The organism is Pseudobutyrivibrio sp. OR37 (assembly GCF_900113655.1).
Lineage (GTDB): Bacteria > Bacillota > Clostridia > Lachnospirales > Lachnospiraceae > Pseudobutyrivibrio.
On record NZ_FOQF01000012.1, the window covers coordinates 1 to 99,719 of the forward strand.

The window sequence follows — 99,719 nt, forward strand, 5'->3', positions numbered from 1 at the left end:
CATGGAAGCATGTGAAGATATAAGACAGACCTTAGGTATGAAAGATTTATACTCTCACAGAAAAGAAACCATAGAAAGAATCTTCGGAACAGCCAAAGAGAATCATGGTTTTAGATATACGCAGATGTATGGGAAGGCGCGCATGGTAATGAAGGTTGCGCTTACCTTTGCGTGTATGAATTTAAAGAAGCTGGCAAAGATACAGCAAGAATGGGATTTAGAAATGGCCTAAAGGAAGGCCTTTTTACATAAAAATCAAAATATAATCTTAGAAAAATGGAAAGGATGCTGCAAAACTTAGTTTTGCAGCATCCTCTTTGTCTACACTCTGAAATGCATCAGAAAACTGATGCATTTATAAAAACTTTAGGAGTTTTTTCTTATAAAATTAAGCATTAACGATCTTGCCAAAGTCTGGCTTAAGTGAAGCGCCACCGATAAGACCACCATCAATGTTTGGCTTGCTTAATAATTCAGCTGCGTTTGAAGCGTTCATAGAACCGCCGTACTGAATACGAACAGCCTCTGCTGTAGCACCATCATAAAGCTTAGCAATAAGCTCACGGATGAATGCACAAACTTCTTCAGCCTGATCAGCTGTAGCTGTCTCGCCTGTACCGATAGCCCAGATTGGCTCGTAAGCGATAACAAGATTCTTAACCTGGTCAGCTGTTACGCCTGAAAGGTCCCAAGTAATCTGACGCTCGATCCACTCCTTATATGTGCCAGCCTTGCGAAGTGCAAGAGACTCGCCACAGCAAAGGATTGGTGTAAGACCAGCAGCGAATGCCTTCTTAACCTTAGCGTTGATGAGGATATCATTCTCACCAAAGATGTCACGTCTTTCTGAGTGACCCATGATAACGTACTTAACACCAGCATCTACAAGCATAGGAGCTGAGATTTCGCCTGTGAAAGCACCCTTATCCTCGATGTAGAAGTTCTCAGCACCAACGTTTACGTTTGTGCCTTTTACAGCCTCTACTACAGGAACGATGTCGATTGCAGGTACGCAATATACTACATCAACATCATCATTCTTTACTAAATCCTTAAGCTCAGCAACAAGCTTTACAGCCTCAGAAGGTGTCATGTTCATCTTCCAGTTGCCGGCAATAATTCTTCTTCTTGCCATAATTTACCTCTTCTCTCGCCATTTCGCCATCAATTTATCAAACACTCTCACAGACACGCTTTCGCTCTTATTCGCTCATTGCCCTACGTAAGATGCCACTTTCGTGCCATCTAAGTAGGGATGGCTCATCAAGGTCTTTTGAGAGTATTTGCTAAATTTCTGACTCATGGCTACTTAAAATTATTTTAATAATAAAAATATATCGCCTTTACGATTTATTTATCATCTGCTGCGTAAACGCCTGGAAGCTCCTTACCCTCAAGGAACTCAAGTGATGCACCACCACCTGTAGAGATGTGGCTCATCTTGTCAGCGAAACCAAGCTGGTTAACAGCTGCTGCTGAATCACCACCACCGATGATTGTTGTAGCATCTGTATCAGCAAGTGCCTGAGCAACTGCCTTTGTACCTGCAGCAAGTGCTGGGTTCTCGAAAAGACCCATTGGTCCGTTCCAAAGAACTGTCTTAGCAGACTTAACCTTGCTAGCGTAAAGCTCTACTGTCTTAGGTCCGATATCGCAACCCATCTGATCAGCTGGCATATCCTCGTTGAGGTATGTTGATGTCTCAACTGGAGCATCGATAGGATCAGGGAATGAACCGATTGTAACTGAGTCAAGTGGAAGAAGGATTTCCTTACCCATATCCTTAGCCTTTGCAAGCATCTCCTTGCAGTAATCAAGCTTAGAGTCATCGCAAAGTGATGTACCGATTTCGTATCCCATAGCCTTAAGGAATGTGAATGCCATACCACCACCGATGATAAGTGTATCGCACTTCTCAAGAAGGTTGTTGATTACGTTAAGCTTATCAGCAACCTTAGCACCACCAAGGATTGCTACGAATGGATGAACTGGATTCTCTACAGCGTTTCCAAGGAAATCGATTTCCTTCTGCATAAGGTATCCAACTACGTTAGAACCACCCTTAGCTGAGATGAACTTTGTAACACCAGCTACAGAAGCGTGAGCTCTGTGTGATGAACCGAAAGCATCGCATACATAATCATCTGCAAGATCAGCAAGCTCCTTAGAGAATGCCTCACCGTTCTTTGTCTCCTCTTCGCCTCTGAAACGAGTATTCTGAAGAAGAACAACATCACCTTCGTTCATAGCGTTAACAGCAGCTGTAGCAGCCTCACCTGTTACGTTGTAATCTGAAACGAAGTTTACTTCCTTACCAAGCTTCTCTGAAAGGCTCTTTGCAACTGGTGCAAGTGACTCGCCCTCGTTAGGACCATTCTTAACCTTTCCAAGATGCGAGCAAAGGATAACCTTTCCACCATCAGCGATAAGCTTCTTGATTGTTGGAAGAGCTGCGTTAATACGAGTCTCATCTGTGATTACTCCACCCTTAAGTGGTACGTTGAAGTCGCAACGAACAAGAACACGGCGACCCTTTACGTTGATATCATCAACTGTCTTTTTGTTTAATGCCATTTTAAAATCCTCCATTATTCTAAAAAAAGGGCCGCGGTCCAATAGGACCGGACCCTTTTAAAGTCGTATTTCGTAAAAACGAATTAAGCTAACTCTGAGAAGTACTTAATTGTACGAACCATCTGTGATGTGTAGCTGTTCTCGTTATCATACCAAGAAACAACCTGTACTTCGTACTGATCATCAGAGATCTTAGAAACCATTGTCTGTGTAGCATCGAAGAGAGAACCAAATCTCATACCTACGATATCTGAAGAAACGATTTCATCCTCGTTGTAACCGAATGACTCGTTAGCTGCTGCCTTCATAGCTGCGTTGATACCCTCAACTGTAACGTCCTTCTTGTTTACAACTGCTGTAAGGATTGTTGTAGAACCTGTTGGTGTAGGAACACGCTGAGCAGATCCGATAAGCTTTCCGTTAAGCTCTGGGATAACAAGACCGATAGCCTTTGCTGCACCTGTTGAGTTAGGAACGATGTTAACTGCTGCTGCACGTGAACGACGAAGGTCACCCTTTCTCTGTGGGCCATCAAGTGTCATCTGATCACCTGTGTAAGCATGGATTGTTACCATGATACCAGACTGGATTGGAGCGAACTTGTTAAGTGCGTCTGCCATTGGTGCTAAGCAGTTTGTTGTACATGAAGCTGCTGAGATGATTGTATCAGAAGCCTTAAGTGTCTCATGGTTTGTATTGTAAACGATTGTAGGAAGATCGTTTCCTGCTGGAGCAGAGATAACAACCTTTCTAGCACCAGCGTTGATATGAGCCTGTGCCTTTTCCTTTGATGTGTAGAATCCTGAGCACTCAAGAACTACGTCAACCTTAAGATCACCCCATGGGCAATTGTTTGCATCTGGGAATGCATAGATCTTGATTTCCTTACCGCAAACGATGATTGAATCGTCTGTAGATGAAACCTCATCTGCATGCTCGTACTTTCCCTGTGATGAATCATACTTTAAAAGATGTGCTAACATCTTTGGGCTAGTTAAGTCGTTGATTGCTACTACTTCGTAACCTTCTGCTCCGAACATCTGACGGAATGCAAGACGTCCGATACGGCCAAAACCGTTGATTGCTACTCTTACTGCCATTTTTAAATCCTCCTAAAGATTCTTTTAAAATTTTCTAGGACATTATTTGCCCCGTATGCACTTCATTTTATACAAACTTCAAATATAATTCAACCCCAAATTCAAATATTGTTAAATTTTTCTCAAACTTTATTTATTTATAGCCCCAAAACTAGTTTTAAATTAAGGGCTATGATAGAATTATGGGAAAATTAGAATATTAAAAAATAGGAGGCATATATGTTTTGGGACAATCACATGCATTGTAATTTTTCAGGGGATTCCGATGCTGCTCCACTTGATATGATTAATTCTGCCAAGTCAAAGGGACTTAGGGGTATCACCTTTACAGACCACTTGGATATTGATTACCCTGAACAATTTGGTTTTTTCGAGCTTGATTTAGATAACTACTATCCTACTATCAAAGCTCTTGCAGATGAGAATTCAACAGAAGATTTCACCATTTTGACTGGCCTCGAAATAGGTATTCAGCCCCATATTGCAGACAGATGTAACAAAGCCGTTACTGACAAGCCTTACGATTTTATCATCGGAAGCACTCATATTGTGGATGGATGGGACCCTTATTTCGAAAGCTTTTGGTCTAGGGGCGATGAAGAAGCTCTACTTAAAAGATACTATGAATTCATTTTGGAAAATGTTACAGCCTTCACTAATTTTGATACCCTGGGACATTTGGACTACGCCTTTAGATATGCCCCAACAGCACAAAAAAAGCATAATACACACAAGCCTTACGCTGAAATAATCGATGCTATTTTAGAAATTATCATAAAAAATGATAAAGCATTAGAGATAAACACAGCTGCATTCAGAAAAGGAATGAATGCCCCAAATCCTGCCCCATCAATCATTAAAAGATACCATGAATTAGGCGGAAAGCTAATTACTCTAGGGGCCGATGCCCACACTCCAGAGGATGTGGCAGCTGATTTTAACCTGCTTCCAGATTTACTTGAAGACTGCGGCTTCAAAGAATTTGCCGTTTATAAAAACAGAAAGCCTGAGTGTTATCCATTGAGATAACACCCAGGCAATTTTTATTTTTCCAGCTCTGTAAGTGCTGCAACTATATCCTTGCAAATATCTATTTTGCTTTTACCATCTGTTTCTATGGTGATATCAGCGGCTGCCAAATATTTATCCATTCTTTTTGACAGCATGTCCTGAATAAATTCCACATTCATATTGTTTTCAAGAAGCGGTCTGTCGTGATTATCCTTTACTCGTTCATAAATAGTTTCAGGCTTTGCTGTAAGAAGCACTACTTTTCCGTTTTTCTTCATTTCCTGAACATTTACTTCTCTAAGTGGTGTACCTCCTCCGCAGGATATAACCACATTTCTTTCAGACTGCATTTCCTTCAGTAAATTCGTTTCCGCATTTCTGAAGTATTCTTCCCCATGAACACTAAATATATCTGCTATGGACATGCCCTCTCGGTTTACTATTTCCTGGTCCATTTCTAAGGTCTTCATGCCAAAGCATTCACTTAAATAGTTAGCAATTGTTGATTTTCCAGTTCCCATAAACCCAATGAGAACAATGTTGTAGTCGAAGGATTTCCCATTTCTTAATGCTTTTAAGCTTTCCATAGCATTCTCCTTTTGCTCTTTTGATGAATATGATACACTATTTGATAATAAATGACACTTACAAATTGAAGGGAATTATGTTATGAACACTGTTAAAGTAAAAAACGTAGTTATAGGCCAGGGTACACCAAAGATTTGCATTCCTATTATCGGAGCCACTAAGGAAGATATTTTAGCAACAGCCAAAAAGCTTAAAGACGTTCCTCACGATTTAGTGGAATGGCGCGCTGATTGGTTTGATGATGTTTTTGATTTTGATAGTGTAAAAAAGACTTTAGAAGAATTGCGCAAGATTTTAGGTGAAACACCTATATTATTTACCTTCCGTACAGCAAATGAAGGTGGCGAAAAGGCCATTCAAAAGGATGCCTATAAAGACCTTAATAGCTTCGTTATAGCTACAGGCCTTGCAGATATGGTTGATGTTGAGCTTTTCACTGGAGATGACTATGTAAAAGACATAATTTCTGTAGCCCATTCAAATGATGTAAAGGTGGTTGTATCTAATCACGATTTTGACAAGACTCCTGAAAAGGATGAAATAATAAAGCGTCTATGCGCTATGCAAGAGCTGGGTGCTGATATTCCAAAGATTGCTGTTATGCCAAACAGCAAAAAGGATGTTATAACTCTGCTTACATCAACAGAGGAAATGGTAAGTAATTACGCCCATCAGCCAATAGTTACCATGTCAATGGCATCAACTGGGCTTATAAGCAGATTAAGCGGTGAAGTCTTCGGCTCTGCAATTACTTTTGGAGCTTTAGAAAAGGCCTCTGCACCAGGACAGATAAACGCTAGCGAACTAAGCCAAGTGCTTAATATAATTCACAATTCTATGAAATAGACATATTATGACTTCTTGCTGACCAAACAATGAAATTGTCAGCAAGAATCTATAGATTTTTGGCTTTGGCCTTTATACGGGTTAAGGTATTGTCGATGGATTTTTCTGTTTTTCCAAGCCTGCGAGCTATTTCTTTATAGTCCAAATCCTTCATGTAAAGGTCAAATACCTGGTTTTCCATTTTAGAAAGAGCCTGCTTTAATCTATCGATTAAATCCATGTTTTCTTCAGCCTCAATAACAATTTTGGCAGGATCTTCAGCCATATATGCTGGCTCCTCTAATTCTTCTCCACCCTCATTGTACAAGGAAACATAGGCATTCAGTGGGGAATGCTTTTTTCTATTGCTAGCCTCTATGGCTTTAATCATCTGTCTATCAATGCACATCTGGGCAAAATGAAAAAAGGTGACCTCTGAAGTAGTATCATAATCACCTATAGCACCGAAAAGACCAATCATGCCCTCCTGGATTAAATCCTCGTTTTCTCCACCAACAAGAAAGTATTTCTTGGAGTTTTTCAAAACTAAGGGCTTATACTTTTCGCATATAAAATTCAGGATGGCTTGATCGCCATCCTGGTACATTTTTACTAGTTCTTCATCAGAATAAGCTGAATACTCAATCTTAGAATTCATTTAATCCTCTACTTAGTACTATTTATTCTCTGTCTAACAACCTCATATGCTAAAACTCCACATGCAACAGATGCATTAAGGGAGTCGATATCACCGTACATTGGAATTGAAGCAACCATATCACAGTTCTTCTTTACTAAATCTGAAACACCGTGACCTTCGTTACCAATTACAAGACCGATTGAACCTGTAAGGTTAAGGTCATACATGGTAGTGCCGCCCATATCAGCGCATACAAACCACATGCCCTGCTCCTTAAGCTCTTCCATAGTCTTGCTGATATTAGTAACCTTGGCAACTGGAGTGTAATTGATAGCTCCTGCTGATGCCTTGGCAACTGTAGCAGTAAGGCCTACTGCCCTGTGCTTTGGAATAACTACACCGTGAGCCCCAGCCTGATTTGCTGTACGGATAATAGCGCCCAAATTATGTGGATCCTCGATATTATCCAGGATGATAAGAAATGGAGCCTCACCCTTTTCCTTGGCACGAGCCATTATTTCATCAAGCTCTACGTAATCGTAGCTTGCAGCATAGGCTAATACACCCTGGTGCTTTCCTGTTTCTGAAAGCTGGTCCAAGCGTTCCTTTTTAACAAAGCTAACTACTGTGTCCTTGCTCTTTTTAGCCTCACGAAGGATGGTCTGAACTGGGCCGTCCTTACAGCCTTCAAGCACAAACAGCTTGTCAATAGTCTTACCACTTCTGAAGGCCTCTAATACTGCGTTACGACCTTCTACAATTCTACTTTCTTCCATTATTACACCTCATCCGCCCTTCGGGCACCTTATCTCGCTTCCCAGCTCGGTCGTTGCTAAACAGGCTCCACTGGAGCCTAGCAACCCTCAAGGGGAAGGCTTCTATTCTAAAATATCTAAACCTAAAATATTTATACCACGGTTTACCAGCTCACATATACGGTCCATGTCACCTGTAAGATATAGATATCCCATTACGGCTTCGAAGCCTGTAGCCTCCAGATAGTCCATGGTACTGGCGTTTTTAGCCTTTGTATGAGGCTTAGAGTTACGTCCTCGTCGATACCAATCTTTCTCCTCATCTGTAAGCTCTTCCATGAGTGCCATAATCATGGCAGCCTGAGTGGTGGCCTTGACCACCTGGCTAGCCCTCTGGTGAAGCTTGTTTACAGGAGTGTTACCCTTGTTTACAAGTATTGAACGTATAACCAAATCGTAAATTGAATCGCCAATATACGCTAAGGTAAGTGGCGAATATGTACGAATATCCTTGGCCTCAATATTGAATTTGTCGTTCAAATATTCATTTAAACTAAATGCCATACTACTCCCTCACGAGTATCTTTAATCTCAACACCTTTTGCTAAAAGCTCATCACGGATTGCATCTGCTGTAGCAAAATCCTTTGCCTTTTTAGCTTCTGCACGACGAGCGATAGCGTCATTAATATATGCCTCAAGCTCTGCATCTACTGATGAACCAGCATCTGCAAGTGCCTTTGCATGACCAACTAAATCAAGTGAAAGCACCTTATCAAAGCTTTCTACTAAAGCAAGCTTTGTTGCATCATTTGTGTCGGCCTTTAAAGCATCATAAAGGACTGTTACAGCCATTGAAGTGTTAAGGTCGTTAGATACAGCTTCGAGGAATTTAGCCTCGTATTCTGCCTTAACTGCCTCATCAACAGTACCTTCAGACTTAAGCTCTGCTACACGCTTTACAAGCTTATTGTAAGCTGTAACTGTGTTGTCAAGATTCTCCCAAGAGAATACAAGTGGCTTACGGTAGTGTGACTGTAAGCAGAAGAATCTGTAAACAAGTGGATCGTAGCCCTTCTCCTGAAGAAGTGATACTGTAAGGATAGCGCCCTTTGACTTTGACATCTTTCCTGACTGGTCATTAAGGTGATTGCTGTGGAACCAGTAGTTGCACCACTTGTGACCAAGGTATGCCTCTGACTGAGCGATTTCGTTTGTGTGATGTGGGAAGATATTATCTACACCACCACAGTGAATATCCATATACTCACCAAGGTGCTTCATTGAAATGCAAGAGCACTCAATGTGCCAGCCTGGGTAACCAACACCCCATGGGCTGTCCCACTTAAGAGCCTGGTCTTCGAACTTTGACTTTGTAAACCAAAGAACGAAATCAGTCTTGTTCTTTTTATTAACATCCTCTTCTACATCATCACGAACGCCTACCTCAAGGGCTTCCTTTTCAACTGATGATGAGAATACATAATAATCCTCAAGCTTGCTGGTATCAAAATAAACATTTCCACCTGCAACATATGCGTAGCCCTTCTCAAGAAGAACCTCTACCATATGAATGAATTCGGGAATGCAATTTGTAGCTGGCTCAACAACGTCTGGGCGCTTGTTTCCAACTGCATCGAAATCCTTGAAGAAGGCATCTGTATAGAACTTTGCAATCTCCATAACTGTCTTGTGTTCACGCTTTGCACCGGCAACCATCTTGTCTTCGCCTGTATCTGCGTCTGAAGAAAGATGTCCTACATCAGTGATGTTCATAACACGCTTTACATTGTAGCCTGCGTATTCCAAAGACTTAAGTAAAACGTCCTGCATGATATATGTACGGATATTTCCGATGTGTGCGAAATGATATACTGTAGGGCCGCAGGTGTACATGCTGACCTTGCCCTCTTCTCTTGAGTGAAACTCCTCAACCTGTCTGTCTAATGTATTGTAAAAAGTAAACTTATTCATTATTATTCTCCTTTATTTCTAGCGCATCCTCCGCAAGTTGCACAGCTACGTCCGCTGTCGAATACTACGTTGCTGCCATCATAAAATTCGTAGAGCAAACAGACTGCCTGTGAGCTGATGCCCTCCTCGCGGCCTGTGAAGCCTAAGTGTTCTTCTGTAGTGGCCTTAATATTAACCTGACTAACATCAATACCAAGACACTTTGCAACGTTTTCTTCCATCTGCTCAATGTATGGGCGAAGCTTTGGAGCCTGGGCAATAACTGTAGCATCTACATTACCTACCACATATCCTTCATCCATAACAAGCTCTCTGACTTGTTCTAAAAGCTTCATAGAATCAGCCCCCTTATATTTAGGATCTGTATCTGGGAAATGTGCGCCTATATCCTTTAAGCCTGCTGCACCAAGAACAGCATCTGCTATTGCATGTAAAAGTACATCTGCATCGGAATGACCTAATAAACCAAGTGTATGCTCAATCTTTACACCACCGATAATTAAATCACGGCCTTCCACAAGCTTATGTACATCATAACCTGTACCTATTCTCATGTTGCCTCCTAATCTATGTATAGAGAAAACCTCTAAAATATTACCTATTAAACTACTGTATTATATCAAAAAATCCTCAAGTTTAATAGGGGCATTTTAATAGCGCCCCACCGGTACAGGTGGGGCGCTAACTCACTAGTCTAGTATCTCTTCCATCTTGTCCCAGTCGAAGAGCTTTAAGTATTTCTGTAGGTCCTTGAACTTGGCCAGTTCTGCCTCTGGAAGCTTGTAAGCCATTACGTCGTTTATTACCATTTCGGCGCCGTCGTAATCCATCTGCTGCACAAGCTCCTTTAGGGCCTCGTATGCTCCCAAAAGCTCATCCTCTGGAATTGGTTCCTTGGAAGAAGTGTCCTCATCAGCAGCTTCATCTAATCTTGCAAAAAGCTCTCTGAAATTTCGGTAATCAGAAAGAAGCTTTGGTGTATTGATGTTGATAATATCAATGTCTTCCTTCTTGCCAGCTTCTTCAAGCTGCTCTGCAAGGGATGAAAGGTCCATGGCGCCAACTATTCGAGCAGAAGATTTAAGGGCGTGAACCTTAACAGTGTATAGCCTGATATCTCCTGCCTCTAATGCCTGCTCAATGGTATCTGCGTTCAAATCTATGGTGTCATAAAAGTCCTTGAGACTATGCTCATAAACTGCTATACCTCCACTATTTCTAATGCCATCCTCAAGAGAAATAGCCTCTATATCCTTTATCCAGCTTAGATATTCAGGCAGCTTCTGTGGTTCATTTTGAACCTGCTCGCTGGCTGGCTTTTTAATAATCTCATCACCGATGTGCTTCATGATAGTAGCTTCCAAGTACTTACTATCAATTGGCTTTGCAATGTAGCCTAAGAACCCCTTTGACTTGTAAAATTCATCCGCCTCAGGCATAGCGTTTGCAGTCAGTGCATATACAGGCAGATTTGGATAAAGTGCCTTTATCTTTCCCATGGTTTCTATTCCATCCATGCCAGGCATCAAATGATCTAGAAGGACAATGTGGAACTTTTCCTTTTCCAATATACTTAAGCACTCTTCGCCACTGGCTGCAGTGGTAATATTGATTTCAGTTGGTTTTAACAAGCCCTTGATAACAGTTAGATTCATTGGGTTATCATCAACCACAAGAATCCTTGCTCCCGGTGCAATAAACTGTGGAGCGTAAAAGCCTGGAGGCACTGTCTCTATTCTTTCCTTGAAGGTTCCAATCGGAGTTGGGTCCACAATCTTTTGCTTAAATGTAAAGATAAATTCAGAGCCCTCTCCGTAAACACTTTCACACCACAGATTTCCACCCATCAGCTGGGTAAATCTGCGGGAAATATCAAGGCCTAAGCCTGTACCCTGGATTCCACTATTTTTCTTTTCATCCAGTCTTTCATAGGCGGTAAACAGTTTTTCCAAATCCTCTGTTCTTACGCCAATACCTGTATCCTTGACAGAGATTCTCACATTGCAAATATCATCCTCAATACTCTCTATCTTAACACTTAAGGTAAAACCACCTTTTTCTGTATATTTAACAGCATTGGTAAGAAGATTAAGTACTATCTGCTTAACCTTGCCGCCGTCGCCATACAATACCTTTGGAAGATTTTCATCGATATTTACGTCAAATCTCAAATCCTTCTGCTCAGCACGAACTCTAATCATAGTAATGATGGTTCTAAGCTGAGTTTCAGGTTCATAATTATCCTCTACTAAATGCATCTTGCCAGATTCTATCTTGGATATATCCAAAATCTCGTTGATAAGAGACAGCAAGGATTCCGTAGCATTCATAATATCCATGGCATTATTAATAACCGTCATTAGATATGGCCGTGGCACCCCTTCAGGATTTTCACGAAGAATCATCTCATCCATACCCATGATGGTATTGATAGGCGTGCGGATTTCGTGAGATATATTTGCAAGAAAACGGCTCTTGGCACTGTTGGCTCTTTCCGCCTCATCCTTGGCCTGCTGAATCTCTATATACTGACGACGAATGACGGTCCAAGTCATAACACGCCAAACCAACACACCTGTTATAATTGCAACAAGAAGAACCATGATAACTCTTACTAATGTAAGCTCGAAGAAAGTAGGCAGCTTGTTAATATCATAGGTATCCTCGCATATTACCTCCATTGTTGATTCATCTAAAATCTGGATATGAAGTACATATTTGCCATATCTCATTTCTGTAAATTCCAGCGTAGACAGCCCATCCCTATGGATGGTGAAACCAGAATCTACACTGTTTTCTAAGAATACTCTAACAAGAGGATTTGTCATAGAGTAATCTAGAACTGCAGGGGTAATAACAATACGCTTGTTAGAGGCAGGAATAGTGTATGCTCCCTTATCATCTGGCACCAAATGAACATCATCGCAGGTGATACTGGTTATACCTGTTTTGATTTCAATGTTATCAGCCCTGTAATTATTAATATTTACCCTAGATACGCCTGTCATTCCAGCTATATAAAGATTGCCATCTTCGTCCATATCACTGTATTCCTGCAATATAGGCATACTGGTCAATCCATTTGACAATGTGTAAAGCTTATAATCTTCAACAGAATCATTAAGCATATCATCGATTTTTACTACATAGATACCATTTGACGCAAGAACCCATACCTCCTCCTTGTCGTTGCAGAAAATATTGTCATTGTTGTTATAAGGGAAGGTGCTGACATCGGTTATCACCCCATCCTTCATATATTCGATACTGTTGGATGTAACTATCCAATAAAGCTGATGCTTTTCATCCCACTTAATTCTATTTATAACATCACTGGTAAGACCATCAGCCTTGCCTATCTTTGTTACCACATCACCATCAACTACATATATTCCATCACCATCTGTAGCTATATAATTCTTGCCATCTGCGCCAACCTGCAAATCAAGAAATACTGTATTCTTAAGTCCAGAGCTACTATCAAATTTCCTTACTACGCTAAAATCCTTAATGACTGCCATGCCGCCATTCGTAGCCACATAAGCAGTATTATCGTCTGCCACATCAACGCATCTAATCTCGTTACTTGGCATGCCTTCTTCCTTTGTAAAATTAAGAATTTCCCCATCAGTCTTCTGACACACCAGTCCCAGACCATTTGTAAAGGTAGATACCCAGATATTTCCTGCAAAATCCTTGGCAACATCCCTGACAATAGAGTCACCAATATATTTAGTAAGCTCTGTTTCAACAGGATTTTCAAAATTATCCAGTAAATACAGGCCCTCATTGGTGCCCACATAAAGGGAATTCTTGTAAATACAGGTCGAATTAACCACGACATCTTTGATTCCAGCATCACCTGTAACATTTTCAAAATTGTTAGCAACAATCTTCATAACTCCCTGACGTGAGGATGCAATCCAAAGATTTCCCTGATAATCCTCAGTCATCATTTCTATACCGCTGTTAATAGGAAGGTCCTCCAAAACCCGGAATTCACCCCCATCCAAATAACCAAGAGCTGTTTCAGAAGCAACCCACACTCTTTTGCAAGCGTACATAATCCACTTGACTGTTTTTAGCGGTGCTACAGATACTTCCTTCATATCAGAAAGCTGACTTCCAAACTCCCCGTAGTACACCTTGTCAGATTTAGTGCCAATGATGACCTTACCTGCGTGCTCCTTATTTGCACTGATGTGTGATATTTCTAATTCTCCTAATGTTCCATCGGAATAAAATGCTGATATTTGACATGCGTTAATTGAAAAGACTTCCCCTGACTTTGTATAGCCATAAACTGTGCCATCTGGGCCAGCGTCCATCCTTAAGATTCGTTTACTATTGATTCTATCATCATCTAATAGATGCAGATTATTAGCGGTATCATAGAATGCGATACCATCAGTTGTTCCTATTAAAATGTTACCCTTTTCATCCTCTGCAAAGGTGCGAATAGATGAAGATGGAAGGCCCATTTCATCAGTAAGATGTATTGGATTTCTTTTATCGTCAAAATACACTACACCATTATCATTGGTGCCAATCCATATTCTTCCCTGAGAGTCCTCAAAAAGTGCTCTTGCACTGGTAAGTCCATCAGTGTTATTAAATCTATAAAAATTGGAACCATCGTATCTGATGATTCCACTATATCCTCCAATCCAAATATAGCCCTCGTCTGTACCAAGCACAAAATTAGCCTCCGAGGTAGGAAGACCATTTTTGGCATCATACATTTGGGCATAGTATCCCATATTTTTCAATTGGTTTGAAGCGGCATAGCCGCCTCCCATATTTACTTTATCTTCTGAAGCACTAGCAGCCTTTACATCCCCTGTATTTGCAAACAAAACTACAAATACCACCAAAAAAGAAATTAGCCAGCACCACCTGCTCCTATTTTTTCCCATGCTAGAATTATATCTATGAAAATCATACAAACTGTTACCAAATTATAGTTTTTCTGTGAGGACAGCTATCCCATAAAGAAAACCTTAAGCTTATTTAAGAGCTCGTCCTTGCCTATTGTCTTTAGGAAATATCCCTGTGGATTTAGGGCAAGTACAGCCATAACGCTTTCCTTATCGTCCCTTCCTGTTAAAAACATTACAGGAATATTTTTTGTATCATCATCTGCCCTAAGCATTTCAAGCACCTGTGGACCATCGGTAACAGGCATCTCATAATCTAACAAGATTAAATCTACTGTGTTGTTACTGCCCAGCCATTTGATGGCACGAAGTCCAGATGTAGCCATAGAAACCTTATAAGAATCCTTTAGCCACTCACGAACAAGACTCATATAGTTTGGATCATCATCAACAATCAAAATGCTTCGCTTTAGTTCATCTGACGCAGCCTGCTTATTAAAAATGTTTATACAGTCAATATAGTCATCATAAACAAGTGGTCTTGATAGAATCTTATAAATCAATTGTGAAGGAATACTCGCTGCAACCTCATTAGCATCTACAGGATCCCCTATAAGGATAATTTGTTTATCATCATCCTCCATTTTATCTACCAGGAATGTACGAATGTCATCGGTAAATCTATCTTCCTTTTCCATGTAGAAGGTAACTAGTGCTGTCTCATCCCAGTGGTCATGAATATCATCTAAATTTAGGGTTACAAAAAATGCATCGATATCCACATCCTTTAGTTTCTTTAAAAGAACTCTTATGATGAAGGATTCCTTTGCCCCTATAATCATTATCTTATTCTCTTTCATAATCTCCTCCGTAAGCCTATTTATTCTTTAGTAGCTCTTCCATTTTATCCCAATTGAAGGTCTTTAACGCCTTTTCTATGTCCTTGAAAAGCTTATCCTCTTCCCCTGGCAGCCGATACTGTTTTATCTCGGATACTATCATCTCTATAGAATCAAAATCCATCTGCGGTGCCAGCTCTTTAATGGCCTCTATAGCACCTGAAAGCTCCTCAGGCGGGATTGGCTCCTTATCGCTGTTGTCCCCTTGATTACTAGGATTAAGGCCTGCCAAAATATCTAAATATCCCTGGTACTCTTCTAACATATCGCTATAATGTCTGTTGATGTAATCCCAGTTGTTCTTTTTACCGGCATCCTCCAACCATTTTGCCTTTTCGGAAAGGTCGTGGGCACCGATAATTCTAGCAGAGCTTTTAAGGGCGTGAACCTTTATGGTGAACAGCTTTATATCCTTCTCTTTGTAGGCTGTGTCAATTACTTCACTATTCTCTTCTATTGTATCCAAAAACAGCTTTAAAGAAAATACAAAACTCTCGGCACCGCCACTATATTTTATGCCGTCATCAACATTGATACCTTCCACATCGTAAAGCCAATCATAACCCTCTGGTAATCGGCTAAATTCCGCTATGGCATCAACATCTGCATCCATAACAGCGTCGTCTGGAAGATATAATCTAATCACATTTTCCAAGGTCTGTCCGTCTACAGGCTTAGGAAGATATCCTGTAAAGCCCTTGGACACATAATACTCCTTACCATTTGCAATGTAATTTGCAGTAAGGGCGATTACAGGCAAATCAGGATATTTCTCCCTGATTTTAGCCACAGTTTCAAGTCCGTCCATGCCTGGCATCATGTGATCCAAAAGCACAAGATTGTAGTCTGCCTCATCCAGCTTCACCAAACATTCCTCACCGGAATCAGCAGTTACTATGTACATTTTTGTATTTGCAAGAAGACCTTTGATAACTGCCAGGTTCATAGGATTATCATCTACTACTAGGATGCTGATATCAGGTGCCACGAATCTAGGGATATATGGTCCCTTTGCAGTCTCCTCTACCTTTTCCTCGAAAAAGCCGATTTCCGTTGGGTCGATTACTATCTGCTTAATCTGGAAGGTAAAGGTTGCACCATTTCCAACTGAGCTTTCGCAGGAAAGCTTTCCATCCATAAGCTCCGCAAAATGTCTGGATATATCAAGTCCCAAGCCAGTACCTTGGATATTGCTGTTTTTAACCTCATCCAAGCCTTCAAAGGCATAGAACACCTTTGACAAATCTTCCGGCTTTATGCCAGGCCCGGTATCCTTTACAAGAAATTCTATCAGACAGCTATCCTCATACTTGTGTAGTACTTTAACTCTAAACTCAAAGCCTTTCTCGCCGGTATATTTTAAAGAATTATTCAAAATGTTAAGGACAATCTGCTTAATCTTCACCATGTCGCCGTAAAGCTTTCTTGGCAAAGCTTCGTCGATATCAACATCGAATCTAAGCTCCTGATCGTCACTTCTGGCTCGAATTAAGCCTATTACATCTCGAAGAAGCTCTACTGTATCGTACTCATGCTCCACAAGGCGCATTTTGCCAGATTCAATCTGGGAAATATCAAGTACATCATTTATAAGCGAAAGCAAGGATTCTGATGCGTATTCAATATCCTTAGCGCATTTTGTAACCCTTTCATAATAGCCCTCTGGAACATCTGAATGATCCTCCCTGAGAATCATCTCGTTCATACCCATAATGGTATTTATAGGCGTTCTTATTTCGTGGGAAATATTAGCAAGAAATCTTGATTTTGCTGTGTTGGCCTGTTCCGCTTTAACCTTGGCCTCCTGCAAATCGTTCATGTTAAGAATTTCCGAAAAATATAGCTCCACTACCATGCCTACCATGGTGATATTTGTAAGTGACAAGCCATAAAGGAAAAACTGCAGAATGCAGGCGATGAATGGCAAGCATGTAAACAAAAAAAGTGGTACATACGTGCGTCTTCTTAGTCTATTTTTATATTGAACAGTCACTGAAAACTGCAGAATTATCATTAACAATGGGAAGACATAGGAAATTCCAATGAATGGTCCTCTCTGATAATGATTTGTGGAATCAAAGGTGTAATACAATCCTGTAAATTGAGATATTATCAAACAAATAACACCTGCAGTAAATAGCCCCTCGCATACTGCAAAACGTTTTGGCAATCTACTCATGTGGGCTTCAGTACGATACATCTCCATCAAATACTGATTAAAAGAATGAGCAAGGGCCAGTGATAAAAAGTACACCAAGAAATTACCGATACGAACTACCCAATATCCTGTCATGCTCACGTCGCCCCTATATATATACGTCAAACGATCCGCAATCAATAAAAACATTGCTGAAAATTGCATATATAAAAGTGCGCCACGACGTCTTTTGCTAAGTATATTAGTGTTACCTGTGAGAATTATAAGCACCCCACAGGCGCCACTTAGAAATAGCATTATCTGAAGTTGGAACTCTCGTAAGAAATCCATCATAATCTGTTACCCCAAATATCCCTTTCACATTAATCCTTGTATTTCTCCATAACCTTTAATACTTCATCCTTGGCTTCAACAAAGACCTCCACACATTTTGGGTCGAAATGGGTACCTGCATCCTTTTGGAGAGTAGCAATAGCATCCTCATAAGACATTGCATCCTTGTATACTCGTTTAGATGACAGGGCATCAAATACATCTGCAACTGCCATTATTCGTGCAGAAAGAGGAATTACCTGCCCCTTTAAGCCCTCTGGGTAGCCGGAGCCATCCCACTTTTCGTGATGATAGCCTGCCATATTTCTGGCTTCCTTAAGATAATTCTCACCCTGCACAGCCTTTATCGCCTTTTCGATAATCTTTCGACCATCTTCTGCATGAGTCTTCATTATTGCAAACTCCTCATCAGTGAGCTTGCCAGGCTTGTTTAAAATAGCATCTGGAATATTAATCTTTCCAATGTCGTGAAGTGGAGCAGATAAAACAACATCAGAAATATACTTTGGTGTTATCTTTGATGCATAATACCCCTTCTTCTTAAGACCTTCGACAATGATTTTCACATAATCAGCTGTCTTTTGAATGTGATAACCAGTATCCTTATCACGATTTTCCACCATGTCCGCCATGGTAATAATCAAACCAGTCTGCATCTGATTGATGGTCTTGGCCTGATACTGGAGGTCGTTCATCTGATTCATGGAATCCTCTGCCATTTTGCAGATTGCATGATACAGAAATTCCAATTCATCATTTGTCTTTAGATTAATAGCTTGCATTTCATCCACAGCTTCTTTAGATATGGAATGATTTTCGGCGTAAGCCATTATATTGTTGGTGCTGATAGCGATGGCATTCATTGGATAGACCAGATAATATTTAACAATCCACACGCCTGTATATACGATAAACAACAAATAGCCTGAAAAAATAAGGGTTACTCTGATAAGATATTGCTTTGCAAAATACACATTTTCTTCAGTAGGCAAATCCTTGCTGGCAAAATTCCAAAAGATGCTCATGCTTATCCATACAATCAGTACTGTTATAAGCACTGCAGCAGAAATTACAATCACGGTAATTCTTTTTTGCAGATTCCCGCTTCTTTCATCTGAAATTGCATAATCTTTAATTTGCTGCTTTGATAGAGGAGTTTGCTTCCAGCCTAAATTAGCTATTTCAGTAAGGTTTTCTTCCGGAAGTATGCCCACAAGTCCAAGCACTATAGCGGTAGAAAAGCTCTTATCTACTAAATTCAGCAAAAAATGAACCAGAACAAAATTAACTGTGAAATTATTAATATATTTTGATGATAAATAACTAGATAATCTATTCAGTATCTCAAACTGAGGTGATCCAAGTATTAAAAGCTGTATTATCGACCCAATAACGCCACTAATTGCCGCAATGACAACAACAAATAAAAGAACCGGAACTCCCCGTTCTTTCTTTTACTAGGCAACCAGGCTCCTGCAATAATAGCTATTAAAATGCTAACTATAGAATAATAAATAGATGATTGATTAAAAATTGCAGAAATTATATTAGTACATAAGGCAACTATAAGTGCTGGCATGCCACCTGCGACACAAGCAACACCTATAGTTCCTATAGTATCCATATAAAGTGGGAGGTGAATAAGATTTGCTAAAAACCCAAAGCTCACATTTACAACAATACCCCCAACAACAGTAACAAATAACAGTCTCAAATATTTGTCTCTCATGTCCCGTAATTCCCCTATACTAAGGTTTTATACATATCACGGACAATATACCACAAAAATATGAACAAAGAGTGTTATGCCATGGCGGAACTATTGTACTGTTATTCTAATCCTGCCTTAGAATACTTGTGGGATTCGCTTTCGCCCCATTCAAGTCCTTCGTCTGTGTAATTTGCCTCAGCAAGAACGATTTCCCCATCCTTAATTTCCTTTATAGATTTGCTGGTTTCAAGCGAACCTAATTCTCTGATTCCCTTTGAAACTTCGAATAAGACGATTTTTCCTTCTGCTGAAACAACGATGTAATTACCGTCCTTGGCGTGAACGTATACACCTGATGCATATACGTATTCTGATGACTTACGTGTAACGCTGGCGTCACCTACAACAATCTGGTATGATGATTCGCCATCATCTGAAGTCTCATTTAATATACATACATTTTCAAGAGTGCCATCATTGTTTACATCAAACTTTTCATTGAAGCCCTGAATAGATAAATCCTCTGTGTAGAATCCGTTTTCAGGAATATAGGCTTCGTTGAATTTTTCAAATTCAGTGTATGGAACAGTAAAGCTAACAATACCTGCTGCATAAGGAGCAAGATCATACTGCTGGAACATGAAAGTAATTCCGGTGTGATCAAGGTAATTCTCTGGGAAGGAACCCTCATCGAAATACTGGTCGATTACCTCTTTGTAAGAGGTTACATCATCGTCAAATAAAGTGGCCTTTGCAATATCTGCAGATTCATCAATAGTAGTAAGAATGAAGTTCTTTGATGCTGCTGCAATCTTCTCTTCATTACCAAAATCGCTTACAGTAAGCTGTTTTCCAGTATTCACATCAAAAGTGAAGCCCTCCAATAGGGAACTGCCATGTGCTCCACCTGTATAATATGATGTGTCAATTACAAAGCTAAGTATTGCCTCGTCTGCACAAACCACAGAAACACTTTCATTCTGCTGATATTTAAAAACCTCATATTCAAGACCTTCCTCTTCAGCGTATTGCTCCTGGTCCTCGTTCATCTCCTTGGCTTCTTTATTCTGCTGCTCGATACCGCCATTGAAAAGAGATACTCTGCCAGAGAAGAATTCATCTAAAGCCTTTGCTAAAGCTTCGTGCTTATCATCTGTGATTTGTATACATTCTACGCTACCCTCGAAATAATCATAGCCCTCTGCTGCAACTGATGTGATTGCATATTCAGGCTTAGATGGAGCTTCCTCTTCAGTATTTGTAGTAGCTTCTGTGCTTTCGCTATCCTTTTTTGTATCAGTGATAGCTGTAGCTTTTGTATCAGTATTATCCTTTTTACCACAACCAAAGCAGGTTGTAATTGCTAGTGTTAACGCAAGTAAAAGTGCTATTCTTTTTTTCATTACCTACCTCCAACGTTTAACCAATTCGTTTTCAAGTTCAGTATACATAAACTCCGTATTATTTCAAGTAGTACAGTTCAAATTTAAGAATTCTTTACATTTATTTAAGAATTACTCAAAAAGATCAGGATTCCCCAACCCCTCGGGGAATCCTGATGAAAGGAGGATTTATTATAACAAAAAAGACAATAAACTATTTAACAACCAAGCGCTTAGCACCTTCTGCTGCAAGTGCACTTCTCACTGTCTCGCTTTCTTCGAAGGTTATCTGGGCGCAAAGTGTAGAGTCCTTCATTCTCTCTGCTGCAAAGGTAAGTCCATTGTTCTTCCTATCCAGCTTAGGAGAATCAATCTGATCTGGGTCACCTAAAAGTACTACCTTGGAACCCTTGCCTGCACGGGTGATGATTTCAAGAATCTGACCGATTGTACAGTTCTGGGCTTCATCCACGATTACGAAGGAATTGACAAGGGAACGACCTCTCATGTAAGCCAGTGAGCAGATTTCAATGATACCTGTTTCAAACATGTCCTCAATCTGCATTTTTATCTGGTCCTTCTCCTCGTTCTGTCCCTTTAACAGTACCTGAAGGTTATCCATAAATGGTGCAATAAGAGGAGTCATCTTTTCCTCCAAATCACCTGGTAAAAATCCTAAATCATTATCTGAAAGAGTATTGCTTCTTGTAATCATTATTCTGTCAAAGCCACTGTGATAATAGCCCTGCAATCCAGCTGCCAAAGAAAGGAAGGTTTTAGCGGTTCCTGCGCTACCCTTTAAAATAACAAGTGGTAATTCCTCTGGACTAGCCAAAAGTGCATAAAGTGCGAATCTTTGACCTACATTTCTTGGCTGACAATATGGAGTGTAATAATCCCTGTCCTTAAGGATGTGCCAGCCATCAGTTTTAAAGGTATAGAGAGCTGAATTGCTACCATCCCGACAAATTCCAAATTCGTTTTCAATGAATCCCTTATTAAAAGGACTTTCGATATCCTCTGGGGTGATATCTCGTCTACCGGTGTAATTCTCATTGTTGAGAATCATCTCGTTGTGATAGCCTTGAACCACGCAGCCACACATTGTAGCATTGATTCTCATAGAGATATCATTTGTTACAAGTATTGTCTCTAAATCGGATTTCTTGGAAATTCCAAGGACACAATTAATTATTCTGTTGTCAGGCCTATCGAGCGAAAATTCTGCTGGAATCAGCTTCTCATATTCAGATTCTTTTTCAATAATAAAGGTACCGCCATTTGGCATTGTAACCCCACTCGCATAATCACCCTCTACGGATTCAATGTTTCTTATGCTTTCACGTGCGCCGTAGCCCACCTCAGCATAGGCTGTCTTCTTTGAATCTAGCTCCTGCAGAGTAGTCGTTGTGATAATAACGTTATTATCATCAAAACCGAAAAGCGCTGTAGGGCAATGAATCAAAATGTTGGTGTCTAGTACGTAGTTTTTCTTCATAGGGTCACGCTCCTTTATTAAATTTGATAATATAATTTTATACTAACTGGCCTTCAAGTTCTACAATATTTTGTGCATTTCTATGTTTATTGTGTGAATTTTATACTTCATATTGTTTAATTATCACAATATTTCTTAACAGCAAAAGCCTCGCATCCGTTAAAGATACGAGGCTTCCTTTAATTAATTTGCGAAGCTTCTTGCTTTTATATTAAAGCTAAAGGTCTTCTCTCCGCCATATTCATTTTTTCCTCTAATAACAACAGTAGCTTTTCCAATCAGCTTGTTGTTGCTAATAGATACGATTTCATAATCAGATGGATCAAGAACGATTGTTGTATTCTTTCCACCCACCTTTTTCTTGTATGAAATCTCAATGTCGCTTGCCTTAAGTGGCATAACAGCTTTGCTATCGTTATATGCCAGCTTCTTTAAATCCTTCACCTTCACTGAGAATTTGGAAATGTTTGTAGCGTTATCGATTACTCGATAATAGCCAGTAAGCACTGTTCCATTTTCAGCAGAGGTGTATGAGCTCTTTTCTGAACATCTTACTGTTAAATTTACCTTGATTACTGTTCCTGGTGCCACCTTGTCAGTAGCCTGCACTACAGTACCGGCGTATTTCTTTGTGCCATCCTCAAGTACTGTGTCATAAGCGTAAGTATAGCTGTAATCGGTCCTCTTAAAGGCCTCTACATCCTTATTCTTGCCTACTGATATAGCCTTAGCACCATCCATAAGCTTTGGAGTAGCCTTCATAAAGTAACCATTCTTACCTGATGATTTTGCATTGTAAGCAACATCACTTAAGGTGATTGTTACGCCAGCTATATCTGCCTTTTTGATATTGAAAAATGCCGATGCATTAGCACCAGTGTAGTTGCCCTTGCCCTTTACAGTAACTGTAGGCTTGCCAGATTTAAGAAGGGTATAGTCTGCAACTATCTTGGTGTTGTTCTTGTAAGCTAATGTGTAATCTACGCCTTCCTTCAAGGTATTTCCATCAAAGGTAACCTGTACCTGTGGCTTTACACCTGCCTTTGTATAAGTAGCTGGTGTCTCCAATACCTTGATTTCCAACTTGCCATCCTTATTGTTCTTAAGGTTAAAGGCCTTTACCGTAACAGTCTTTTTGATGGTTCCTGAATAGCCATTTATACCAGTAAATACAAGACTGAATTTACCGATGCTGCCGTTGTTATCCATGGCTACTGTATAGTCTTTATTTTCTACGAGAGGAACATTTGCCTGCTTTTCCTTATCGAATTGATATAGAGTAACAGTCTTCCAGGTGCTTTCAAGCTTCTTATCCTTTTCTTTGAATAAATCTGCCATTGTAATGGCCTTGCCTGTATATTCCACTGTTGTAGAAAGTCCTGCGATTTTAACCTTGTTAAGGCTAGTTCCCACTATCTCAAAGGATAAGGTCTTGGTACCTGCGTAGTTCTTTACCTTGTTTGCAATATCCTCTGCTGTAAGCGCCTTCTGCAAGCCCTCTACAACAAAGCTATGCTTTCCAGCAGATTTGTAATCTGTGGCAGTTAATGGATTCAGCTTATAGTCCTGACCATATACAAGAATCTTATTACCATCCTTGATATATGCCATCGCTTCCTTTCCATTGCTGTTATCAAACAATGTAGCTAAATCCACTGCTTTAGTAGCATCGTAAGGAAGCTTGATAGCCTTGCCATTTGCATCAACAGCCTTAAGTCTTGAAGCCATCAAGGTTGTAGTCTTGTCAATCGGCTTTGCCTCAACATAGTTGTCACTTGTCACCTGACCTTCGAAATTGCTTCCATCCTTGGCAACAGCAACTATATAGTATTTTACTGCTGCGTCATTAACGATTTCCTTTGCAGGCAAAGCCACTTCATTTACAGCTTCAACAGCATTCTTGTAGTACTTAAGCACATAGTCTTTGTTAAGAGCAAGCTTTTTACCATTGAAGCTGTATTGAGGCTTGGTGTTTGAAATCTTTACGTTTGCTCCCATATTAACAGCTACAGTGTGCTCTGTTGTTACAGCAGCTGCTGCAAGGCTGGCCTTATTGATAGTAAATGTAAATGGAGCCTTTGCAGTATAGTTTCCCTTACCTGTGATTGTAACAGTAGGAGCCTTCTTTACATTATCCTGATTAGCAGACACTTTATTTCTTGCGTAGCTTACTGTGTAATCTCTTTTTTCAACCAGCTTTGTTGTGCCTTGGTAAACCTCCACCTTTTCGTTAAAGGTGATGTTATTACCTGTGTAGGTTTCAGCGTAGGTGGTCTGTCCGCCCTGGGTGTAGTATTTATCTCTGTCACCGATGATAAACCACATGCCCTGAGGAACCTTTGTAGATACATTGCCAAATAATGGCTGTAAATCAGCAGGAACATCTCCCCAGTCATTGGTATTTACTGTGTATGTGAAGGTAGCTACTGTACTATCCTTACACTCATCCTTAACTGCTATCGCCTTAATAGTAGTTGTTTTATTAATAACGATTGCATCTGTATAAAGAGTTGAATCCTTAGTAGGAGTGTCACCTAAAACTGTGTAATAAATATCTGCAAGATATGTATCTGTACTAAGCTGTACTTTTGTTCCTGCCTTAACAACGCCAGGAGCTATATCTGCCTTTGGCGCTGCCACATTAAGCTCAGGATAGATTGTAACCTCACAGCTGTCACTATATTCCGTTCCTTCAAGTGTGGCTGTAATTTTAACAACCTTCTTTTCTGTGATGTTTGTAGCTGGAGTCAGAATAATAGTATCCTCAAGCATAGATTTTCTAGCTGTAGTTAATACTGATGTATTATCAATACTCCACTTAACAGCCTTTGCCAAATTAGCCTTTCCAGCAACAATAGGTGTTAATTCGAAGTTAACGCCTTCCTTTGCAGAAAGCACCACTTCATTTGCGCTAAGCTTTATAGGTGAAGCTACGTTTACCTCAAGCTCAGCCTTTGCATTACCTACCTTTGCTGTTATCTTGGCTGTGCCCTCCTGGTTTTGAGCTGTAATCTTGTTTCCAGCCACCTTTACAATATTGTTGTTGCTGCTAGTAAAGGTTACAGCTGATGCTTTTTCAGCTGGGAAAACCTCTACAGTATCAAGAGTATATTCTTCACCCTTTACCAGATTAAGCTTGCTAACCTTAAATACTATATTTTCTGCAGCCTTAACAACCTTGATAGAAATCTTGTTAGATACCTTGCCATCCACTGTTGCATGAATAGTGGCATCTCCTGGTGTTAAAGCTGTAAGCTTGCCAGTGTTGTCGATGCTGATTGAATTTTGGCCATCCTCGCCTGCATTTTTGTCTATAACAAAGCGCACGCCCTCATCTGCATCACTCTTTTCAGCTCTGACATTTATATTAATGGACTGCCCAACTGCCAATGTATAGCTATCAGCACCTTCGATAATAATATCTGAATCTACATAATCTCTCCATTTAGCGTAGAGAGTGCCAGTTCCATCGGTAGGATAATAATATTCCTCACCTGCTGCTGTACAGACTGTTGTAGCTTTTGTTGTAAGATTTGAATCTGTATACCAGCCTGTAAATACACTCTTATCTGTTCTTGATAATCTGCTTTCATAATATGCAAGATTGATACCACTGCCAGCTACTATTTCTGTAGCTGTAATTTTATAGTCTAAATCTGCCTCACCGGCGAAATATCCTCCGTTGGCATCAAGGATTACAGAGCTTGCATAATCATACTTTGCATATAAATTCTTTACAGTTTTTGGCACAGTGAGGTAGCACTTGTCATTCTTGTAATTAACAGCGCCTTCAAAGGCCTGTGTAAGAGCCGCATCTGTGTACCAGCCGGCGAAAGCTTTTGAAATATCCTTGCTGGTTGGAATTGGACAGCTAACTATTTCTTTAGCTTCACCTGTTCGCTCTACTGCATAGGTTACTTTATCACCAGCACCAAAGTATCCTGCATTAGCATATAAATACAATGGTGAATTATCGTTATATTTACTCCACTTTGCATAAATAGAAGTATTAGCTGATATTACCATATCTGGATTTGCAGGCTGTTTTAATGCAGCATCTGCGTACCAGCTTGTTACGTGAGAAGCTGTAAATCCATAAGTGTTATGGCCAAACTTGTACTGTGTGTTGATATCAGATAATAATGTCCCCTTAGCTACAACAACCTTGTATGTAGTACCATTGTCTGTAAGCTCTGGGGTATATATTCCTGTATGAAAGTTCTCGGTAAATTCAGTTGTTCCACTTACAAAGGTTACTTCCACGGCATCATTCCATACGGCATATAAATCCATATCACCTGTAGGAACAAAACCTGTTTCTGGCATATATGTTGTATTTACTGTGGAACCAGCCACTTCTCTGATTGCATGGTAATTCTGGTTAAAGATGTACTGCTTTCCTGTACCATTTTTGTTGGTGCTATAAATCAGTGTATTACCAGCATCATCTAGGTAAAACATTGGTATCTTACCATAGTCTCTTTTATCCATGGTAGGGACGTTGAAGACACCACTTGCTTTATAATTGCTGTAAGTGAAAGCCTTTCCCTTTGGCACCTTAACAGCGATAGTTTCAGAAACACCGTCAAGCCTTGCCCCACTCTTGTTTGAATGGAAGGTGATTGTGTAGCAATCTGAGTAATGAGCATAGTAAGTAACAGCTGTTGTAGCTTTTGTATTACTTATTGATGATACAGGTGTGCTTATGCAGGACTCATCTTCATACCAACTATCGAAGGCTTTGTTATCATCTGTTTCAGGGATTGGTGCTTTATTACCGATTTTGCTGCCCTTAGGCAATTTAATCTGAACTGTATTTTTTCCATCTGCAAAATGACCTTCCTTAGCCTCAAAGGTTACTGTTACTGCATCTTCGTATTTAGCATAGAATGTAACATCTTTTGTAATTGGGAAATTATTTATGTCATCCTTTTCAATGGCATTAGTGCATGCACTGTCTGTATACCATCCTACGAATAGCTTATCGTCTGTAGATGTAGGATTTTCAGGTATACTAAATCCCTCTCGCTTTAGTGTGCTTCCTGTTGAAACAGTATATTCAGTCTTAATATTTCCAGCAGAATCTGCTCCTTCGCCATAATTAAAGGTTACCTTGTGGCCTTGAATCCATTTTGCGTAGAAATCATAATCCTTAGTGTATTTCTTATCTGCAATGTAGCCATCACGAGTGATAACCGGCTCAGTGCACTCTTCGTCCATATACCAGCCACCAAAGGTGTAGCCCGTTTTACTTACTTTTACATCAGTGATAGTATCTCCACTTGATAAGCCCCAGCCATGTTCATCACCATAGGATACCTGTTTGGTAAGAGTTTTTTCATCGTCACTTAATATATAGCCACCATATCGTTTGGTGTCAGCACTAAACACTCCATCGTTTCCGTGAAATTTTACAATCCTAAATTTATTAGTGCTACTCCAAACTGGATATACATCAACATTCTCCTTAAAATTTCCCTCTGCGCCAAACACATCGAAATCTGGTTTAGTTGCGTTATTTGTAAGAGCCCAACCTTCAATACCCTTATATAAATCCTGGCAAAAGATTCCATACTCAAATACATTATAAAGATGGTCGCTATTATCCTTATAGACATCAAATGTTATTGTATCGCGCTTTTCACCAGTATCCTTGTCAATGAAAAAACCACCTTTAGACGCATTACCAGCATGATATGTAATAACATAGTTTCCATTTCCAGCTGTTGCATCTGTCCACTCTAAATAAACATCCATGTCCTTGCCAGGAGTCATATGAATACCATAGTTTGCTGGCTGTCTTTTTTTAATGTTATTATTATCATAAAAATAATAACTGGCAACTACCCTACTGGCATTCTTATTCTTTGCACTACCAACTGCTCCACTTATTCCGAGTGGATAAGGTGCTTCTGATGCAATACGAGCATCTGCAAATGATATTTTATATGTATCTACTTCTTCACCATCTTTAAGGAAATAAGCGTTTTCAGTAGTGTCATTTTCTGGTCTTGCATGAACTGTAATAACAGTTTTGTCCCTATAATATTTTTTATATAAAGTCATAGGTTCAGTTACTCTAAGACCGTCAATATCTATTTCCTCTGACATATCTTCTTTTGTGTAAAATATAGTATAACCATCACTAGAATAAGTACCATTCTCATATTTGGAGTTCGCATCTGAATAATGAGGATAGCGCTCTTCATAACAATCTACATTACCTACATAATAATACTCCGTCAGTAATTCCCCTTTAGGAACTCTTAATATATATTCTTCAACTGGATTATCAAAATCATTCGCAGGTCTATAAAAACCTAAACCTACTGCGGATTCTCCAGTTGGTTCTGACCCAACATTCATACCAAATATTAGTTTTACTTCATATGTTTCATCAACAGAAAGCCAACGGGCATACAAAGTCTTCTTGTCATACAATCTAACCATTGCATTATCAGAAGAACCTTCATCCTCATCTATAAGTTCACATTGTAAACAATCATTACTATCTGCCACAGAAGCTCTAAGACTATCGGTACAATTTGAATCAAAGTACCAACCTGCAAAAAAATACCCCTCTCTTGTTGGGATATATCCAATCCTAGTCTTCTTCACATTCCACAATTTAACAAAACTACCGTCATAGAACTTTCCACCATTAGCATCTAGATAGAAGCCAAAATCAGCCATGTCAAGAAGCTTGCTCTCCTGGGCCTCTTCTTCTACAAGCTCTAGATCCTCTACTTCAACTACAGTCTCGTTTTCACTGCTCTCATCAGATTCAGCAGCATCTGCTTTTTGAACTTCTACTGTCTCTTCTGCTGTATCTTCTGCAGGCGCAGCTTGCTGTTCTATAGTCTTTACATCATCACCCTGGGTATTTTCTACCCCATCCTCTGATTCAGTAGCAACTACAGCTTCATTATCTACAGTTTCATCAATGTTTTCTGTCATTTCAATTTCAGTGTTGTCACCTATTTCAGCAGCATAAGAATTAAAGCTGCCAAACTGAAATGATGTCAAAATCATTGCTGTCGCCAAAACTGTAGCGATACATTTACGGAATATCATTTCCCATCCTCCTGTGCACAATTGTTACATAATAGCATTATTTTACATCTTATACTGATAATATCACGCTATTAGGTAATTTTTGTGAACTCTAAGACTTGTGAGATATTTTTGGTAAAAGCCACAAAAAAAAGACCCGAAGGTCTTTTTATTAGTCTATATTGAATAACTCCACTTCTGACATAAATGGAATGGATTTGGCTGCGCCATCCTTTGTAACTGCCAAGGCCGCTGCCTTTGATGCAGTAATTAAAATATCCTTTACCGGAAGCTTTTTATATAAGCCAGCCACGAAATATCCTGTAAAAGTATCTCCTGCGGCTGTGGTATCTACAGCCTTCACTTCAAAGGCTGCCTGATACAGCTCCTCATCTCCTTGATGATAAATGCTGCCGCCCTCACCTAAGGTAAGAACAATCTTAGCGTTTGAATAGCTGGCTGCCATGGCAGCAACAATAGTGGCCGGGGTAGTCATTCCCGTCATCTGCTGCCCCTCAGTCTCATTCAAAAGGAACACCGAAATCTTACCTAAATCGCATTCCTCCAGCCTCTCATCATAAGGTGATGGATTTAAAACAATTGTCATGCCCTTTGCAAAAGCCTGATCTATCAAATATGGTAGCTCGTTAATTTCGTTTTGAAGAAGGATGATATCTCCAGTATCGAAATTCTTAAGAACCTCATCAACATATTCCTTGGAGTTCTTCTGATTGGCTCCACCAAACAAAACAATGCTATTCTGTCCCTTTTCATCCACCTGGATGATGGTGTGACCGCAACGTCCAGTGACTGTTTTCATGTAATCCGTTTTGATACCGTAGGTCTCGCAGGCATCATAAAAATCCAAGCCCTCTTCCCCAACAAGGCCTGCATGATAGCATGAAATTCCTGCTCTTGCCAGGGCAACAGACTGATTAAAGCCCTTGCCACCAAGATTCAAACCAACCTCCTTGGCAAGAATAGTCTCACCCTCTCTAACAATGTGAGAAACCTGATACGTATAGTCCAAATTTAGTGAACCAAAATTCAGTATCTTCATAAATACCCCCCGTTAATAGCGCTCTACCTAATAAAATTAAATATGACCTACTAACAATAATCCTGCCAATCCATAGTATGTAACAACTGCCACTAAATCGTTAACAGTAGTGATAAGTGGACCAGATGCAACTGCAGGATCTACTTTAATCTTGTGGAAGAATATTGGAATAATTGTTCCAATAAAGCTTGAAACTATCATAGCAATAAATAGTGAAAAACCTACGATAGCTGATACCTTAAAGGCAATATACCATACATAGGCCTTAAACACATGCAGGTAAAGTGCTACGAAAAATAGTGCAAGCACTCCTAATATAAGTCCATTTGTTCCACCAACGCGCATTTCCTTGAGAACGAATTTGGCCTTTTCAAGACCTGATATTTCCTCGTCCATAAGCACTCGAATGGTGACAGCCAGTGACTGTGTTCCAACATTACCAGCCATATCAAGGATAAGTGACTGGAATACAACTACGATTGCTACTGAAGCAACTACCTTATCAAATATGCCTATTACCGAGCTTGTCACAAGGCCAAGGCCTAGTAACAATAACAGCCAAGGAATACGCTTTTTGATACTCTCTGGTAAGCTTTCGTTCAAATCCTCTTCAGCAGTCAAACCAGCCAACCTAGCGTAGTCTTCACCCATCTCATCATCTACGGCCTCGATGATATCCTGTGATGTGATAGCACCGATAATCTCGTCATTAGGATTAAGTACTGGAATAGAATCCTCAGCGTAATCCTTTAAATCTTCGATAGTTTCAGAGATTAATGCATCAGCCTTAACACTTGGGTAGCTGTGACTGATAATATCATCAAGTGGTGTGTAATCACGGGCAAGAATCAAATCTCTAAGCTCGATAGCACCGTAATATTTATCCTCTGTATCTACTACATAGATAGTGTTGATATTATCGTTATCCTTTGATTGAGAAATCAAAGAACGCATTGCCTGCTTAACTGAAAAATTCTGCTTGATGACAATGAAATTTGTAGTCATCATACTACCAACTTCATCTTCATCATAGGAATTGATAAGTCGTACATCTGCAGATGCTTCCTTATCCATCAAAGAAATCAGCTGCTCTCTTTGAGCCTCATCCTCGATATCCTCCAAAGCATCTACCGCATCATCGGCATCCATGTTCTCTAAGACATCAGCCGCCTGCTCTGGTGTAATCTCTGCTAAATATTCACCTACATCCTCAATATATGGGAAAATTTCTGATAGACGTTCGGCACCTAGAACTCCGAACAATCTTCTACGGTCCTCTGTATCTAAGGCCTCGTATGCCTCGGCAATATCATTCTCATGATAATCGTCAAGAGCCTCCATTAAAGCCTCGGCACCTAGATTAGAGCGTAGCAAATCGATAATCTCTTGGATTTTGTTATCCTCTAAAATCTCTTTTGTTTCCATGTTCTTTCTCCGCTATAAAAAAAGAATGTCATGTTTAGACGATGACATTCCTTGCACATGAAAACTAAGCTCTTTTATCTAAAAGAACAGCTACTCATCTGTATATCGAATGTCTCGTCGCAGCATAATCGCCCATGACTGTCTGATTTGTCCATAGCTGTTCTCCTTTCTTTTCTCTTAAATTAGAAATTAATTGTTTGAATTGTACACAAAAAACATAACACAAAAATTAACTCTTTGTAAACCCCATTTAGCAAATAAAATGCTGTATTTACAAATATTTTTTCTGTTCTGTAAAGCCTCTACCCTTAACCTCGGAAACGCGGCTTACAATGATAAATGCTTCTGGATCAATTTCATGAACCAGCTTCTCTGTTCTGGCTAATTCTCTAGTGGAAACTATAGAAAGATTAATCTCTGTATCCTTTCCAAGATAGCCTGTTCGGCCGTATATTACAGTAACGCCTCGGTCGATATCCTGAAGAATTGCTCTTCTGATTTCCTCGCTTTTTTTGCTTACAACCTTTATCTGAGTCTTTGCCTTACCAAGTATCAGCATTCTATCTAATACATTAGTATAAATAATGACCATCAAAATGCCGTAAAGCACTAAGGTCTTTTCTGCAAATAATGCCTGTAAAACAAGTATGCAAATATCAAAGGCCCACATCATACCTGATATAGGAGTTCCGAAGAATTTGTTGAGTACGATAGGTGGTATATCCATTCCACCTGTAGATGCACCAGTACGAATAACAATACCTAAGCTGGCTCCGATAATCATTCCACCAAACACTGTGCAAAGCACTATATCATCTGTTGGGGCAAACCTAACGGCAAGAAGCTCGGCTATATGTAATTCCACTGGAAAACAGAATGTTGAGAGTAAGGTGTTGGCGGCAAAACGGCGACCCATGATACGCCAGCCAACAAAAAATAGAACTGTATTTATAACAAATGCAACATGTACTGTATTAAAACCAAATATACGGTGGAAGAATAAAGCCAGACCTGTTCCGCCGCCAGTAATAAGCCCTGACGGCTCTATAAAGAACGCAACAGCAATTGCGTATGCAAAATTTCCTAAAATAACTATCAATGCTGTTTTTAATATCTGCTTCATTATTCCACCCACTTAAATCTTATTTATCGTTCATCTTTGCAAGCTTTGCAGCCTGATCAGCTGCAATAAGTGCATCCAAGATTTCCTGGATATCACCATCCATAATCTTATCAAGCTTATAAAGTGTAAGATTAATTCTATGATCTGTAACACGTCCCTGTGGGAAGTTGTATGTACGAATCTTTTCTGCTCTATCGCCAGTACCAATCTGTGAACGACGCTCTGCTGCTTCAGCATCCTGCTGCTTCTGAAGCTCTAAATCATATAACTTTGCACGTAAGAGTGCGAAAGCCTTTTCCTTATTCTGAAGCTGTGACTTTTCAGTCTGGCTATAGATAACAATACCTGTTGGATAGTGAGTAAGACGTACAGCTGAATCAGTTGTGTTGACACACTGACCACCGTTACCAGATGCACGCATAACGTCGATACGGATATCCTTTTCTTCAATCTGTACATCTACTTCTTCTGCCTCTGGCATAACTGCTACAGAACATGTAGATGTCTGAATACGTCCCTGTGATTCTGTCTCTGGGACACGCTGTACACGGTGTACGCCTGATTCGTACTTAAGGATTGAGTAAGCACCTGTTCCCTTAACCATGAATTCGATGTTCTTCATACCACCGATGCCTGTTTCATCTGCCTCAAGAAGCTCAACCTTCCATCCACGAGACTCAACATAATGTACGTACATACGATAGATTTCAGCTGCGAAAAGTGCTGCTTCCTCTCCACCTGCACCTGCACGGATTTCTACGATAACGTTCTTATCATCATTAGGGTCCTTTGGAAGAAGTAAAATCTTAAGCTCCTGCTCAAGTCTTTCAACCTCTGCCTTTGACTCGTTTAATTCTTCCTTTGCAAGCTCCTTCATTTCTTCATCTGTCTCTTCCTCAAGAAGGGCAAGTGAATCCTCAATATTCTGCTTGTGAGCGCTGTACTCCTTGTATGCTTCAACGATAGGCGCAAGCTCGGCCTGCTCCTTCATAAGGCTTCTGAATCTTGCATTATCATTAGCCACATCTGGCTCTGATAAAAGGTTCATAACCTCTTCATATCTCAAAACTAAATCTTCTAATCTATCAAACATAATAACCTCCTGTTTATAGATGCCCTTTTACTACTCGATTATTTCCGGCCAAATCGTTTACAACCTCAACATCCTTGAAGCCATTTTCCACAAATAAAGCATATACATCTGGCCCTTGATCATATCCTATTTCAACTAATAGCCAGCCATCGCAGGCAAGATAATCTGCTGCATGACCTACTATTTCTCTATAGAAAAACAAGCCGTCCTCTGTACCATCTAAAGCAATAAGTGGCTCATGATCTTTAACTTCTTCTGCCAATCCATTAATATCCTCGGTGCGGATATATGGTGGATTAGAAACGATTGTGTTGTATTTACCAAGTACTGGATTCCATAGATTTCCCTTGATGAAATCTATTCTGCCTGGGGCAAGCCTATTTCCATTATCCCTTGCAACTGCAATGGCTTCATCAGAAATATCTATTCCTGCACCGGTAATCCCCTGTCCTAAAACAACAAGAGAGATAATAACACATCCGCTGCCAGTACACAAATCTAAAACATGACTTCCTGAAGGGGTAACCTTAAGTGCCTCCTCTACAAGAGTCTCTGTATCCTGGCGTGGAATAAGAACGTGTTCATTTACCCAGAAATTAATTCCCATGAATTCCTGCTCTCCAGTAATATGCTGAAGAGGTACACGCTCTGCTCTTTTAAGTAAGGCTTCCTTGTATTTAAACAAAGTAAGCTCATCTATTTCTTCATTTTGAACAAGAAAATATTTAGCCTTTGTAAGCTGGCTAACAAACGAAAGCAGGTACCACGCATCGATTTTTGCGTCGACGATTTTTTCTGTTTCCAGTAATTTGATTCCTTTTTCTAATGCTTGTTTAAATGTCATTTGAAAAACACTCCTTATTTTTCTCCTGGAAATCCTTCCAATCAAAAACTGCCTCTACAGAAGCGATTCCAACTTCAATCATATCATCATCTGGTTCCATAACTGTAAGCTTTTGAAGCCATAAGCCTGGCTTTGAAAAGCTATTGACAATAGCATTGTCGTATCTGCCTGCCAGTCTGATGAATTCATAGGAAATACCGGCGATAACTGGGATTAAAAGAAGCCTGCACAAAAGCTTCAACCACATATTATCAAAAGTAATAAACATAAAAACAAATACTGAAATTATAAAAACAATAAAAATGAAGCTTGTTCCACATCTCTTGTGGAAGCGAGTGGAACGTCTAACATTTTCCACGGTAAGTGGTAAGCCTGTCTCTACGCAATTAATACATTTGTGTTCAGCCCCATGATACATAAAGGTGCGCTTGATATCTTCCATTTGGGAAATAACCATTACATAGGCAATAAATATCGCTATGCGAAGAAGCCCCTCAACAAATGCAATCACAGCCTGTGATAAACCAAAACGATTCAATCCAAGTGCTATGAAATATGGAAGTGCGAAAAATATTCCAAGAGCAAGAACGAAGGAAACAAAAAGAGTACCTCCCATTTCTGCCTTTTCTTTTTTCTCAAGCTTCTTAAGCTCTTCCTCTGATAAGGTAGATTTATCTACGCTGTCTTCATCCTCGAAAAAGCTAGCTGAATACATTAATGTGCTAAGACCTATAACAAGAGAATCAATAAATGCTACTACACCTCTGATGATTGGAATCTTATGCCAAATATTATTTATGTCCCTTGTGTTTTTTACATCAACCGTTATTTCCTTATCCGGCTTTCTGACTGCCACGGCATATTTATCACCGTTTCTCATCATAACGCCTTCCATAACGGCTTGACCACCAATACCCGAATACTTCATTATTATTCTCCAATTAACGTAATAAAGGGCTGAGACGAATCTCAACCCTTAAGAGTCCATATAACAAACTACTTTGCGTCAATGCCGTACTTCTTATTGAACTTGTCAATACGTCCACGTGCCTGTGTAGCCTTCTGCTGGCCTGTGTAGAATGGATGGCACTTTGAGCAAATTTCTACGTGGATGCTCTCCTTTGTAGAACCTGTTACAAATGTGTTACCGCAGTTGCAAGTAACTGTAGCCTGATAGTAATCTGGATGGATACCCTGTCTCATCTTATTCACCTCTCATTTAATAAACTTTACAATTTCCAACTGTAAGTAATAATGCCGTTCAAATACGAGGTACTCGTATTTCATCCCGATTAACAGCTTCACTAGTATAGCATGGCATAATATAAATATCAAGTATTCTAACTAACTTTCATCAAAAATTGCAGTTGTTTCCCTGTGGCGTTTGAAAAAATCTTCCATTTTATCCATCAGCTCCTTCTTGGAAACTGATTTAAGTATATAATCTTCTGGCCTCATGTCAACAGCCTTTACTACCAAATCCCTGTCGTTTTTGCCGGTAAGGAACATTACCGGAATATTTCTGGTAGCTGCATCCTCCTTAAGCATGCGAAAAACAGTAGGCCCGTCCATGGATGGCATTTCATAATCAAGAAGAATCAAATCGATACCTGAGTTATCCATAAGCCAGTGAATAGCCTTTCCTCCCGAATCTAACATGGTGATTTGGTAGCGCTCCTTCATCCACTCGTGAATCATTCGAAGATAGGTTACATCATCATCGATTATTAATATATGATGCCTTTTAGCAGGAGCTATTTCTCCATTTAACGCTCTTTGAACGGTTGCCAGCAAGGCATCCATATCTACTGGCCTTGAAAACCAATCCACAATAGCTGATTTTGGTATAGTTTCAAGGGCTGTTTCATATTCAGCCTGCTCTCCCACCAGTATTACAAGCCTCTGCTGTTCAAGACACAGATTCTTTAGTTCGTTTAAAAAATCCGCACCTCTTATGGTGTAAATATCATCATCAAGATAGTATATGATGGGATCTGTCTCCTCAACAGCCTCATCCAGCTGGAACACACTTGGTCCAACATGGATTCCCTCGATACCTGCTTCCTGTAGCTTTTTCTTAATCCCCATTACCGAAAAGCTATCTTTTGGGCTGACGATTGCGACCTTGCTTTTTTCCAGTGGTGATTTAAAAAAATCCATTTTTGCCCTCCAACTAATTATTTAGCATTTCTGTGGCAGCCTTTGAAACTGCCTCATAATCCATTTGTTGCAGCATACCTCTAATCTCATTAATCTTTACTTTGATATCCTCTGGAATATCATATTCATCCAACGTATTCAAAACCATTTCGGTGGATGTGAAATCGCATACATTAGCCATTTCTATGATGGAATACAAAGCATCCTTTAAATCACTTTTATCAAAAGGCTTCTTCTCCTGCGTCTCTCCTTCGTAGGCATTTCTAATACTAAGATATTCTTCTATAAGCTCATCATGATGGGCGTTAATGTAATCCCAGTCGCCTGCATTTCCAGCCTTCTCCAGGGCCTCCGCCTTTTTTGAGATAGACATTTCTCCGATAAGACGCGCCGTACTCTTTAAGCCGTGAACCTTGATGGTATAGTTTTTAATGTCTCTATCTGACTTAAACTCATCCAGCTTTTTTGCGCTTTCATCAATGGTAGAAACGAAAATTTTGATAAGAGCCTTTCTTTCATCATCATTTGAGGTAAGAGTTTTATTATTCTTAACATCGCTTATGGCCTTTTTAAGGATCTTCTTTTTAGGGATATACTTCATCAGCATATCCTCCAAGGCTTCAGCATCAATAGGCTTTGTAAGATAATCGTCAAAGCCCTTTGAAATATAGTATTCCTTGGCACCTGCTATGGCATTGGCGGTTAGGGCGATGACCTTTGTTCTATCAGTAATATAGCCATTTTTATGGATGATATCCATCGTCTCGATACCATCCAAATCTGGCATCATGTGATCCATGAAGATGATATCGTACTCCTTCTCCTCCACCCTGGTAATAGCCTCCCTGCCAGATTCCACTAAATCAGGGATGAAATCGTAGACCTTCATAAGATTCTTGGCTACCATCAGGTTCATCTCATAATCATCTACCACCAGTACCTCTGCATGTGGCATAGATGGGAAAGTGTATTTATTTCGTCTCTTATAGCTGCGCTTAATTCGCTTTTTATAATCTCCAACAGGCTCATCACTGACGATTCCCTGGCGAAGCACAAAGGAAAAGACGGAGCCCACCGTGTACTTACTATCCACCTGAAGCTCGCTTCCCATCAGATGCAACAGCTGAATTACAATAGGAATTCCAAGGCCTGTTCCTTCTATATTTCTGTTGTGTTCTTCATCTATACGCTTGAAAGAAACCGCAAGATTCTCCAAATCCTCCTCACGAATTCCAATTCCTGTATCCTTTACCTTTACTTCTATTTCCACACTATTATCAAATCTATTAAGCTCTGTCATGGAAAAATTGATTTCCCCGGCATCGGTATACTTTATAGCATTTGTAAGAAGATTGGCAATTATCTGGCTGATTCTTACGTCATCCCCAAGCAATGTCATAGGCAGATTTTCATCTACATTTACAATAAAGTTAAGCCCCTTAGATTTGGCTCTAGCCGAGGTGCTTGAAACCAGACCGTTTACAAGTCCCGCCAAATCGTACTCTACATCAAAGATTTCCATCTTGCCTTCTTCAAGCTTGGAATAATCCAATATACCATTTACCTGAGCAAGAAGTGACTTACCAGCTTGCTTTATATTTGTGGCGTATTCAACTATCTGCTCATCGTTAGACTCCCTGATAATCATCTCATCCATACCCAAAATGGCATTGATAGGAGTTCTAACCTCGTGGGACATATTTGCAAGGAAGGTACTTTTCGCCTTGTTAGAAGAATTAGCCGCCTCTGTCTGTTCATCAATCAATCTCAGCAGCCACTTCACCACAAAGCCTGCAAATAACAGCCCTAAAAGCAGCGCCACAATAAATGGAACAAAAAAATAAGCCGCAAATATGACAGCATCTTCTGAATCTAAGACGCTAAATGTCATAAATGCGACTATTAATAATACTATTGCCTCAACAAATACTACAAGAGATGCTATCAAAAGCATCATTCTTGTTCTCACTGATTTCATAGCTCACCCCGAAATACGCATGAAGTTGTTAGTTCATAAGTATATCCATTATAGAAGCGTATACCTCATCGCTTCTAACCTTCCAATTATTACAAAGCGTTTCAGCCTGCTCCTTAGAGCCTACATGGAAACTTAAATCCAAGGCTGGAACATCATTTTCAGTGATGCGAAGCTGCACCACGAAGCCACCTCTATCTGCCTTGAAATAAGTAGCTCTGTAGGAATTTTCTGCCTTCATAGAGATAGAATTAACCTTGAGATACTTATCAATATCCTTAGACAAGGCTGGAGAAATTTTCTCCTTAAAAAGCTCAAGTGTCTTCTGGCCCTCATCTGTAATAGAGTAGGTTGTATTATTGTGATTTGTCTTGGATACGATTAGATTAGCTTCCTCATCATCGCTAATAGCTTGCTGAGCAGTAAAATAATCGGTTAAATTACCCTCTAAAAAGAAATCTGTAATCTGACTATTACTAAGTGGGAAACCACTACGATGCAATAATTCAAGTATAGTAATTTTGTAAATCAAATTAGGTTCTGCCATAATTTCCTCACTTCATATAACTTACGTAAGGGTTAAATTACCCTCTTTCGAATAATCATATCGATATATTCATCATTATTCTTGGTGTGGGCAAACATATTAAGGATGGTTTCTACTGCATCCTCTTTTCTTGCGCCATTAATTGCCTTGCGCATGATTTCCATGGCATCAAGCTCTTTTCTTGAAAGGAGTAAATCCTCTCGACGTGTACCTGATCCTGTAATATCGATTGCAGGGAAAATTCTCTTTTCTGAAAGCTTTCTATCAAGGATAAGCTCCATGTTACCTGTTCCCTTGAATTCCTCGAATACTACATCATCCATTTTTGATCCTGTATCAACAAGTGCTGTTGCAAGGATTGTAAGAGATCCGCCTTCACGCATGTTTCTAGCTGCACCAAAGAATTTCTTTGGCATGTGAAGTGCTGCTGGATCCAAACCACCTGAAAGTGTACGACCTGAAGGCTGTACTGTCAAGTTGTAAGCTCTAGCAAGTCTTGTGATTGAATCAAGAAGAATCATAACATCCTGACCATGCTCAACAAGGCGCTTAGCACGCTCGATAACCATTTCAGAAACACGCTTGTGGTGCTCTGGGCTCTCGTCGAAGGTAGAATAGATAACCTCTACATTTTTGCTATTACGCATAGTATCCTTCATATCTGTAACTTCCTCTGGACGCTCGTCGATAAGAAGAATAATAAGATGCATATCTGGATGTGAATAATTAACTGAAGTAGCAACTTCCTTTAACAGTGTAGTCTTACCTGCCTTAGGCTGTGAAACGATCATACCACGCTGTCCCTTACCAATTGGGCTAACCAAATCTACGATACGCATAGCAACTGAGCTGCGCTGTCTCTCTAATCTGATTCGCTCATTAGGGAAGATAGGTGTTAAATCCTCGAAATTAGGACGTCTGCATGCTGCTTCTGGCGAATAATTATTGATTGAATCTATAATCATAAGAGCGGCAAACTTATCTGTTGGATTGTTGAAACGCTTCTTACCAACGATAATATCACCTGTCTTAAGATTGAATTTCTTGATTTGTGACTGAGATACATATACGTCATCTGTACCTGGCATATAGTTATCACAACGAATGAAACCGAAGCCATCACCCATAACCTCTAAAATACCACTGGCTGGCATAAGATTATCCATTGGGATATCTGCTGGGATTTCAGTCTTTTCTGCTCTCTCAGTTCTTTCTGGTCTTTCAACTCTTCTAGGACGCTCTGTTTTCTCTGGGCGCTCCTCTTTCACTGCTTCTTTAACATTTTCCTTAGGAGCACGTTTTGGAGAGCTTTCTGTAGAAGGAGTCTTGTCGGTAGAGTCGTTCTGCTTATCGATTTCGTCTTGCGCAAGCATAGCCTCTACTAAATCGGCTTTCTTCATAGCGGATGTACCTTTTATGCCCCTAGCTTTTGCTAAGTCGCGCAAAATTGTCACCGATAAACTTTCGTATTTTTCTCTCATGTAAATCTCCTTAACATAATACAAATAATAACTTCGTGGAATATAAAAGCCGAATCGACTAACGAATTAACTTTGATAGTAAGGTCATTATATACTCAAAATCAATTTCTGTCTATATTTTTATCTATCTTTGCCGTAAACGTATGTGGCAAAGTAAATCACGCTAGCTATTATTACAATCATAGGACCTGTAGCCATATCTGTGAAATATGAAACGAACAAGCCAACCACACCAGAGAAAATACTAAATATAATCGATAAGTAGGTGTACTCTCTAAAATTATCGGAAATATTACGACTGCTGGCAGCTGGAAGAATCAACAACGCATTAATGAGAAGGATTCCAACCCATTTTATAGAAAGCATAACAAGCAACGCAATAAGGACTGCAAAGGCATCCTCCATTATTCTTACAGAAATGCTTCGGCTCTTTGCAAGGGTTGTGTGAATGCTGATAGCTGTAAGTCTGTTGATGCTAAAGCACCAGAACACCAGGATGACAGCGAACAATACAATAAGCTGAAGAATTTCAGTATATGTAATAGAAAGAATATCTCCTACAAGGATTGCGGAATAGTTGGCAAAGCTTCCACCCCTGGAAAGTATAGCAAGACCAAGTGCTGTAGCGCAGCTTGCAAATACCGAAATAAGAGTGTCGGAAGAGCTTAACCCCTTTCTGCTGATATAATTAAGAAGTAAGGCAAAGCAGATTCCAAAGATAATCATTGAAACTGTAGTGTTGCCAATTCCCATAATCACACCTGCCGCGATGCCAGTAAGTGCTGAATGTCCTAAGGCATCACTGAAATATGCCATCCTCTTTTGAACAATCATTGTACCTACCATACCAAACAGCGGTGAAATTAAAAGGATTGCTATTGTGGCTCTAACCATGAAGGCGTAAGAAAACATTTCATTAAACATTTGCATTCACCTCCACTTCTCCTGCTGCCCCCTTGCCAAAGACATTTTTAAAGGCATCTGATTCAAATACCTGCTTTGGCTTTCCCGCCGCAGTAACTGTTTTATCGATGAGGATAACATTATCTGCATACTTGTAAACATAATCCAGGTCATGGCTTACAAGAATGATAGCAAGGTCGTGTGTCTCCTTAAGATACAGCATCTTTTCGTAGAAAGCATCCATACCATTCTTGTCGATGCCTGAAACTGGCTCATCCAAAAGCAAAAGGTTTGGTGTATCGTGTACAGCCATTGCAAGAAGCACTCTCTGTAATTGGCCACCAGAGAGAGTGCCAACAGGCTGGTCTATAAGATTTTCAACATCGAACTCTGCCAAGGCTGCCTTAACATGGTCATGCTCCTTTTTTGTCTTTATCAAAATTGGAAGCTTACCAGTAAAGCTTTGGAACATATCATACACTGAAAGTGGTGTCGATCTATCAATATTAACTGTCTGTGGAACGTAGCCAATACGAAGCCCTTGCATGGTATTGTCCATTTTATTCTTAAACAGGATTTCACCTGTATGTGGGACCTCGTCTAATATTGCTCTTACAAAGGTAGACTTACCAGCTCCATTTCTACCTATCACTGCTGAAATCTGCCCGCAGTGAATATGTAGATTGATATTTTCAAGAACCTGCTGGTCACCAAAGCTTACGCCCAAATCTTTAATTTTTATACAGTGGAATCCACATGCTATGATTTTCTTCATTTTCTTCTCACTCTACAGCGTTTTTTATAGCTAAATAATTCTTATTTAGAACATTTATATAATCGTCGTTTTCGTATGTGCCATGAACTAAGGTCTCAAGATAAACCACCTTGGCATCTGTCTGCTCCTCAATAAGCTTACCCATTGCATGGCCATAATCATATTCTGCAAAGACTACCTTTACATCATTATCATTTATTATATCGATAAAATTGCTGACTTCGCCTGCACTAACCTGACGCTCCTCATCCAAATCCATGGTAGCTACAACCTCAGCTCCAATAGATTGAGCCACATAGGCAAAAGCCTCATGAAGCACAGCAACATGCTTTCCTGCCAAAGCATCCTCAAGCCCGCACTTATCAATATGAGAATTCATAACTTCGTTAAAGCTATTGGCATTAGCCTTGAAAGCCTCAGAATGAGCCTCGTCAATATCTGCCAGGCCATCTGCTATTGCAAGCACCTGACCAGAAAAGATTTCCTCACTCATCCAGATATGACTATTGAACTCGCTGTCATGATGATGATGCTCTGACTCCTCGCCGTGAGTGTGCTCCTCTTCATGCTCTTCTTCATGTTCGTCTTCTGAATTTCTGATAACAGGATATGTATCCTCTACCGCCTCAAATGTATCTATCACCTTAAGCTTTGGATAGGCAGCAATTACATCATCAAGATAGCCTTCCATGCCACCACCATTTACAATAAGTACATCAGCAGAAGCCAGATTTTTCATATCCTCTGTTGTAAGAGTGTAGTCATGTAAACATCCAGTGGTTGGCTGAGACAAGTTTTCCACAATTACACCATCTATATCCCCTACTACACCTGTGGTAGCAAGATAAATAGGATTGCAGCTGGTCATAACTAGCATGTCATTTCCTGCAACATCCTTTGTATTCTGTTTTACATAAAAAAATGTGCTGCAAAAGCTAACAACACTAATTGATATAAGCAATAGCAGCACAAATAAATACTTATTTTTCATTAATCGAGATCCTCTACATCAGTCAAACTAGCTTCGTTTTCGATTACCTGGTCTAAAAAATCCTGGATTGTATCAAGGCCCTGCTTTGTTTGAGACGAAAATGGAACGATAATAGTCTCTTTAGTAGCGCCTAAACCTTCTCGCAAGATTTTAATTTGCTTGTCCAGCTGACTTCTCTTGATTTTATCAGCCTTTGTAGCAATGACGATTGGATCATATCCAACATAATCCATCCACTCAAACATCTGCTTATCATTGGCTGATGGAGCATGTCTGATATCTACAAGCAAAAATACAGCTCTAATCATATCTGATGAATTCAGATATGTTTCAATCATTTTGCCCCATCTCTCTCGCTCCTTTTCAGAAGCCTTGGCAAAGCCGTAGCCCGGCAAATCCACGACATAAATTTCATCATTGATATTGTAGAAATTTATTGTCTGGGTCTTGCCCGGCTGAGCTGATACTCTTGCAAGAGCTTTGCGGTTCATAACCGCATTTATAAGTGATGATTTACCTACATTCGACTTACCTGCGAATGCAACCTCTGGAAGATCGTTCTTAGGTAACTGAGATGTAGGACCACATACTGTTTCAAGATTACACGATCTGATAACCATTACGCACTCTTTTCCTTCTTGTCCTCGATCGAAACAACACTGCCTTCCGCATCCTTATCGATAAGAAGAAGATTGTCATCAACCATTTCCTTGGTGACTGTAATCTCTGTGATTGACTCGTCAGATGGTACATGGTACATATAATCCATCATAACGTTCTCAACGATTGCGCGAAGACCACGTGCTCCTGTCTTTCTCTCGATAGATTTCTTAGCAATCTCACGAAGTGCATCATCTTCAAAATGAAGCTTAACTCCATCCATCTTAAAGAGTGCCTCGTACTGCTTTGTAAGAGAATTCTTTGGCTCTCTAAGGATTCTAATCATATCGTCCTCTGTAAGTTCCTTAAGAGATACATTGATTGGCACACGTCCAATAAACTCAGGAATAAGACCGAATTTGATGAAATCCTGTGGAAGAACCTGCTGAAGCAAATCATCTACCTTCTGTTTATTCTTATCCTTAACATCAGCGCCAAAACCAATCTGGCTAACATCTGTACGCTGAGAAATGATTTTATCTAAGCCTTCAAAAGCACCACCGCAAATGAAAAGAATATTCTTTGTATCGATAGCGATTGTCTCCTGCTGTGGATGCTTACGTCCACCCTGTGGTGGAACATTAGCAACTGTACCCTCGATAATCTTAAGAAGTGCCTGCTGAACGCCCTCACCTGAAACATCACGTGTAATTGAAACGTTCTCAGATTTCTTAGTAATTTTATCTATCTCATCAATATAAACAATACCGATTTCTGCCTTTTTAATATCGAAATCAGCTGCCTGGATAAGCTTAAGTAAGATGTTTTCAACATCCTCACCAACATAACCTGCTTCTGTAAGTGTTGTAGCATCTGCAATGGCAAATGGTACACCAAGTACTCTGGCAAGTGTCTGTGCAAGTAGTGTCTTACCTGAACCAGTAGGTCCAAGCATAAGAACGTTACTCTTCTGAAGCTCAACATCAATATCATCTGGATTAGCCATAATACGCTTATAGTGATTATAAACTGCTACAGATAAAACCTTCTTTGCTTCATCCTGACCAATAACATATTCATCAAGGAAAGCCTTCATGTCTTCTGGCTTCTGAAGATTGATTTCGATTGAATCCTTCTCCTCTGTAGGGCCAAAGTCTTCAAGCTCCTCAACAATTATTTCCTGACAGATATCAACGCACTCATCACAGATAAATGCCCCATTAGGACCTGCAATAAGCTTGCGAACCTGATTTTGTGTCTTTCCGCAGAAAGAGCAACGAATTTTATCATCGTTTCTTGCCATATCTACCTCATTAACTCTCTAATTAATAGTCCCCTATAATATATCGGCTACTAACTAATTTTTCTTTGTAATAATTTCGTCGATAAGACCATAATCAAGTGCTTCCTTAGCATCAAGCCAATGATCACGCTCTGTATCTGCGCATACCTGCTCGTATGGCTTACCTGTATTTTCAGCAAGCATACGGTTTAACTTTTCTCTTGTCTTTAAAATGTTCTTTGCAGCGATTTCGATCTCTGTTGCCTGTCCCTTAGCTCCACCAAGTGGCTGATGAATCATAACCTCTGAGTTAGGAAGTGCAAATCTCTTACCCTTCTGACCACCTGCAAGAAGGAAAGCACCCATTGATGCTGCCATACCAATACAGATAGTAGAAACATCGCATTTGATGTACTGCATAGTATCATAAATAGCCATACCAGCTGTTACGCTACCACCTGGGCTATTGATGTAAAGATGAATGTCCTTGCTAGGATCCTCTGATTCAAGGAAAAGAAGCTGCGCAACTGTAAGAGATGCAGTAGTTTCATTGACCTCCTCACCTAAGAAAATAATACGATCCTTTAATAGTCTAGAATAAATATCATAAGAACGCTCGCCGCGAGAATTCTGTTCAATGACATAAGGAATTGTTGCCATTATTATGTCCTCCTGTAGCAAAAATTTAGTGTGTTTTAAATAGACACTAAGCCCGAGCATAAGCCCAGGCTAGTGTGTGACTTCGATATTTATTATATATATTTTGAGAGTCTCTGTCTCTGATTTTACAAAAAGTTAATAAAATCTTAACACTTATTACTCTTCTGTAGACTCTTTCTTAGTAGACTTCTTTGTAGTCTTCTTTGCTGGCTTTTCTTCAGCTTCAGTAGCTTCAGCATCATCAGCCTTCTTTGTAGCCTTCTTCTTAGCTGTTTCCTTAACGTTGTCCATGATAAGCTCGATAGCCTTTTCGATAGCGATATCCTTCTTCATAGACTCCTTCTCGTTCTCGCCAACAAGGTTCTTGATTTGCTCAAGTTCCATGCCGTACTGCTTAGAAAGCTCTTCAAGCTTAGCATCAACATCAGCGTCAGTTGCTTCGATCTTCTCAGCCTTTGCAATAGCCTCAAGTACAAGTGAAGACTGTGTACGGCTAAGTGCGTCTGGACGAACCTGATCACGGAAAGCATCCATTGTCATGCCTGTGAACTGCATGTACTGCTGAAGTGAAAGACCCTGCTGTGCCATGTTGTTAGCGAAATCGTTAATCATGTTTTCTACCTGGTAATCAAGCATAGCGTCTGGGATTTCCATCTCTGAATCCTCAACGATCTTAGCGATTGCTTCGTCTTCCTGTGCACGACGGCCTTCTGCCTTCTTATTGTTCTCAAGACGTTCCTTAACAGAAGCCTTGTACTCATCTACTGTTTCAAAATCTGTGTGATCTGATACATACTCATCATCAAGCTTTGGAACATCCTTACCCTTTACTTCGTGGATGTGGCACTTGAATACTGCTGGCTTACCTGCAAGATCTTCCGCCTGATAGTTCTCTGGGAATGAAACCTCAACATCAACATCCTCACCAGCCTTGTGACCGATAAGCTGATCTTCAAAACCAGGAATGAATGAACCTGAACCAAGCTCAAGATCATAGTTCTCACCCTTACCACCTTCGAATGCAACACCGTCAATGAAGCCTTCGAAATCGATAGTAGCTGTATCACCCTTAGAAGCCTTGCCTGTCTTTGTAACCATACGAGCATCTCTCTCAAGCTCAGCCTTGATTGTGTTGTTAACTTCTGTAGCTGTAACCTTTGAATCAATCTTTGTTACAGAAACGCCCTTGTACTTACCAAGCTTAACTTCTGGCTTAACAGCAACTTCTGCTGTGTAGATGAAATCCTTGCCCTTTTCAAGCTGTGTAATGTCAATCTTAGGCTGTGATACGATATCAAGCTTTGACTCTTCATAAGCTTCTGGATAAGTATCCTGCATAATGATATTAGCAGCGTCCTCATAGAAAATCTCTGCACCATACATCTTCTCGATCATGTGCTGAGGAACCTTACCCTTTCTAAAACCAGGAACAGAAATGCTGTTCTTCTGCTTGTTATATGCCTTTGTAATAGCCTTTTCTAGCTCAGCTGCATCAACTGTGACTGTAAGCTTTGCCATGTTCTTCTCAAGATTTTCTACCTGTACGTTCATTTACTAATATTCCTCCTCTAATTCTTATATCAGGTAAGGGAATTACCCTATAATATACGTGATAACCTCACATAGACCAAAAAATTATAGCAGAACTACATTTCATTTTCAATAGCTGAAATCATATCAATTCTCTGCTGATGTCTTCCGCCGCCTTCAAACTCGGCCTCAAGGAATGATTTAACAATATCCTTTGCAAGTTCTGAACCAACAATTCTTGCACCAAAGGCAATCATGTTGGCATTGTTGTGCTGCTTGATAAGGCGAGCTGTTGCTGTATCTGAGCAAACTCCACATCTAATTCCCTTTACTTTGTTTGCAGCAAGTGAAATGCCTACACCTGTTCCACAGATAAGTACACCACAATCTACTTCGCCAGAAGCAACCATATCAGCAGCCTTCTTACCATATTCAGGATAATGACAGCTATCATGTGAATCTGTGCCGATATTTATTACCTCGTGTCCAAGGCTCTCAATGTACTCCTTTACCTCAAATTTTAAATCTGTTGCTGCATGATCATTTGCAATTACGATTTTCATTTTATATGTCCTCCATTAACTTTATTTAGATTTGCATTCTACTGTCTGCTACACCTCATCCGCCCTAAGGGGCACCTTTTCTCCAAGAGAAAGGCTATGAGTCATTTTATATATTTTATAGCCTAGCAGAATGATGGCCTCTAAGAATCTTTTTAGAATGATTTGTGGCTCTTCCTTCCATTTTAGTACGGGTTTTACCATAACTGAGCGGATGCCGGCACGGTTTGCACCCCATACATCTGTGAGAATCTGGTCGCCTACGAAGATGGTGTTAGATTCGTCTGTGCCCATCTGTGCCATGGCTTTTTTGTAGCCAGCTACGCCTGGCTTGCCAGCCTTGTAAATATAGGTGCAGTATGTGGCAGCCTCCTTAAAAGTCTTTACACGAGGTTCCTTGTTATTAGACAAAAGAAGTGCCTGGAAACCTATTTCGTGTAATTCCTTAAAAAGAGCCTTGGCTCTGTCGTCAGCTGGGGCATTGTGTGGTACCAGAGTGTTATCAACATCAAAGATTACACCTCTGTAGCCCTGCTCGTATAATTTTTTAAAATCGATAGCGTATGTGCTATCTACATAGTCTTTTGGATATAAATTTCTTTTACTCATAGAGTCGATTTTAGCACAAAAATAGGAGCATGAAAACCATGCCCCTATTTGTCCTTTTCTTTCAGATTATTTTAAAGCTTTCTTTTTCTTGAAAATACAATTGCGCCGATTGCTGCCATGACAGCTGCCATAGCTGCAAGAATTCCAATTATAAAGCCTGTCTTTGATGATTTCTCCTGTTCATCAACAGCCTCTGGAACTTCTTCATCGGCAATTGTTTCAACATCCTCTTTAGCATCTACTGTAGCTTCCTGTTCAGAGGATTCTACTACCTCAGAAATAGGCTCATCATTAGTCTCCTCTTCAGCCTCTACTGGCTCCTGCTTCTCAGTCTTTGCAGACTGTGTTGCTTTGACAGCCCTAGTATCCTTTGGCTTTTCAGCTGATACTTCCTTGCCTGCAAGTGGTGTCGCAACATCTGCGATAGTTGTTGTCTGCTGTGCAGGTGCTACTGCAGGTCCAGCAGATGTGCTGGCATTACCAGATGATCCCGAATTACCAGATGTTCCAGGATTGCTTGGTGCGCTAGGATTACTTGGTGTGCTAGGATTGCTTGGAGCTGGGACAACAGGCTCATCAGCCTTTTTCTCAAGGTCGTTCTTGACAACTGCTATCCAGCTAAGAACTCCATCAGGATTTCCAGTCTTTGAAAGTGATACGGTAACGCTTGCTGCCTTTTCAAGAGCAAACTCAACTATCTGCTGATTTTCTGTATCACTAGATTTAAGTGTGAAATCCTTTGTAGCAATCTCGCCATCCTCTGTCGAAACAGTGATTTTAAGTGGTCTTGTTGTATTCCACCATTCTGATAAACCTAAGTTAACAGTATATTTGCCAGCCTCTAAGTCAAATCTGTAATCGATATTCTTGTTATTTCTTGCCCAGAAGCCATGTCCCCAGATATCATCTGAAGCATACTTTACACCAAGGTCATCTGTAAGGTTTCCTGTATATCCTGCATGATTATCAGCTGTGTAAGCCTGATCAGTTACCTCATTTCGAAGTGGTGAATCCTTCATATACCTAACTTCTCTAAAGTAGCCATTGTCAATCACCTGATCATCAGCATTAGTAGAACCACAGTCGAAGAAGTAGATTGTTTTTTCATTTACAACAGTAGCTATAAATATGACAGTTCTGCCGTTTTCAAGAGTCCCCTTCACTTCGATATTGCCGATGGCGTTATCATCAGCCTGTACTGAATTCCATGTCACAGGTATCTTTACTGTACCATCCTCTCCCTCATACTGATATTCAATCTCAGTTGGAAGCTTTTCCTTTAATTCCTTTACGCTTGAAACTAAAGTTGGTAAATCTGTAACCATTTTCTGTGGCTTTAAGGTTTGGAAAGATGATAAATCCCAATCCTTAAAGTTGTAAATTGCAATTTCACCATTTGAATTGAACTGGATTGGAAGCCATACATATCTTGAATCACGAAGGAGATATCCCTTGTCAGGATTTGCCCAACGGTCTCCCATGTACATGAATCTGTCGTTACCCAAATCTACCACGCAGGTGCTTTGTGTACTGTAGGTTGTTTTTTCTTCATCAGCTGGGCAAGGATTTCCCTTTACCGTCCATTTGCCTAGCATTGAATCTGCCACTGCATACTGAGCAGCGTTTGGAGCCCAGCCTGTGCAACCAGAAGTGATAAGGTAATATTTACCATTTCTCTTAAATGGTGCAGGAGCTTCACGGCTTGCGCCTACAAAGTTTACAGTATAATCTGTTCCTTCTACGCCTACAGGCTTGCCATTTTCATCTACTCCGCTCATTGCAAGACCTGTGTAGCTGTCATTAAGCTTTGCAATGTACATATTTGCATTTCCATCTGATGAGTAGATTACATAAGCTGTTCCATCATCATCCTTGAAAACGTTCATATCTCGAACATGGCCGTTTTCATTATCCCAGCTACTATCATAGCCTGTGTTTGTATGAAGCAGATATGTGCCAAGAAGCTTGTATGGTCCGTTCACCGAATCAGCCACTGCAATACCAAGCTTTGCCTTGGCATAGTTAGATGATGAGTCAGATGAATATGGGCTGTTTCCATCTGCGTGGAAGAACAATACATACTTACCCGTCTTGTCATTGTAGAGCATCTTTGGACGCTCGATTACACAGCCTGAATTTGAACTTCCTGCCCACAAATCTGTGTAAATCTTCTTTTGCTCCTCTGAAAGCTCACCGTTATTTCTACCACCATAAAGCGCCTTGAAATATTCGTTGTCGAAATCACTTTCAGAAGTCATGGTGCGAAGCACAAGTCCCTCATCATCCCAGTTGTATAGGTCTGTTGAACTGTACATGTGCACACCTGGGCAAGGTCTGTAATCGTTAGTCTTATCCTCGCCTATCCAGTAGTATTTTGTAACTCCATCAATTGTGAGCTTTTGGATTTGTCCGCCGTGCGCCTGGATTACATTACCATTTGTATCAGTGTACACTGCCCCATTCACACCACTGAATGATGAATAGATTGTAATTTCTTTTTCCGTCTTTGCTCTGTAAAGTTTGATTTCTGCGATATTAGCGCACTGTCCGTCTGCTGGCTCGTATTTGAAGTATCTGTACTTTCCGCCAGTTTTTTCGAATTCCTCTGCAAATACTGTAGTAAGTACATCTGCCTCTGGTGCCTCTGTCGAAGATATCTCGTGAAGCATTACATACTTTTCGCCATCAACAGAGCCATAGAAGGCGCCACCAAGCATTCTTGATGTATAGCCCTTTCTAGGAGCAAATGAGAAGGCTTTGATTTCAGTTGCTTCACCTAAATCAACTGTAAGATATCCACCCTCTAATCCATCGAAGAATGTGCTTAGGTTTCCATCAATTGTTTTATCTACATCTGCATTCTTATCATTGTTCCAAGGTGCAGAACCAGAAAGCATATCCTTCGTAAGCTCAATTTCCTCAAGCTTAGACATGTCGCGGTCAATAACTGGCTTATCCTCACCAGCTTCACCACTGCCCTTTCCAGAGTAATGAACACCCTCGATGATATAGGTAGTGATTGAATTAGCAAGAAGATTTGCGTAAACTGCTGCATCCTCACTGCTTACTGTGATTGAATCCTCGTTAGAAACATCTGCCCAGTTTTCCCCATCAGCAAGACTTCCGCTGGTTCTAATTGCAGTAACCTTTGTCTGCTTTGTAAGAGTATCAAAACCTGATATATCAATCTTTGCCATCTTATCATTCTTGTTTGAATTGATAGCAACTACTACCAGCTTGTCTTCCTTAGGGTCGTAAGCTGCAAGTGTGCTGCCGTTGGCACCGATGATTGTCATGCCTGGTCTGATGTATCTGGTGTACTGACCAAAGCCGTAATATTTCTTTGAAAGAATCAGCTTTTCGTTGTCATGGTCTGCAGCTGCAACGCCCCAATAACCATTTGCTGTTCTGGACTTCCAAGCCTTTTCCATATCAGAAGCTGAAAGGTAATCGTTGTCAGAGCCCTTCTTTACCCAAGCCTGACCTGCTTTAGAGCTGTCAACATGCATATCTACTGCATTCCACATTATCCATGCTGTGCAATCCAAGCCCTTGATATCTGTGGCAATTCTTCCGCCCATACCAATAGCTGCTGACATTTCACCTGCGCTTTGTCCGCCAGTGAATACTCCGTCCACCTCTGACATCCAAAGGTTTTCCTTACCTGCAGCTGCTGTCTTTGCCAATTCTGATCTCTTAGAACCGCTGTAGGTATGTGTGTCGATACGAGTAACAACATCCTTTGCCTCATCTGATAAAGCCTTGTAAGAAGTGATTGCTGTATCGATTGATGTCTCGTCAGATGCTGAGATAATGATATCGATTCCCTTCTTCTTAAGCTCATCGTTAAGAGCAACCAAGATTCTTGACTGAGATTCACCAAGGTCGAAGTGGCAGCCCTCCTGCTTGTTTGAATTTGCCTGCCAATAGTTGGTGTATGGCTCATTCATAGGTGTTGTGCTCTGGAACTTCACACCGTTTTCTTCATTATTAATGTGCTCGATTACATCTGCCATGTAGCAAGCAAATGCCTCTACACAATCCTCTCTCAGGTTGTCCTTGTTTGCATCGGTATTTCCTGAAGAACATCCGCTGACTGTCATGAAATATGGTGGTGAATTAGAGAAGGCCTCTGCAATGAAATCATCTCCTGATGCCTTTGCAGCTGCAATCAAAATATTCAGCTGATTTTGATCTGCTGACCAATCGTAATTCCATGCATATCCACTAGTCTTATCAGCTCTGTCGAATTTCTCTTTGTAGTAGCTAAGGTTATGCTTGTCCAAATCCATCTTTGTTACATCCACACAATATCCAGGAACACCTGAATCAGAGCGGATGATATGGCTAGGATGATTCTTTTCATCTGGATCATCGCCGCCACCTACGTTGTATCTGCCGATGTTAAGGTTAAGTCCCTCATCGCTGAAGAATGCCTTTGCAGCCTCCTTGGTAAGCTTCTCGCTATATCCAAGTTTGTTTGCCCACCAGCAAAGTGATGTGCCCCAGCCCTGGAACTCACCAAAGCTGTCTCCATCTGTGTCGTTGAATCTGGTGTTGGTAGATGGTGTAAGCTTGATAGTTGTATCGTAATCTACCTCTTTTGTGCTTTCAGGCTGAGCTGTTCCTGAAATCATAAGACCTGAAATAACTGGGTCTGAGCTTCCATCCTTTTCTGTGATGAAATGAACCTCTGTAGATTTTGCAACATCCTCCACCTTAAAGCTTAAAGTTACCATTGTTCTTGGAGTGCTTCCTGAAACAGTAACCTTCTTTGCTTCTGTTTTAACCTGCTTACCTTCATCGTTTGTGTAGGTAACATAGAATTTCATAGGTCTTGTTACGCTCCACCATTCATTGTAGATAGCAGTTGCTTTGTATTCGCCATTTGCAAGAGGTACGATGTATTCGCAGTTCTTGCCGCCTCTTGCCCACCAGCCATCTGAATAAACATCATCTGCATCGGAATTGTATCTGCCATCGTTTGTTTCGCCTTCGTTTACGATACCCCATGTGCCCTCTTCATAGATTTGGTCTGGAGCTTCATTTAAAAGCTTATGCTTCTTGTTGATTTCATCATACTTAGAGCTTGAATCTGCGCCTGAATCGATGAAGTAAAGAACATCATCTGGAACCTTGATTTCTGTAGGGTCCTCTTCAGGCTCCTTGATTCCGTAATGGTCTACAAGTGCTTTGTATTCATCTGATGTGATGTTCAAAACAGTACCATGTCTTGGTGCCTTTGGAAGGCTGTATTTTGATGGTACCTCGAACTCGCCCTTTGCAAGGTCTGTAGTTACAACTGGCGCATAGCCCTTTCCTCCAAAGTGGTCAAGAAGTACACACCAGGTATCCTCATCAGCATCATCTGAATTTAGCTTGAAGGATGTAGGGCCCTCAACTCCACCGATTTTTTCTAAGGATGGAGACTCAACCTTTGACCAGGTTCCAAACAAGCTCTTAGCACGCTCCATGTAAACTGTAGAGCCTGTAACCTTTGTGCCATCCTCAAGTGTTGCGTTGCCCTCATTCTTTGAAATTCTGTAAAGATATCCATCATTTCCAGCAATTATTGTTGTATCAATAGTAGATGCTGTCTTTCTATCAATCCATACCTGTGGCTTTGTAAATGTGTTAAAGTCTCTTGTTTTGCTGTAGTAAATTCTCTGCAAGCTGTAGTTGTCATCAGCAATCTTTGATGCCCAGAAAACTACATACTCACCAGTGATTTCATCATAGTAAGCCTCTGGAGCCCATGTACATCCAGCATCAATACTGTCTGTAATTGTTACCATTCTCTGCTTGCTCCAGTTTATTAAATCTGTTGATTCCCATACCATAATAGCCTGGCTGCCGGAATTCTGTGCTCTTCCCCAGTCACCGTTTCTTCCGATGCTAAGGTCTGTTGCTATCATGTAGAACTTGTCGCCTTCATGACTGCGCATGATATATGGGTCTCTCAAACCCTTCTCACCTTTTTCAGATGTAAGCACATAGTCCCCGCCATTTAACTCGTCATAATTAAAGCCATCCTGCGATGTAGCAAAATAGATGTTTTCACCAGTAACTGTGTTGCCTGTAAAGTAAGCAAAAAGATAATCTGTAGTCTTTTCCTGCTTCTTCAAAGCCTTTACTGTAACCTCAAATTCCTTTGTCTTTTCCTCTCCATCGAAGCTTAATGTAGCAGTAAGTTTAACCTTTTCATCAGATGTGCCACGCTTTACAACACCCGCTGGTGTGTCAGCATATCCATCATTTGATGAAGCCTTGTCAGTGATTACATCTGTGTTGTCAGATTTCCATTTAATCTTCGAACCGTACTTACCTTCGCTAGGAAGTGATATGTTGCCACGGATGTCTGAGGCGTTGAATATCTCAAGTGCATCAAAATCTGCCTGAAGCGCATCATCAATCACCTCAACCTTCTCTACAAGCTTGTCCTTCTTAAGCTCATAAAGCTCCTTGACCTGCTCTGAGGTCATGGCTCCGCTGTAAATGTTGTAATCATCAATATATCCTTCGAAAAATTCCCCTGAATTCCAATTGGCCTTACCAATCTGTAGAATGCTTGAATCTCCCAAAAGCTTTTTAACATCAATATCATGAGTATAATCAGCCTTTGAGCCGATATTATCCCCATTTACAAATACTGATGTTCCATTCTTTCCTACTACAACTGTAACCATCTCCCACTTTTTGGTACCGCCCTTTGCGGTGAGCTGAGATGGTCTGTCCTGATCATCAGAATTATATCTTTCAACTAATTTGCTAGAGCCTGAATCAAGCACGCCAATGTACTTTTCTGATCTATATGTTTGTCTGTCAGTGTTTGGCGCAGCATAGAATGTCCAGCCTGTACCCCCATCTATCTGGCGCAGATAAGAAATGGTGAACTCTTCCTCACCTGAAAGGAGGCTTCCACCATCTTCCTTTTCTACAGAAAGATAATCATCCTTTCCATCAAAATGAGCTACATTCTTGATTAAATCAGTATCTGCAACTGTAACTCCATGATTAACGGCCTTTGCTCCAGCCCCTGAAAATCCAGTGTCTTCATCATCAAAATCAAAAGACGCTATAAGCTTTACTTCCTTTTCATCCTCATCAGAATCCTTTAGCAGATCCTTCTCTTTGGCTTCTTGTTCCACAAGCTCTTCTGATTCTGCCTCTGTGGAATCCTGTTCCTCAGCGAATTCTTCGCCTTCTTCACCAGCTTCTTCATCCGCTTCCTCGGTGGTTTCCTCTTCAGACACTTCTTCCTCAAGGTCTTCAGATTCTTTTTCAGCATCTTCCAGTAGCACATCTTCGTCCTGCATTACCCCTTCAGCATTAGCTATCATGGAAATATCATTTCCAACGGTAGTAAATGCCATTGCAGAACATAGTGCCACCGACACTATTTTCCCTTTAACCCCTTTCATACCATTCCTCCATTTTCCTAAAATTGAAGATATATTCTCCTACTATTTTTCATGATAGGTTTTCTGAAATTATAAGTAAATAGAATTTCTTCACACTTTTTCCACACATTATCGTAAATTTTTACCCCTTGACAAAATACTGTTTTACTAAAATATTAGTAAATTCCAAATAAAAAACCTAGGTCAAATGACCTAGGCTTACTAGAACTAACTATATATTATAATGAAAAATCCTCTGTTCCTCTAACCTGCTGGCTGTTACCGCCTTCGGTTTTCTTGCTTTGTACAAAATACTGATAACGATGGATAGCTGTATCCTTTTTCATATCGCTAACAGCTTTTTCTACGTCTAACTTCTTAAGGTCGCTATCTGCACCCTTTAACTCGTGAGCTTCACCTGGCTTGTACTGGCTGGCGAAATCGTAAGAGCCGAAGGTTTGATTCTTTCTAGCCTCTTCTACTGCCTTTTCGGTAAGTTGAACCTGATAACCCTCTGCTTCTGTGCCATTATCCTCTGCTGCCTTTGAATCCTCTGTGATGTCTAGGCCAAGCTCTTGTTTGAATCTTATTGAATTTTGATCATAAAACCCACTGGATGGGCGGATGCCTGATATATTCATAGAACCTTCTCCATATTTGCTTATATTATATATATCGAAGAAGTAAGCAAATATTTAACCCTTCATAACGAATTAGAATTATTTATCCAAGACTCTCTTAAGCTCGTCCATGAATGTGTTAACATCCTTAAACTCGCGATAAACTGAGGCAAAACGTACATAAGCAACTGGATCAACTGTCTCAAGGTGCTCCATAACTATCTCGCCAATTTTTGTGCTTGGGATTTCTTTCTCTTCAAGAGAGAAAATCTCTGTTTCGATTTCATCTACAACCTTTGATATCTGAGCTGCTGAAACTGGACGCTTTCTGCATGCGATAAGAACACCCTTTTCGATTTTGGTTCTATCGTATGGCTCACGGTTATTATCCTTTTTAATAACGATAAGTGGAATAGTCTCAACCTTTTCATAAGTAGTGAAACGCTTACCACACTCTGGACATGAACGACGTCTTCTAATGCTAGTATTATCGTCTGCTGGTCTTGAATCGATTACGCTAGTATCATTGCTTCCACAAAATGGACACTTCATAGCAACCTCCAATAGTTATTTTTCGTAACACAATATCTAGTATTATCTTAACAAAACAGACACAAGAAATCAACAAAAAAAGGGCTCCCGCAAAAATGCGGGAACCCTTATGGTATTTATATTTTATGAATATAAATCTACAAGCTTCTTAAGGTGAGCATATCTCTCCTTAGCTGTCTCCTCGTTGAGTGCGAAGAGTCTATCAGCACGCTCTGGGAATGCCTTCTTCAAACGTGAGTAACGTGTCTCGTTTGCAAGGAAGTCCTGATACTTGCTGTAGTCACCTTCCTTAGAAGTAAGTGTGAATGGATTCTTTCCTTCCTTCTTAAGGTCTGGGTTGAATGAGAAGAGGTTCCAGTAACCAGCTTCAACAGCCTTCTTCATCTCATCCTGGCAGTGGTTCATACCACCCTTAACACCGTGGAGCTCACATGGAGCGTATCCGATGATAAGTGATGGACCGTTGTAAGCTTCTGCTTCAGCAAGAACCTTAACAGCCTGTGCCATGTTAGCACCAAGAGCAATCTGTGCTACATATACATAACCGTATGACATAGCGATTTCAGAAAGAGACTTCTTAGAAACCTCTTTACCTGATGCAGCGAACTGGCAAACTTCACCGATGTTAGAAGCCTTAGATGCCTGTCCACCTGTGTTAGAGTACATCTCTGTATCGAATACCATAACGTTTACGTTCTCGCCAGATGCAAGTACGTGATCAAGACCGCCGAATCCGATATCGTATGCCCAACCGTCACCACCGAAGATCCATACAGACTTCTTAGCGAGGTAATCCTTAAGAGCAAGTGCAGCCTTAGCATCTGCTGAGCCGTCCTTCTCAAGTGCAGCGATAAGAGCATCTGCTGCTGGGCCATTCTCTCTTGTAGAGTTAACTGTCTCTTCGAACTTAGCGAATGCATCCTTAAGATCAGCTGAACCAGCCTCTGCTGCCTTTGAAGCAGCTTCGATAGCACGGTCACGTAAGTACTTCTGTCCTACTTCCATACCCATACCATGCTGAGCGTTGTCTTCGAAGAGTGAGTTACACCATGCTGGACCCTTCTTAGAATCCTTGTTTACTGTGAATGGTGATGTAGCTGCAGGACCACCCCAAATTGAAGAACATCCTGTAGCGTTTGAAATATACATATGCTCACCAAAGAGCTGTGTAATAAGTCTAGCGTATGAAGTCTCTGCACAACCTGCACATGATCCTGAGAACTCAAGGAGTGGCTGGTTGAACTGTGAGCCCTTAACTGTAAGGTCAGAACCTGCTGCTTCCTTACGTCCAACATTAGCTACTAAGTAGTTGAATACTGGCTGCTCGTCTGCTTCCTCTGCCTGTGGAACCATTGTGATAGCACCAACAGGACAAACTGTTGTACACTCACCACATCCCATACAGTCAAGTGGAGAAACTGACATTGTGTACTTAAGGTCAGAAGCCTTTGGCTTTGTATCAGCAAGCTTGATGTTTGCTGGAGCTGCCTTAACCTCATCCTCTGTAAGAAGGAATGGACGGATTGTAGCATGTGAACATACGAATGCACACTGGTTACACTGGATACACTTTGTCTCATCCCATGTAGGAACTGTTACGGCTGTACCACGCTTCTCGTATGCAGAAGCACCAAGTTCGAACTGTCCGTTAGGGTTCTCTGTAAATGCAGAAACTGGAAGTGAATCACCATCCATCTTAGAGATAGGCTCAAGGAGATTCTTAACCATCTTAACGAGCTCTGGACGACCTTCAAGCTCAGCCTTAGGAGCGTCTGGAGTAGGATTCTTCCATGAATCTGGAACATTTACCTTATGTACAGCATCAACACCAGCATCGATAGCGTTGTAGTTCATCTGAACAACATCGTCACCCTTCTTGCCGTATGACTTCTTAGCAGCTGCCTTCATGTATTCAACAGCCTGGTCGATAGGCATTACATCAGCAAGCTTGAAGAAAGCTGACTGAAGGATTGTGTTTGTACGCTTACCCATACCGATTTCGATAGCCTTGTCGATAGCGTTAATTGTGTAAAGCTGAATGTTGTTGTCAGCGATGTACTTCTTTGCCTCAGCGTTAAGGTGCTGCTCGAGCTCCTCATCTGACCACTGGCAGTTAATCATGAATACTCCGCCTGGCTTAACGTCCTGAACCATCTTCATGCCCTGTGTAACGTAAGCTGGGTTGTGGCAAGCAACGAAGTCAGCCTGATTAATATAGTAAGGAGACTTGATTGGGTTATCACCAAAACGAAGGTGAGAAATTGTAACACCACCAGTCTTCTTTGAATCATACTGGAAGTATGCCTGGATGTACTTATCTGTATGGTCACCGATGATCTTTGTAGAGTTCTTGTTAGCACCTACAGTACCATCACCACCAAGACCCCAGAACTTGCACTCCTTTGTACCAGGAGCTGATGTAATAGGAGCTGGCTTAACCTCTGGAAGTGAAAGGTTTGTAACATCATCAACGATACCGATTGTGAAACGGCTCTTTGGAGCATCCTTCTCTAATTCCTTGTATACAGCGAATACTGATGAAGGTGGAGTATCCTTTGAACCAAGACCGTATCTACCACCGCAAATAACGATGTCGTTAAGACCTGCTTCACGAAGTGTTGTAGCAACATCAAGGTAAAGAGGATCAGCAAGAGCACCTGGCTCCTTTGTTCTATCAAGGATAGCGATCTTCTTAACTGTCTTAGGAAGTGCTGAAAGGAATGCCTCTGAAGACCATGGTCTGTAAAGACGTACCTTAAGTACACCAACCTTCTCTCCGTGTGCGTTTAAGTAATCGATAACTTCTTCTGCAACGTCGTTGATAGAACCCATAGCGATGATGATTCTGTCAGCATCAGCAGCACCATAGTAGTTGAAAAGCTTGTAATCTGTACCAAGCTTTGCATTAACCTTGTCCATGTACTTCTGAACAACTGCTGGGAAGTTATCATAAGCTGTGTTGCAAGCTTCTCTATGCTGGAAGAAAACGTCTCCGTTTTCGTGTGATCCACGCATTGTTGGGTGCTCTGGGTTAAGAGCGTTTGCTCTGAACTCGTTAACAGCATCCATGTTAACCATTTCCTTGAGATCTGCGTAATCCCACTTTTCAATCTTCTGAATTTCGTGTGATGTACGGAAACCATCAAAGAAGTTAAGTACAGGTACCTTACCCTCGATAGCTGCAAGGTGAGCTACTGGAGCAAGATCCATTACTTCCTGTGGATTTGTCTCAGCCATCATTGCGAAACCTGTCTGACGACAAGCGTATACATCGGAATGATCACCGAAGATGTTAAGTGACTGTGTAGCAACTGTACGAGCTGATACATCGAAAACACAAGGAAGCTGCTCAGCAGCAATCTTGTACATATTAGGGATCATAAGAAGAAGTCCCTGTGAAGCTGTAAATGTAGTTGTGAGTGCACCTGCACCAAGTGAACCGTGAACGGCACCTGCAGCACCTGCCTCAGACTCCATTTCTACAACCTTTACCTGATTTCCAAAAATATTCTCTAGGCCTGCTGCTGACCACTGGTCAACGAAATCGGCCATTGGGCTGGATGGTGTAATAGGATAAATTGCAGCAACATCTGTAAACGCATAAGCTACGTGTGCTGCAGCCTGGTTTCCATCCATAGACTGTTTTGCTCTTGGCATTTCTAAATCCTCCTTATTAACTAGGACATTTATAGTTACAGAGACGGGTAATTTATAAACCGGATTCCCGTCCCACAATGTCTTAGATTAATGATAGAACTATTGAAAAATTTTTTCAACTGACCTAAAGGGCTTTTCTGTTCATTTTTGAGTACAAATTTGTTAAATAATTTTGATTTATTGTATAATATTGCTAAAAAATTAACAATCTAATACATTTTGTGGACAAAGACCCGCCTAATACCGCCTGTTGCGCACACTTGTCTTTTTCCCGTGTACATGTCAAAAAAACAGCATTATACCCGAAAAAAATTGTCACTTTTGATTTTCTTCTTTTCATTGACAGAAAACTTTTTGTTAAATATAATTTTAAAAAATTTACTGTCAAACAAAGAAAGCGAGGTTACCCCCTATGGCATCGATTATTGGTGATGGCATTACTTTCGACGACGTCTTACTGGTTCCACAGTATTCGGAAGTAACTCCAAATCTTATTGATCTTCACACAAATCTTACTAAAAAAATTAAACTTAACATTCCTATGATGAGTGCTGCTATGGATACAGTTACTGAATCACGCATGGCAATCGCAATGGCTCGTCAGGGTGGTATAGGTATCATCCACAAGAATATGTCTATCGAAGCTCAGGCTGAGGAAGTAGACAAGGTAAAGCGTTCTGAGAACGGCGTTATCACAGATCCATTCTTCTTAGGACCAGACAACACTCTTGCAGAAGCAAATGAGTTAATGGCTAAATTCAGAATCTCAGGTGTACCTATCACAAAAGAGGATGGCACATTAATCGGTATCATCACAAATCGTGACCTTAAATTCGAAACAGATTTTTCAAAGAAAATCAGCGAATCAATGACATCAGAAGGCCTTGTTACTGCAAAAGAAGGCATCTCTCTTGAGGAAGCTAAGGAAATCCTTGGCAAGTCTCGCAAGGAGAAACTTCCTATTGTAGATGACGACTTCAAGCTTAAAGGCCTTATCACTATAAAGGATATTGAAAAGCAGATTAAGTACCCTAACGCTGCTAAGGATGATCAGGGCAGACTTCTTTGCGGTGCCGGTGTTGGTATCACAGGAAACATGATGGAGCGTGTTGCTGCTCTTGTTGAGGCTCAGGTAGACGTTATCGTTATGGACAGCGCTCACGGACATTCAAAGAACATCATCGAGGCTGTTAAGAAGGTTAAGGCTGCTTATCCAGACCTTCAGGTTATCGCTGGTAACATCGCTACAGGCGCTGCTACAAAGGCTCTTATCGAAGCTGGTGCTGATGCAGTTAAGGTTGGTATCGGACCTGGTTCTATCTGTACTACTCGTGTAGTTGCTGGTATCGGTGTTCCACAGATTTCTGCAATCATGGAATGCTACGAAACAGCTAAGGAATACGGTATTCCAATCATCGCTGATGGTGGTATCAAGTACTCAGGTGATATGACAAAGGCTCTTGCAGCTGGTGGTTCAGTATGTATGATGGGTTCAATGTTCGCAGGCTGCGACGAAGCTCCTGGTTCATTCGAGCTTTATCAGGGACGTAAGTACAAGGTTTACCGTGGTATGGGAAGTCTTGCAGCTATGGAAAATGGTTCTAAGGACCGTTACTTCCAGGAAGGTGCTAAGAAGCTTGTTCCAGAAGGTGTTGAAGGACGTGTTGCTTACAAGGGAAGCCTTGAGGACGTTATCTTCCAGCTTATCGGTGGTATCCGTTCTGGTATGGGTTACTGTGGTTGCCCTACTATCCCAGAGCTTCAGGAGCGTGGAAAGTTTGTTAAGATTTCTGCTGCTTCACTTAAGGAGTCACATCCACATGATATTCACATCACAAAGGAAGCTCCTAACTACTCTGTAGAGGGTTAATTCAATATTAATAATAAAGAAGAACCAGTACGTAATGTACTGGTTCTATTTTATTACTTTTCTATAAATCGAATTCCTTTGTAACTGATTCGTCCAATTCAGGAATATCTACATCGGCAGATTCAAGCCCCTCGCGAATCAGCTTCCAGTTTCTTAAAAACCATACTGTCTGGGCAGGATGCTTGTAAAGTGAAAGCATCTGGGCTCCTTCATATTTATACGGATATACAAGAGGAATGTTTGTGGTTCTGGCTGTGGTAAAAAATACTGTGTATTTGAATAGATGCTTGGTAATGGACTCAGGATTTACACAGTAATAAATGTTTTCCCCAAAATCATCTGTATAGAAAAATTTCATACTTGTCTGATTTACATCCGAAGGCTCCATGTTCTTCACTTCAAATTCGTTTACACGAAGGGATTTCATATCAAAATCTATATTATCCTCCTCTTTTGCCTTCCTAATGGCTTCCTTCCATTTTTTAGCCTCCAAAGGATTCATCAAGCCTGCAAAGAATTTGTCTTCCTTTTCAAATTTCTCATTCTCCTCCTCTGATTCATTAGGATCCTTGCCAGTTTTTAGCCAATAGTTAATGGTATTAAGATTTTTATTTAACTGGCTAAGATAAGGGGTGTACTGCTTATCTAAACGTACTAATTCCTTTAAGTTTTTCTCGATTTCCTTTTTAGCTGCCTCCAAGGTATTTTTCTTTCCAAAATAAAAAGGGAGACTGATTAAAAGGAATATTCCCGTGAAAATTACAAAAATGTTTATAATAAGCCAATCCATACTTTTTCCGCTCCTTATTCATACTAATTAAAATAGAATGGAGTATCCAACTAGTACAACAACTACTAATATTAAAAACGTATTTACGATAGAAAGAACTGTTAATGCCTTTATATTTTTTGCAAAAGCTTTGCTCTCTGATGTTTCATAAAGAGCATTAATCTTTTTTCTGTATTCCGAAACAGCTTCTGCAAACTCTGCCTTTAGGGGTGTGCGATAGTCAATTTTGTTTTCCAGGCTTTGAATTTGGCATTCAAGGGATTTCATTAAACGGGCGTTGCTCTCCTGCCCTTCCCTCACCTGGTTTCTAATATCCTTGTTGTCCTTTCCAAAGATTTCCAAGGCTTCCTGCATGGAATATAGTTCATCCTGGAGTCTATTTATTTCTTCACGTATAGCATCTTCATTCATGCTTACATAGCGTCGCCTAAAAATAGGTTTGCCATTATATTCTCCCTGCATAACAACTCCTCCCATGTCGCACGTATTTTCGCACAATAGATGTTACTATCTAAATTTTATCACTTTTTACCACTATTTGTACACTCTAAACACAGAATATACCAAATCTTGTTAACAAAAATGGCCCGCCAAAACGGCGAGCCATTTCATAAATATCAATTAAAGTGAAAATCTTGCTACGAAATCCTGAAGCTCCTGGGCATTTCCTGCCAATCTGTCAGAAGCCTGAGCAACCTCGTAAGAAGATGCAGTCTGCTGCTGTGATGCAGCCGAAACATTTGAGGTCTCATCTGCTACTGCAATACTCATTTCCTCAATGTCATGGATGTTCTTTGCAATAGTATCTGTTCCATTTGAAAGCTGCTCTACAATAGAACTCATTGTATTTGATTCCTCTGAAATAGAGTTGACCATGTTTACAATATTGTTGAAGGTTCCGCCTGCCTCATTTACAAGCTCAGAGCCATTTACTACCTCGTCAGCGCCCTGACGCATAGCTGTAACAGCTTCCTGAGAATTCTTCATGATGCCTGCAATCAGCTCATTAATCTTCTGTGCGGCCTGGTTAGATTCATCCGCAAGCTTTGAAATCTCGCTGGCAACAACTGCGAAGCCCTTGCCCATCTCACCTGCTCTTGCAGCCTCAATAGAAGCGTTAAGAGAAAGAAGATTTGTCTGGCTGGCAATTTCTGCAATAGTAACAACGAATTCGTCAATACTCTTTAATCTCTCACCAAGATCCTCAACAACCTGTGCTGTATTTTCAACAGATGCTCTGATTGTATTCATCATATCTGTTGCATTTGTCATATCAGCGGCACCATTGATAGCTGCCTCGTTTGTAGCCTTAATCATCTCGGAAGAACGATTAATTGCTTCCTTGAAGTCCGCCATGTTTGTAACGAAGGAATCTGTCTCGTTGCTTGCGCCAGTAACTGCGTTAATCTGACCCGAACAAGAGGTGGCAACGTTTGTACAAGAGGTAGCAACCATTTCGCTGGCCTCAGCAGACTGTGAAGCTGATGCTGAAAGCTCTTCTGATGCTGATGCAACGGAAGATGTAGTATCTGAAATCTGAAGCATAAGATTTCGGATGTTAGAATGCATCAAATCAAGGGCTTCAGATATAGCGCCAATTTCGTTGTTGTGACTAGATAGCTTGCGAACCTCTGCCATATCCTCATTTTCCGTAAAGTCACTGTTGGACATACGAATCATCTGATTTGCAGAAAGAACGATTGGATTTGTAATCTTTGAGCCGAAGTAGAAGGCTACGAATGAGCCTGTTACAATAAGAATAACAAGCACGATAATAGTCTGAACTACGCTTTTTATCAGAGCCTGATGCTGATGGGCGATAAACTCCTTCTCAAGAGCCTGTAAATCATCAATCCACACGCCAGTACCCATAACCCAATCAAATGGCTCATAGTATGCTGTGTAGTTAATCTTTGGAAGCTCTTCTGTTTCATTAGGCTTGGCAAACATAAGCTCTGTATAGCCGCCACCCTCTTGCAAACCGTTTTGAATCATCTGCTGGATGAACTTGTTTCCACTGGAATCTGTTAAATCCCAACGAGACTGGCCTTCTGTATCACGGCCAAGAAGAACCACATTTACACCTTCAGAAGTATCTACCCAGAAGTATCCACTGCCTTCGTTGTATCTGAGCTCTCTAATAATATCAGCAGCTTCCTTCTTTGCCTCTGGAAGTGTCATTTCTCCAGCCTGATATCTGGCATTCATTACTTCACAGATACTCATGGCTTCCTCAGTTTCAAAGCGGAGCTGAGACTTAACATCATCTAGAAGACGACTGCTATAGGCTTCTGTAGACTCATTGTTCGTTTTGATTGTGTTGAAAATTGAAAATAGTGTAATAACCCCCGCAGTAATAATTACTGTCGTAAGAATAACTGCAACTAACGTAGTTTTAAGACTTCCTCGCTTTTTAGTCTCTTGCATATTATGGCCCTCCTCCAATACATGATCTAGCCACTAAATCTACTCCCTTAATATAGCAAAATTTATCTGACTATTGCATAAAATCACAGATTATTCATTGATATTTTGAATTTTATCCGAATAGTCGCAAATACCTCTTTTTATAGTACGGTAATTGACGAATCAAATAGTGCTTGGTATGATAGCACTTATGAAAAAATATAAAGCAATAGCACTAGATTTAGATGGAACTCTTTTAAATAGTAAAAAAGAGGTTAGTAAAAAGAATAAGGAGGTTATTATGAAGGCTGCCAAGGCTGGTGTGAAAATCATCCTTGCTTCAGGCCGCCCAGTTCCTGGTGTCAAAAAGATTGCCAAACAGCTTCATTTGAAGGAATATGGTGGATATATCCTTTCATATAATGGTGGAATGATTATCGACTGTAAAACAGATGAAGTTCTTCGTAGGGAAAGCGTTCCAATGGAATATTATGCAGATATTGTTCATTGCGCAAATAAGTTTGATGTGGCTACCCTTACCTACGATGCTGAAGGCATCATCACTAATGACGAAAAGGATGAGTACGTGCAGATCGAGTCTAGAATCAACAATATTCCTGTGCGCCAGGTGCTTCATGTAGAGGAGGAAGCACAGTTAGAACCACCTGTTAAATTTTTATGCACAGGGGAACACAAGGTTCTTAGACAGTTAGAGGCCAAGCTTAATGAAAAGCTTAAGGGCGCTCTCACTATCTTCTTTTCCGAGCCATACTTTTTAGAGATTATGCCTCAGGGTATAGAAAAGGCATCTTCCTTGGATATTCTGCTGGAAAAGCTGAATATCGACAGAAAATGCCTGATTGCTTGTGGTGATGGCTACAACGATATTCCTATGATGCGCTACGCAGGGCTTGCCGTTGCCATGGAAAACGCCCAGGAAGAAACCAAGGAATGGGCTGATTATATTGCCCCTTCAAATGATGAAGATGGTGTGGCTGCCGCCATTGAAAAATTTGTTTTATCCTAAAAAAGAAGAGGTCGCTAGACCTCTTCATAATATTGTTCATATACAATTATGCTCACTACAGGCCTGACGGCCCGATCGAGTGTTATTTTGCAGCTTTCTTTGCTGCCTTCTTTTCAGCTTTAGCCTGAAGCTTTGCTAATTTCTTTGCAGTAGGCTTGAATAATCTAAAGATTTTATATATTTCAAGAATAATTAATAGTATGAATACTATTGTAACCACTCTCATAATATGAGTTGTAATTCTAGCTCCATCTTTGATATGGCTGCCTGGCATTGCACCATTCATTGACTTTGAATTTGCAATAATGTAAAGCATGTGATGCATTGCCTGACGTGCATAATAGTATGTTGCGGGATCATTCTTATCAAAATCATATCTGGCAGCTGCTGGAAGTGTTGTAAGCTTAACATCTGCACCTGCTTCTGTCATCTGATAGCCATCCATGAATACACCAGTATTTGCATTATCTGTCATTACAAGACCATCAAATGCCCATTCATTTCTAAGAATACCTGTGATTAATCCATAATCACCACCTGCCCATGTAGCACCAACTCTGTTGAATGAAGTCATAACTGCCTGCGATGCTCTTATATCCTTAGAAGCATTTGCATAAGAACCATCAGCCTGCTTCTCAACATAATTTAATGTAACATCTCCTGCCTTCATACACATCTCAAATGGAAGCAGATAGATTTCACGAGCACTCTGCTCATTTAACCATGTTGCAATACTAAACTGTCCATCTCTATCGCCACGGTGGTTTTCCTGGTCGTTGAATGCGAAATGCTTGATGTATGTGTACATGCCCTTAGAAGCAGCACCCTTTACTTCATTAGAAGCTACTGTTCCTGAAAGGAATGCGTCCTCTGAATAATATTCACCGTTTCTTCCTGAGAATGGTGTACGATGGATATTCATTGAAGGAGCATACCAACCATCGGCACCACCAAGTAATCCTTCATTACCAATCATTTCACCATACTCATTTGCAAGTGATGGATTCCAGCACTGTGCAAGTGTCATAGCTGTTGGGAACATTGCACTTGTTCCACCATAAATAAGCCCTGAAGCTGTATCTGCATCAATGTTAAATGGCTTTTCTATTGATTTGATATATTCAATTCCATATCCACTGACACCAATTGCATCATAGATTTCCTCTGCAGTAAGCTCGTCTAACAAATCTTCCCAAAGAGGGTTATCATAATCTAAGCCTCTCATATCGATAAGCTTAAGGCCATTATCGGCACCATATACAATCTTTGTATCTGCAAGAGATTCTTTATCAACAGGTGAACCTGAATCAAAGCTATCAAGCTGTGCAATCAAATCATCAGATGCTGTTTTTGTATATGTATATGAAACACCATCTTCTCCATTGATTTCATTTCCCCATGTACTTACCTGGGCGCTTGCAGTGCCATCGTGTGTTGGGAATGTGCCTACCCAGTCATTTCTTGTAAGATAAACTGCGTCACCCTTGGCATCATCAAGCTGATTTGTAATTTCTACTCCTGAATAGCTGTCTTTTGAATAGGTGACAGTATCAACCTCTGTAATATCTGGTGTGTAAACAGATACAAATTGGGCAGCGGCTGTTTCTTCAGTTACTGTTTCTTCAGTGGCTACTGTCTGCATTTTTGCATCGATGATGTTGTTTACGGCTTCATGAGCATTCTTTGCGGCAGTGATGTAGTAATCGCCAGCATCAAAGATGTAGGTCTTTGCGCCATTTGCATCATAAGCCTTTAGCTGAGACTTATCGAAGCTAAGCTTAACTGTCTGGGACTCTCCTGCTGCAAGCTCATTTGTCTTATCATAAGCTACTAATTGAACAGAAGCTTTTTCAACACCATTTTCAATATCGTAATCTGTGTATGGGCTCTGTGCGTAGATTTCTACCACATCCTTACCAGCAACATCGCCTGTGTTTGTAACAGTTACTTCAACATTACAGGTGTCACCCTTCCATGTAGTTTTCATATCAGACCAGTCAAATGTAGTGTATGACAATCCATAACCAAATGGATATACAACCTCTGAATCGTAATCAAAATCGCCTACGTTTTCGCGACCTAAAACCACATCCTCGTATCTTGTTTCGTAATATTTATATCCTACATAGATGCCTTCTTCATAAGTAACGTAATTATACTTTGTAAGCTCCCCTGTAGAATCAGAATACTGATAATCACCAAAGTTCATAGCTGCTGGTGACTCTAAAGGATTTGCTGCAAAAGTATCTACAGTTCTTCCTGAAGGATTAACCTGACCAGTCAAAATATATGGCAATGACTCGATTGCAGTTGCAGAAATAACTGCTTTAATATTTGGATAATCTTTTACAAAATCCAAATCAAGTGCAGCATTTGAATTAGCTACAAGAATCACCCCGTCAAAATTGTCATTAAGGTATGAGATGATTTCTAGCTCAGTGCTATCTGGTTCAAGATATGTCTTTGTCTTGTCTTCTGCCTTGGCAGCATGATTATACATTGAACGAGGCATATCTCGTCCCTCACCTGCAACTCTCTTTAAGAAATATACAGGAACTGTGTCTTTTACAGAATTCATTATCTCAGCGTTTGACTTAATTTCTGAAAGTGGCACCTCGTTGATTGAGAAATCCTCTGCATCACCATAGGATACAGAGCCTTTACCTAAGCCATAGCTCTCGGACTGCTCTTTGTAATAATCATAAAGTGTTTTATTGATAGAAACATTAGCAGCATCAAAAATATCAGCTAGGCTTCTTCCACCCATCATGCTATCATTTGCAGCAACTGTGGCCGAATTCACACTGAAAAAACTGAATGTACTATCTGCTGTCTTTGGCAAAAAGCCATCTTCATTCTCAAGCAAGATTGTTCCCTCATCTGCGATTCTTTGATGAAGATCACCTTCTACTGGCTTAATTGACTCTGCATCATAATCAGCCTTATTGTACTGAAGGTCCAATCCAGTAGTATCAACATCTGAATTATCGATTTTTGTGTTGATACCACCTAACATACTATCTACCATTCTTGCATAGTTTGGTAGAATGTTGTTTACCGCCACTATAATTATCGCAAATACGATAATTAGAATTGAGCGGATACTAGTTCCAATGATTTTTCTTCCTTTACTCATTCTCTTTCTCCTTTTGATAAGGCTAATGCCTTGGTTTGTAACTGAAAAAAGAATAGCAAAGTCCTCAATAAAAAAGCAGGCTTTGTCACAGCCTGCAAGTTTTTTGTCATATTTGGCAACTAGGTCACGCAAATATTATCCTAAGCAAATATTTATCATTTTCTGTTTTTATTGTCATCTGCCCATTGTATTTATCAACAATCGACTTTATGCTTTGGGTTCCAAAGCCATGATTAAGATTATCTTTTTTAGATGTGATTGGTAAACCATTTTTCATTTTAACGCTACCAACAAATGGATTTAAAATTTCCAATAATACAATTCCCTTTTTGTTTTGTATCTGTACGGATATCCATCTTTTAGATGTATCTACAATCTTTTCATTAGCTTCAATGGCATTGTCTAATGCATTGCCAAGAAGTGTGTATAAATCGATTTCATTTATAAAACTAAGCTGTTCACCGTCTGCTATGCAGCTCATATTTATATCCTTGCTATGGCAAATGAGCTTCTTTTCTGTCAGAACTGTATCAAGCAGCTCATTTCCCGTCCTGACGACAGCATCGTAAATAGCAATATCATTCTCCATCTCTGCTAAAATACCTCGACGCTTTTCATCATTTTCCATATTCGCCAAGACATTTATCTGATGCTTCATATCATGATAATGTTGATTTACAACAGCCATTGCATCCTTTGAAAATTGATAGCGGACCTGTGTGTCCTTCCATAGCTGTTCCTTGATTCTGAATTCCTGTCTTTCATTTTCACTGATTAGCTGTGCCCTTTGATTAATAAGAATAAACAAACATGCAAGTATCGCATAGATAGCATGTATATATCCTATATTATTGAAGCTTGCAACCAGGCTCATAAACCACACTACTACAAGAATTACAACAGTTGCCGTTGTGGCTGAAAGGGTTTCTATCAAATATTTCCCATTCTTAACAGCTTTTTTTGCAAACCAAAAATATGCCATCATAAATGATGATACTATACATGCCGTATAAAGAACCGGCTGATTATCTGGAATATTGCCATTGGTGCAGCTATCTACCAGCTCCCTAATGCAATAAAAAATATGCTCTATTCCATAACTGACAGCAAATAGATAAATGGCCTCGTGTAAAGTAACCTCGCAGGAAAAATAAATACCTACTATGACTGCTATCCAAATTGCCATGAACCAGCACAACAAAAATATATAGGTGGATGGCGTTATATCAGAATAGTCATTGCCCTCATATCCTAGTAGCCTTAGAACGCCAACCATAGTCACATCAAGTAGAAGGCCCGCAACGACACAAATTAACCCTTTAACTAAAGGATGTTTTCGCTTATTAAGTACCAGGCAAATTCCAATAACAGGCAACAGCATTTCAAAAAGATAGCCTATATTAAAATAGCTTCCCATACTAAATCTCCATTCCAACATATTCACCAAACGCAGCTATAAAATCCTTTTTGCGACTTCTACTAAGGAACAAATCATCTCCAGCTACTGTTACAACATCTCCCTTAATCTTGTCCACAAACTTTAGATTAATCAAATGGGATTGTCCACTTTGAACAAATCCAAATTCCCTTAGTTCTTCGGCAATCACCTTTAGGGTTTTACCTCTCGTTTCGAATATTCCCATTTTACTGTGAATAACAATGGTGTGCCCCACAACCTCTATGTAATAAATGTCTTCTGTATCGATTTTGCGCTTTGCACCGTCGTCTGCTACGATTATTTCTTTGCTCTTATGATATTTATCAGCTGTCTTTAGCACCTTGTCCATGGTACCTTCTAATTGTTCGTACACCACAGGCTTAAGTATGAAATCCATCGCATTTACCTTGTAGCCCTCAATGGCGTACTGGGCAAGCGCTGTGATAAATACAATGATTACACTATCGTCTAGCTCCCTAATCTTTTTAGCAGTAGTCATTCCATCTTGAAATTTCATGTGGATGTCTAAAAAAATCAGATCATATTCGGAAGTATAGTCATCCAAAATATCGATACCATCAAAAAATGTACGAACTATAAAATTATCCGAATGCTCTTTTTCGTATTTGGACAGGTGCTCTATCAAGCTTGCCTGACACTCCTTTTCATCTTCAACGATTGCAATTCTTAGCATATAACATTCCCCTTAAAAAAATCTGCTGTTAGTATACCATTTATGCCTATAAATCGACAAAGTATGTCAAAAATATTTTTATTGCATTTATTTCTGCTACTATATTGTTGATTGATAATATTCTAAAAAAGCCTGCTCCTAGATAGTTTAGGACAGGCTTTTCTTCTTATTTAGACCATATTCAATTATGCTCTATTTCAGCTTAGACTCTTCCTATAATGCCTATACACCAAATAAGAAACTACACTATCAAAAGCATTGCCGCCACCAAACATCAGCGCAATACCAATGAGTGTTGGTGTCCAAAAGCCTGTCACGAACAGAACAAAGAAGAGACCATAGTATATGCTGTTGGTTACAACAGACTCTAGCAACATATATTCAGTCTTTCCACGGCCATAAAATGTGGCATCAAATATATTCTGATAAGCATACAGCACATAGAATCCAAGCAGTACCATGACTAATCCGAATAGCTTTTCCACATCCTCAAAGCCAAGCACATATCTCATAAATGGCTTGTAGCCTGGTATCAATACAATCCAAAGAATGCATATCACAGTTGTAATGAAGAAATATCCTGCTGTATTCTCCTGCACTGCTTTCTCATCCTTAGCTGTCTCCTGCTTGATAAGCTCTGCCAGCTGTGTGATTGGCAGCAACAGCCATCCCCAGATGAAGTTATTTGCCACCCAATAGGTGCCCTGCTCTCCCACCATGTTTACCATACGGGAAACCATCAACATATATGCAATATTTCTAACAAATGATTCCAATCCGGAGATTCCCCCGATTTTGAAGAAGTCCTGCATCCAAGTAAAAGATAACTTTTCCTTTGACCATAATGGGTAACCACATCTTTGAATTAACGCAAATGCGATAATAAATAATAACAAATTGGAAATACAGTTTGATATACCTATACCATTGACACCCAGTTTTAATGATACTGGAAGATTAGAAACTAGCATGGTATCCAAAATGACACACAGAATCAGTTTTGCACCAGTCATGGCGTATACCAGCTTATCTTTTCCAATAGATACAAGTGCAACGAGAAGAAAGCTATATAAAATTCCAGCAATATTAGCCACACATTCAATACGTATATACGATGCAGACTCTTCCAAAATATCCGTAGAGACAGCCATGAATTGTAATAGTGGATGAATAAAGGCCGTCACCAATATTGAGCAAACTGTATATACCCCGAATGCTATCAATAGGCCACTGCGAATTCTATTTGCGAAGACCTTTTTATCTGACAAGACACTTCCCATAAAGAAGTAAAGAGGCAATACAATCGCCTCATTAATAACTTCATATATCAAATTAATCCACGACAACTGACCTGCGATGGAATAAGACCACTCTCCTGGCAATGTTCCAAGGAAAAATGTTCTAAGTGTGGTATATAGAGTTGGGCATAGGCCCATAAATAATAATGCTATAAATAATCTGTAGTCTATTCTTTTTAATGATGTAAGTGTTTTATCAAGCATTTTTCTCCCCATAGATTTTTATCCTCTTTTAAATCAACTCTCCACTAAAATGCTGAATCTCGTGCTGAATAATCTGAGCTGTAAATCCACTATATTTACCATGCTTTGGCTGGAAGTTCTGATCCAAATAATCCACTTCGATTTCATTATATCTCACACATGGCCTTATGCCATCAAGTGATAAGCAGCTTTCCTCAGTCTCGTATTTGCCACTCTTTTTTGTAATCACAGGATTTACCATTGGAAAGATAAATGGTCCGGCTGCTACCACAATGATTTGCTTTTTCACGCCAATCATATTTGCCGCCATGCCCACGCATCTATCCAGATTTGCTTTTAATGTGTCCATCAAATCTACTATTACCTGGGCGTCCGCCTTGGTGGCTGGCTCGCTCTTCTGCTGTAGGAATATTTGATCTCGTACTATTTGTTTTACCATAATGACCTCTTGTAGTTTAATACTGCACTATAAATCCTCTCTCATCCTCTTCCACAGGAATCCTCTCCTTCTTCAAATCATAAATATTAATATATCTATCATTTGCCAAAGATTTCAGGAACATATAAATCTCCTGCTCCGAGCCTTGGATTTCTACAGTGACAGAACCATCGTATTCATTTTTCACGTACCCGGTCAGGCGATATTGGTTTGCAATATAATTTGCCTTATATCTAAATCCAACGCCCTGCACACGGCCTGTAAAAACCATGTGATATCTCACTAATTCTTTCATTTAAATAATCGTCCCAAATTAACTATATAGCTGCATCAATCTTATCAATCAAAGTAATATCTGCTGGGAGCCAGTCTACATCACCAAGCTGCTCCTTTGTAAGCCACTTAGCAGCCTCGTGCTCTTTAAGGACCAAATCTCCCTCAACAATTGTCGACCAGAAGCAATCCATCGATAAATGAAAAGTAGGATAATCGTACTCGATAGTATCAATCAGCTCTCCTACACTTATTTCTGTATCCAGCTCTTCCATAATCTCACGTTTAAGCGCTTCCTGTGGAGTCTCGCCTTCTTCAATTTTCCCACCAGGGAATTCCCAGCCATCCTTGTAATCTCCATAGCCACGCTGAGTAGCAAAGATTATTGGTTGTTTTTGCTCATTCTCAGCCTTAATTACTGCTGCAACTACACGTATTGTTTTCATAAACAAATCTCCTTTTATACACTTACTATATAATCATATACATCATCTCTAACAGGTTCATCTAATATCCATTCGATTTCAACTGCAGTTTTCTTAGTGTTAGCCATCGTAAATTCTTTTGCATAACCGCTAGGTGTCATTCGACCTAAATAATAGAATTCCTTGGAACCTTTATCGTCCTTATTCTTTCTAACAAACAGTTCCACTCGTATACCAAGTTCTTTGCTATTAAGAAAGTTTTGAACATCATTCGAAGCAATTTTACGTCCTGACTTCGATATTGCTATCAATGTTTTATTACTTGTAAAACGGTCCTCATACTTTGTAGTATCACTTATGTCATCATCTTTCTCATAATTGATAAAAACTGGGAAGGTATTTGTTTTCTGATTAAATTTGTATCCACCAATATTTGTTGGGACCTCATTATTCTCCCAGTTGAGCAATCTACAAACGTCTTCATAAGTATACTTCTGATATAGCACAAGATCCGTGTCACGATATGACTTACTATAATCCCTGTCATATCTGCTGATTCCAAAATCAATAAGTTCTTTAAGGATATCATAGAACTCTTTATTTTGAAGCATTTCCTTGAAGGAAGCACTTACCATATAATCAGAATCATCTTTTTCTAGGAAAACACAATTTGAATATGTCTTTTTTCCTGAGCCTGAAGGAAACTCGTTTGTCATTACATTAACTACATTTTCTACTTGGTCTTTTGAAAGATTCTTTCCATAATCATGTTTTAAATCTTCAGCCAGCCCCTGCATAAGGTTTCTTATCGACTCACTATTAGCATACGCAAGCATACGTTTTAATAATCTTAATTCCTGAATTCTCTTTCCGTTTGCCAATTTCTTTGAAACGAATTCAATCATCTTTTCTTCATTATCGGAAAGACGTATTGTATATTCCTTTTCATACTTAACCAAGAATTTGTAATAGGAACCTAAACTATTATTATCAAAAATTCTGAGCACATCCATTTCACCATAATCATCAAAATCTTTTAGCGCTGGAATATGGCCAAGTTTATTTTTTAAATTTGTATAGTTTTCCTTTATTAGCTTAATATCACTAAAATTAGCTTTATCAACAGAATCAAAAATTCTCTTTCTGCTTATCTCATCAAAATGAACAGTGGACGCACCTGGTATTACCCTGCCGCCTTCCATAACGTATCTACGAATATTATCTTTGTTATAAGTGCGGTCACCAGAAAGTGCAATCGGAATCATAAAGTTGTTATTATAGTTTCCAATGAAATCAATGATTACAACATATTCCTTGCCTTCAGCTTTTCTAAGTCCTCGGCCTAGCTGTTGAATAAATACTATAGGTGATTGTGTAGGACGAAGCATTACAACCTGATTAACCTCCACGATATCTACACCTTCATTTAAGATTTCGTAAGAAAAAATATAATCAAGGGGCTGCATTTCAAGTGTAGCGTCAGATTCATCCATAGCAAGTCTCTCAAATGCCTCTTGTCTAGCATCCTCGCTTGCATCACCATTTAATGCGATAGTTCTGTATTTACGCCCTGTATCTGGATTAATCATCTGATTAAACTTTGCAGATAAAGTTTTAGACTCTTCTATTCCACTGCAGAAGATAAGTCCCTTGACCTTATCTCCGCTATATCCGTAATACTGAGTCTGCTCAATAATATGTTTAACTCGTTCATCACTTGTTAGAACACTAAAATCTCTATGTGCAGATTCATCATCACCAATGATAGAAATATCTTTTATTCCAAAGTAATGAAATGGGCATAAAAGATTTTCTTCCATCGCCTGCTGCAATCTGATTTCATATGCTATTTGATAATTAAAGATTTCATATATATTTCGACCTTCAATATTGTCATCTCTCTTATCAGGAGTAGCAGTCATTCCGAGCCATAAGCTAGGAGTAAAATATTCCATAACTTTCTTATATGAATCCGCAGCTGCATGATGAGCTTCATCAAATATTATGCAGTCAAAGGTATCAGGAGCAAACTGTTTTAATGATTCTTCCTTGCTCATAGTCTGAATCATTGCAAATATATAGTCTTTGTCTTTATTTTCATCAACAGAATGTCCCGCTCCTATTATTCCTGTTGTAATAGTATTTCCAAAAACTTTCTTATATGATTTTTCTGTCTGCCTTGCTAGTTGCCCTCTATGAACAAGAAACAAAACCCTTTTGAATCTCATTTCTCTCATAGCAAATGCAGATGCATAGGTCTTACCAGTTCCAGTGGCAGAAATCAGTAATGCACGATTTTCATTAGCATCAACGATCTTCTTAAGATTTGTGATAAAACCTACCTGCATACTATTTGGCTTTAACTTATAACTCTCAATTGATGTAACTTCATTTTGTTTAGCAATCCTTTGTTGCTCTTTAACAATCTTATATGCTTGTGTATAGTTTTCATAAAACTCGTCGAAATTCAACGTATACTGAGAGCTCCATAAATCGTTAAATTCCGCAACTATCTCCTTTGCAACTTCTCCTTGCTCCGTAGATACTATTTTTGTATTCCATTCTTTATTACTTGTAAGAGCAAATTTTGTTATATTAGTACTGCCAATTATAATTCTATATATTTCATCCTTCTTAAAGATGTAGCCTTTAGTATGAAATCCCTCTTCAGCGGCATTCACATCATACATACGAATTTCTATATTACTAAATTCATTAAGCTTTTTTAGAGCCTTAGGCTCGCTAAAATTAAGATAGTTTGTTGTAAGGATTTTACCTGGAATATTCTTATCCTGAAGTTCTTTTAGAATTTGAAGCAATGGAGCTATTCCAGCCATGGTAATAAATGCCACACTCATCTGAAAACTATCGCACGCAGAAAGCTCATCCTCTATGGATGAGATAACTTTCTTACCTTCTTTGTAATTGTTAGATACAAACTGTGGTCTATATGCAAGATTTGATACTACACTACCATCAATATATGCTGTCTGTAATCCAAGTTTTAATTCCTCAATGTTGTCCATAGATTTCTCCCATTTTTATAGTATCAATAAATTTTTCATCCCTACCCCATTTATTCCGCTATCTAGTCATTTTTATTATATCCAACTACAAAAATCATTCATAGTCTTCATCTGCATCAAACCCATAGTATAGCATTTCATTATATTTGGCATTGGCGGCCTCGCTGGCCTTCTTTTCCCGCCATCTATCTATATCGCTGCAGATAGCAAGGGCCTCGTCCACTATAAGCTCTGCCGTGTTGGGCTTCACATTGTAAAGATATGCCATCATCCTTTCCATCGCCTTGGGACTGCCTAGCATCTTGGCGATCTGCTCTCCCAACTCGTCTGGAAATCCCAGGCTCCTTATGGCCTGCACCAGCTCATCCCTGCTTCTAGCCCATTCTCGTTTAAAATCCATTCTGCCTCCTAAATGTGATGACTCCATCACTTTATTCTATCTTTATATATTAATACTTGCGCGATTAGATTTGAAGTAATTATGCGCCTCTGCTAAAATAATCCCCATGAAAAACTTTGAGAAACTAATAAACGAATCCTTACAAGAAGTGAAGCACATCGGCATAAAGCCAGGCGTCATCGTATCATTCACTATTAATAAAAGGGCTAAAACCAGATGGGGACTTTGCAAGCAGAATCCCGATAAGACTTTTGAAATTCAGATAGCTGAAAAGCTCCTAACTGATGATAGAATCTCCGAGAAAGCCTGTAAAGAGACCATCATTCATGAGATACTTCATACCTGCAAAGGCTGTATGAGACATACGGGAAAATGGAAATATTATGCAGAAGTTATGAATCAGGTGTACGGCTATAACATCAAGCGCGTTACTACCGGCTCTGAAAAAGGAGTTGAGGATTACAAATCTGAAAGCTCTATGGCCATCAAATACATATTTACCTGTGAAAACTGCGGCGCCACCATATATCGTAAACGCGATAGTCGTTTCACGAGAAATTATCGTAAATACGGTTGCGCGAGATGTGGCGCCGTAGCCTGGAAGAAAGAGCTTGCATAGATTATTTACAAAGCTCTAATATTTTTTTCAAATCTTTCTTCTGTTATGAATCTTTTATAAAATCGCGAATATAAATCCCATACCTCATCCTTATTGCGGCACTTTTTCTTGCCAGCTTCAAGGATGATGTATTTGACGCCAAAGCATTCCACGCGTAAATCAGTATCATAGCAATTGTTGCGTAGATAAAATCCCAAGCGTCTGGTCTGAAGTGTTTTTTGCTGCTCATCATCTGTATAAGCAGGGTCTTCTACCTCTCCTATGATTCTATCTGCATTGCCAAGATAATCATCTATTAAAGTAAGAAGATTGGCGCCTACGCCTTTATTTCTGTGCTCTGGGAAAATCGCTATGTAATCTATAAGATAGCTGTTTTCCAGCTTTACCATAAAGGTGTAGCCTACCATCTCCTCTTTTTCAAAAAGTCCCAAGCAATCATAAAAGCCATCCTGCACCGACTGCAGAATCATTTTCAGTGGCTTTAGCTCATCCTTTGGGAAATCTATAACCATGTGCTCTTGATAGAGTTTTGTTATTTGGTTTTCATCTAATCGTTGTAGTTTCATGTTCTATATTTACCGAATACTTAAATTGCACCCAACTGCATCTTATAGTATTTCTCGTAGATACCTCCTTCTTTGATTAATTGCTTGTGGGTACCTTTTTCTTTAATACCATCCCCATCCAAAACAATTATTTCATCAGCACCAAGAATAGTAGACAAACGATGGGCTATTGTGATTGTTGTTCTACCTACTGCAAGCTTATCTAAGCTTTCCTGGATATATCGCTCACTTTCATTATCAAGTGCACTGGTTGCTTCATCCAAAATTAATATAGGTGGATTTTTCAGGAATACTCTTGCGATAGCGATACGCTGCTTTTGTCCGCCAGATAATCTGGTGCCTCGCTCACCTACCTCTGTATCAAATCCATCAGGAAGGCTTTCGATGAAATCCAATAAATCTGCATTTCTCGCAGCCTCTACAATTTCTTCCATGGTAGCATCCTGCTTGCCGTATGCGATATTTTCTTTTATCGTTCCATTGAACAGATAAACATCCTGTTGAACTATTCCAATATAAGAGCGCAGTGATTTTTGAGTCACATTTCTGATATCAACACCATCTATACGCACACTACCGCCGGTAACATCGTAAAATCTAGGAATAAGTGCGCAAAGTGTAGTCTTTCCACCACCAGAAGGTCCCACTATAGCAACAGACTTTCCTGCATCCACATGCAGATTGATATTCTCTAAAACTGTCTCCTCTTCTTCATATGAGAATGATACATTTTCAAAATCGATAACCCCCTGCACATTATTTAACTCTTTGGCATCCTTGTCATCAACAATATCAGGCATAGTATCCATTACTTCTGTAAATCTTTCAAAGCCTGCAAGTCCTTTTTGAAGCTGTTCTGTAAACTCCACAAGAACGTTAACCGGATTAATAAAGATGTTGATATACAGGGCATAAATCGCCAAATCCTCAACTGAAATCTGTCCCTTTGCAATGCAATAGCCCCCAGAAACCAGCACAGTCATAAACATCAGACCTTCAAACATACTATTTCCAGAATGGAATATTCCCATCTGTCTATAGTTTGCCTTTTTAGAATCCAAAAAGGCTAGATTACTTTTATCAAACTTCTTCTGTTCGATATCCTCACCGGTAAATGACTTTACTACTCTGATTCCGCCCAAAGTATCCTGTAAAGAAGAATTTATTCCTGCAATCTTCTTTCGGTTATCAGAAAATGTACGTCGCATTTTGTGGTTCTGATTTACCGCAAAAATACCCATAAATACCACAACAATAGCCAGACAAAGTGTCATAGGTACGTTGATTCTCATTAAAAGTATAAATGAACCTACTATCTTCACCACTGAGATAAATATATTCTCAGGTCCATGATGGGCCAGCTCTGAAATGTCAAACAGATCCGACACCAGCTTACTCATCATCTCTCCTGTATTGTGAGTATCATAATAAGAAAATGAGAATGCTTCAAAACGCTCAAATAGCTCTCTACGCATTCCAGACTCTATTTTTGCACCCATCATATGACCTTGATAAGTAACATAATATTTGCAGGCTGTCCTTATCAGATACATGACAATCATAAGCAGGGCAATCCAACCCAAATTCTTAAGAATGATTTCTGGGGCCTCAAGATATAGAGTCTCTCTTAAAAACCTAAGTAACTGCGGAAACGCCAGATCAATTACAGACAAAATAGTTGCACAAATTAAATCTAAAACAAACACACCTATGTATGGTTTGTAATATGGGATAAATCTTTTAATAAGCTTCATTTCTAATTTCCTTCTTCTAAAACATACTGTAGTAAGTATATCATAAGAGGGGAATGATTGCATTTTCACAGCTTACCCAATCAACGCCTTAATGTCATCTTCAACATTAGTGATGCCGGCAATGCCGAAGTTTTCAACCAGTACATTAACCACGTTTGGCGAAAGAAATGCTGGAAGTGTTGGTCCAAGATGGATGTTCTTTACGCCTAAATAAAGCAGCGCAAGAAGAACGATTACCGCCTTCTGCTCGTACCATGAAATGTTGTAAACGATTGGAAGGTCATTGACGTCATCCAGCTCGAACACTTCCTTTAGCTTGAGTACGATGAGGGCTAGTGAATATGAATCGTTGCACTGGCCTGCGTCTAACACTCTTGGGATTCCGCCGATGTCGCCTAAATCAAGCTTGTTGTATTTGTATTTTGCGCAACCTGCTGTGAGGATGACCGTATCCTTTGGAAGTGCCTGTGCAAATTCGGTGTAATAGCTTCTGCTTTTAGCGCGGCCGTCACATCCTGCCATTACCACAAATTTCTTGATAGCGCCAGATTTTACAGCGTCAACTACAGTGTCTGCCAAGGCGAATACCTGCTCGTGGGCGAAGCCGCCTGTGATTGTACCTGTTTCGATTTCTGTTGGGGCCTGGCAATTCTTTGCCATCTCGATGATTTCTGAGAAATCCTTTACCTCACCATATTTTCCGTCGATGTGCTTGCAGCCAGGGTAACCTGCCGCGCCAGTTGTGAACATTCTATCTTTGTAATAATCGGCAGGTGGAACGATGCAGTTTGTAGTCATAAGGATTGGGCCGTTGAAGCTGGCAAACTCTTCCTTCTGCTTCCACCATGCGTTTCCGTAATTTCCAGCAAAGTTATCATACTTTTTGAAGAATGGATAATAATGGGCAGGCAACATCTCAGAATGAGTGTACACATCCACACCTGTGCCCTTAGTCTGCTCCAAAAGCATCTCCAAATCCTTCAGGTCGTGACCTGAAATAAGGATTCCAGGATTGTTTCTGACACCGATATTTACCTGTGTGATTTCAGGATTTCCGTAGGCAGATGTATTTGCCTCGTCAAGAAGTGCCATTCCATCCACACCGTATTTTCCAGTTTCCAATGTAAGTGCCACCAAATCATCTACAGAAAGACTGTCATCAAGAGTTGCTGCGAGGGCCTTCTGAAGGAACGCATCCACCTCCACGTTGTCCTTAAGAAGTGCGTTTGCATGCTTTGAATATGCAGCAAGCCCCTTGAGACCATAGGTGATGAGCTCTCTTAATGAACGAATGTCTTCATTTTCTGTTGAAAGAACGCCTACTGTTTTTGCCTTCTCATCAAAATCTGCCTTGGCGCCATTGTACATAGCAGCCTCTGGAAGATTAGCGCGAGCCTCCGTACTAAGCTGGCCCAGCAGCTTTTCTTTAATAGAAAGAGTCTCTTCGATTTTTGCAGATATGGCATCATAATCGAAGTTTGCATTTGTGATTGTTGTGAATAAGTTCACCGATATGAGATGATTAACATCCTCTGCTACGGCCTTGCCCTCAGCGCGAAGTGCTGTAGTTACTGCTGAAATCCCCTTGGTTACATATACAAGCAAATCCTGCAGATTGGCCACCTCAGGCTTCTTTCCACATACGCCAGACATTGTGCAGCCCGCACATCCAGCTGTTTCCTGACATTGATAGCAAAACATCTTATTTTCCATTGTTTGACTCCTTTGAAACGTGATTTTTGATTCTGCAAGCACTATATACCAATCCCAAAGTTAAAATAGTTGCAAATGCAACTCCTTCCATCGTATGATTAAGGTAGTATATGATTGGCAGGTGATATCTATGGAAAAAGAAGTAAGCTATAACAAAGTGGAGCTTTTTGAAAACATTAATGAGGCGGAACTGGACAAACTGCTATGCTGCATCCGCTCTTTCAAAAAGGATTACCAAAAGGGACAAACCATTTATATGGAAACTGACAGTATCCCCTACGTTGGGATTGTGCTGAGCGGAAGCGTTCATATGATAAAGGAAGATATTTGGGGCAACAGCTCCCTGTTCACTTTCTTCGGGCCTGGGGAATTGTTCGGCGAAAGCTTTGCGGTGCAAAAGGATATTTCCTCATCGGTTATATTCAAGGCCGCGCAAGATTCTAAGGTTTTGTTTTTGGCCGCTGCCAACATCATTCACACCTGTCCAAATGCCTGTGCTTTTCACGGGCAGATAGCCACAAACCTGTTTCATTTGTTGGGATGCAAGAATCAGAAATTCATTAATAAGATAGAAATTCTCTCCAAGGGCAGCATCAGAGAAAAGCTGTTAGCCTACATCTCCCAGCTGGCTCAGGAACAGAAATCAAAATATGTAAGCTCCCCTCTTTCGCGAGTGGCTTTGGCGGAATATTTATCGGTGAATCGCAGCGCAATGATCCGCGAGCTGTCGAAAATGAGGGATGATGGAATAATAGATTTTGACAAGGACACGTTTATAGTAAAGGAAGGAACGCATGGAAAAGAACATAAAAGAGACTCTTAAAAATGAAAGCTTCGGCATGGGAATCGGCTCTGGAATTAAGGCTGCGCCACTGAAAAGGCAGGACGGTGCCGATGAGCAGTACCTTAGCCTAAAGCAGATTGAAAATCATCCTCTTAATATTTTTGCTTTGGAAAATGAAGCGATTTTAGCGGTGCTCGGTGAGTTGCGCCAGGCCATGGAAAAACGCGATAATCTGGTGGAGACGCTGGATAAGGCTAGGGAGATTGCTGTTCATTACGCCGAAAAGGGTGATTTGCTGTATCCTCTTCTTAAGCTGAAATACAGATTTGCTGGGCCAACAGATGTTATGTGGACCGTGGATGGCGAGATTCGTGACGAGATGAAAGTGCTATCTAACAGCGCTAAGGATTTTCCATCTCTTTTAGAGGATGAAGCTTGGAATCAGCGTCTGGATGCGGTTGTCACAAAGGCCGAGGAAATGATTTATAAGGAAGAAAATATCATCTATCCTCTTTGCGCTAAGAATTTTACTGAGGAAGAATGGCAGGATATTGCCAGAGATTTGGATGATTACAAGCAGTGCCTCATTGAAAAACGACCTGCCTGGGAAAAGGCTACTCCTAAGAAAAAGATGGCTGAAATGGCGCAGTGTGAGGAAGTGATTAATCTTCCTTCCGGCAGTCTTACTGGGGTTCAGCTGGATGCCATGCTAAACACCATCCCTATGGAGCTTACGTTTGTGGATGTGAACAACGTCAATAAATACTTCAATGACGGGAATGACATGAAGCTATTCAAGCGCCCGCTTATGGCATTAGACAGGGAAGTTTTCACTTGTCACCCACCTAAGTTCGAGCCTATGGTGCGTTCCATCATTGAAGATTTCCGCGTTGGAAATAGAAATTCCGTTGACGTATGGAGCAGCCGCGACAATCAGCCTGTGCTGATTAGATACATGGCTGTCAGAGATAAAGATAGTAAATACGTGGGCACGCTGGAGTGCGTCCAGCCTATGGGATTTGCTGAAAAGCATTTTAGTAGGTAATCAAAGCTACAAGCCATAGGCTACAACGCCAACCACATGGTAAGTGTTGTTGAATGTTCATGCTAGTACCTCTTTCCTGCAAAAATTACAACTTATCGTACTTATCTGCCTTCCCCTTAGCCTTTGCCACAGGATACTTAGCCTCATTCTGATCCATCTTTTTATTGATAATCTCATCAGGATCAACGCCAAGCTTATCTGCTAAATTTTGGCAATAAACCATAACATCTGCAAGCTCTTCCTTAACATGCTCCACGTCGTACTTATCATCATCCCACTGGAAGCACTCAAGTAGCTCAGCCGCTTCAATAACTATAGATTTTGCTAAATGAACTGGTGCGTGGAACTGGTCCCAGTCACGGTCTTCCGTAAATTTTCTAATTCTAGCAATTGTTTGTTCTGTCATTATTCTCAATCCTTTCAGTTAATTGTAATATCGTTTGCATGGGCGATATATTTCTTAAGATATTTCTGCAAATTTGGATTACATGCATATACATAACAACCTTTTATGCCTCGTGCAAGTATTGTAGTATATGTATTGATAATCAATTGTTTTACATCGTTTTCATCAGTGCCAGCTTTTACTTTCTTATCCTTAAAGTTTTCAAGCTTAACAAATATCTTGCCCTCTGCAGGATCATAATCGATTTCTTCACCAAATATAACACCACAATAATTCATGTCATACCCCTGTGAAGAGTGAATGCATCCTATTGTATATGTCGAATCCTGTCGATTAATCCAGTCCTTATTTGCAAGGTTCCAAATATACTTATGACCATCTATCTCAATGTCATATTCACCATTAGCAACAAGGCGATTATAACAATCCATGTTATCTTTTACTGTTCCTTTTTGTTTTGTCTTCCAATCCCATGCAAATCCCGCAACTGTTTTACATAGTCCAATTTCTTTATCTTTTTTACGTAGAGTTTCCACCATTTGATTCACATCATCAAATACCAGGAAGTCATAATTCTCTATACTCTTGAAACTAGAAACTGTCCCATCCATTATTTGCCTAATGTACTTGATATAGGAATCTCCGCCTTCGCAGCGCATCTGTGTCTGAAGGACATGATGCCAAATTGGATTGGCACATCGGTTATAAGTAGACTTGAAATCCTTGAAAGTAATATCCGATGATTTTACGCTTTGATTCTCGTCGTAAAACAACACAACATGCTTTGCAGACTTCAAAATCCATTCAAGCTGATTTGTATTATACTTATCAAGTCCCAGCTTTTCGCAAACATCATCATATGCCTTAAAGCCTGTAATGTTCTTTCGGCGCTTCAATCTATGAGCCTCGTCCACGAATAGCACATCATAATGCTTTTTCACAACATCGTTAGGCCCGATGACCATATCTGGCGTCAAGCCATTGCCACATGCCTTAAATACTTTTTGTACAGTACCTCGAATTCCCTCCATTGGAAAAACGAATCCAATGTTCAAAGGCTTGCCATTTCTCTCCATCAGTATGAAATCTTTGACCTTCTTTAGTGCAGCAAGCTTATCCAAATCCATTTCATCGTAATCATGAATATCATCAATGTCAGCTTCGTCAATATTTACTGCATTTACTAAGGAATTAATAATACTGATAGCAAGAACCGTTTTACCTGTACCAGCGCAACCATTAACTAAACTTAGGCTATGCACATCCTCTCCTGGTAAATGGAAGGCATCAACTATCGATTTAAGAATGGTAATTGCAGTACGGTTCTGCTCGCTAGTAAGTGAATTATATGGGGAAAACTTAAAGATATTATCGTTTTCTATTACTTCAATCGATTTATCAACAAGCTTCTTTTTTCTCAGCTCATTCCACAGAGCTGGAAATTTACTACGATATCCCTTCCTATCATAATAATCGTGCGAGGCTTGCTGACCTTTATTTTTGTTGAGCACCTTATATCGGCCATCTACTGAAAAATACCTTATCAGCCTTTGCTCATAATCAAGAATAACAGACTTGTTATATTCATTATCAAAAACAATCTCAACAACATCTAATTGTTTTTTCTCTTCATTCTTCAAATGCTGACTCATTCGATAAGCTGCACTAGTTGTCTCGCCAATATAAATGCATTTATCATCATGTATTAAATATACAACTGGCCAATTGATACCATGTGAAGATTCCTCTAGATTTTTTACGCCATCTTCATCAAAAGGATATGTGTGAATCTTTTCTAGCATATCTGCCACCTCATATACAAAAATCCCCTCTAAAACATACTGTAGTAAGTATATCATAGGAGGGGAATTATTGGACTAAATATGGAGTTATTTTAACTAAATTAAAATGGGCATGACATAATTAAATGCTGCCTACTACCAAATCCCTCTTTCTTTAAATCAGAATCCAAATAATCGTAAGCCATTGGCACCACCTTGATCAGGTTCATCGCCTGAGGCAATTTTTTCATAGCCTCCACTGGAATCTTTTTGTGCTCCATCAGCTTCAGATACTCTTCTGAAAAAGGCTCCACCATAGATGCAACACCCTGCACCTGCAAGCTTTTCAGCTGCCCAAATCCACCGTAAGGTTCAAAAATGGCCATGCCCACATTCTTATTCTCTTTCAGTCCCTTAAACTTTAATCCACCTTCAGAGAAAAAATAAAAGCATCCATCCACATAATTATATTCAATAGGTGTGTTACGCACACAATCCTGCGAAGCAGTTGCCAGCGCACAGGTATTATGCCCGCCGATAAAAGTCTCTATTCTTTCCTTTAATGCTACCTCCTCCATATGAACAGATTCCTTGTCGCGCTCTATCCAATGTGATGCAGCTGCATCATAATCCATCTTCCACATTTTGTAATCCCCCTATTCATCCTCATCTAACATCCTAGTAAAGTCAATATTTGATTGCTTACATATAAAAATGATGAAATACCCAATTTTTATACGCGTAAAAACCACTATTCCAGAGTGACGCACGTATAAAAATGAGATATTTTCATTTATTATATGCGCAAATTAGCCCAAATTCCATGTTTCTATTGATTTTGCGCGTATAAAACTCCCGATAACAGACATTTTTATACGCGCGGCACCTGCTCCAAGAGAGGGATGATTACATAGTAAAGTCTATCATCTTTGAAGCTGAGATAGCCGATAATCTGGCCGCTCTTGTTTCTCAGGTACAGTCTGTGATTGGATACGCCTGCTGGATAAAGCAAAAAAAGAACCACTCCTCTCGGATGAGATTGGAGTGGTTCGAAAAAACTATATTCTACTTAAATGCGATTTGAGCAAAATTGTAGAAACCAAGATACCAAATATCAAAATTGTGCTCGCCATCAAGCTCCTGCCACATAAAGTTCTCACCATCTACAAACTGGTCGCAAACCTCTGGAAGATTCTTTGCTGCTCCTGAAGCGCTCCAGTAAGCGATGCCATCCTGAAGTCCACAAATATTGTAGAAATAGTGGATAGGATACTGATTATCTGCCAAAAGCTCTGCTGTGGTTGATGCTGGATTGCTAGTAGGTGCTGCTGAAAAAGCTCCGTAATAGCTGAACAAATCAACACACTCGCCGATGCCGATGTTGATTGTCTGCATACCGCCCATTGAAAGACCTGCGCAGGCTCTATGATCACGGTCAGCGTAAGTGCTGTAGTGTGAATCGATGTATGGAATCAAATCCTCTCTAAGCTCTTTGCCAAAAGCGTAGAATGAAGGGATTGAACCACTTTCAGATGCCTTGCCATTTGGTGTAACAACGATGAAGGAATCGATATCTCCATAATATGAAAGATTATCCATCATGGCCTTTACCTTTGACTCATCATCGAACATGCCCCACTCGTTTTCATCACCGCCGATTCCGTGAAGAAGATATAGCACATTGTACTGCTTGTCTTCACTATAGTTTGCTGGTAAGTAGACGTTGGCTTTCTTTGTATATGTGTTTCCATTTTCAGAATCATGTGCTGTATAAGAAATGGTCTGGATTGTACCTGCTCCTTCGCCACTTCTGATTGCAGAATATTTTTCAGGAATGCTGTCGCTAATGGTAGCTGTTGGATTATAATGTGTTCCACCTGTTGTATAAGCAAAATCAGCATCGATTTTGCCTTCAAGCTCGCCCACGCCAAGGAAGCCGAATTCTACAGTTCCACCACTTGGAATAGTTGTGTTCCAGCTAAGTGGAGTGAGAATGTATTCATCATCAGTGGTCTCGATGTCAACGCACCAGCTAGAATCAATATTTACCTGATTTCTGCTGAGCTTTACTGTCCAATTCTCAAGTGCATCCTTTGAGTTATTGGTAATCTTATAGCCAACCCAATATCCAGTTCCCCAACTGTTCAGGTCATAGCTAATATCTACCTTCTTTTGTGCAGAAAGTAAAACGCTGGCATTTTCCTCTAAATAATTTGCTGTCAATGCATCATCATTTGCAGCCTTGGCTGTCATCCCCATTGAACTAGCAGCAAGAGCCAGTACCAAGGCAGTTGTTAATATCTTTTTGCTTCTCATACATATCCTCTCCTTTGTTTGTTCTTTGCCTAAGCAATTCACGCGCGCAATATAATAATATACCCTGAGAGGATTTTACGCGACACAATTCTTGCCAAGTGTATTATCACTGCCAGCCCCCATATTTAGAGCCTTTCTTCACAGCACCATCACATTATTACGATTTATTGCTCAATCTAAAAATCCAGCTTCCATATACATACTGAAAGGAGTTTTTTTTTGTACCATTCCTAGCAGGCCCTTCCAGGGCCAGGTCTGCCCGAGCTCCACAGACCACTCGCTGAAGCGAGCAAGGAAGGATTATAATCAATCTATTAGCTGGCCCAGTAGGGTACGTTCTTCCAATATGACATAATAAAACCATGATCAAAATGACCATGGTTTATTTCAAACACAATATTATTGTTTCGCTGCAGTAGGAACAAATTCAAGCTTAAGACGCATTCCTAATCCTTCAGCAATACGTTTTACCATTGCTAAACTTGGATTTCTTGTACCATTCTCAATACGACTAATATCAGCCTGAGTAATTCCTGTTCTTTCAGCTAATTCTTTTTGCGTAATATGTTGTTTGTTTCTGGCATCAATCATAGCCTGAATAATATCATATTCTGCTTCTAACGCATCATATTCTGCTTTAATCTCAGGATTCTTCAGAACTTTTTCTTTATATTCCTTGTAGCTACTCATTTACAATACCTCCGTTCATAATCTGCTTTATATTTTTTAGCATGCATCTTTGGATCTAAATCATCTAAAAACTCTTGCACCGAACACCGACCATCCTCGGTATCATAAAACTCAATTTCGTACATAATTCTCCTCTTTCTTAACATTATAATATGTCGTATTAAACATATTGTCAATATAAAAATTATGTCGTATTAAACATAATCTCCAATTCTATTATACTCGACACATTGTATTTTTATCGGACAGCTCAATGCCAGAAAGTTCAGATATCGTATATGCGATATTTTACATTAGCAAATAACTCAAGTATTTTTGTACCATTCCTAGCAGGCCCTTCCAGGGCCAGGTCTGCCCGAGCTCCACAGACCACTCGTTGACGCGAGCAAGGAAGGATTGTAATCGGCTTCGCCGATGGGAATAACGTGAATCCCACTATTCAGTAGCAACCTTGAAATCACCATCATAGAAATCTATTAATACACATACACTCTCGAAATAAATGCAAGATTATCTGTATTACCAGAATCAAGCATCTCAATTAGTCTATTAGCATGCCCCGAAGGATGTGTTCTTCCAAGCTCCCAAGCTTCTACTGTTTTCTTGGAAACTCCAAGATAATTTGCAAAAACAGCTTGTGTCATGCCAGCTTTGTTACGAACTGCCTTAATTTCATCGTTTGAGTTACTCCTCACTGGATCGATAATATAAGTTATCGTCTTTGCTTTGCCGTTACCTTTTTCAAAATCAATAGCTTCTTGTATGCCTTCCTTTAAATCCGCAAATAAAGAACTCATAAATGGTCACCCCCTATTTTTAGTAGCCTTTTTCATCTTAAATCCTACATTGTAGGGTGTTAATATCAGCGTACCAAATCATCTCAGCACTTGGTGGATTTATTGACATAGGTTCAGATCGTGAATATAATCTTCAATAAGTTAAATGCATTAATTACTAGTTATGAGGTTATATCTATGGGAATATTTGTAATTATTCTATTAATTATTGTTGTTTCTTTCATAAGCGCAATATCCAATACTCCAGAGGCAATTGGGAAAAAAGGTGAAAATAAAATAGAAAAAGATCTAAATAATATTAATTTTTGGGGCTATGAAGGATATTGCTTAAGGAATATTTATGTTCCTAGAAAAAATGGAGAGACTTCAGAAATAGATTTGTTATATATAACGCGTAAAGGATTCTTTGTAATCGAAAGTAAAAACTATAGTGGCTATATTTTCGGAGATGATAGACGTCAACAGTGGACAAGTACACTTTATGGTGGGACAAATTGGTATGGAGGTAGTAAAGTCAACAAATACAAGTTTTATAACCCTGTTTGGCAAAACAATACACATATTACAGCATTAAAAGAATATCTGGGTGATATTTCAGCGATATCTATAATTGTGTTTGGTGGAAATTGTGAATTGAAAGATGTAAATGTTAGTAAAGAAAATGTTTATATTTGCTATGAGAAAAAACTTAAGAAACTAATGAAAAAGATTTGGGAGAGTACTCCTACCTATTATAGTAAGGAAGAGCTAAGAGTTTTTTATAATACTCTCCTGCCACTTACAGATGTATCTAGTGAAAAGAAAAAACTTCATGTTCAAAAAATAAATGAAAAACAACAAGGAGATGTTTGTCCTAGGTGTGGAGGAGCTTTAGTATTAAGACAAGCAAAAAATGGAATATATGCTGGAAACAGTTTTTATGGATGCTCGAATTACCCCAAGTGTAAATTTATAAAAAATATATAAATCTGGAAAAAGAAGAAGAAGAGAGCGAGAAATAGGAATATTGTACGCTCTCTTCTTCTTTGTAATAAATGTAAATTACCTATAAATTACAATCGATTAAATATACTTATCGTTTCGCGGCTATCTACATATAATACACCGTCCTCTTTTATAGAGGATAATTTACCTTCATCTACCAATGCTTGGATTTTTTCTTTGGACATACCATAACTAGCAAGCAACGAATATGCTTGTTCAAAGGAATAGTACCCTGGTTTCTTAGGATGCATTTTAGCTGGATGGACATATTCTCGTCGAGAAGGTCTTTTTCGATTGATAAAAGCTTCATCATAAATTGAGATATCAAGTCCTAATAGTTTTACCATCCGAAGTTCATCTAGAGCATCTCCCAATGCATTATGTGTTTCTGTATAATTTATTTCTCCAAGATAATGCATCATATCTGAAACTTTGAATCCCTTTTTGATTTTACCTGTAGCGCAAAGACTAATATTATTGGGAATTTGCTCATTGTACTGTTTGTAGGCTGCAATATCAGCAATATCGCACCAAGAATAATTACTCAATTCAGGCAATCTATCGTAGTCAAATTTTCCACAATAAGCTAAAAGTCTATCTGTGCCGTATGCTTCTAGTTGATTCTTTATTATAGCCATAATATTAGGACGAGAATCAATAATTGGTTCTTTAATATTTTCTAAGAAGAGCATATTCCCATACATTGAAGGAGTTTCGTAAAGGGAATTGACTATATAATATCCTGACCATAATTCGTGCATGTTTGTTTTATCAGCAATCACAACACCTAAAGAAATAACCTGATCCATAAAATTAGTTTCTATATCAATTACTGCAAATGTATTCGTTGCTATTTGGGTATTTTTTACGGGAGCAGCATATGCTTGACCATATCCAATTACATTTTTTTCTATTTCATGGATGATGCCTTCTTTGATTTTACTAATCTCACATATATAAGCTTTATTTAAACGCGGGTTATAAATACCTATTTTTGAAATATTATTAAAACAGTCAAATGTTGAGTGCTGCCCCATTATCCAATACATAAGGATTTGTAGGTATTGTGCTTCACTCGGATTGTTTTTTATGGTTTTTATATCCCATAAAGTATCTTCGGTTAAAATATCTCCATCACCAGCACCTATCTTCTCTGTATATCCCCCATCGAAAGTAAAACCTAATTTTTTTATATCACTAGTTTCTATAAAAAATCGATGTGTTCTCATAACCATGTATCTAACGTGTTCACAGGTTACTTTACTAGGTTTTAGATTTCTGTAATCTACTATCTCAGTCGGATTCCTATAAAATAGATCAAATGCTGCTAGTTGATAAGCGGCTCGTATAGATTCATCGTCCAAATCAATAATGATTTCTCCTAATATCTCTGCAATCTTTAGAGCATTAGTGAATCCAAAAATAGTTTCAGCTATTTTTGCACCTTTATATGAAATATCAAATGCCTTTCGTACATCTTCTCCGTTTAACAAAAAGCGGCTTAAATAGTCAACAACCATTCCTGTTAAACCATAATCCATATTTTCTTTTTTGTAATCAGTATCAATATTTGTCCAGTAGTCAGTATTGACGACTTCAAAATCAGAAATGCCTATAAAACCTCCTGCAGGTTGAGGATAAGTTTTTGCCACACTCCAAACGGTACTCATAATATTTTACCTCCAATTAATTGATTGTTTTTGCTGTAAATAAACAAAAAGCACCTAATCCTGACCTAGCCTGTCCTGATTAGATGCGTACATTACCTTTAGTTACCGTATCGTTAGTCTGTATGCCTGTTCTTTCCTAAACTGTTCTGTTCTTTTTCAAAATGGAATTCTTCTTTCGGCTAAAGAATACCATTCTAACCTTTGTAAAAGCTCAAGTAGTGTGCCGAAATAACACCACTGTCAACACCTTGCTAGTATATTACATTAATAAACACAATTATTCAACAATAATTTATACCATTGACGAAATTTTAAGTTAGATTACCATCTTCGGCACTTACAAACTTTATAACCATAATTTCTAATTTTTTGTATGTATTCTGGATTATTATCCCAATCAAATTTATTAAAATACCATTTCACCTTTTTGGGATTGATTTTCTTACTAATTTCATCTATATAACACATATCTACATTAGAAAAAGAGAATCCATATGAATATATTCTATTAATTTTATTAAGCTTATTGAAAAAAAATGATTCCTTTTAATGGCGCAAGCAAGCTTGTCCCAATAATCAACTATTATTTAGCAGTTCTGCTTTCTTTTTGTCGAACTCTTCTTGGGTGATAATGCCATCATCCAAGAATTCTTTATACTTTCGAATGGCCTCAGCATTATTAACTTCTCTATCTTAAAAGTTCATATTGCATTTAAAGTTACTTGTAGAATCTTACGAATCTATAGCATCAAAGTTTCAACATTCTAATTTTGACCTTTCTATTCTAACAAAAAGAAAATCTACAGTTAATATATTAAATAGGAATAATACTAATATCTTCAGGATGAATATTATGTTTAATAATACGTGAACACTCAGGTGGAATATCTTTATCCCATATTATTTTGGATAAAATAGAGACCAGCATAGCATGTGACATAGCTTCAGGGTCATCCATATCATCTACCGTCACTAAAAAATCAAGTCTATAAGCAGTACCATTATCTCGTAACAAATCGTATATTGGGGGACATGACGTCCTTAATTCCTCTGCCAATTCCCCTCCAATAATTTTACAATATTGCTCTTTGAACCACTCGTCTTCATAAGTAGTGAAATTAATATGTCCACCGTTAGTACCATCAACATCTGCATATTTTTGTTTATACCATTTTTCTAAACAAAAAAGGGCTTTTTGAATATCTGATTTAGATACATTGTAGTTTTCAAGCGTTTTTTTCATACTCTCGCTATAGTTATCCCACGAATTAATCTTTAGCCCTTGAGATTCGATTATCTCTCTATTTATCAGCTTTGTGTAATGGTGCCCTAAAATCTTCATCTTAACCGATTTATCGTAAAACTGTGGACATAAAACATTTATTTTATATTGTGTAATTCTTTCTTTTATATAAAACTCAGCATCTTCATACTTAGCTACATCTTCATTTTTTAAATTCAATAAATTATATTTATTTGCTATTTTTTCTGCCTCATTATATAAGCAGAAACACCAAGAGTTTGTATCAAAACTATCTATCTTCATGTTATTAATATATCCTCTGAATATGTGAGTTTCATAGGTGAAATTATTAATCCTATTTATTCATATGTTGAACTTCTTCAATATATCCAGCAGTAACTATTCCAGCTGGTAATGCTACTATGGCGATTCCAAAGAATGATGAAATCATAGTAATAATCTTAGCTGACCATTTAGACCTCTCACTAAACAATACTTTCTTCTTCGATTTTTTCTGCATCTTTTAGTAAGTGCTCATGACTCTTTAATGCTTTAGATTCATCAATCTCCACATCATCCGGCAAGAAATAAATCTTAGATTCATATAATTGTTTACCTTCTTTACCAATAAGTTTTAGTTTGAATATATTGTTATCATAGTCCAATATGGACTCTTCTTCACAAAGTCTTGCATTAAAAATACCAGATAATATGATTACTTCGATATCCACTCCTAAAACTTCTATTCGCTTTTTTTCTACAAACTCAATATAATTTTCATTATTACCAATTAATCCTCTAACAAAATCCTTTGACAAATCGTGGCCATCTAGAGATACAGAATCACAATCAATTCTAAAGGGATTATTATCAATTAATGATCGATACAAGCTATTAACATTTCTTGCATCTATTGTTTTAATACCTTTATTTACTGTAAATCTTTTATTTAAATGATTTTCTAATGAGACAACACGTTTCCAAAACTTAATGATATTTAGCGGTATTTTTTTCATATTCGGAGTATTATTAACCACTAAATGATGTTCATTAATATGTAGCCTATTATCACAAATAGCGTTTATTAATTGGTATGATTCCAACATATCAGTTGCACTATTGGCATTCTCACTACTAATGTCAAATGCAAAACGTATATTTTCAATATGCTCTGGATCTATGTAATAAGTAAACTGAAAACACGATGTTTTATCTGATACATATTTTCGCTCATAAACACTATCGTTTGGTTGTCGTAACAAAATTAAATCTTTCTTTATATTACCATCCCCTATTTTCAGCTCAATCACCTCATTCATTGGGGGTGGCATTAAAAACATACGAGCCTCTTTAATCTCTATATTAGAAAATGGATATGAGCCTATTTTTTCTATTGGAATTTTATTTCCATTTAAGTCAATACAATGATTTGAATCACCGATTATATTTAGAGCTGTTTGTGAATTATATAGATATTCTGCGATAGTCTGGCTTGTAATATCTGAAACATTCTTGAGGGCTTTCTTTGCCTTCTCAGGAATCTCTACTTTAAATGTTATATTTGTTTCTCCAGATGTCGATGTTACAGCAAAAAAATCATCAGTAACTTTTGAATATGTTAACCCTTCCGGTAAATCCGAATCAATAGCCTTTTGTAAAGCACTAGAAACATTTCCATCAAATATTTGTTCATCCTGAAAAACAGAATTAAAATCGGAAAACATCATATATCTTCTTTTAAATCCTCCCATATTAGTATTTTTGTAAATAATTGTGCTCGTTCTTTTACACTTAAGCTAAGTTCATCAATAAGTGAAATCAACTCAAGAGCATCAGTTCGTGTAGCAACAATTATATATTTGATATCAGAGTATTTAAACGGCACCCATAGTGATTTTTCGAGCTCAATGGCATCATTATATTTTTTACTTGAAAAACCTTCTTTTCCATATAATACTTTTCCTATACCTACATCATCTGTATTAGCTATATAACGCCACTCGCATTCATCTGTAAAATTTTTTTCAATATTCCCATCTTTAGAAATATTAATACCCTGAAGTGGCTTCATATAGAACATTGTCGTTAATAGATAATTTTTTAATGGCGACCGTTCAGTTATAGACATAGCTTCATCGAAGGCTATCTTATAATCATTATACTTCGGTGAATTAGTATTTATGTAGTTTATAGGTTGAATGCCTTTTTCTATGCCCCATTTCTTTGAAAATGCTATTCCATAATATCCGTATGTGTTCATATGAGGCTCAATATTGTGCATATTAATGTCGCAAAAACAAATCATAGGATAAAATAAGCTATTCTTACCTATATCTAAATATGATGTGTCTTCCTCGCAATATCTAGGAATAAGTGCAGAATCTCTGATTTTATCAAACAAAAATTTCTTTTCTCTCATAAAATGAAAAAGGCTGTTTGCACTTTGTTCACTCTTTATATATGGTGTGCTTTCAGGTGTATGTGTTAATTTTTCCATTTATTGTATTCTCGCCTTAAATATGTATTTTATATTTTTTGTGATAAGACTTGATATAGCTTCATCAAAGCCGCCACACAATCTGATTCTGAAGTTTCTTTTACAGAAAAACCGTACGCTTGCATTACAGCCTTATCATTGGCCGTGTGAGCTTTTTTGAGTTCAATCGGCATTGTAAGCGAATCGTATAAATCTGCAAGAGAACTGTCAGGATATAAAGCTCTTGCCTCAAGAATAGCTTTCGGAGTCTGTTCAATACGTGTTTTTTGTTCATTAGTTGGTTTTGGCCAAGGGAATTTATTATATACAGCAGGCGAATATCTATAATCACTCTTTAACCTTCCGCAAACTATACCAATAAGACTTTCATCAATAAATAAGCTGTCATTTTTAGTATGGATACCCCAAATTTTCTTATCTTCGTTTGCCATGTGCCCCTCCGTTTTTCAGTCCCTTATCATCAAGACAATCAATAAGTAAATTATACGCCTGAAATATCTTTAATAAAAGAATTGCATTTCGAACATTATCAAAATAAATAAGTGATAACTTCCATAATTAGCTAAACACAATTACTAAACATAAATGATGTATATTGATTGCAACAATTGTATTTTTATTTTTGAGGTATTTATATGGCAAAAAGTTATTTGATTCTTTTGATTGCTGCTGTTATGTTACTTACAGTCGGTTGTGTTTCTGATAAAGAATATAAAGAACTTGAGGAAAGGGTATCATTTCTTGAATCACTTCATGGTGTAAGCCACAATGATATTCCCGATGAAACTGAACAATCAGAAGATGTTTCGTCCATGCAATCAGTCTCTACCGACAATTATATTTACGATATAAGTTCTTTATCTACCGACGAGATAGTAAAAGACTGTATGTATTATTTTGGCCTTTACCCTTCACAAGGTCAATTTGTAGATGATTTTGAGAAGTCCCTAAAATTATCCCCAGCATCTCGCCAATTTGATGTTTCTACCGAGAGTCAATATTATTATAGTAAAGGATATTACTTCTACTACTACAAATCTAGTAATGACACCAAACCAACCCATGATGCTATATGCTCAATATTCATAGGCGGACTTAAAAATGAAATGGATGGTAGTATAGGTATTGTTTCAGATTCTGAACGAAAAAACTATCCTGCTATAGATTTGAAGATATATATTATTAACTACGATCGTGCGGCCGAACTATACGAAAAATTATCTGAATCACTAAAACCATATTACAGCTCAAGTAAAGATTCTAGAGAAGGAACATATTGGTCTTGCAAAGCGAGAAACCTGTATGACTCTTACACATTTTTATCCATGGAAAAGAAAGCTGATTATTATGAGATAACCTTATCTGTAGATTCTACCCTTTTTAGAAATAAATCAGATGAATCTACCAATACTACTCTCAGCACCAATAATTATGATAAGGTAATGGAGAAATCTTCATCTATTACATCCCAAAAGAATGATACAAAACACTCCTCAGGTCCTTTAGCTATAGCTAAAACTGGAGGCTTACGAATTAAGTCCGAAGCCAATACCGATTCAGAAGTCATTGCCCAATTATCAGAAGGAGAGTCTGTAGCCATACTTGACAATACTCAGAATGATGAGTGGATCAAGGTAGATTATAACGGTGACGAAGGATATATTTATTCAGAATATGTAGATATAAAATACCCTTCTTCAATTGAATAATCCGCATCACTACATAATCTTATTCAAAATTGATCATTTCGAAAAGAGCGAGTTTTTCTCACTCTTTCACTAACTCGGTACTTCAAGAAGTCGACGTCGCCTAACTAATAGTATTTACAGGGGGTGATAGCAACACCCATTCGTTAGATGCAATACGTTAAACAACACTAGCATTGATTAAAAAAAGAAAAGCCTCCCTTCGGAGGCCAATGTCATTAAGTTAAGAGGGATGTATAAAGATCTCTGCATCAGGAATGATGCAGGGGTCTTTTTTCTATAAAGGGTTGACATTAATGCAGAAAAGTGCGGCCGCTTTCGCTACTGATTATTTTCAGAGGTAGCGAAAGCGGCCCTTGAAATTGTAAGTATATTTACAAATTTCAGGGAGGCGCACATGAAACCACAAATGGTAAAGAAACTTTTGATGTCACAAATTAAAACAATTGCAGATAATGCAAAATCTTTCTGTATTGATTCTGAAAGAAATTTCTCACG

General features: G+C 39.3%; 78 protein-coding genes and 3 pseudogenes. 10 read left to right on the forward strand and 71 right to left on the reverse strand.

The genetic code is table 11. The annotated features are described in order from the left end of the window. A pseudogene (locus BM097_RS07555) lies at positions 1-214 on the forward strand (transposase); the annotation flags it as partial. A 174-nt stretch (positions 215-388) separates the two neighbouring features. Here the strand turns inward: BM097_RS07555 and tpiA are convergent. The 3 genes from tpiA to gap all read right to left on the reverse strand — a co-directional run bounded on the left by tpiA (position 389) and on the right by gap (position 3,674). Next, positions 389-1,135: a triose-phosphate isomerase gene (gene tpiA / locus BM097_RS07560; RefSeq protein ID WP_074790640.1), complete on the reverse strand. Its 747-nt coding sequence runs from the start codon at positions 1,133-1,135 to the stop codon at positions 389-391. 215 nt (positions 1,136-1,350) lie between these two features. Further along, entirely contained in the window at positions 1,351-2,574 is a 1,224-nt protein-coding gene (locus tag BM097_RS07565) for a phosphoglycerate kinase (protein WP_090547631.1), read from the reverse strand. A gap of 83 nt (positions 2,575-2,657) precedes the next feature. Then, positions 2,658-3,674, reverse strand: a complete 1,017-nt coding sequence (gap, locus tag BM097_RS07570) for a type I glyceraldehyde-3-phosphate dehydrogenase (RefSeq protein WP_090547633.1) — start codon at positions 3,672-3,674, stop codon at positions 2,658-2,660. A 219-nt stretch (positions 3,675-3,893) separates the two neighbouring features. Between gap and BM097_RS07575 the strand changes: the two genes are divergently transcribed. Further along, positions 3,894-4,703 carry a histidinol-phosphatase HisJ family protein gene (locus BM097_RS07575; protein WP_090547636.1) on the forward strand — a complete coding sequence of 270 codons (810 nt, stop codon included), beginning with the start codon at positions 3,894-3,896 and terminating at the stop codon, positions 4,701-4,703. Positions 4,704-4,717: 14 nt separating this feature from the next. Here BM097_RS07575 and BM097_RS07580 read toward each other — a convergent pair. After that, positions 4,718-5,260: pseudogene (locus BM097_RS07580) on the reverse strand (shikimate kinase); the annotation flags it as partial. Positions 5,261-5,354: 94 nt separating this feature from the next. Here BM097_RS07580 and aroD point away from each other — a divergent pair. After that, positions 5,355-6,119 (forward strand): type I 3-dehydroquinate dehydratase, encoded by a 765-nt coding sequence (aroD, locus tag BM097_RS07585; protein ID WP_090547641.1) that lies wholly within the window; start codon positions 5,355-5,357, stop codon positions 6,117-6,119. 49 nt (positions 6,120-6,168) lie between these two features. Here aroD and BM097_RS07590 read toward each other — a convergent pair whose 3' ends face one another. The 37 genes from BM097_RS07590 to nifJ all read right to left on the reverse strand — a co-directional run bounded on the left by BM097_RS07590 (position 6,169) and on the right by nifJ (position 61,224). Continuing rightward, positions 6,169-6,756: a sigma-70 family RNA polymerase sigma factor gene (locus BM097_RS07590; protein WP_090547643.1), complete on the reverse strand. Its 588-nt coding sequence runs from the start codon at positions 6,754-6,756 to the stop codon at positions 6,169-6,171. A gap of 8 nt (positions 6,757-6,764) precedes the next feature. Beyond that, positions 6,765-7,514 carry a 23S rRNA (guanosine(2251)-2'-O)-methyltransferase RlmB gene (gene rlmB / locus BM097_RS07595; RefSeq protein WP_090547645.1) on the reverse strand — a complete coding sequence of 250 codons (750 nt, stop codon included), beginning with the start codon at positions 7,512-7,514 and terminating at the stop codon, positions 6,765-6,767. 102 nt (positions 7,515-7,616) lie between these two features. Next, entirely contained in the window at positions 7,617-8,057 is a 441-nt protein-coding gene (locus tag BM097_RS07600) for a Mini-ribonuclease 3 (RefSeq protein WP_090547647.1), read from the reverse strand. Then, positions 8,042-9,469, reverse strand: coding sequence for a cysteine--tRNA ligase (gene cysS, locus BM097_RS07605; protein WP_090547649.1), 1,428 nt, complete (start codon positions 9,467-9,469; stop codon positions 8,042-8,044). The genes BM097_RS07600 and cysS overlap by 16 nt, the downstream gene beginning before the upstream one ends. Continuing rightward, positions 9,469-10,020 carry a 2-C-methyl-D-erythritol 2,4-cyclodiphosphate synthase gene (ispF, locus tag BM097_RS07610; RefSeq protein ID WP_090547652.1) on the reverse strand — a complete coding sequence of 184 codons (552 nt, stop codon included), beginning with the start codon at positions 10,018-10,020 and terminating at the stop codon, positions 9,469-9,471. The genes cysS and ispF overlap by 1 nt, the downstream gene beginning before the upstream one ends. Before the next feature lie 135 nt (positions 10,021-10,155). Then, on the reverse strand, positions 10,156-14,322 hold the full coding sequence (locus BM097_RS07615) for a hybrid sensor histidine kinase/response regulator (RefSeq protein ID WP_242944677.1): 4,167 nt from the start codon (positions 14,320-14,322) through the stop codon (positions 10,156-10,158). A 125-nt stretch (positions 14,323-14,447) separates the two neighbouring features. After that, positions 14,448-15,203, reverse strand: coding sequence for a response regulator (locus tag BM097_RS07620; protein WP_090547660.1), 756 nt, complete (start codon positions 15,201-15,203; stop codon positions 14,448-14,450). Positions 15,204-15,219: 16 nt separating this feature from the next. Continuing rightward, positions 15,220-17,733, reverse strand: coding sequence for a response regulator (locus tag BM097_RS07625; RefSeq protein ID WP_090547663.1), 2,514 nt, complete (start codon positions 17,731-17,733; stop codon positions 15,220-15,222). Positions 17,734-17,762: 29 nt separating this feature from the next. Beyond that, complete coding sequence (locus BM097_RS07630) at positions 17,763-18,998, reverse strand: HD-GYP domain-containing protein (protein ID WP_143084967.1); 1,236 nt, start codon at positions 18,996-18,998, stop codon at positions 17,763-17,765. Positions 18,999-19,111: 113 nt separating this feature from the next. After that, a complete protein-coding gene (locus BM097_RS07635) occupies positions 19,112-19,462 on the reverse strand; it encodes a hypothetical protein (RefSeq protein ID WP_090547667.1) in 351 nt (116 codons plus the stop codon). A gap of 101 nt (positions 19,463-19,563) precedes the next feature. Continuing rightward, positions 19,564-20,847, reverse strand: a complete 1,284-nt coding sequence (locus tag BM097_RS07640; protein WP_090547670.1) for a DUF3298 and DUF4163 domain-containing protein — start codon at positions 20,845-20,847, stop codon at positions 19,564-19,566. A gap of 193 nt (positions 20,848-21,040) precedes the next feature. Further along, positions 21,041-22,324, reverse strand: a complete 1,284-nt coding sequence (locus BM097_RS07645; protein WP_090547672.1) for a PhoH family protein — start codon at positions 22,322-22,324, stop codon at positions 21,041-21,043. A 183-nt stretch (positions 22,325-22,507) separates the two neighbouring features. Beyond that, positions 22,508-29,398 carry an InlB B-repeat-containing protein gene (locus BM097_RS07650; RefSeq protein ID WP_090547674.1) on the reverse strand — a complete coding sequence of 2,297 codons (6,891 nt, stop codon included), beginning with the start codon at positions 29,396-29,398 and terminating at the stop codon, positions 22,508-22,510. 151 nt (positions 29,399-29,549) lie between these two features. Then, the gene (locus tag BM097_RS07655; protein ID WP_090547676.1) at positions 29,550-30,437 is read right to left on the reverse strand and encodes a ribokinase; all 888 of its coding nucleotides are present in this window, start codon (positions 30,435-30,437) and stop codon (positions 29,550-29,552) included. Between the two features lie 36 nt (positions 30,438-30,473). Further along, the gene (mgtE, locus tag BM097_RS07660) at positions 30,474-31,862 is read right to left on the reverse strand and encodes a magnesium transporter (protein WP_090547678.1); all 1,389 of its coding nucleotides are present in this window, start codon (positions 31,860-31,862) and stop codon (positions 30,474-30,476) included. A gap of 271 nt (positions 31,863-32,133) precedes the next feature. Continuing rightward, on the reverse strand, positions 32,134-32,985 hold the full coding sequence (locus tag BM097_RS07665) for a YitT family protein (RefSeq protein ID WP_177197405.1): 852 nt from the start codon (positions 32,983-32,985) through the stop codon (positions 32,134-32,136). Between the two features lie 19 nt (positions 32,986-33,004). Beyond that, on the reverse strand, positions 33,005-34,078 hold the full coding sequence (prfA, locus tag BM097_RS07670; protein WP_090547683.1) for a peptide chain release factor 1: 1,074 nt from the start codon (positions 34,076-34,078) through the stop codon (positions 33,005-33,007). 13 nt (positions 34,079-34,091) lie between these two features. Next, a complete protein-coding gene (gene prmC, locus BM097_RS07675; protein ID WP_090547686.1) occupies positions 34,092-34,922 on the reverse strand; it encodes a peptide chain release factor N(5)-glutamine methyltransferase in 831 nt (276 codons plus the stop codon). Beyond that, a complete protein-coding gene (locus BM097_RS07680; protein WP_090547689.1) occupies positions 34,912-35,850 on the reverse strand; it encodes a DUF1385 domain-containing protein in 939 nt (312 codons plus the stop codon). The genes prmC and BM097_RS07680 overlap by 11 nt, the downstream gene beginning before the upstream one ends. 68 nt (positions 35,851-35,918) lie before the next feature. Further along, positions 35,919-36,125: a 50S ribosomal protein L31 gene (gene rpmE, locus BM097_RS07685; protein WP_015550865.1), complete on the reverse strand. Its 207-nt coding sequence runs from the start codon at positions 36,123-36,125 to the stop codon at positions 35,919-35,921. Between the two features lie 141 nt (positions 36,126-36,266). Next, on the reverse strand, positions 36,267-37,082 hold the full coding sequence (locus tag BM097_RS07690) for a response regulator (RefSeq protein WP_090547692.1): 816 nt from the start codon (positions 37,080-37,082) through the stop codon (positions 36,267-36,269). A gap of 13 nt (positions 37,083-37,095) precedes the next feature. Further along, entirely contained in the window at positions 37,096-39,060 is a 1,965-nt protein-coding gene (locus BM097_RS07695) for a response regulator (RefSeq protein WP_090547695.1), read from the reverse strand. A gap of 28 nt (positions 39,061-39,088) precedes the next feature. Then, on the reverse strand, positions 39,089-39,604 hold the full coding sequence (locus BM097_RS07700) for a DUF4364 family protein (RefSeq protein WP_090547697.1): 516 nt from the start codon (positions 39,602-39,604) through the stop codon (positions 39,089-39,091). Positions 39,605-39,636: 32 nt separating this feature from the next. After that, positions 39,637-41,085: a transcription termination factor Rho gene (gene rho, locus BM097_RS07705; RefSeq protein WP_090547700.1), complete on the reverse strand. Its 1,449-nt coding sequence runs from the start codon at positions 41,083-41,085 to the stop codon at positions 39,637-39,639. A 120-nt stretch (positions 41,086-41,205) separates the two neighbouring features. Beyond that, the gene (locus BM097_RS07710) at positions 41,206-42,009 is read right to left on the reverse strand and encodes a metal ABC transporter permease (RefSeq protein WP_090547703.1); all 804 of its coding nucleotides are present in this window, start codon (positions 42,007-42,009) and stop codon (positions 41,206-41,208) included. Next, positions 42,002-42,763, reverse strand: a complete 762-nt coding sequence (locus tag BM097_RS07715; protein ID WP_090547706.1) for a metal ABC transporter ATP-binding protein — start codon at positions 42,761-42,763, stop codon at positions 42,002-42,004. The genes BM097_RS07710 and BM097_RS07715 overlap by 8 nt, the downstream gene beginning before the upstream one ends. Before the next feature lie 7 nt (positions 42,764-42,770). Further along, positions 42,771-43,754: a metal ABC transporter substrate-binding protein gene (locus BM097_RS07720; RefSeq protein ID WP_090547709.1), complete on the reverse strand. Its 984-nt coding sequence runs from the start codon at positions 43,752-43,754 to the stop codon at positions 42,771-42,773. Continuing rightward, positions 43,754-44,374, reverse strand: a complete 621-nt coding sequence (gene yihA / locus BM097_RS07725) for a ribosome biogenesis GTP-binding protein YihA/YsxC (protein WP_090547711.1) — start codon at positions 44,372-44,374, stop codon at positions 43,754-43,756. The genes BM097_RS07720 and yihA overlap by 1 nt, the downstream gene beginning before the upstream one ends. Beyond that, positions 44,374-45,657, reverse strand: coding sequence for an ATP-dependent Clp protease ATP-binding subunit ClpX (clpX, locus tag BM097_RS07730; protein WP_090547714.1), 1,284 nt, complete (start codon positions 45,655-45,657; stop codon positions 44,374-44,376). Before clpX ends, yihA begins: the two co-directional genes overlap by 1 nt. A 54-nt stretch (positions 45,658-45,711) precedes the next feature. After that, entirely contained in the window at positions 45,712-46,296 is a 585-nt protein-coding gene (gene clpP, locus BM097_RS07735) for an ATP-dependent Clp endopeptidase proteolytic subunit ClpP (RefSeq protein WP_090547716.1), read from the reverse strand. 156 nt (positions 46,297-46,452) lie between these two features. Beyond that, a complete protein-coding gene (tig, locus tag BM097_RS07740) occupies positions 46,453-47,847 on the reverse strand; it encodes a trigger factor (protein WP_090547719.1) in 1,395 nt (464 codons plus the stop codon). A gap of 95 nt (positions 47,848-47,942) precedes the next feature. Beyond that, positions 47,943-48,389, reverse strand: a complete 447-nt coding sequence (gene rpiB, locus BM097_RS07745; RefSeq protein ID WP_090547722.1) for a ribose 5-phosphate isomerase B — start codon at positions 48,387-48,389, stop codon at positions 47,943-47,945. A 48-nt stretch (positions 48,390-48,437) separates the two neighbouring features. Next, entirely contained in the window at positions 48,438-48,995 is a 558-nt protein-coding gene (locus tag BM097_RS07750; RefSeq protein WP_090547724.1) for a YqeG family HAD IIIA-type phosphatase, read from the reverse strand. A 71-nt stretch (positions 48,996-49,066) separates the two neighbouring features. Then, positions 49,067-56,416 carry a family 43 glycosylhydrolase gene (locus BM097_RS07755; protein WP_090547727.1) on the reverse strand — a complete coding sequence of 2,450 codons (7,350 nt, stop codon included), beginning with the start codon at positions 56,414-56,416 and terminating at the stop codon, positions 49,067-49,069. A 218-nt stretch (positions 56,417-56,634) separates the two neighbouring features. Beyond that, positions 56,635-57,036 (reverse strand): hypothetical protein, encoded by a 402-nt coding sequence (locus BM097_RS07760; protein WP_090547730.1) that lies wholly within the window; start codon positions 57,034-57,036, stop codon positions 56,635-56,637. A 78-nt stretch (positions 57,037-57,114) separates the two neighbouring features. Continuing rightward, entirely contained in the window at positions 57,115-57,567 is a 453-nt protein-coding gene (gene nrdR, locus BM097_RS07765; protein WP_028235895.1) for a transcriptional regulator NrdR, read from the reverse strand. Positions 57,568-57,690: 123 nt separating this feature from the next. Continuing rightward, on the reverse strand, positions 57,691-61,224 hold the full coding sequence (nifJ, locus tag BM097_RS07770) for a pyruvate:ferredoxin (flavodoxin) oxidoreductase (RefSeq protein WP_090547733.1): 3,534 nt from the start codon (positions 61,222-61,224) through the stop codon (positions 57,691-57,693). A 412-nt stretch (positions 61,225-61,636) separates the two neighbouring features. On the opposite strand from nifJ, the gene guaB reads away from it, so the two are divergent. Next, the gene (gene guaB, locus BM097_RS07775) at positions 61,637-63,094 is read left to right on the forward strand and encodes an IMP dehydrogenase (RefSeq protein WP_090547736.1); all 1,458 of its coding nucleotides are present in this window, start codon (positions 61,637-61,639) and stop codon (positions 63,092-63,094) included. A gap of 61 nt (positions 63,095-63,155) precedes the next feature. On the opposite strand, the gene BM097_RS07780 is transcribed toward guaB, so the two are convergent. The 3 genes from BM097_RS07780 to BM097_RS07790 all read right to left on the reverse strand — a co-directional run bounded on the left by BM097_RS07780 (position 63,156) and on the right by BM097_RS07790 (position 66,311). Further along, positions 63,156-63,884, reverse strand: coding sequence for a hypothetical protein (locus tag BM097_RS07780; RefSeq protein WP_090547738.1), 729 nt, complete (start codon positions 63,882-63,884; stop codon positions 63,156-63,158). A gap of 27 nt (positions 63,885-63,911) precedes the next feature. Then, complete coding sequence (locus tag BM097_RS07785; RefSeq protein WP_090547741.1) at positions 63,912-64,346, reverse strand: hypothetical protein; 435 nt, start codon at positions 64,344-64,346, stop codon at positions 63,912-63,914. Positions 64,347-64,505: 159 nt separating this feature from the next. Then, entirely contained in the window at positions 64,506-66,311 is a 1,806-nt protein-coding gene (locus BM097_RS07790) for a methyl-accepting chemotaxis protein (protein ID WP_090547744.1), read from the reverse strand. Positions 66,312-66,501: 190 nt separating this feature from the next. Here BM097_RS07790 and BM097_RS07795 point away from each other — a divergent pair, with 190 nt between their 5' ends. Then, the gene (locus tag BM097_RS07795) at positions 66,502-67,317 is read left to right on the forward strand and encodes a Cof-type HAD-IIB family hydrolase (protein WP_090547815.1); all 816 of its coding nucleotides are present in this window, start codon (positions 66,502-66,504) and stop codon (positions 67,315-67,317) included. A gap of 82 nt (positions 67,318-67,399) precedes the next feature. On the opposite strand, the gene BM097_RS07800 is transcribed toward BM097_RS07795, so the two are convergent. From BM097_RS07800 to BM097_RS07840, 9 genes are all read right to left on the reverse strand, one after another. Then, the gene (locus BM097_RS07800; RefSeq protein ID WP_090547818.1) at positions 67,400-70,453 is read right to left on the reverse strand and encodes a glycoside hydrolase family 3 N-terminal domain-containing protein; all 3,054 of its coding nucleotides are present in this window, start codon (positions 70,451-70,453) and stop codon (positions 67,400-67,402) included. Positions 70,454-70,577: 124 nt separating this feature from the next. Further along, positions 70,578-71,870, reverse strand: a complete 1,293-nt coding sequence (locus tag BM097_RS07805; protein WP_177197406.1) for an ATP-binding protein — start codon at positions 71,868-71,870, stop codon at positions 70,578-70,580. Between the two features lies 1 nt (position 71,871). Beyond that, on the reverse strand, positions 71,872-72,585 hold the full coding sequence (locus BM097_RS07810; protein WP_090547749.1) for a LytR/AlgR family response regulator transcription factor: 714 nt from the start codon (positions 72,583-72,585) through the stop codon (positions 71,872-71,874). Positions 72,586-72,782: 197 nt separating this feature from the next. Next, positions 72,783-74,099: an MATE family Na+-driven efflux transporter gene (locus BM097_RS07815; protein WP_090547752.1), complete on the reverse strand. Its 1,317-nt coding sequence runs from the start codon at positions 74,097-74,099 to the stop codon at positions 72,783-72,785. A 16-nt stretch (positions 74,100-74,115) separates the two neighbouring features. Further along, positions 74,116-74,526 (reverse strand): peptide deformylase, encoded by a 411-nt coding sequence (locus BM097_RS07820; RefSeq protein WP_090547755.1) that lies wholly within the window; start codon positions 74,524-74,526, stop codon positions 74,116-74,118. Between the two features lie 16 nt (positions 74,527-74,542). Continuing rightward, the gene (locus BM097_RS07825) at positions 74,543-74,821 is read right to left on the reverse strand and encodes an acylphosphatase (protein WP_090547757.1); all 279 of its coding nucleotides are present in this window, start codon (positions 74,819-74,821) and stop codon (positions 74,543-74,545) included. A gap of 22 nt (positions 74,822-74,843) precedes the next feature. Next, positions 74,844-75,245: a (deoxy)nucleoside triphosphate pyrophosphohydrolase gene (locus BM097_RS07830; RefSeq protein ID WP_090547759.1), complete on the reverse strand. Its 402-nt coding sequence runs from the start codon at positions 75,243-75,245 to the stop codon at positions 74,844-74,846. A 14-nt stretch (positions 75,246-75,259) separates the two neighbouring features. Continuing rightward, positions 75,260-78,250 (reverse strand): DEAD/DEAH box helicase, encoded by a 2,991-nt coding sequence (locus tag BM097_RS07835; RefSeq protein WP_090547762.1) that lies wholly within the window; start codon positions 78,248-78,250, stop codon positions 75,260-75,262. A gap of 94 nt (positions 78,251-78,344) precedes the next feature. Continuing rightward, positions 78,345-78,650 carry a hypothetical protein gene (locus BM097_RS07840; RefSeq protein WP_090547765.1) on the reverse strand — a complete coding sequence of 102 codons (306 nt, stop codon included), beginning with the start codon at positions 78,648-78,650 and terminating at the stop codon, positions 78,345-78,347. 106 nt (positions 78,651-78,756) lie between these two features. On the opposite strand from BM097_RS07840, the gene BM097_RS07845 reads away from it, so the two are divergent. Next, a complete protein-coding gene (locus tag BM097_RS07845) occupies positions 78,757-79,269 on the forward strand; it encodes a SprT-like domain-containing protein (RefSeq protein WP_090547768.1) in 513 nt (170 codons plus the stop codon). Positions 79,270-79,274: 5 nt separating this feature from the next. Here the strand turns inward: BM097_RS07845 and BM097_RS07850 are convergent, their stop codons facing one another. The 3 genes from BM097_RS07850 to hcp all read right to left on the reverse strand — a co-directional run bounded on the left by BM097_RS07850 (position 79,275) and on the right by hcp (position 83,302). Next, entirely contained in the window at positions 79,275-79,835 is a 561-nt protein-coding gene (locus BM097_RS07850) for a GNAT family N-acetyltransferase (RefSeq protein WP_090547771.1), read from the reverse strand. A 20-nt stretch (positions 79,836-79,855) separates the two neighbouring features. Beyond that, positions 79,856-81,589, reverse strand: coding sequence for an ABC transporter ATP-binding protein (locus BM097_RS07855; protein ID WP_090547773.1), 1,734 nt, complete (start codon positions 81,587-81,589; stop codon positions 79,856-79,858). Between the two features lie 72 nt (positions 81,590-81,661). Beyond that, positions 81,662-83,302 carry a hydroxylamine reductase gene (gene hcp, locus BM097_RS07860; protein WP_090547776.1) on the reverse strand — a complete coding sequence of 547 codons (1,641 nt, stop codon included), beginning with the start codon at positions 83,300-83,302 and terminating at the stop codon, positions 81,662-81,664. Positions 83,303-83,432: 130 nt separating this feature from the next. Between hcp and BM097_RS07865 the strand changes: the two genes are divergently transcribed. After that, a complete protein-coding gene (locus tag BM097_RS07865; RefSeq protein ID WP_090547778.1) occupies positions 83,433-84,125 on the forward strand; it encodes a Crp/Fnr family transcriptional regulator in 693 nt (230 codons plus the stop codon). Next, complete coding sequence (locus BM097_RS07870) at positions 84,097-85,131, forward strand: PAS domain-containing protein (RefSeq protein WP_090547780.1); 1,035 nt, start codon at positions 84,097-84,099, stop codon at positions 85,129-85,131. The genes BM097_RS07865 and BM097_RS07870 overlap by 29 nt, the downstream gene beginning before the upstream one ends. 85 nt (positions 85,132-85,216) lie before the next feature. Here the strand turns inward: BM097_RS07870 and BM097_RS07875 are convergent, their stop codons facing one another. The 7 genes from BM097_RS07875 to BM097_RS07900 all read right to left on the reverse strand — a co-directional run bounded on the left by BM097_RS07875 (position 85,217) and on the right by BM097_RS07900 (position 91,121). Beyond that, entirely contained in the window at positions 85,217-85,537 is a 321-nt protein-coding gene (locus BM097_RS07875) for a nucleotide pyrophosphohydrolase (RefSeq protein ID WP_090547783.1), read from the reverse strand. A gap of 14 nt (positions 85,538-85,551) precedes the next feature. Continuing rightward, a complete protein-coding gene (locus tag BM097_RS07880; RefSeq protein WP_090547786.1) occupies positions 85,552-87,339 on the reverse strand; it encodes a DUF2075 domain-containing protein in 1,788 nt (595 codons plus the stop codon). 101 nt (positions 87,340-87,440) lie between these two features. Next, on the reverse strand, positions 87,441-87,962 hold the full coding sequence (locus BM097_RS07885) for a pyridoxamine 5'-phosphate oxidase family protein (protein ID WP_090547788.1): 522 nt from the start codon (positions 87,960-87,962) through the stop codon (positions 87,441-87,443). Between the two features lie 421 nt (positions 87,963-88,383). Continuing rightward, the gene (locus tag BM097_RS07890) at positions 88,384-89,634 is read right to left on the reverse strand and encodes an alpha/beta hydrolase-fold protein (RefSeq protein ID WP_090547791.1); all 1,251 of its coding nucleotides are present in this window, start codon (positions 89,632-89,634) and stop codon (positions 88,384-88,386) included. A gap of 399 nt (positions 89,635-90,033) precedes the next feature. Beyond that, positions 90,034-90,324: a helix-turn-helix domain-containing protein gene (locus BM097_RS07895; protein WP_090295375.1), complete on the reverse strand. Its 291-nt coding sequence runs from the start codon at positions 90,322-90,324 to the stop codon at positions 90,034-90,036. Beyond that, positions 90,321-90,449, reverse strand: a complete 129-nt coding sequence (locus tag BM097_RS16820; protein WP_255406633.1) for a hypothetical protein — start codon at positions 90,447-90,449, stop codon at positions 90,321-90,323. Before BM097_RS16820 ends, BM097_RS07895 begins: the two co-directional genes overlap by 4 nt. Positions 90,450-90,800: 351 nt before the next feature. After that, complete coding sequence (locus BM097_RS07900) at positions 90,801-91,121, reverse strand: helix-turn-helix domain-containing protein (RefSeq protein WP_090547794.1); 321 nt, start codon at positions 91,119-91,121, stop codon at positions 90,801-90,803. A 177-nt stretch (positions 91,122-91,298) separates the two neighbouring features. On the opposite strand from BM097_RS07900, the gene BM097_RS07905 reads away from it, so the two are divergent. Beyond that, positions 91,299-92,087, forward strand: coding sequence for a nuclease-related domain-containing protein (locus tag BM097_RS07905; RefSeq protein WP_090547797.1), 789 nt, complete (start codon positions 91,299-91,301; stop codon positions 92,085-92,087). A gap of 86 nt (positions 92,088-92,173) precedes the next feature. Here the strand turns inward: BM097_RS07905 and BM097_RS07910 are convergent, their stop codons facing one another. From BM097_RS07910 to BM097_RS07945, 8 genes and pseudogenes are all read right to left on the reverse strand, one after another. Then, complete coding sequence (locus tag BM097_RS07910; RefSeq protein ID WP_090547800.1) at positions 92,174-93,775, reverse strand: 3'-5' exonuclease family protein; 1,602 nt, start codon at positions 93,773-93,775, stop codon at positions 92,174-92,176. A gap of 321 nt (positions 93,776-94,096) precedes the next feature. Then, positions 94,097-94,303: pseudogene (locus BM097_RS17035) on the reverse strand (AbiH family protein); the annotation flags it as partial. Positions 94,304-94,351: 48 nt separating this feature from the next. After that, positions 94,352-94,441, reverse strand: a complete 90-nt coding sequence (locus BM097_RS07920) for an SHOCT domain-containing protein (protein WP_090547821.1) — start codon at positions 94,439-94,441, stop codon at positions 94,352-94,354. A 148-nt stretch (positions 94,442-94,589) separates the two neighbouring features. Next, positions 94,590-95,321, reverse strand: coding sequence for a hypothetical protein (locus BM097_RS07925; RefSeq protein WP_090547806.1), 732 nt, complete (start codon positions 95,319-95,321; stop codon positions 94,590-94,592). Between the two features lie 52 nt (positions 95,322-95,373). Beyond that, on the reverse strand, positions 95,374-95,511 hold the full coding sequence (locus BM097_RS16335; protein ID WP_177197404.1) for a hypothetical protein: 138 nt from the start codon (positions 95,509-95,511) through the stop codon (positions 95,374-95,376). Continuing rightward, the gene (locus BM097_RS07935; RefSeq protein WP_090547809.1) at positions 95,504-96,769 is read right to left on the reverse strand and encodes an abortive infection system toxin AbiGii family protein; all 1,266 of its coding nucleotides are present in this window, start codon (positions 96,767-96,769) and stop codon (positions 95,504-95,506) included. The genes BM097_RS16335 and BM097_RS07935 overlap by 8 nt, the downstream gene beginning before the upstream one ends. Continuing rightward, positions 96,742-97,515 (reverse strand): abortive infection system antitoxin AbiGi family protein, encoded by a 774-nt coding sequence (locus tag BM097_RS07940; RefSeq protein ID WP_090547812.1) that lies wholly within the window; start codon positions 97,513-97,515, stop codon positions 96,742-96,744. The genes BM097_RS07935 and BM097_RS07940 overlap by 28 nt, the downstream gene beginning before the upstream one ends. A 29-nt stretch (positions 97,516-97,544) precedes the next feature. Beyond that, positions 97,545-97,946 carry a type IIL restriction-modification enzyme MmeI gene (locus tag BM097_RS07945; protein WP_207647030.1) on the reverse strand — a complete coding sequence of 134 codons (402 nt, stop codon included), beginning with the start codon at positions 97,944-97,946 and terminating at the stop codon, positions 97,545-97,547. A gap of 204 nt (positions 97,947-98,150) precedes the next feature. Between BM097_RS07945 and BM097_RS16665 the strand changes: the two genes are divergently transcribed. Further along, positions 98,151-99,224, forward strand: a complete 1,074-nt coding sequence (locus tag BM097_RS16665) for an SH3 domain-containing protein (protein ID WP_242944678.1) — start codon at positions 98,151-98,153, stop codon at positions 99,222-99,224. Positions 99,225-99,719: the final 495 nt, after the last annotated feature.

What these genes read in the sequence shown, in the direction of transcription:
- tpiA (WP_074790640.1), bottom strand. Translation starts at nt 1,135, where the DNA reads ATGGCAAGAAGAAGAATTATTGCCGGCAACTGGAAGATGAACATGACA.
- BM097_RS07565 (WP_090547631.1), bottom strand. Translation starts at nt 2,574, where the DNA reads ATGGCATTAAACAAAAAGACAGTTGATGATATCAACGTAAAGGGTCGC.
- gap (WP_090547633.1), bottom strand. Translation starts at nt 3,674, where the DNA reads ATGGCAGTAAGAGTAGCAATCAACGGTTTTGGCCGTATCGGACGTCTT.
- BM097_RS07575 (WP_090547636.1), top strand. Translation starts at nt 3,894, where the DNA reads ATGTTTTGGGACAATCACATGCATTGTAATTTTTCAGGGGATTCCGAT.
- aroD (WP_090547641.1), top strand. Translation starts at nt 5,355, where the DNA reads ATGAACACTGTTAAAGTAAAAAACGTAGTTATAGGCCAGGGTACACCA.
- BM097_RS07590 (WP_090547643.1), bottom strand. Translation starts at nt 6,756, where the DNA reads ATGAATTCTAAGATTGAGTATTCAGCTTATTCTGATGAAGAACTAGTA.
- rlmB (WP_090547645.1), bottom strand. Translation starts at nt 7,514, where the DNA reads ATGGAAGAAAGTAGAATTGTAGAAGGTCGTAACGCAGTATTAGAGGCC.
- BM097_RS07600 (WP_090547647.1), bottom strand. Translation starts at nt 8,057, where the DNA reads ATGGCATTTAGTTTAAATGAATATTTGAACGACAAATTCAATATTGAG.
- ispF (WP_090547652.1), bottom strand. Translation starts at nt 10,020, where the DNA reads ATGAGAATAGGTACAGGTTATGATGTACATAAGCTTGTGGAAGGCCGT.
- BM097_RS07620 (WP_090547660.1), bottom strand. Translation starts at nt 15,203, where the DNA reads ATGAAAGAGAATAAGATAATGATTATAGGGGCAAAGGAATCCTTCATC.
- BM097_RS07625 (WP_090547663.1), bottom strand. Translation starts at nt 17,733, where the DNA reads ATGATGGATTTCTTACGAGAGTTCCAACTTCAGATAATGCTATTTCTA.
- BM097_RS07635 (WP_090547667.1), bottom strand. Translation starts at nt 19,462, where the DNA reads ATGAGAGACAAATATTTGAGACTGTTATTTGTTACTGTTGTTGGGGGT.
- BM097_RS07640 (WP_090547670.1), bottom strand. Translation starts at nt 20,847, where the DNA reads ATGAAAAAAAGAATAGCACTTTTACTTGCGTTAACACTAGCAATTACA.
- BM097_RS07645 (WP_090547672.1), bottom strand. Translation starts at nt 22,324, where the DNA reads ATGAAGAAAAACTACGTACTAGACACCAACATTTTGATTCATTGCCCT.
- BM097_RS07650 (WP_090547674.1), bottom strand. Translation starts at nt 29,398, where the DNA reads ATGATATTCCGTAAATGTATCGCTACAGTTTTGGCGACAGCAATGATT.
- BM097_RS07655 (WP_090547676.1), bottom strand. Translation starts at nt 30,437, where the DNA reads ATGAAGATACTGAATTTTGGTTCACTAAATTTGGACTATACGTATCAG.
- mgtE (WP_090547678.1), bottom strand. Translation starts at nt 31,862, where the DNA reads ATGGAAACAAAAGAGATTTTAGAGGATAACAAAATCCAAGAGATTATC.
- BM097_RS07665 (WP_177197405.1), bottom strand. Translation starts at nt 32,985, where the DNA reads ATGAAGCAGATATTAAAAACAGCATTGATAGTTATTTTAGGAAATTTT.
- prfA (WP_090547683.1), bottom strand. Translation starts at nt 34,078, where the DNA reads ATGTTTGATAGATTAGAAGATTTAGTTTTGAGATATGAAGAGGTTATG.
- prmC (WP_090547686.1), bottom strand. Translation starts at nt 34,922, where the DNA reads ATGACATTTAAACAAGCATTAGAAAAAGGAATCAAATTACTGGAAACA.
- BM097_RS07680 (WP_090547689.1), bottom strand. Translation starts at nt 35,850, where the DNA reads ATGAAGTATTCGGGTATTGGTGGTCAAGCCGTTATGGAAGGCGTTATG.
- rpmE (WP_015550865.1), bottom strand. Translation starts at nt 36,125, where the DNA reads ATGAGACAGGGTATCCATCCAGATTACTATCAGGCTACAGTTACTTGC.
- BM097_RS07690 (WP_090547692.1), bottom strand. Translation starts at nt 37,082, where the DNA reads ATGGATTTTTTTAAATCACCACTGGAAAAAAGCAAGGTCGCAATCGTC.
- BM097_RS07695 (WP_090547695.1), bottom strand. Translation starts at nt 39,060, where the DNA reads ATGAAATCAGTGAGAACAAGAATGATGCTTTTGATAGCATCTCTTGTA.
- BM097_RS07700 (WP_090547697.1), bottom strand. Translation starts at nt 39,604, where the DNA reads ATGGCAGAACCTAATTTGATTTACAAAATTACTATACTTGAATTATTG.
- rho (WP_090547700.1), bottom strand. Translation starts at nt 41,085, where the DNA reads ATGAGAGAAAAATACGAAAGTTTATCGGTGACAATTTTGCGCGACTTA.
- BM097_RS07710 (WP_090547703.1), bottom strand. Translation starts at nt 42,009, where the DNA reads ATGTTTAATGAAATGTTTTCTTACGCCTTCATGGTTAGAGCCACAATA.
- BM097_RS07715 (WP_090547706.1), bottom strand. Translation starts at nt 42,763, where the DNA reads ATGAAGAAAATCATAGCATGTGGATTCCACTGTATAAAAATTAAAGAT.
- BM097_RS07720 (WP_090547709.1), bottom strand. Translation starts at nt 43,754, where the DNA reads ATGAAAAATAAGTATTTATTTGTGCTGCTATTGCTTATATCAATTAGT.
- yihA (WP_090547711.1), bottom strand. Translation starts at nt 44,374, where the DNA reads ATGGTTATCAGATCGTGTAATCTTGAAACAGTATGTGGTCCTACATCT.
- clpX (WP_090547714.1), bottom strand. Translation starts at nt 45,657, where the DNA reads ATGGCAAGAAACGATGATAAAATTCGTTGCTCTTTCTGCGGAAAGACA.
- clpP (WP_090547716.1), bottom strand. Translation starts at nt 46,296, where the DNA reads ATGGCAACAATTCCTTATGTCATTGAACAGAATTCTCGCGGCGAGCGT.
- tig (WP_090547719.1), bottom strand. Translation starts at nt 47,847, where the DNA reads ATGAACGTACAGGTAGAAAATCTTGAGAAGAACATGGCAAAGCTTACA.
- rpiB (WP_090547722.1), bottom strand. Translation starts at nt 48,389, where the DNA reads ATGAAAATCGTAATTGCAAATGATCATGCAGCAACAGATTTAAAATTT.
- BM097_RS07750 (WP_090547724.1), bottom strand. Translation starts at nt 48,995, where the DNA reads ATGAGTAAAAGAAATTTATATCCAAAAGACTATGTAGATAGCACATAC.
- BM097_RS07755 (WP_090547727.1), bottom strand. Translation starts at nt 56,416, where the DNA reads ATGAAAGGGGTTAAAGGGAAAATAGTGTCGGTGGCACTATGTTCTGCA.
- BM097_RS07760 (WP_090547730.1), bottom strand. Translation starts at nt 57,036, where the DNA reads ATGAATATATCAGGCATCCGCCCATCCAGTGGGTTTTATGATCAAAAT.
- nrdR (WP_028235895.1), bottom strand. Translation starts at nt 57,567, where the DNA reads ATGAAGTGTCCATTTTGTGGAAGCAATGATACTAGCGTAATCGATTCA.
- nifJ (WP_090547733.1), bottom strand. Translation starts at nt 61,224, where the DNA reads ATGCCAAGAGCAAAACAGTCTATGGATGGAAACCAGGCTGCAGCACAC.
- guaB (WP_090547736.1), top strand. Translation starts at nt 61,637, where the DNA reads ATGGCATCGATTATTGGTGATGGCATTACTTTCGACGACGTCTTACTG.
- BM097_RS07780 (WP_090547738.1), bottom strand. Translation starts at nt 63,884, where the DNA reads ATGGATTGGCTTATTATAAACATTTTTGTAATTTTCACGGGAATATTC.
- BM097_RS07785 (WP_090547741.1), bottom strand. Translation starts at nt 64,346, where the DNA reads ATGCAGGGAGAATATAATGGCAAACCTATTTTTAGGCGACGCTATGTA.
- BM097_RS07790 (WP_090547744.1), bottom strand. Translation starts at nt 66,311, where the DNA reads ATGCAAGAGACTAAAAAGCGAGGAAGTCTTAAAACTACGTTAGTTGCA.
- BM097_RS07795 (WP_090547815.1), top strand. Translation starts at nt 66,502, where the DNA reads ATGAAAAAATATAAAGCAATAGCACTAGATTTAGATGGAACTCTTTTA.
- BM097_RS07800 (WP_090547818.1), bottom strand. Translation starts at nt 70,453, where the DNA reads ATGAGTAAAGGAAGAAAAATCATTGGAACTAGTATCCGCTCAATTCTA.
- BM097_RS07805 (WP_177197406.1), bottom strand. Translation starts at nt 71,870, where the DNA reads ATGGGAAGCTATTTTAATATAGGCTATCTTTTTGAAATGCTGTTGCCT.
- BM097_RS07810 (WP_090547749.1), bottom strand. Translation starts at nt 72,585, where the DNA reads ATGCTAAGAATTGCAATCGTTGAAGATGAAAAGGAGTGTCAGGCAAGC.
- BM097_RS07815 (WP_090547752.1), bottom strand. Translation starts at nt 74,099, where the DNA reads ATGGGGAGAAAAATGCTTGATAAAACACTTACATCATTAAAAAGAATA.
- BM097_RS07820 (WP_090547755.1), bottom strand. Translation starts at nt 74,526, where the DNA reads ATGGTAAAACAAATAGTACGAGATCAAATATTCCTACAGCAGAAGAGC.
- BM097_RS07825 (WP_090547757.1), bottom strand. Translation starts at nt 74,821, where the DNA reads ATGAAAGAATTAGTGAGATATCACATGGTTTTTACAGGCCGTGTGCAG.
- BM097_RS07830 (WP_090547759.1), bottom strand. Translation starts at nt 75,245, where the DNA reads ATGAAAACAATACGTGTAGTTGCAGCAGTAATTAAGGCTGAGAATGAG.
- BM097_RS07835 (WP_090547762.1), bottom strand. Translation starts at nt 78,250, where the DNA reads ATGGACAACATTGAGGAATTAAAACTTGGATTACAGACAGCATATATT.
- BM097_RS07840 (WP_090547765.1), bottom strand. Translation starts at nt 78,650, where the DNA reads ATGGATTTTAAACGAGAATGGGCTAGAAGCAGGGATGAGCTGGTGCAG.
- BM097_RS07845 (WP_090547768.1), top strand. Translation starts at nt 78,757, where the DNA reads ATGAAAAACTTTGAGAAACTAATAAACGAATCCTTACAAGAAGTGAAG.
- BM097_RS07850 (WP_090547771.1), bottom strand. Translation starts at nt 79,835, where the DNA reads ATGAAACTACAACGATTAGATGAAAACCAAATAACAAAACTCTATCAA.
- BM097_RS07855 (WP_090547773.1), bottom strand. Translation starts at nt 81,589, where the DNA reads ATGAAGCTTATTAAAAGATTTATCCCATATTACAAACCATACATAGGT.
- hcp (WP_090547776.1), bottom strand. Translation starts at nt 83,302, where the DNA reads ATGGAAAATAAGATGTTTTGCTATCAATGTCAGGAAACAGCTGGATGT.
- BM097_RS07865 (WP_090547778.1), top strand. Translation starts at nt 83,433, where the DNA reads ATGGAAAAAGAAGTAAGCTATAACAAAGTGGAGCTTTTTGAAAACATT.
- BM097_RS07870 (WP_090547780.1), top strand. Translation starts at nt 84,097, where the DNA reads ATGGAAAAGAACATAAAAGAGACTCTTAAAAATGAAAGCTTCGGCATG.
- BM097_RS07875 (WP_090547783.1), bottom strand. Translation starts at nt 85,537, where the DNA reads ATGACAGAACAAACAATTGCTAGAATTAGAAAATTTACGGAAGACCGT.
- BM097_RS07880 (WP_090547786.1), bottom strand. Translation starts at nt 87,339, where the DNA reads ATGCTAGAAAAGATTCACACATATCCTTTTGATGAAGATGGCGTAAAA.
- BM097_RS07885 (WP_090547788.1), bottom strand. Translation starts at nt 87,962, where the DNA reads ATGTGGAAGATGGATTATGATGCAGCTGCATCACATTGGATAGAGCGC.
- BM097_RS07890 (WP_090547791.1), bottom strand. Translation starts at nt 89,634, where the DNA reads ATGAGAAGCAAAAAGATATTAACAACTGCCTTGGTACTGGCTCTTGCT.
- BM097_RS07895 (WP_090295375.1), bottom strand. Translation starts at nt 90,324, where the DNA reads ATGAGTAGCTACAAGGAATATAAAGAAAAAGTTCTGAAGAATCCTGAG.
- BM097_RS16820 (WP_255406633.1), bottom strand. Translation starts at nt 90,449, where the DNA reads ATGTACGAAATTGAGTTTTATGATACCGAGGATGGTCGGTGTTCGGTG.
- BM097_RS07900 (WP_090547794.1), bottom strand. Translation starts at nt 91,121, where the DNA reads ATGAGTTCTTTATTTGCGGATTTAAAGGAAGGCATACAAGAAGCTATT.
- BM097_RS07905 (WP_090547797.1), top strand. Translation starts at nt 91,299, where the DNA reads ATGGGAATATTTGTAATTATTCTATTAATTATTGTTGTTTCTTTCATA.
- BM097_RS07910 (WP_090547800.1), bottom strand. Translation starts at nt 93,775, where the DNA reads ATGAGTACCGTTTGGAGTGTGGCAAAAACTTATCCTCAACCTGCAGGA.
- BM097_RS07925 (WP_090547806.1), bottom strand. Translation starts at nt 95,321, where the DNA reads ATGAAGATAGATAGTTTTGATACAAACTCTTGGTGTTTCTGCTTATAT.
- BM097_RS07935 (WP_090547809.1), bottom strand. Translation starts at nt 96,769, where the DNA reads ATGGGAGGATTTAAAAGAAGATATATGATGTTTTCCGATTTTAATTCT.
- BM097_RS07940 (WP_090547812.1), bottom strand. Translation starts at nt 97,515, where the DNA reads ATGGAAAAATTAACACATACACCTGAAAGCACACCATATATAAAGAGT.
- BM097_RS07945 (WP_207647030.1), bottom strand. Translation starts at nt 97,946, where the DNA reads ATGGCAAACGAAGATAAGAAAATTTGGGGTATCCATACTAAAAATGAC.
- BM097_RS16665 (WP_242944678.1), top strand. Translation starts at nt 98,151, where the DNA reads ATGGCAAAAAGTTATTTGATTCTTTTGATTGCTGCTGTTATGTTACTT.